This window comes from Streptomyces sp. NPDC127129, from assembly GCF_042671585.1.
Taxonomy (GTDB): Bacteria; Actinomycetota; Actinomycetes; order Streptomycetales; family Streptomycetaceae; genus Streptomyces.
Window position 1 is genome coordinate 335,948 of the sequence record NZ_JBHXTV010000004.1, and the last position, 110,133, is coordinate 446,080.

Here is a 110,133-nt window from a genome sequence, read left to right on the forward strand (position 1 = left end):
CAGCCTCGTCGGCTACGTCCTGCCGGTCATCATGATCGTGTGCGGGGCGCTGATCGTGCTGAATCCGCGCCAGCGCCTCTTCTACTCGGTCGTCGCCGTCCTGGCCTCGCTCGCGACGTGGGTCACCTCGAACCTCGGGGGGTTCTTCATCGGGCTGCTCCTCGGTCTTGTCGGCAGCTCGCTCGCCTTCGGCTGGCTCCCCGACCAGCCCCCGCGCCGCCGTCTGCGCCTGCTCCTCACCCGTCGCCGCAAGCAGGCCTAGACGCGGCGAGGCCGCCCCGGCGCCGATGGGCGCCGGGACGGCCTCGTACAGTGCGACCGATCGCAGGACGGACCGGTCAGTCGGTGCCGGACTCCATCGCGGCCCGGTCCAGCAGCTCCTCGATGTCCGACACCTCGCCGCGCGAGGCGATGGCCTCGGCGCCGCCGTGCGGCATCGTGCCGATCAGACCGGTCGCGGCGGCCTGGGCCGCGCCGATGGCCGGGTTGGCGGTGCCGATCAGGCCGAGCCCGGCGTACTGCTCCAGCTTGGCGCGCGAGTCGGCGATGTCGAGGTTGCGCATCGTGAGCTGGCCGATCCGGTCCACCGGACCGAACGCGGAGTCCTCGGTGCGCTCCATGGACAGCTTGTCCGGGTGGTAGCTGAAGGCCGGGCCCGTGGTGTCGAGGATCGAGTAGTCCTCGCCGCGCCGCAGCCGCAGGGTGACCTCGCCGGTGACGGCCGCGCCGACCCACCGCTGCAGCGACTCGCGGATCATCAGCGCCTGCGGGTCGAGCCAGCGGCCCTCGTACATCAGCCGGCCGAGCCGCCTGCCCTCGTTGTGGTACTGCGCGAGGGTGTCCTCGTTGTGGATGGCGTTGACGAGGCGCTCGTACGCGGCGTGCAGCAGGGCCATGCCGGGCGCTTCGTAGATGCCGCGGCTCTTGGCCTCGATGATCCGGTTCTCGATCTGGTCGGACATGCCCATGCCGTGGCGGCCGCCGATGGCGTTGGCCTCCATGACCAGGCTGACGGGGGAGGAGAACTCCTTGCCGTTGATCGTCACCGGGCGGCCCTGGTCGAACCCGATCGTCACGTCCTCGGCGGCGATCTCGACCGACGGGTCCCAGAACCGGACGCCCATGATCGGCTCCACGGTCTCCACGCCGGTGTCGAGGTGCTCCAGGATCTTCGCCTCGTGGGTGGCGCCCCAGATGTTGGCGTCCGTCGAGTACGCCTTCTCGGTGCTGTCCCGGTAGGGCAGGCCGTGGGCGAGCAGCCACTCGGACATCTCCGTACGGCCGCCGAGCTCGGTCACGAAGTCCGCGTCGAGCCACGGCTTGTAGATCCGCAGGTGCGGGTTGGCGAGCAGCCCGTACCGGTAGAACCGCTCGATGTCGTTGCCCTTGAAGGTCGAGCCGTCGCCCCAGATCTGCACGTCGTCCTCGAGCATCGCCCGCACGAGGAGGGTGCCCGTGACGGCGCGGCCGAGGGGCGTGGTGTTGAAGTAGGCCCGTCCGCCGGAGCGGATGTGGAACGCTCCGCAGGTGAGCGCGGCCAGACCCTCCTCGACCAGCGCCGCACGGCAGTCGACCAGCCGTGCGATCTCGGCGCCGTAGGTCTTGGCGCGGCCGGGCACGGAGGCGATGTCGGGCTCGTCGTACTGGCCGATGTCGGCGGTGTACGTGCACGGGACGGCGCCCTTGTCACGCATCCACGCGACGGCGACCGACGTGTCGAGCCCGCCCGAGAAGGCGATTCCGACGCGCTCGCCGGAAGGAAGGGAGGTGAGGACCTTAGACATAGGAAGAGTATGCATAATCTCGCATGATCATGCAAAGTCACCTCCGAAACCTGAGAGTGTCGCGCTGGGAGAGGGCCAGGGTCAGGACGGTCGTGGCCGTCGTGGCTCCGAGCACGCCGCCCGCGAGGACATCGCCCGGATAGTGGACGCCCGTATGGACGCGGGAGTAGCCGACCGCGCAGGCGAGAGCCGTGAGAGGCAGGGCCGCCGGGGGCAGGACGTATCCGACGGCCGCTGCGAAGGCCACGGCCGAGGCCGTGTGCCCGGACGGAAAGGAGGCCGAGGTCGGCATGGGAACGTGCCGGTCGATGACGACCCGGGCCGCCTCTCGGTCGGGGCGGGACCGGCGGACGAGCCGCTTGCCGAGCAGGTTCGCCGTGGCCGAGGCCATGGCCACCGCTCCGACGCCGAGGACGGCGGCGCGCCGCGGCCGGCCGGGGACCAGGGCGAGCACGGCGGCGATACCGAAGGAGATCTTGGAATGGTCGGCCGCCGCCGACAGCCGCCGCAGGCGCGGGTCCAGGGTGGGCGTGGGTGTCGCGGCGACCGCGGCGTAGACGGCGCCGTCGATCGCCCGGAGATCGGCGATGACGGCGGTGACGCCGTCCGTGAGCCGCCGCCCTGCACGCCGGGCCTTCTCGGCTCGTGCCACTTCCTGGTCGTGTGCTTCCCTCATCACCCTCTGCTTTCGTCGATGGCTCCGCCGGCTACGCGCGCTCCGCTCAGTCGCGTCTCCTGCTTCCCTGGAAGGCCAGCGAGAGGACGCGGCGCCAGTCGACCGGTGGGGCCACCGGTGGCGCCCCGGGCCGGCCGCGCGGCACGCGTACCCGGAGCGCCCGGCGGCGGACGGTGCACGTCACCGGCACGGGCAGCGTGATCGCCTCGCCGTCGACGGCGACGGGAATGGTCTCGGCGTCACTGGTCACTCGGACACGGTGGGCGGTCAGGACGTTCAGACTGTCGGACTGCGAACCCCGCAGCGCGACGTCAGCCGCCTGCGCCGCGCTCTCCACCCGGAGCCCGATGACTCCCAGCGTTCCGTGGTCCAGGCGCGGCCGGCGACCGCCCGCCAGGGGATCCGGCCGGGCGTACGCGTTGTTGCTGACCAGAATGGCCTGCTGGGAGGTCAGCCGCGCCTTGTCGGCGGTGGCGTCCAGCCGCGGGCCGGACTCGTGCAGCAGGTCGGGCATGACGTCCAGAGCCGTCTCCGCCTTGGCGTCGCGGTACTCGGGGCGCTCCACGACCCCCGCGTACACCCCGAACGACACGGTGTTCACGAACGGCCGACCGTCCACGCTGCCGAGATCGACGCGGACCTCCTCGCCGTCCGTCAGCGCGTCCAGCGTGAGCGACGGATCGTTGCGGTCGAGACCGAGGTCCATGGCGAAGTGGTTGCGCGTGCCCGCGGGGATCACCAGGAAGGCCACGTCGTGCTCGGCGGCGACCGCGGCGACCTGGGCCTGCGTACCGTCGCCGCCCGCGACACCGAGCAGATCCGCCCCCTCGGACACGGCCTCGCGGGCCAGGGTCGTGACGTCGAAGCGTCCGGACGGCTCCAGCAGCACCACCCGTGCGCCGAGCCGCTCGGCCTTCTCGACGAGCTCGAACCGTTCGACCTTGCCGCCACCCGACGCGGGGTTCATCAGAATGACGGGCCGCCGCGGAGGCCGGCGGGGCTCCGCCCGCATGACATGACGAGCGTGCGGCCGCCGCAGCGCCGTCCGCGCACAGGCCGCCGCCACGCTCCACAGACCGACCGCGACGAGCGCGGTCACCCACAGCCCGCTCCGTACGTACAGCACGACCAGACCCACGGGCGCGCCGACCATCAGCACCACGCCGAGCCATCGCCGCGGTCCACGGTGGGCCAGGGTCCACCAGATGCCCGCGGTCGACACGACCAGCGCGGCGAGACCGCTCGCGACGATCAGGAGCCCTCCGCCGCCGAACCCCAGGAGCAGCACGACGACCGCCGCCACGACGGCCACCACGGCCCCACGGGCCCACCACCGGGCAGCCCGCCCCGTGGCGTCCGCACCACTCGCCCCCACTGCCATCGTCCCCACCTCACTGGCCGCCAGGCCTCCGTACCGTCATCACGCCAGCCTTCCCGCACCGGCGCCCCGCCACCGCACCGACGGACCCGTCCGGGTGATGCCGGAACCAAGTCCACCCTGCCGGTCCGGTGAAGGCGGGTACGTCGCATGCCCCGACCGCGGACGGGTACACCCGTTCGGACCGGGGGTCGGCGGGGCTCGGCGAGGTCGGCGGGGGCGGGACGCGCATGCGCCGGGTAGTCCTCGTGCTGGCGTCCCACTGACGAGGGAGGGCCGGGCCACGCTCAACGGACGGTCAGGCCGGACCTGGCGTGGCGGCGTCGATCTCCTCCTGGAGCGCCCGTGCCTCCGCTTCGAGCTCCGCGATCCGGGCCTCACGCTGGTCGGCCACCGCCGTGATGCGGGCCGTTTCCGCGGCGATCACCGCACACGCCAGCTCGACGGCGGCGTCCAGCTCCTCGTCGCCCGCGACGGCGGCGAAGTCCTCAAGCGCGCGCTTCACCGCGTCGGCGCCCCCGCGTGCGTAGATCTGCTGGAGAGTTTCCTGGTCAAGCCGGTCCGTCACGATCAGGTGCTGCCTTTCGGTCTGCGCGCCCCGGGGCAATGGCGAGGTCACGCTACCCGTTGAGGATGTACAACCGGTAGCCGGTCACTCGCCGTCCGCGTCCGGTCGAACGGGCGTCTCTACGGCAGGATCGAGTCCACGTAGCCGCCGTCCACGCGCAGTGCGCCGCCGGTGGTGGCCGAAGCCTGGTCGGAAGCGAGGTAGACGACCATGTTGGCGATCTCCTCGGGTTCGATCAGCCTCTGCACCAACGACTGCGGCCGGTGCTCCCGCATGAACACCCGCTGAGCTTCGTCCCACGGCAGGTCGCGGTCGACGAGCTCGTACACGAAGTCCTCCACACCGCCCGTGTGGGTGGGTCCGGCGATCACCGAGTTGACGGTGACACCTGTCCCGGCCGCCTGCTTGGCAAACCCGCGTGTGACGGACAGCAGGGCGGTCTTGGACATGCCGTAGTGGATCATTTCGGCGGGGACGACGACCGCCGAGTCACTGGCGATGTTCTGGATCCGGCCCCACCCGCGCTCGCTCATCCCGGGCAGGTACTGGCGGATCAGCCGCACCGCCGCCAGTACGTTCACCTCGAAGTACCGGCGCCACTCGTCGTCGCTGATCTCCAAGGGGGCGGCCGGTCCGAAGATGCCGAGGCTGTTGACCAGGATGTCCACATCGGGCAGCGCGTCGGCGGCACGACGGGCGCCCTCCGCGGTCGTGACATCGCCGACGACGGCCACCGGCCCCGCGCCCGTGGCCTCGCGCCGCATGTCGGCGACGGCCCGCTCCACCCGCTCCCTCGTCCGCCCGTTCACCCCCACCCGCGCCCCGGCACGGGCCAGCCCGATGGCAATGGCGGCACCGATCCCCTGAGTGGAGCCGGTGACCAGTGCGGTACGTCCCGTCAGATCGATGCGCATGAGCGGACCTGTCCCTTGCAGCTCGAGAATGGATGCGAACGGTCGGTCGTGATCAATCCTGACCCTGTTGAAGAGAACGGGCAGGAGATGCTGACCGCGTCGGGAGGCACCGGCACCCGGGCCGTTCTAGAGGAGCCGGCCGTCGCGCATGTGCTGGGCGAGGTTCTCGTAGATCTCGCGCAACCACGGACTACGGACGGCCGGCAGCCTGACCAGGGTGCGCCCGAGGGCGCGCGGATCGGGCCGGAACAGATACCGGGGGCGCGGTGCGGGCGGGTCGTCGCGCAGAACGCCGTGAGGCAGGCCACCCGATGCGGGAACCGGCAGGTGAGGCTCCGGGAAGGCGAGCCACATCCACACCCCGAACGACAGAGGCACTGCGTAGGCCGCGGTCGCCGGGCCGGCCGGGGTCCACGCCTGTCCGGTCTGCGGATGGGTCGGCACGAGGACGATGTCAGCGTCCGCGTCGGGGTCAGGCCGTCCGGGTCCGGCCAGAACGGCGCGCCGTGTCCGAGGGCCCGAGGGCAGCAGCGCGTCGAGGGCACGTTGGAACACGTCCTTGCTCAGACCGTCGGGGACCGTCACCGGCCGGCCCTCCGAGGCTGCCAGCAGGTGAGCAAGGGCCTGGCCGACCGCGGCCTCCCACTGAGGGCTCCACGACCAGAAGTGGTCCGTTCCGGACTGCGGCCCCCACGTGGCGATGGGCTCGAACGGAGGCGTGGCCTTCCCTTCCTCCAACAGCTCTGCCCAGCTGAGTGGTACGGACTTCGGGCCGTCGACGCGAATGCGGCGCACGGCGTCGGGCGCGAGCCATACCGCCTGCCAGAGCGAGCAGTCGTCGATCCGGCTGCCCACGGGCATGCCACACGCCTCGCAGGCCATGTTGGGGCCGTCTGTGCCGTCGAGGCCGCAACAGTTGCCCCCGGCCCTCTCCGGGATCAACAAGGTGCCGCGGGCGTCGCCGGGCGCGATGGCGATCGAGCCGGGTGCAGCGTCGGAGAGGGCGTGAACGGGTGCGTAGATACCGCGGGCTACCGCCTCTTCCGGAGGAATCTCCTCCCAGCCTCGCCACGGAGGCCCCCAGGGCTCCGGATTCTCGGCGAACGTACCGGACTCCATGAGGACGGGGAGCTGGAGCCCGTTCCCGTACTGCTGATGAGCGTGTGCAGGCAGGGCGACCCGGGACAGCGGGGTGGTCAGCTCGGCGCCACATCCCGCACACACGAAGACGAACAAATGCCCTCCGACAGACAATCAGAGGGCATCGTCGCAGTTCCATGTCAGACGGGCCAACGCGTTTTGAACGCACCGCGAGCACCCACGCCTGCGCACGGTTCATGCGGCTCTCCTAAGCGACAGGTCCGACGGTGAACATGCCGGCCGTGTCGGTGGTTTCCATCAGGCGCAGCAGCTGATGGCAGGGTGCCCCGAGCCGGAGGGTGTGACCCAGTTCCATGGCCTGGCGGCGGGCGTCCAGGAGAACGTTGAGGCCCGAGGAGTCGCCGAAGGACCCCTGCCCGGCTCGGAGCGGACGCCCCGGACGGGCACGAAGCCCGTTGCTCAGTGGCCCAGGGCGTTCTTGAGCTGTTGCTTCGTCATGGTGGAGCGGCCCTCGATGTTGCGCTTCTTGGCTTCCTCGTACAGGTCGTCCTTGGTGCGCTCGGACGAGCCGCCACCGCCGGACTTCTCGCCACCGCGCTGCGAGGCCGATTTTCCCTGGGTGGAACTGCGGCTGGCCGACTTGCTCTCGCCCGACCGGGCCCGTTCCTTGTTCACCGTACGGGAGGCCATCTCCTTCGCACGGCTCTCGGACATGCCACGCTCCTTGCCGGACTCCTTGATGTGCTCGTACTGGCGCTCGCGCTTGGAACTGCTCCCTCTGGGCACGACGGGACCACTTCCTTCATGAACGGTCGGAGGTTCCCGGCCATGCTGCGAGTACCCAAACCGCCCCACATCTCACGTGCGACCGGACGAGCACCCACACAGCCATGGTCTTTCCTGACGGGAGCCAGGTCCTTCCCACCTGTGCGCCGTCTCGCTGTGAGCCTTGTCGTTGTCGATGCGGCCGCCATCCGGCGTCGGCCCGAGCAAGCCCTGCCCAGCCCCTATTCCGTTTCCGCGACGAGGTGCAGCTGGGCGACGGGTACCTCCGTGGTCGCGTCGACCTTTTCACCGACGTACCACTCGACCGTGGCGGTGTCGCCGGACAACGCGGTGATCCTGCCGACAGGCAGGTCGGCCTCGCGTACCGGCGTAGAGCCGGCCGTCTGACCCAGGTCCTGTGTGGTCACCCGGTCCCCGACTGTGAAGCTGCGGGCCATGCGTTCCTCCAAGATCACGTGTGACGACCAAGCGTCCCCGCTCCTGAGAGCCGCACGTGAGGGCCACGCTGCGGCCGGCGCCGCATTCACCCGCCTGGCGAAACCCGGCGGGGGCGCCACTCACTCCAGGCGGCGCCGCTCCGCATCCGACCACTTCTGGGTGTCCCGCGGTTCTATGTACAGCTCCTCGTCCTCAGGATGTCCACCCGCGATGGCCCGCTGCCGTGCCACCTCGGCGTCGAACTCGAGGCCGAGCAACAGGGCGAGATTGGTGATCCACAGCCACATCAGGAAGACGATGACGCCCGCGAGAGTGCCGTAGATCCTGTCGAACGAACCGAAGTGCGCGGCGTAGAAGGCGAGTCCGGTCGACGCGAGGATCCAGAGCGCCAGCGCGAGGAAGCTGCCCAGGCTCACCCACCTGAATCCGCGGCCCTTGGCGTTCGGGGCGGCCCAGTACAGGAGTGCCATCATGATCGCGACGAGGAAGACCAGGACCGGCCACTTCACGACCGACCAGATCGTCATGACCGTGTCGCCGACACCGAGAGCGGCGCCCGCATGCCGGGCCAGCTCGCCGGTGACGACCACGATCAGCGCGCTCACGCCGGCCAGGACCATGAGCGACACCGTCAGGGCCATGCGCAGCGGGAGGATCTTCCACAGCGGCCGACCCTCAGGGACGTCGTAGACGGCGTTCGCGACGCGGATGAACGCGGCGACGTATCCGGAAGCGGACCAGAGGGCGAGGAACAGGCCCACGACGGCGAGAAGAGAGCCGGTCCCGCCGTTCTCTCGGAGCTCCCTCACGGCGTCGCCGAGCACATCGCGAGCGGCACCCGGGGCCAGCTTGTCCACGGTGTCCAGCACATGCCCGATGGCCGACTCACCCGCGATGCCAAGGAAGGACACGAGCACCAACAGAGCCGGGAACAGCGACAGAATTCCGTAGTACGTGAGACTCGCGGCTCGGTCGAGCAGTTCGTCGTCCCTGAACTCCCTCAGCGTGCCGCGCACCACGGCCGTCCAGGACCGCCGAGGCATCTCGGACGGGCTGTCGGGCGCACGCTCTTCGACACGCTCGTCAGGGCCCACACGTTTATCAGGACCCTCATGCTTGTGAGGGTCCGCGCCGGCCGGGAGGCCGCCCATGGAGGCGACGCGCCTGTCACCCCGCTCGGAACTCTCTGTGCCGTTCATGACCGTCGCGTTACCGCTCCGCCGCATCCCATGCCGGCACAGCCCTCGCGTATCCCCCGCACCACCCCGCCCGATGGGCGTCGGCACCGCGGCCGCCGTGTGGGCTCCGTGTGGGCTCCGACAACCAGGGAAGACGCCACCGAGAAACGGAGGACACCACCATGACGGAGAACCCGTGGACCTACAGCACGGAGTGTGGCCATCTGCCGGGGACCGACCTGACCGGTTGGAGCGTCGAAGCGGCCGACGGTCCCATCGGTGCGGTGGACGAGCATTCCGACGAGGCCGGTGACGCGCACCTCGTCGTGGACGCCGGTACGTGGATCTTCGGCAGGCTGCTCATCCCCGCCGGCGCGGTCGTCGCGGTCACCCCGGCGAAGCGCACTCTCCACCTGTCCCTCACCAAGGACCAGGTCAGGGACGCCCCGCAGTTCCTCGCCGACCAGCACCTCGCCGACCACCAGTACCGAGAGGACGTCGTGGCGTACTACCGGTTGGCCGACCCGTGCGCAGGCAGCACCGACACGCTCTGACCCGTGCGGTGCCGGGCATGCCGGGCAGGCTGATCCCACGCCGCCCCAAGGGGTGGGGTGGGACGGGGGCGGCGCTGAACGACGCCGGTCCGCTCCGAGGAGACGGAGCGGACCGGAAGGCGTTCGGCGTACGCCGCAGATGCAGGTGTGGTCAGATCCGTCCGCCCACGAGCCGGGTCAGCGGGCCGACGGGCGGCTTGGCCGTGGAACGGCCGACCGCGAACGCCGCACCTGCGACGCCGACGATGCCCGCCGCCGCACCCGCAGCTATCACCTTCCTGTTCTTGACGACGGTCCAGGCCGCGGTGGCCGCGGTCGCCGCCTTCGCGGCATTCGCCGTCACCGCCTGCTGGCCCATCTGCAGGCCGCTCGCGACCGCACGGCCGGCGGTCTTCGTCGCCTCGCCCGCGGAGCGAACGGCTGTCGACGCGGACTCCTCCGCATCGCGGGCCGCCGTCTCCGCTTCGCTCGCCGCGGCGGTGGCCTTCGACTGGGCGCTCTTGGCCGTCGAAGTGGCCCGCTTGGCGGGCGACTTGCGGGCCGTCGCATTGCCGGTTCCCTTGGCACTTCCGTTCGATGTACTCATGGCATTCCTCCTTGCCTGACTTTCGGCGGTGAAACGGGGATCGCCTCACCGGAGCGCTGCGCGAGGCCGGTTCACCGGCCGAGGGAGTCGTGGGGGAGGAGCGACCCCAACGGCCCCAGGTCCAGGTTCAGATCGTCCATCGACAGGCCGTAGCGCTCGCACAGTTCTTCCATCCGCTCGTGCAGGATCATCAGCGTCATACCGATGCGTTCCTCCTCGTCCGCATCGAGGTCGCCTTGATCGACTCGGTGTACGGCGGTGCGTTCCATCAGCTGACGCAACAACTCGACGATGGTCAGGACGAGTTTGATGAGGTCCCGTTCCACGGTGTCGGGGTCGACGGAAAGCCGTTGCGCCACTGCGCTGTCCCGCCCGGGGCCGGTCGTGCTCTCCATCGGGGTCACCTCCCAGGCTCGATGGCGTGGCCCATGCGAAGGGGATCGGCACCGGACGCTCCTCGCGTCCAGGGAGCCGGCTCGTCGCCCGTGATCGACCTGATGACCGCGCGCAGGCTGATGTGGACGAGGTCCACGTCGGCGATGGAGAGCACGACGTCTCCGGTCAGGACCGCACCCCCGGTCAACAGGCGGTCCAGCAGGTCGATGAGCGCGACCGGAGGGCCGGAAAGGCGCTCGACCGGCTCGTGCGAGCCGTCGTCCACGAAGAAGGGCGTACTCATCGCCGGGCCACCCCCTCGTCGCCGCCGTCCCCGATCCCGTTCCCGACCCCGCTCCCACTCCCGCCCGCGCTCGCGCCCATGTCCGTGGCCACCGTGGGTGCTGAGAACGAATACGGGGCCCACGGACCGGTCACCTCCACCCGTACACCCGGGACCGATCGCGCCGCCACCCGCACCGCGTCGCGGAAACGCGCCTCAGTTCCTGAAGGCACCAGGTAGGCGTGGTTGGCGATGTTGACCCCGTGCCGTCCCGACAGTCCGCCCTCCTGGGGACGGTGCATCACCGTGGCCCTTGCGAGCTGCTGCGCCACGGTCGTGACGTCGTCCACGACGGCGCCGGCCGCATGGAAGAGGTCCTCGGTGCTGCGCCGCCGCTGCCTGCGCTGTTGCAGATACGCCCGGCCCGGGCTCGTCGCACGGGGCCCGGCCGATTCTGGAGAGGCAGTCCGCGGGGGCGACGCAACCGCCTTCGGGTCGGCGTGGACCTTCACCCCCAACTCGACATGGCCGTCGAAGCACGTCAGCATCTCGGCGAACCAGTCACGGTGTTCGACCAGCATGCCGACCACCTGACCCTCGTCGTGACAGACCGTGGCGAGCCTGCAGGGAAGGACCGCCGCCTGTGTGAACGCGGCGTCGACCACGTCGTGGTGGGCTCGGGCGATCCCCTCCAGCCGTCCGAGATCCTCCAGCTGCTGCCGTAGCGCCGTGTCGTCGAAGACGTCGGCCGGCACGGCCGACACCAGGGCGACCAGACCGTCCGCGGGGACGAGCCCCACGCGATGGCCGTCGACTCCACTCACCGTACGGACAAGATCGGAGAGGCTCCCGTCGTCCCGGCCGACGCCGTACACGTACGCCATCGGGGGAGAGGCCGGCGCTCCCTCCGACCGGGGCAGACCGTGCGCCCCCGGGGCGGGGGAGCCGACTGCATCGCGGTTCAGGTCGAGTTCGCTCACCGTGCCTCCTCCGACGCCTGGCGGGTACTTGCCTCCGGCTCCCGTTCGTGTCCGTCCGGCAGAGCCGCGGCGCGCAGCCGTACGAGTTCGGCGCGCAGGCGTTCGTTCTCGTCGGCCAGGAGATCCTCCCGGCTGCCGCTGCTGTCGCCTCCTCTCCCGTCGCCACTGTCGACCTGGCGGGGCGGGCGCGCCCGTGAGGAGAGCGAAGGGTCGTTCTCCCACCAGTCGATGCCCATCTCCTTCGCCTTGTCGACCGACGCGACCAGCAGCCGGAGCTTGATGGTCAGCAGCTCGATGTCGAGGAGGTTGATCTGGATGTCGCCCGCGATCACGATGCCCTTGTCGAGCACGCGTTCCAGGATGTCCGCGAGGTTCGCGGACGAGCCCTGGCGGCTGCTCGGCGACGCGGCATGCGGTGATGCCGGCAGGCGTCCCGCGAATGATTCGGACACGTCGGAGACCTCTGTTCTCTGGGTGTGCTGTGTTCTCGTCAGCTGCCTACGGAGGCGCGACGGCGGGTGGTACGGCGCCCCGACCGCCCCGACCTGCGCGGCCGGTCGGCCTCGGCCTCTTCGGCCGGCTCGTCCTCGACGTACCCGTCGGCCTCGTCATCCGGGTCCACCCCGGCCTCGTCCTCGAAGTCCTCGACTTCCTCGGCCTCCACGCCGTCGTCGTCCACGCCGTCGTCGTCCACGTCGTCTTCGTCGTCCACGTCGTCCTCGGCGTCGGGTTCCTCCTCGTCGAAGGGCTCGTCGTACTCCTCGTGGCCGAGGCCTCCCCCTGCCTCCGGGTCCTCGACGTCCCCCGACTCTTCGTCCCCGAAGTCCTCCGCCTCACCGTCGGCGCGGTTCTCCTCCTCGACCGCTTCCTCATGGCCGACGACGACCTCGCCGTCCCGGACCTCGCCCCGCCAGCCGTCGGTGGCTTCTCCGCGCAGCATCAGGAACTTGCGGTAGAGCTTGAGATCCAGCCGGGCGCGCCTGCCCTGGGCGCGCCAGATGTTCCCCGTCTTCTCGAAGAGGCCCTTGGGGAAGTACTCCAGTACGAGCAGGACCCGGGTGAGGTCGTCGGTGATGCGGTGGAAGGTCACCGCTCCCCGCACCGTGCCCTTCGCGCCCTCCGTGGTCCAGGTGATCCGCTTGTCGGGTATCTGCTCGGTGACGTTCGCCTGCCAACTGCGGGTCGACTTGGCGACCTTCACCTTCCAGTTGGTGGTGGTGTCGTCCGCCGTCTCGACGCTGACGACGCCCTTGGCGAAGGTCGAGAACTCCTGGAACTGCGTCCACTGGTCGTACGCCTCGCGTACGGGGACGCCGACATCGATGTCCTCGACGATCGTCACGCTCTTCGGAGCGCCTCCGCCTGACGTGCGGCCCCCGCCGAAGAGATGCCGGGTCTTGTCCTTCACGGTGTCCTTGAAGGCGGAGGCTCCGGCGGCGAGCGCGGCCCGCGCGGGGGACTTGCCCTCGCCGAGAGCCTGCCCTCCCTTGGCAAGACTCTTGCCGAGGCTGCTCTTCGCGGCTCCCGGCTCGGCCAGCCGGGCCACGCTGTCGCCGACGCGCTGTCCGAGCCGGGTGACCGCGTCCTCGGCGCGTGCTGTCAGATAGAGCCGGAGCTCTTCCTTCAGTCTGTCGGTGGCAGGGTTCTCCGCCAGGTCGTTCTTGATCCTGCCGAGCGCCGAGTCACTCATCGCTGTCACTCCTGCTCTTGCGCGTACGGGACGCCGTCGCCTTCCTGGGGGCGCTCGTGCGCTTGCGGGCGGCTGTCGCCTTCCGGGGGCTGCCGCCGGAGGAGCTGCTTCGGGCGGACGAGCGGCTGGTGCTCTTCTTGGCGGCGCTCTTCGCGGTGCTCTTCGTGGTGCGTTTCGCGGTGCTTTTGGCCGAGGCCGCCGGCCGCGACGACTCCTGATCGCCATCGCCATCGCCATCAACGTCGCCATCGCGATCGGCGGCGTCCTCAACCGCACGGCCGTCGTCGGTATCGGTGTCGTCACGGTCCTCGCGGTCGTCACGGCCGAGCGCTCGCGTGCGCTCCTGCAAGGAGTCGGCAAGGCCCGAAGCGCGCTTGGTGAGGGCCTGCGTCGCGGCCGACTTCGTGGCCTCGAACAGCTCTCTGCGGACCTGCTCGCTCAGAGCCCCCGCCACCGGCGAGGCGGCCAGCAGTTTCCCGATCCTTCGAGGGTCGAGGTCCAGTCTGCGCCCGGCGAGGAACATCCCCACCCCGATGGCCATCTTGGCCTTCCTCGTCCGCCCCAGGAGGTAGCCGCCGACCAGCGCGGCTGCCGTCGTGGCGTTCTTCGGTATCACCGGTACACCTCGTTCCGCCTCGCGATGTCACTGTGCTCGGTCATGAACCGTTCTCCGTCCGCATGCGGTACGCCTCGATCTCGTCGAGCCGGTCCAGAAGCGCGTCTTCGCGCCGGTCGAACTCCTCGGCGTCCACCCGCCCGTTCGCCAGGTCGTCCACGAGTGCCGCCAGTGCTGCTCGTACGGGCTCGGGGTCGTAGTACTCCCGTTCCGCGGCGAGCAGCACCTGGTCGACCACCCACGCCGTACCGCGCAACGGTGCGAGCGGCAGGGTCAGAACTCCGGTGAGGAGTCCCATGGCTCCGCCTCCTTCCCCGCGTTGCTCATGCCTGCTGCTTCTGCCGGCTCCCGCGTCATACGAAGCTGTACGGCGGCAGCGGCCCGGTCAGCGTGAAGGTGCAGGCCTCGCCGTGCCGGTCGGCCTCTTCCCGTACGGTGCGGACGAAGGCGTCCGTGGAGGTGGCCGGAACCAGGAAGGAGACGTTGAGGAAGAGGCTGGCACCGGGCTCGGCGCGCGCGGCACGGGCCGCGCAGGGCAGCAGCCGCTCCAGCGTCTTCTCCGCCTGCGTGTTGTTGCGTTCGGCGACCTGGGCGGCGACGAGCTCCCCGAGGGCGATCCGGTCGTCCTGCCCCGCGGCGCCCGACCGCGTGCGTTCGTTGAGCTCCCTGACCTGATCGGACTCCGCCACGATCTCCAGCAGCAGGTCCTGCTCGTCGCGAGCGGCCTTGAGGTTGAACTCGACGTGGCCGGCGAGCTCCGCCAGCCGGGAGAGATAGGCGTCACTGTCGCGCTTCAGAGTGGCGCCGACCTGGTCGTCGTCCGGGCCGAGCAGGCCGAAGCGCATCGGCAGCGTCGCTCCGTCCGCCATCAGGGTCTCCAGGACCGCCTCGTGGGCCAGCACGTCGCGGCGCTTCGCCCGGAGCCCCTCGGGGGCGTCACTGACGACGGCGGCGACGTCGCCCGCGGCGAGGGTCCGCAGCGGCGACGGGGGGTCGCCCACGCCCTGGAGCCCGTCGAGGCGCAGTGGGTGGTCGGCGCCGGTGATGGCGTAGATGTAGGTCGGCACTGCTACTCCTCCCGTCGGGCGGCGGACGTGCGGCTGGACGCGGACTTGCGCGCCGGCCGCTTGCGGGGCTCTTCCTCGGACTCCTCGCGCTTGCCCTGCAGGGAATCGGTGAACGCCTCGACGGCGCCGGTCAGCGCCCCCTTCGACTTGCCCTTGGCGCCGCTCTCGGTCATGTCGCCGACGATGTCGGTGAGCTGCGTGGGCGCCTTCCGCCCGGACTCCAGGTCGAGCCGGTTGCACGCCTCGGCGAAGCGGAGGTACGTGTCCACGCTGGCGACGACCACGCGGACATCGATCTTGAGGATCTCGATCCCGACCAGGGAGACGCGGACGAACGCGTCGATCACGAGCCCTCGGTCGAGGATGAGCTCCAGCACATCGTAGAGATTTCCCGAGCCGCTTCCGCCGCTCGTGGCATTGCTCTGTTGGACGAGTGTCACAGTGAACTCCTTCCGGTTCAGCGCCTGTCTGCTTCAGTGCCCGTCGGCGCTCGCGAGCACGGCACGGCGGCGCCCCCGGCACGGCCGGCGCGCGCCACCACCGTCAGCGACGGTCGATCTGGCCTCGGGCGTAGCGCCGTGTGCGCTCGTACGCGACGAGCTGCCCCTCCGTGTCGAGGGCCACCCGGTACGAGGCCATGACGCTCATCGTGTCCGGCACCTTCTCCAGCTCGACGACCTCCACCTCGGCCGCCCACCCGTCCTCCGTGACCTTGACCGCGGAGACGGATCCGGGTTCGCACTGCAGCAGCTCCGAAAGCTGCGCGGAGGCACGGCGCATGGCCGTGGCGATGTCGAGCTTTCCGGACGTCTTCTTCTTGTCGTCGTCAGTCGCGCTCATGTTCCCGCCTGTGAGGCCTGGATGACCGCCCTGGAGCGGTGCTCCAGCAGCCGTCTGTGGCTGACGTTCGCGTGCCCGGCGCGTCCGAACGTATGCGTGACCAACCCTGAAACAGTCCAGCGGGCCCGGATGGAGACCCCAGCTCCATCCGGGCCCGAGGCAGGATGCCTCCGCCGCTGCCTCAAAGCGAGTACGGAACAGCCCTGTTGAGGGCGGGCAACGGAGTGAACACCCGCATGCCGACGCCCGGGACCGGTCAGTTAAGAAGCCCCCTCGTGCAGCCCCTTGCGTTAGTGGCACTAACGGTCTAGCTTTGTTGGTGTCACGAACGTTTGCGCTTCGAATGAATTCCGAGGAGTGGAGACCATGATCAAGCCGTTCCGCATCGACATCCCCCAAGCCGACCTCGACGACCTCAACGACCGTCTCGCCCGCACCCGCTGGCCCAACGAGGTCGCCGACGCCGGGTGGGACTACGGCTTTCCGCTGGCGCGACTCAAGGAACTGGCCGACTACTGGCGCTCCGGCTACGACTGGCGTGCCCATGAAGCCGAGCTCAATCGACTCCCGCACTTCATCACCGAGATCGACGGCCAGAACATCCACTTCATCCATGTCCGTTCCTCGAACCCGGACGCGCTCGCGCTGATCCTCACCCACGGATGGCCCGGTTCGTTCCTGGAGTTCCTCGATGTGATCGAGCCGCTGTCTCGCGACTTCCACCTGGTGATTCCGTCCATCCCTGGCTTCGGTTTCTCCGGGCCGACCCGCGAGCGAGGCTGGGACGTCGGCCGTGTCGCGCGGGCCTGGGCCGGGCTGATGCACCGTCTCGGCTACGAGCGGTACGGCGCGCAGGGCGGTGACTTCGGCGCAGGCATCTCCTTGGCGCTCGGAGCGGTGGCTCCCGGGCAAGTCGTCGGGGTGCACGTCAACTACCTCCCGACCCGTCCGGATCCGGATGCCGGCCTCGAACTCTCCGAATCGGACGAAGCCCGGCTGGCCAAGGTCAAGCAGCTGATGGCCAACCGTCCGCCGTACCAGGCCCTGCAAGCCCTGACACCGCAGACCATCGGCTACGCGCTGACCGACTCGCCGGTGGGACAGCTGGTCTGGATCGCCGAACGCTTCGCCCACTGGACCGACCCGCACTCGCCGATCAGCGACGAACGGATGCTCACCGACATTTCGCTGTACTGGCTGACTGCCACTGCGGCTTCCTCGGCGCGGCTCACCTACGAGGCCGCGCGGCGGATCGAACGGTGCCCGGTGCCGGTGGGGGTGGCGGTGTTCGCACACGACATCACGCAGTCGGTGCGACCGCTCGCCGAACGGCTCTACGACATCAGACACTGGTCGGAGTTCGACCGGGGCGGCCACTTCGCCGCGATGGAGGCGCCCGAGCTGCTCGCCGAGGACGTTCGGGGCTTCTTCCTCGACTTCGCCGGCCACGAAGCCGTATTCGGTGAAGTCGAATGCGCCCAGTAATGCCCCGGGACCCGACCTCAGGCGACCGGTGCCCTGACAGGACGTACCGCAGGGCCTTGGGGCGCCTGGCAGTAGGCGTGCTGGGCGGTCTTAATCGAGTGTCAGAGTCCCGGTCCGGGTGATACAAGGTCTGCGTGACTGAGCATCTCTCCTTCCCCACCCTGCTGCGGATGATCGACGAGCGGTCCGCCGCGTTCCGCGCCACCGTCGCCGCGGCCCCCGGCCTCGACGCCGATGTCCCGTCCTGCCCGGGCTGGACGCTGTACGACCTGGCGAACCACCTCAGTGAGGGGGACCGCTTCTGGGCCTACATCGTGCTGAACACCGCGCCGGGCGACGAACGGCCGAGCAAGGACGGGCTGGCGGCGCCCAGGGAGCGCAAGGCCCTCATAACCTGGCTGGCCGACTCGAAGGAGCAACTGCTCACTGCTCTGCGTGAGGCCGGCCCGGACCGGGGCTGCTGGGCCTGGTGGGAGCCGCTGGCCTCGCCGCACACGGTGGCCGCCGTGGCCCGCCGCCGCGTTCCGGAGTCGCTGATCCACACCTACGACGCCCAGCTGGCCTCCGGTACCCCGCAGGAGCTGCCGACCACCGAGGCGGGCGACGCCATCGAGGAGTTCCTCGCCACCGTCTGCACCGGCACGGTCCCGTGGCCGGGCGAGCCCGCCACCATGGACTACCACGCAGCCGAGGCCGGCTCCTGGCGCCAGACGGTGGACGCCGCCGGTTCCCGCTTCACCCGCCTCACCGCGGCGGAGGCCGCCGGGAGCAAGCCCACCGCCGCCATCTACGGCACGGCGAGCGAGATGGCCCTGCTCATGTACATGCGCATCCCGGCCGGCTCGCTGCGGATCGAGGGCGACGCCGCCCTGCTCCAGCAGCTGCAGGACTGGGGCTGAGACCGACCGCCACATGGATCACTTGAGGCGTCGGGGTGGTGGGGCGGCCGTCCCAGCGGTAGCGCGGGTCGCGCGGCGGTTGAGCATACGCAGCGTGACGATCGCTGCGGACAGATAGAGGTAGAAGTCCACGACGCCGCTGCGCTTCTCGGTACAGCGCCGCCGGACCGGCGCAGCGATCACGTGCTCGAAGACGGTCCGGTCCGGGATGTGCGGGTTGTGGCAGCCAAGCGGGCGCGTCGACGTGTTCGGGAAGACAGAGCCACGAACTGGTCTCACAGAGGTCCGAGCAGGCATCGTGCCTGCTCGGTATCCGGGGGCGTATTGGGCATGCCCAGCACGCCTACTGCCGGGCGCTCTTATTCGCCGATGGTGATCGAAGCGATGTCGCCGAGTGTCAACTCCGTTTACCATGCGCTGAGTTGACGGGTGCGAGGGGGAGTGGTGCGGGTGGACCCGACGGTCGGGGGTGTTGTGCTGATCGCACTGCTCTACTGGTCGATCTACGCACTGTTCGTATGGACCCGTGATGCCGTGCATCGGAGGGGGCTGCCGGAGCCGTCGGTAGCGCGCGGGCAGCTGGAGATGTGTCAGGGGCAGGCATTCCGGGAGATTTGCCGACGGGCCTCGAACCCGGGTCCGCGCGTCGTGATGACGGACTACTTCGCCGAGCGCGGATGGAACCGGGCGGACGTCATGCGCATCCTGGCCGAGCCGCTCAAGCACAAACTGATCAAGGTGAAGGGCTGGCGGTTCGGCGGGTACAGCGTGACACGCAAAGGCTGGGCCGAGTACGAGAGCAAGTTCATCTGGACAGGAGGCGAAGGAATGCACATCTCCGCTACGTCGGGTGGGTTCGTCGTCGCGAACGTCAACAGCGCTCATGCCACGGCCCACGGCGGCTACGGCAACCGCGCGAATGGGCCTGACATTCCGCACCAGCAGCTGATCGATGCTCTGCGCGCGGACGCGGGCGATGCGACGACCGATGAGGCGGTACGGGCGCGGGAGTACGCCGAAGATCTGTCGTCGGCGCTCGAGGTTCAGGACACCGACAGGACGGCTCGCGTTCTTGGACGGATCAACGCTCTCCTGACCAGCGCCACGGCGGCCTTCGCGCTGACCCGCGAGCTGCTGCCCCCTGGTTCGTAGCACGCCCACTTCCGAGCGGTCCCCGAATCGTGCGCCCGGTCGCCTCCCGATGTGCGGATGCGCGGTTCAGGTGATGTGACCGTGTCGTGAAGGTTCGAGGCCGTTCGTGGCGCGTTCCGGGCCGCTGTCCGAAACATGTCCCGGTAAAACACAGCTCAGCGGCGCGCCAGGAGCCGGAGCTCCGGCCGTAGGGGCCGTGTTGCGATGCGGAGGCCAGGTGAGGGATCGTTGCCGATCAGCAAGAGTTTCCACGGCATCGTGATGTGAGAGGCAGGTGAGGGCCCGTCCGCAAGGCCCAGGGTTCCATGACCAGTTTCGCCCAGCGTCCCCGAGCGAGCGCCGCCGCCAGCGCCGTGACCGCCCTCACGGCTCCGTATCCGGTCATGGTGATGGACAAGGCCGGACACGTCGTGGACCTCAATGACGCGGCCGTCGCCCTCCTCCCGAAAGCCCGCGCCAAGCGGCACGCGGCACCCCCCGGCTGGCTCGCAGCCGCGCACGGCGCTCCCGGGGCCACCGACGTGAGCGGCACGGTCGGAGACCGGTTCTTCTCGGCCCATCCCACCGCACTGCCCAGCGGGGACACGGCGTGGTGGCTGGTGGAGCAGACGGCCTACCGTTCGGTCCTCAGGGAGTTGGAGGCCGAGCGCGAGCGAGCCCGCTTCCTCACCGAGGCCTCCAGCAGGCTCCTGGCGTCGCTGAACCTGAAGCGGTGCATGGAGGTCACTGCCCGCCTGGCCGCGGAGCACCTCGCCGATGCCGCGTTCGTCATCGCCCCGACCATGGCCCGGAAGCTGCCGATGGTCGTCTGCGACCACGAAGGGCGTCTGTCCCACCGGACCCTCTCCAACGCCGCACACACCCTGCCGGGTCTGCCGGAGGCACTGCGCGGCTTTCCCCCCGCGCCGTCACGGTGGATCGACCCCGCCTCGGCACCGGCCTGGCTGATCCCGCCGGGGTTCGGCGAGGTCGGCTCAGTGGCGATCACCCCGCTGCCCGGCCATGGAGTCCCGGCCGGGGCGCTGGTGTTGCTGCGCCGGAAGGAGCAGAGCGCCTTCACCGAGTCGGAGGAGGAGCTCGCCGGCCTCTACGCCGCCCGTGCCGGGGCGGCCATGTCCGCGGCCCGGCTGTACGCCGAGCAGAACACGATCACCGACACCCTCATGCGCGAACTCCTTCCGCCCACCTTGCGCCAGTTGGACGGCGTGGAGTTCGCCGGAGGGTACCGGGCCAGCGGTGACAGCGAACGCATCGGCGGCGACTTCTACGACCTGCACCCTCCCAGCGAGGACTGCCCCGAGGCCCTCGCCGTCCTCGGCGACGTGGCGGGCAAGGGGCTCGAAGCCGCGGTGCTCACCGGAAAGATCCGCAACACACTGCAGGCGCTGCTCCCGCTGGGCGCCGATCACGCGCGCATGCTGCGCCTGATGAACAACGCCCTGCTCAACAGTCACCACACCCGCTTCGTGACGCTGGTACTGGCCTCGGCCCGCCGAGAGCAGCAGGACGTGGTGCTTCGGCTGACCTCCGCCGGGCATTGCCCGCCGCTGGTCGTACGGGGTGATGGAACCGTCCAGGTGCCCGACACCGGCGGCACACTGATCGGCGTCCTGCCGGAGATCACCTCGCGCACCGCCGAGGTACGGCTCGCACCGGGTGAGACGTGCCTGCTGTACACCGACGGCGTCACCGAGGCGAAGGGCGGCCCGCTGGGAGACGCCCAGTTCGGCGAGGAACGGCTCCGGCGCGCTCTGGCCCGGTGCGCGGGCCTGCCTGCCGAAGCCGTGGTCGAGCACGTGCAGATGCTCGTCTCCGAGTGGATCGGCGACGGCGTCCACGACGACATCGCCGTCGTTGCCATCACCGCACCCCGCGGCGCGCGCCTCAGTGCCGTGGACGGGACGACCAGGGGCAGGTTCACTCCATGACGATCATTCCCGCCCAGGGCCGCGACGACGTGCGCGGCCGTCACCACATCGGCGCCCGCCTCGCGTCTCCGCCCGGCGACGAACGGTCGGGGGAGTGGGCCGACAAGCTGTGGTGGGCGGTCCGAACGGCCGACGAGTACGCGGCCGTCGCCGTCGTCACCGACGCCGTGGCGGCCGGGATGGAGCCCGAGAGGGTTCTTCTGGAGGTCATCGGTGCCGTCCAGCACAAGGTCGGCATCGAGTGGGCCGCCAACCGCATGAGCGTGGCCGAAGAGCACTCCGCGACCGCCATCAACGACCGCGTCATCGCCGTCCTGACCGCCCCCGGCGGTCAGCCTCCCCGTGGCAGGCTGACGGTCGCCTGTGTGGACAAGGAATGGCACGCCCTGCCGGCCCGCCTCCTCGCCGAGACGCTGCGGCTACGCGGCTGGCAGGTGGACTACCTCGGCGCTCAGGTCCCCACCGCGCATCTGATCAGCCATGTCCACCGCACCGGGCCCGCAGCGGTGTGCCTGTCGGCCGCGCTCTCCGTCCGGCTGCCCCTCGCGCACGCGGCGATCTCGGCCTGTCAGGCCGCGGGCGTACCCGTGATGGTCGGAGGCCTCGCCTTCGGCGCGGACGGGCGCTATGCCCGCCTGCTGGGCGCGGACGCCTGGGAGCGCGATGCGCGCGCCGCCGCCGATCGGCTCGCCTCCGCTCCGCTGCCACCGCCGCGGCCGCCCCACCAGGCCATCGACGACCTTCCGCACCTGGGCGACCAGGAGTACACCATGGTGACCCAGTCCGCCCGGAGCCTGGTCAGCGGGACGCTGGAGGGCCTTCAGCAGCGTTTTCCGGCGATGCGTGACTACGACGACGCCCAGCGCGAGCGCACCGCCGAGGACATCGCCCACATCGTCGATTTCCTGGCAGCAGCCCTCTACGTGAACGACGCCGACTGCTTCACCGGCTTCCTCGCCTGGACCGCGGAGATCCTCACCGCTCGCGGCGTCCCGGCCCGCTCCCTGCCACCGTGCCTGGACCTGCTGGAGGAGCGGCTGAAGGACTTCCCCCGGTCGCGCAGTCTCCTCGACGCCGGGCGCACCGCGCTCGCTTCCTGTTCCTGACCCCTTCACGCCCGGAAGAATCCCGTGACCGCCTTCCCTGACGCAGAGCCCGTCGTCCTCCAGCCGCCCACCGCCCCGCAGACCCTGTGCCTGGCCCTGGTCGGAGATCTGGGCTACGAGAACAGTGAGGAAGTCCTCGAACTGGTGGGCGAGGCTCTGCGGTCCCGCGAGGACGTCCGTACCCTGCGGCTGGACTGCCGAAGGCTGGACATGGTCGACTCCACGGGACTGTCCGCTCTGTTGCAGATCCACCGCTGGACGCAGCGGGACGGCGTGGGCCTCTACCTGGACCATCCCGGTCCGGTACTGGAACGCGTCCTGCGCATCACCGGCACGTACGAGCATCTGACGGCCCCCCGACCGCCCTCGCCCCACCACACCGCCGCGCAGGCCTACGAGATAGAAGGCTGAGACCTCCGCCCTCGCCGGCCCGAGGAGGCCGGTCCTTCGCGGCGTCGAGGCCTCACGCGACGGGACATGGTGACATTGCCGGTGGACTGCGCCGAGTTGGCAGCGACAGGCATGTGATCGGATGGCCACCATGACCACTCCGACCCCGACCCTGTACCTGTTCAGCAGCGCCGCCCTGCCCGTCTTCGACGTCGCCCGCGTCATCGAGGAGGCGCAGGCCGACGGCTGGGACGTATGCCTCGGTCTCACCCCGACGGCAGCCCGCTGGCTCGCCGACTCCCTGGACGGTCTCGCCGCCCTCACCGGCCACCCCGTTCGCTGGGACCATCGCCTCCCCGGACAGCCGGATGTGTGGGCGAAGCCGGACGCCGTCCTCGTCGCGCCGGCGACGTTCAACACGATCAACCAGTGGGCGCTCGGGATCACGGACAAATGGCTCGTCGGCGTGGTCGCGGAAGGGATGGGCAAGGGCATCCCCATGGCGATGATGCCGTGCGTGAACCGGGCATACGCCGCCCACCCTCAGTTCGAGCGGTCGATCGACACCCTCAGGGAGGCGGGGGTACGCGTCATCTACGGCGAAGGCGGCTTCGTCCCCGACGATCCCGGCCAGGGAAACCCGGCCACGTACCCGTGGCGGATCGCCCTCGACACCGTCGCCGATGCTCTCGGCCCGATCTCCACCACATAGAGGAGGGGGAGCGGCGCAGGGCAGTCGTGGCCCGCGGCCTTCGGAGCGGATGCCGACCGAAGCGCCCAACATGGCCCCGATGCCGCTCACTCGTAGCCCATCGCTCGCCACACCGTTGTACGTTCCCCGGGCCCGCTCGCCGCGTGCTGGACGACGGCCTCGGCCCGAGGCCGTCCTCACGTTGACAGGTGCGGGGCGACATGTTGCTATGGGGCGCCGCTCAGCCCTCCCACCTGCGCCGCGTCCCGTCCCCCCCACCGCCGCCCGCCCCCCTCGCGGCGGAGCCACAGAACCTGAGCGAGGAACCATGCCGCAGCGCGCCGCGACCGTCGTCGGCGGCGGGATCGGGGGCCTCGCGGCCGCCATCGCCCTGCACCGGCGCGGCTGGCGCGTCCAAGTCCTCGAACGCGCCCCGCGGTTCACCGAGATCGGCGCCGGAATCTCCCTGTGGCCCAACGCGCTGCGCGCGCTCGACACACTCGGCCTGGCCGGCACGGTGCGCGCCCTCGGCGCCGTCGAGACCGCGGGCGGCGTCCGCGACCGCAGGGGACGCTGGCTCTCCCGTACGGAGACCGGCGAACTCGTGCGCCGCTTCGGCCATCCCCTCGTGGTCCTGCACCGCGCCGAGCTGCTAAGGGCGCTCACCGAGGCGCTCCCGCCGGAATGCCTGCGGCCCGGCAGTGAGGTGACCGGCGTCCGCGACGACGGCCACGGCCTCGTCGTCCAGCACGGCGGGGGAGCGTGCCGGGCCGACCTCGTCATCGGCGCCGACGGGCTGCACAGCGCGGTCCGTCAGGACCTGTGGCCCGACGCGCCCGGCCCCCGGTACGCCGGCTACACCGCCTGGCGCATGGTCACCGAGCCCCTCGCCGAACCGCCCGCCGAGGGCGCCGCGACCTGGGGACGCGGCGAACGGTTCGGCTACACGGCCCTGCCCGGCGGCCGGATGTACTGCTTCGCGACCGCGTCCCTCCCGCCCGGAACCGTCTCCGGCACCACCGAGCACGCCGAGCTGCTGCGCCGGTACGGATCCTGGCCGGAACCGATTCCCGCCCTCCTGGCCGCCGTCCCCGCCGACGCCGTGCTCCGCCACGACCTGTACGAACTCCCGCCGCTGCCCTCCTTCGTACGCGGCCGGGTCGCCCTCCTGGGCGACGCCGCCCACGCCATGACCCCCAACCTCGGCCAAGGCGCCTGCCAGGCCCTGGAGGACGCGGTCACCCTCGCCGCCTGCCTCGACACCACCCCGGACGTGACCGCCGCACTCCGCTCGTACGACTGGCTGCGACGCCCCCGCACCCAGGCGGTCGCGCGCCGCTCCGCACGGCTCGGCGCGATCGGCCAGCTGGCGTGGCCGCCGGCCGTGTTCCTGCGCGACCTCGCCGCCCGGCTCGCGCCGGAGCGGGCGACCCTGCGTTCCATGGCACCGGTGCTCGGCTGGACCCCGCCCGGAGCCCCCGCGACCCCGACCGCGACGGATGACGAGACCCCCTGATGCCGGACTGGACCTATCACCCCCTGCGCGGCGCCGCCGCCCGTGCCGTCGGCACGCGCCGCTCGCAGCGCACCGCGCTGCGGCTGCTCGCCGCGATCGGCTCCCGGCCCGTCGGCGCCCGGCTGATCGCCCGCGGCTTCGGACACCGGCACCCACCGGAGCGGCTCGCCGGCGAACTGGCCGGCGTTCCCCTGGCCGTGCGCCTGGGCATATCCGTCCCGCCGGCGCTCGCCCACGAGACCATCCGCGCCATGGCCCCGCTCGGGGCCGGTGTCGTCGAGGTGGCACCCGTCTCGGCGGCCGACGTCGAGACCGTCCGCGCGGCCGCCACCGGCCGCTCGATCCCGGTGGTCGTCCGTACCGCGGACCCGGAGACCGAGGCCGCCCTCGCCGCGCACGTCGACGGCTTCACGCGCGACGACGAGCCGCAGGCCGTACGGGTGTCGGACCCGTCGGTCGGCGCCGCGGCCGCCGCGCTCGACGACCCGGACGCGGTCCTGCTCGCCCGGCCGGGTGTGCTCATCGAGGCCGGACCCGGCTGGTTCGCCCGGGTCACCGAGGCCGCCACCTCCACCGCGCCCGCCCCGGGGCTACGGGACGTCGGCAGGGACCCCCGTCGCTGGCCCGCCTGGGTGTGGGGCCTGCTCGTCGGGCTCGGCATGACGGTCGCCGGACTCGGCGCGGCGGCGATCACGCTCGGGCCCGTACTGATGTGGTACGACCGCGACTACCTCGGCATGACGCTGGACGAGCTGCACGCCGCCAACCACCACCTCGTGCACTTCCTCCAGCACGACCGGATCACCATGGCCGGCACGATGGTGTCGATCGGTGCCCTCTACACCGGCCTCGCCGTGGGCGGGATCAGACGCGGCAGGGCCTGGGCCCGCGAGGCGTACCTGCTCTCCGGTGCCATCGGCTTCCCCACCCTCTTCTACTTCCTTGCGACCGGCTTCGTGGAGCCGCTCCACACGGCGACCACGCTCGTGCTCTTCCCGATGTTCGTGGCCGCGGTCCGCCGGGCGCCGCACACCCCGCGCTGGCGCCGGATGCCCGAAGGGCCGGAGCCCGAGCGGCGACGGGCCCTCGTGGGCCAACTCCTGCTCATCGTCACGGGAGCGGGCCTGTTCGTCGGCGGCACGGTGATCTCGGTGGTCGGCCTGACCGGCGTCTTCGTGCCGAGCGACCTGGTCTTCCTGGGCGCCGACATCCAGGCCCTGGAAGCCGTGAACCCCAGGCTCGTCCCGTTCGTCGCCCACGACCGGGCCGGCTTCGGCGGCGCACTGATGGCCGCGGCCGCGGCCATCACGCTACTCAGCGCGTGGGGCTGGGGGCGCGGCGAGGCCTGGGTGTTCTGGTCCCTGGCCACGGCGGCGGCCTTCGGCTTCCTGCCCGCCGTCCTCGTGCACGGCGCGATCCACTACACGGACTTCCTCCACCTCGCGCCCGTGTACATCGGCATCATCCTGACCGCCACGGGCCTGCTGCTCGCCCGCCCGTACCTGTGCGCGAGGCCGCCGACCCCGTAGAGGCCGGTCACCGGCCAGGGCCTACTTGCCTACCCCGTGACGAACGCGAGGAGGTCGGGGTTGAGGACCTGCGGATGCGTGGCAAGCATCCCGTGCGGAAGTCCTTCATAGGACTTCAGCCGGCCGTGCCGCAGCAGCTCGGCCGCCAGGGGAGCCGAATCGTCGTAGGGCACGATCTGGTCGTCGGTACCGTGGGCGACCAGGACCGGTACGTCGATCTGCTTCAGATCCTCGGTGAAGTCGGTCTCCGAGAACGCCTTGATGCAGTGGTAGTGGGCGTTGGCCGCGCCCTGCATGCCCTGCCGCCACCAGTTGTCGATCAACCCCTGCGACACCTCCGCGCCGGGCCGGTTGAAGCCGAAGAACGGTCCCGAGGGCACATCGATGTAGAACTGGGCGCGATTGGCCACGAGGGCGGCGCGAAACCCGTCGAAGACCTCGATGGGCAGGCCCCCCGGGTTGGCCGCCGTCTTCACCATGATCGGAGGCACCGCACCGACGAGGATCGCCTTGGCGACGCGCCCCGGAGCAGCGCGTGCGACGTACCGTGCCACCTCGCCGCCGCCCGTCGAGTGGCCGATGTGAACGGCGTCCCGCAGATCGAGCGCGTCGGTCAACACAGCCACGTCGGCCGCGTACGTGTCCATCTCGTGTCCGGTCGCGCTCTGCGACGAGCGCCCATGACCTCGCCGGTCGTGCGCGATGACGCGGTAGCCCTGGTCGAGGAAGAACAACATCTGGTTGTCCCAGTCGTCGCCGCTGAGGGGCCAACCGTGGTGGAACACGATGGGCTGGGCGTCGCGAGGGCCCCAGTCCTTGAAGTAGATGCTGGTGCCGTCTTTCGTGGTGACCGTTCCCACGGCTGATCCTCCGCCCAGTTGCGTGATGCGGTGTCTTTCGCAGGGTGCACACAGAAGCGACCTGAGTCGCCGAATGCTCACGAACATACCGCCACATAGAAATGAAGTCATTTCGGGCATCAAGGCGACCGGTGCAGCATGTGCAAGACCGCTGTAGCGCCCGGGCAAGGTGTATCGCGAAGGTTGGTACGGGCGTCACGCCACGCGAAGGAGGTAGGACTCGCCCACCGGCGCGCGCTGTGTCATGTTCCGTGGCCCTGTCAGTACGGTCGCATCTGTATCCCAGCGGGCCTCCCGGCGTTAGGACGTCGTGACAGCGTGGAGAGGCTCAGACCCCGACCAGATTGGACCGCCGTGTCTGATGCAGCCGCTCGTGCCGACCAACGCGTCGGACAGGTGCGGGACGACGTGGCTGGGCGCATCGCGCTGGCGCAGGAGTTCTATGCGACCGCTTCCGAGCCTGTCCGTCGGTATGGCCGCGCGGAGCTCAGTTTTCTCCGATGGACCGCAGCGCGCGGTGTGCTGGCATCGGAGTCCGCAGACCCTTCGGGCAGCCCGTGGTGGCGAGCTGTGAATGAAGGGCTGCTGAGAGACAAGGTGGAGGCGGGCATTCTGTCGACCGCCAAAGGCACAGGCGTCGCAAGCGCTCGTAGCGTCGAGTACTGGCTGGAATTCGTCCGAGCTCCGTCGCCGGCTCACTGGTACCGCGCCCACAATGCCAGCATCGTCTCGGGGTACCTCAGACATGCGGAACTCGCTGGTGCAGAGCTCCAGGTGGAGCGCTTCATGATGAACGTTGCGCTGCTCCGTGTGCTCTTCACGCACGCGATGCTGGTGAAGCCGCGACTGGCACTTGGGCGCATGGCCAGGCTGGGACCCCAGTTGGTGGATCCGCGCCATCGGACGGTCAAGCTCTTCCTCGACCTCGGTAGATCGTTTCCGTCCGAGTACCCGCTGATCGTGCCGACCGAAGAGACAATTCTTGACGAGCATGCCCTGGCTCGAATGCTGGACTACGGCATGATTGCGCCACGTCTGCCGGCGCTGTACGAGTTCTCGGCGCACGCGCTCGAGGAGCCACGCCTGGAGAACCTCCTCGACGCCGGCCTCCCTGCCTACGCGTGGCCGAGAGAAGACCGGTCGATCTGGTACATCGGCAATACCGGCGCGCACCTGGGTGCAATCGCCCGGGCTTCAGGCGTACGACTGAACTGGGAGCGATCGCCGGCTACCCGCACCGGTAAACGACGGAGCCCCCGCTGACGCATGGTGATCCGGTCAGCCCTGTGCAAAGGGCTGTGAGGCGTTCTTGTCCGGTCTGAATCCTGGAGGGTTTATTCGCTCGGTCGGACCAGTGTGACGTTGCCTCGGATGGCGCAGTGTGATGAGCCGCGTACTAATGGTGGTCAGATACGCGTTCGCAGCGTGTCATGGGCCGACCTGGGCGAATGCCCTGGGTGGCCACGAATGGAGCGCATTATGTCCCCCGACTTCGACAGCAATCCGGCGAACGATGACACGGGGGTTCGTGGTGCCGGCGCAGGGCACGAGTCACGCGCCCTCCCTGTCCGCCGGACGGCTCAGAGCACTTGGTCGTCTCCTGCCCCGGGAGCCGCAGCGCCGGGATTCGGGGCTGTCGTGCCGCCCGGGGGAGCAGCACCGGCGACTGCGGCCGTTGCCGACGTGTCGGAGCGGACTCCCTCCCCGGCGCCCTCCGCCGCGTCGTTCGCCATCGGCCCGTCCGGCACCGTGGAAGCCACGGCCGTGGAACCTTCTGTGCCGAAGACGGCATCCGCAGCGGGAGTCACAGAAGCTCCGGTCCACGACGAGACCGCGGACGCGGAAGGCGACGAGGCGATACACACGCTGCTGTGGACGGCAGCGACCGAGCGTCCGGTGCCCGAGGTCGCCGCGCTGGTCGCCCGGCTCAAAGACTCGGACACCGTGTCATGCCCCGCCGACGTGGCGCTTCGGGCTGCCGCCGTCTCCCGGCCCCTGGACGAGGTACGGCAACTGGTCGTCCTGCTCAACGAGGCGGGCTATGACCTCCACCAGGCCAAGACCACGCTGCGGGCTGCAGCGGTCGGGCGGCCGATCGAGGACATCGTCGAACTCGTGAACATCATCGGAACCGACAGCAGCAGCTGGCGGACCCTGGGCGACACAGACGCCGAGCAACACCCGGCCGAGCCGGCCCACGGCGCCGACCAGCCCGAGACGGCCCGCACCCCCGGCGAGCCCGCACCGAAAAGGATCCGCAGCGTCCTGAAGCCGGCGAAAGCGCCTTCGGACCATCCCTCGACGGCAGCCCCGGCCCCTCATGCTGCCTCCTCCGCGCTGCGCTCAAGGCTGCGTTGGCCGGCGGCAATCGCAATGATCGCCTGCGGGTTGTTGCTTCTGCCGACCGGTGCGGCAGGCCTGAACTCTGCAGACACCCCCGCCGTGGTCTCCATCGCGATCACCGCATGCTGTCTCCTGTGCGGCACATGGGTGGCGGTACAGGACAGTGTGAGGGCCTGGGTCGCCGCGGCGGCGGTCGCGACCGTCCTGATCGGACTGCACGCCGTCGCCGGCGCGCGCACGGGGGACTTGCTGGACAGCGGCCTCAGCTCCCGGCTCGTCTGGGCACAGGCTCTGACGTTGCTCACGTCCGCGGCTGTCATCGCCCTGGCGGCGGTGGTACTGCTCCGCCACACAAGAGCCACCAGGACAGCCGACCGAGCCTGAGAGTCGGCGGAAGCGGCGCAGTCCGGGCCATGCCGAGCATCGCCCGTGGTGGAGACTGCTGCCCGGCGGGAGCCGGGCAGCAGTGCAACTCGACGACCCGGCCGGACCGCCGCCGTTGCACGCAAGCAGGCCGACACGAGGAGTGCCACAAGAGGCCTCGCTGTGTGGGGCAGCGGCCCCAGTGACGCCAGTGCCGTGCCGCCGCCCCGTCCGTCTTCAGCTTCACCGACTAGATGTAGTGACTCGCAGGGTTGTTGACTCGGCTGATGGGTGGGTATCCGTCGAGTGCGGTGTGGCAGCGGTGGTGGTTGTAGGTGTGGAGGAAGTCTGTCAGGGCTTCGGTTCGTTCGGTGTTCGAGGTGTAGGGCTGGATGTAGGCCCATTCGTCGAGCAGGGTGCGGTTGAAGCGTTCGACTTTGCCGTTGGTCTGGGGTGACCGTTCGGAACGCACGGATCGCTTCGGTCTTCCGGTCCCCTGGCTCCGTCAGCAGGACTTCCACACGCCCTCCCCGGCAGCATAATGCTGTTCAGCAAGTGAACCATCTGCAGTCGCGACCGCCGAGCCCAGACAAGGGTGGGACAAGGTGGAGAGCGATCTGGCAGGCGATGACGAGCGGCTTGTCCGTTCGCATGGCCAGGCCGCGCAACTTACTGAGACGTTTGATGCATCGCTCCACCGCAGTGCGTTGTTCGTACATCTCGGCGTCGAAGGCTGGCGGGCGCCCGCCAGCACAGCCTCTCCGCAGACGGTGGCCGACCTGGCCGGACGGCTGAGGCATGACAGCAGGTAGCCGCGCTCTAGACTGGTCCCTTCTTGATCCCTGCGGAGAGTCCTGTCGTCGGCCGTCGGTAGCGTGACCGCCGTGATGGTAGGAACCGAAGGAACCCGGCTGATCGTCCTGCGCGGCAACAGCGCGTCGGGGAAGTCGTCCGTCGCGGCCCGTCTCCGCGAGCGGTTCGGCAGAGGGCTGGCCCTGGTCGGCCAGGACAACCTCCGTCGTACCGTGCTCCGCGAGCGGGACCGCCCCGGCGCCGCGAACATCGGGCTGATCGACCTGACAGCCCGCTACGCCCTGGACGCGGGGTACCACGTCGTGGTCGAAGGCATCCTCTACGCCGACCACTACGGCGACATGCTTGCCCGGCTGCGTGCCGACCATCGCGGCCCGACCCACGGCTACTACCTGGATGTCCCCTTCGTCGAGACTCTCGCCCGGCATGCCACCAAGCCGATCGCCGAGGATGTCAACGAGACGCAACTGCGCGACTGGTACCGCCCGCGCGATCTGCTGCCCGACGGGCTCGAGGCAGTCATCGGTGCAGGCAGCGCACTGCATGAGACTGTCGACCGCATCATGCTCGACACCGGACTGGCCCACCTGCCCGCCCTGGAGCGCTGACCGGCCGCCACTGCGAACACGCCCCCCGGTGGCTGGCGTAGGGCCCACTCCGATCCCAGCTTCTGTAGTGCGTCGAGTTGTTCGGCGGTGAGCTTGTCCCGTCTCGATTGGGTGCGGGAGACGCTGATGCGGATCTCTTTCTCTGATCCTCAATCAGGCGACTCGATAGGATCGCGGCATGACAGAGGATCCGGTGTCAGCGCTGCCAGAGGCTGAGTATCGACGCGTCTGGGACCGCTTCTACGAGGACTTCAATTTCCGGCCGAGTATGAGTTCGTTCAGCTGGCCGGCAATCAAGGAGCCTGTCGCGTCGGTCACCTGGAGCCTTGCTGCCCTTGGCGACGATCCGGGTTGTGAGCGACTGGACCGCCTCGTCGCGGTGGTCGAGCAAGGGCTGACCTCGTGCGGTGGCCCGCAGGACACGCTACTTGCGCTCGACTGGCAGCACACGTCGTATCGCTTCGCACCGCAGCAGGTCGGCGGTCCTGGGCAGCCGGCCTGGCCTCTGAGCCCGTACCCCGACGGGGATTACTACGTCTACCTCTCGGAAGACTTCCGCTACGGCAGTTTTGGGCACCCCTGGGAAGAGACCCTCTGCCTGTTCGGGGAGGAACTCCTCGACGCCGTTTCCGCCGAGGTCGACAAGATCCTTGGCTCTGCGATCCGCAGGTCCGGCAAAGCACCGGGGCGCGCCTGAGCTCGCTTTGGCTCAGAGTCTCGTGAGAACGCGTGCCCCCACGCGGCCGCTGCCGAGCTCGCGTGAGCCGATGTCCGACCTGCCTGATCCCCCGCCCTGAACGGCGGCACGGTCCGCGACGGCGTGCTCACCGCCGTCGAGTCGGTCCTTGCCCTCAGCGCGTCGTTCTGGCTCGGCTTCGCCGACCCCGCAGCACCCCAGCGGATCCAGTCCGCGAACTGCGCCCCGGACTGGACGAAGCGCGGGTTCCTGCGCGGTTACACCGACAGCCGCTACTTCTCCCCACTCAACCAGTCCCGAGGCGTTGTACGCACAGAACGACGTCGTCCTCTACGACCGCGCCGAGGACCCGAACGAGACACGCAACCTCGCCGCCGACCCCGCTCACCGCGACCTCGTCGTCCGCTACAGCACCCTGCTCGAAGCGCTCATCAGCGCCGAGATCGGTACGGACACCCGCGCCTGGATCACCGAATGCCCCCACCTCCTCGGCTGGCTGAAGACCACCGGCTGCGCCGCGGCGATTTCCGCGGTGCGGGCCGAGTCTGAGTGACGCCGGCTGCTGCGTGCGCAGCCGTGGTCAGGCGCTGTGCTGGGCGAGGAAGTCGGTGATGAGCTCCCGCCATTCCTCGGGCCGTTCCACCATGGGCAGGTGGCCGGTGTGGATCTCCGCGAGCCGGGCGCCGGGAATGGTGTCGGCGAGCTGGTGGTGCAGACGGGTGGAGGTGAACCAGTCCTGGGTGGTGGAGATGACGAGGGTGGGTGCCTTGATGCGCGGCAGGTCGTCGCGGACGTCGACCCGGGAGGCCAGCTCAGCGTGCTCGGGAGTGCCGTCGGCGACGCCGGCCGCGGTGAATGCGAGGGCCTGCTGGAGTTGATCGGCCGATATGGCCTCCAGTGCGTCGGCGCCCAAGGCCATCATCGTCAGGTACTGGGCCAGCAGTTCACGGTCGCCGGACTCGGCCAGCTTGCGCCAGATGGGCAGGGCGAGAGCGAGGCGGTTGTCGTGGTGGGGGAGGGTGGCGGTCAGCACGAGGGCGGTGATGCGTTCGGGGTGGCGGGCGGCTGCACGGATGGCGACGGGGCCGCCGAGGGAGTAGCCGGACAGCGCGAAGGTGTCCAGGCCCTCGGCGACGGCGGCGGCGACGACTGGTCGGCGAGGTCGTCCAGCAGCAGCGCTGTGGTGGAGCGGGGGGTGTCGCCGCTGCCGGGGTAGTCGATGCCGACGACGGTGTGCCGGTCTGCCAGGCCTTCCAGGATCGGGCCGTAGGTGCCGGCCGTGCTGCTGCCGGCACCGTGGGCGAGCGCGAGGCCGGAGCCCGAGCCCAGGACGGTGCGGGCGAAGATGGCTTCGGGCAGGAGGCGTGCGGACATGGGTGTTCCAATCTGCGGGTGTGAAGATCAGGTGGTGTGGCGCTGGGCCAGCCGCGGAGCCGCTCCCGTGCGGGCAACATGGCCCTGCAGTCGCGGGTGCAGGTGGTGGCCCGGGCGGGAGCTTGGTTGTGGGTGTCGAGCCCGGCTCCAACCAGTCCGTGCAGCCGGTCAGTGAGCATCGCGGTGCAGATGCGTTCTATGGCCGTGCGCAGAAGCGGGCGGGTCGGGTGGTCGGAGCGTGGGGATCATGCCGTTCCACCTCTGGCCGAGGCCTTGATCACGGCGGCGCTGTCTGCGCGCGGCACAAGGGGCGGCGGTGGGGGATGGCGGCGCGTGCCATTCTGTTCGGCCTTCGCGTCGTGCTGGTGGAGCTCGTGCCTCGGACTTGATGCTGGGGTGGGGACCGCAGTCGGCCGGGGGTGGGCCGCTGCGGCCCCCGGGGCCGCCTCGCGCTTCCAGCGATGCGAGGCGGCAGCACACGGAGTCAAGGCAGGAGGACTGCCTTGCCCCGGTTGCGGTGGGCTTCCAGGTCGGCGTGGGCCTGGGCGGCCTCGGCCAGGGGGTAGGTGCGCCAGATCGGCACGCTGAGCTTTCCGACGGCGGCAAGCTGCACCAGCTCCGGCAGGTACTCGCCGCCCCGGTCGGCGCTGCCTGCGCTGAAGCGGACGCCGTGCTGCTGGGCGGCCATGTCGGCGATGGTGATCACCTTGGCCGCATCGCCGGTCAGGGCGGCGGAGTCGGCGAGCACGCCGGCGCCGGAGGCGTCGAACACGAAGTCCACCTCGCCCGGAGCGGCAGCCTTGACCCGGTCCACCCAGCCGTCGCCGTAGCGGACGGCGGTGGCGCCGTGGGCGGTGACGCGCTCCAGGTCGCGCTCGGCGGCGGTGCCGATGACGGTGATGCCGCGGCCGACGGCCAGCTGCACCGCGATCACACCCACGCTGCCGGCTGCGCCGTGGACGAGCAGGGTCTGACCCGCCTGCACACCGAGCTGCCGAAGGACCCGGTGCGCGGTCTGGCCGACCGTGACGAGGGAGGCGGCGACCTCCCACGACAACTCCTCGGGCTTGGCCACCGGTCGCTCCAGCAGGGCGTACTCGCTGTAGCTGCCGCCGATCGTGGCTCCGAGTACGTGATCCCCCACGACCGCGTCGGCTCCCTCGCCGGCGGCGTCGACGACACCGGCGGCGTCCAAGCCGGGGGTCACGGGGAAGCGCGCCGGGGCGACCTTGGCCATCAGGCCGGAGCGGTGCTTCATGTCGATCGGGTTCACGGAGGCGGCCCGCACCCGGATCCGGACCTGGCCGGGGCCCGGCTCAGGAGGGGTGACCTCGGTCAGCCGCAGCACCTCGGGCGGACCGTACTCGGAGAATGTGATCGCAGTGGACATCGGGACTCCTAGGTGGAGGCAGGCAGGGAAGTGAACGGGATGGCGTGACTCACTGTGCGGTCACGACGGTGTCCGCGCCGGCGGGCTCGCCGCTCAGGCGGTGAGGGCGGGGTAGTCGGTGTAGCCGCGGTGGTCGCCGCCGTAGAAGGTGGCCGCATCCGGGGTGTTGAAGGGACCTCCGGCGGCCAGACGGGCCGGCAGGTCGGGGTTGGCCAGGAACAGCGCCCCGTAGGCGATCATGTCCGCGCTGCCGTTCTCGATCAGCTTCAGCGCCTCGGGACCGGTGACCTCCGGGTACGTGAAGGGGTTGAGGACGAACAGGCCGGGCCACGCCTTGCGCAGCCGCGCAGTCAGGTCACGGTCGGGGCCCTCCATCAGGTGCAGGTACGCCAGGTCCAGGCCGACGAGCTTGGCCAGGAGCGCCTCGTACGTCTCGGCCGGGTCGTCCTCGGCCATGTCGTTGTACAGGTTGCCGGGCGAAACCCGCAGGCCCACGCGGTCGCTGCCGATCGCCTCGGCCACGGCGGTCGCCACCTCGACGGCGAAGCGGATACGGCCCTCGGTGTCGCCGCCCCAGGCGTCGGTGCGCCGGTTGGTGTCGGGCGCGAGGAACTGGTGGACCAGATAGCCGTTGGCGCCATGGATCTCCACGCCGTCGAAGCCGGCCTCGATCGCGTTGCGGGCCGCGGCGGCGAAGTCGTCGATCGTCTGCCGGATCTCGGCCTCGCTCAGCTCCTTCGGCGTGACGTACTCCTTCGGTCCCTCATGGGTGAAGACCCGGCCCTTGGCAGCCACCGCCGACGGCGCGACCGGCACCAGGCCGTCGGGCAGCAGGCTGGGGTGGCCGATCCGGCCGGTGTGCATCAGCTGCGCGAAGATCACGCCGCCCTCGCGGTGCACGGCATCCGTCACCGTCCGCCACGCGGCCACCTGCCCGGGCGTGTGCAGGCCGGGCGTGTCGGGGTAGCCCTGGCCGATCGGCGAGGGCTGGATGCCCTCGGTGACGATCAGCCCGGCACTGGCGCGCTGCGCGTAGTACGTCGCCATCAGCTCCGTCGGCTCCGCGCCGGGCCCGAACGCGCGGCTGCGCGTCATCGGCGCCATCGCGACACGGCTGGGCAGGCGGCGGCCGCCAAGGACGATCGGATCGAAAGCAGTAGTCATGATCTCTTCCCTCGCAAGGAGTGGCAGGCGCGGTGGCCTCGACACTTTCAACGTAACAGATACCTGTCCGAACAAGTAAATGTCTCGAGGGTATTCCCGCGCCGCCTTGTGGCGCACAATATGTGGACTAAACAGGCAAATCACAAGCAAGAGTCAGGAAGCGCGGCGGATGGGTCGCGGTCGCGAGGTAGTATTAGTTGCCCAACCAAGGAAGTGAGGGAGAGATGGCGCAATCCACGCCGGCAACCGGGAAGGAGCGGGCAGGAGCAGGGCAGGACGCGAGCGTTCCGATGCCGGCTGCCGCCGGCGGCGGGCCCGTCAGTCACGCGATCTTCCGTGTCGCCCGCCTGCACCGCATGTTCGCCGGACAGCTGCTGCGCCGCATCGGCCTGCACCCGGCACAGGAGCTGGTCATGATGCACCTGTGGGAACTCGGCCCTCAGCGCCAGACCGACCTCGTGCGCCTGATGGACTCCGACGCCGCCACGATGACCCGCACCGTCCAGCGCCTGGAGCAGGCCGGCTTCGTCCGGCGCCGCCCCTCACCCACCGACAAGCGGGCCTCGCTCATCGAACCCACCGCGGCAAGCCACGCCCTGCGCCGGGAGGTCGAGCAGATCTGGAGCCAGCTCGAGGAGCTCACGACCGCAGGGATGTCAGCCGACGAACGCGCTGCGGCTCTGCACACCTTGGAGCGACTGGAGCAGAACCTCGCGCAGGCCTCCGCCGACCCGGCAGGCGCGGACGCCGAGAGGTAGTGGTTCTCGCGGGCCGACCAACGGTTGTCGGACGGCCGGCGACCTGCGATCGCGCCGCCGTCCCCCTCGGCGGCCGGTGATTCGCGCAGCGGCCGGCACCCGGCCGGCGGGCGCAAGAACGCGTACCGGCCGGGGAAGTCGACGTGGTCGAAGTGCAGTTGACCTGGTCCGTGCTCCGCTGCACGGGGGTGAGGAAGGGCCGGGTCCAGTGGGTTCTGCGGGACACCGATCGTGCGTCACGCGTGCGGCGGCCGCCGACGCCACCCCCTACTGTCACTGGTTCGGCCGTGAAACCTCGGGCGCCCCGGCGGCGCCTGTTGAAGCGGCGGGACGAGCATTCCACGGCCTGACCGGCGGTGGCTACAGGGTGCACAGCGCGGGCGGCCGGAACCCGCCAGTGAAGGCTTGGCGTCAGGTCCGGGGGGTGTGGAGGCCCGTGGGGCTCCAGGTGGGGGAGCTGCGCGGATGGCGCGGCACGGCGGTGAGCCCGTAGAAACATCACCTGGCCCCCCCCCGGCCGGGCCGCGTCCAGCCGCCGCGCGGACGCTCAGGCCGGGCCGGTCACTGAGTGCCGGTCACCGAGAGCCAGTCACGGAGACCGAGGCCGCAGGATCCGCGTCGCCGAGCGTCTCCCAAGGGGGCGGCGCGATCTGATCGGTCCACGCGGCCAGCGCATCGCCGTCGACGCAGATGATCCCGCACGTGGCGGCGTACTCGACTGCGGGTGCGGTGAAGGAGCTGGTGGTCACGACGACTGCCACATCCGCCTCGTGGATGGCGAAGCAGGTGCCGCCGAACCTCTGCAGATCCTGGGAACCGACGCGGTTGTCCTCCGCGTAGCGCTTGCACTGGAGCACAACACGTCGGCCGTCCTCGGTCACCGCGAGCACATCGGCGCCCAGGTCGCCCGCCCCGCCCACCACTTCCACGGCGGCGCACCCGTCCCGCGCGCAGAGTGCGGCGACCGTGTGTTCAAAGCCGTCGGCGTCGACCGCTCCGTGGTCCAGAGCCCTGGCATCCAGGTCCGGCACGTAGGCCACATCGGGTACATCGGGCACGTCAGGGGCGGGCAGCGAGTCCCGCGGCGCGCCTGCGGGACGAACGCCCCCGCGGTTCCGGACGGGAACCGAACTCCGTCTGACCGTCCCCAGCCCCACGGCGAGCACTCCGAAGACGGCGAGCGTCGCGAGGACGGCGACCGGGACGCCGGACCCGCGACGCCCCGCCACGTCGGCCGTCCTGAGGAAGAGAGCGAGGCCGCCGCCGCATATCCCTACGAGCCCCACCGCCAGCAGCAGATCGCGCCCGATGGCCACAGGCCCACGTCGGGCCGCACCACGGTTTTCCCCGGTCACCTTCATCCGGGCCCTCCCTCACTCGTCGATGCCTCACGCGCACCGCGGCCCCGACCCAGGAAGGGGCGGGGGCCGCGTCGTTCCGGTCTTCGGGGCAGCACTGCGACTGTCCATTCCGAGAGGCCGATGATCCTGACGGAACGCCACGTATCCGTGAACGCGCTTTCGAAACGTGGCCGACCGCGTCGGCGCATACGGAATCATCACGATCCGGCCGAGACCTCACCACTTCCTGACCGACCGCTTAGCATGGTGCCCGCCGGAGAGGACGCTGCCGGTTCTCGCCCACGGCGACCGGCCCGCTGAAGGCTCCTGCGCTCCGCGCAGCTTCCTCGGCACCGCACGTCGACAGCGCGCGTCGGCAGCTCGCGTCGCCACCGGGCGTCGTCACCGCACGTCGGCGCCTCGCGCCCGCACCTTGCACGTGGTGCTCGCACCCCCGTCCACCAGGAGCGTCCATGCACCGTAGTTTCGCCCCCGGCAACGCCACCGACCCGTCCTCCGCCGAACTGTTCGACCGTGCGTGCCGGCGGCTTCTCGGATACGGCACGGGGTTCACGGACTCCGTCCTGGAGGCGATCCGCGCCGAGGTGCCGTACTACGCCGACCCGGTGCTCGCACCGCCCGACGTGCGCGAGAACGTGGCGACGGGCATCCGCCACGCGTTGGAGACCGGGGTGGATCCGGGCAGGATCGTGGACGTCGAGCGGTTCACCAGAGAGCTGGGCACGCGGCGCGCGGAACAGGGCCGCCCCCTCGACGAAGTGCTGCACGCCTACCGTGTCGCCGGATCCGAGGTCTGGAGCGGGATGCTCGGGGTGGTGGAGCGCGAGGGCCTGGGCGACATGCGCAGGATGGTGCACGTCGCCGAGCTGGTGTGGAAGAGCAACGACCGCGACGCCGTCCTCGTCGCCGACGCCTACCGGCAGGTCGTCGAGGGCGTGACCGGCCGGCACGCCGAACGCGTCCGTCTGATCCTCGCCGCCCTCCTCGAGACGCGCCACGAACCCGAGTTCACCCGGAGCGCGGCCGACATCCTCGATCTGCCGCTCGACAGCCGGTACGCCGTGGCGGTCGCGGAGGCGACGCCGCCGTACGGCCGCGTGCCCCAGGCCGCCCCGGAGCTGAAGGGCATCCGGGTCCTACGGCACTCCTGGGGTCGGCGCGCCGTGTTCGTGGCCCACTTGGGCGACCGTCCGCTGGACGCGTTCGCCTCCGGCCTCGTCGCAGGACCCGGGCTCCGCATCGGCATCAGCCCGGTGGTCCCGGGCCTGGAAAACCTGGCACGCGCGCGTGACATGGCCGGACTGGCCCTCCGTACCTGCCGAGGTGACGGGGAGGTCGCACGGCTCGACTCCCGTCTGCCCGACGGACTCCTGGTCTCGCGGCCCGACCTGTCCCACGAACTCGTCCGCCAGGTACTGCGGCCCCTGTACGCCCTGGACCCCGCCGACCGCGACCTGCTGTTCGACACCATCGCCGTCTGGATCGAATGCGGCGGATCCTCCGTCCAGGCCGCTCGGCAGATGTTCTGCCATCGGAACACCGTGCTGAACCGCCTGCGCCGCGTGGAACAGGTCACCGGCCTCACGCTGTCCCGCCCCCGCGACCTGGTGCAACTCACCCTCGCGCTCGATGCCCACCGCCTCCTGGGGCCGACCGCGGCAGCCGGACCCGCCGACGACGGACGCCGACGTCACCCACCGGCCTGACCTCTCCTCTCCTCTCCTCCCTGCCCCAGCGCGATCCTTCCTGGCACCCCCTCGCCCTCCCCGGCTCTCCACGCCCCTGGGCCTCCGCACAACCGCACATGCCGGGCGTTGGGAGCGGACACCGGCGCGGGCCATGCGCATGGACGTGTCATGAGGCCGGGTGCTCTGGTGAGCCCCGTTCACAGGCGACCCACCCGCACCCAGGCCTGCCAGGAGAGCTCCGCCATGACCTACCCGCACGCCCCTCGCCCCCCTCATCACTCCCGGTCCCGCCGTCGTCCAGGTCTGACCTTCGCCGTGGTCAACGGAACGGTCTTCACCGCGCATCTGCTGCTCGTGTGCTCCGCGCCCGATTTCATGGCCGCCCCGCTCCGGGGCGAGACCGGCATCGGCGTGCCGGCACTCCTCCTCCAGGCCGTGCTGCTGGTCTGGACGGCGGTGCGCTACGACCGCAGTGCGGACGAGTCCCGGACGCCCGTCCACCCCACCGCGCACGCACACGGGCACGGTGAGTACTGATGAGACCGGAGATCCCGCTGGCCGCGCCCGGCACCATGGACCCGGAGACCCAGGCACTGGTCCTCGGCTGCTTCGTGGCGTTCATCGTCCCCATCCTGTTCCTGTGCGTCCTCAGCGGCCCTCCGAGGGACCGCGTCGACGACTTCTACACGGCGGGACGCACCCTGCGGCCCCTGCGAGGGGCGCTCGTCCTCTCCGGCGTCTACCTCTCCTCGGCCATGGTGCTCGGCACCACGGGAAGCGTCGCCGTCTTCGGCTACGACGGCCTGTTCATCGCGCTCTGCATCGTGCTCTCCCTCGGCGTACTGCTCCTGCTCGCCGTGCCCCTGCGCGAGCGCGCCGGCTACACCCTGGGCGACACGTTCGGCCTGCGGACACCGGGTCGCACGGTGACGATCGCGGTCGCCGTGGTCACCCTGTGCATCTGCGTCCCCTACCTGGTCGTACAGCTCGCCGGTGCGGGGGTGACCACATCGGCGCTGCTGGGGCTGTCCGGTCCGGGGATCGAGAAGACGGCGATCGTCATGATCGGCGCTCTCGTCGTCTGCACCACGGCGTTCGGCGGCATGCGCGGTACGGTCGTGATCCAGGTGATCAAGACGGTGGTGCTGCTCTGCGTGGCCCTGAGCGTGTCCGCCGTGCTCCTGCACCGCTTCCACTGGAGTGCCGACTCCCTGATCGCCGCGGCCGGAGAGGGAAGCGGCCGCCCCGCCGACTACCTGCGCCCCGGCCTCCGATTCGGCGCGAGCGCCGAGCCCGCCGCCACCCTGGACTTCATCGGCCTCATGATCACCATCGTGCTCGGCGTGGCCTGCCTGCCGCACGTCGCCCTGCAACTCGGCACGGCGCCCGACGCCGCCACCGCCCGCCGTACCGTGCGTCATACGCTCACGATCGTGGGCGCGTTCTGCCTCACCACGGCTCTCATGGGTCTCGCCGCCTCCGCGTTGATCGGCGCTCCGGCGATCCTGGCAGCCGATCCGGGCGGAAACAGCGCGCTGGTGATGCTGGCCGACGAACTGGCCGGAGGCGCGGACGCCGACGCTGCCGGGGCGCTGCTCGTCGTCCTGGTCGCCTCCGGCGTCTTCCTCACCACACTGGCCGTCGTCGCGAGCGTCACCCTGGCGGCAGCGGGGACGATCGCCCACGACCTGTACACCCATGTGCTGCGCCGTGCGCGTACCACCGAGGGCCGCGAAGTGGCCGCCGCACGCCTGGCGTCCGCCGGTGTCGGCGTACTGAGCATCGCCCTGGCGGTCTGGGTCCAGGGGTGGAACGTCCAGTTCCTGACGGCTCTCTCCCTGGCGGTGGCCGCTTCCTCACTGCTGCCCGCCCTGGTGTACTCCCTCTTCTGGAAGGGCTACACCCGGACCGGCCTGCTCTGGACGCTGTACGGAGGCCTGGGCAGCGCCGTCGGGCTCCAACTGTCCGGCCCGGTCTTCTCCGGCAACCCTCTGGCACTCTTCCCCGACTGGCACGTCGACTGGTTCCCACTCCAGACGGTCGTCCTCGTGTCCCTACCTGTCGCCTTCCTCCTTGGCCGCCTGGGCAGCACGCGACGCGGCGCGAGGGTGCCATAGCCGTCCCGGTATCCCTGTGCTTTGACATCACGAACTCAAGTTCAGGAGCCCGTCGCTGTGCCCATTTCGGCCGTCCGGCCGCGGCCCCATGGAAGCCCGGCCGCTCGCGCAGTCTCGGCCTTGAAGCCCCGCTACGGTGTCGCTCATGACAGTTCTGATCATCGGCGGCAGCGGTTTCCTGGGCGCCGAGCTGGTCCGGCAGGCGCGGGCCGCAGGGCACAGGACGGTCGCGACGTACGCGACCGAGCCCGGCAACGCCTCCCCGTCCGCGTGGTACCCCCTTGATCTGCGGGACGCGGTCAGCCTGGACGCGGTCCTGACCGAGGTGGGCCCTCACACGGTCCTCAACGCGTCGAGTGGCAAGGCCGACTGGGCGGTCACGGCAGAAGGTCCCGTCCGGCTCGCGATGGCAGCGGCGAGGCTCGGAACCCGCCTGGTTCATGTGTCCAGCGACGCCGTCTTCTCCGGCGCGGGAGTCCACTATGACGAATCCAGCCGCCCCGACCCGATCACCCCGTACGGCGCGGCCAAGGCAGCGGCAGAGACCGGGATCCTCGCCGTGAACCCGGAAGCCGCTGTCGCCCGTACCTCGCTGATCATCGGCCACGGGCGCTCGGTACACGAGGAGGTCGTGCACGCCCTCGCAGCCGGCACCCGCGAGGGCGCCCTGTTCACCGACGACATCAGATGCCCGGTGCACGTCTCCGACCTGGCCGCCGCCCTTCTGGAGCTGGCAGCGACCGACGCCTCCGGCGTCCACCACCTCGCCGGCCGTGACGCCGTGAGTCGCCATGAACTCGGCGTACTCATCGCAGAGCGGGACGGACTCGACGGCTCCCGGCTGCCCACGGGACTGCGCGCCGACAGTCCGCATCCCGGAGCTCTCGACGTACGCCTCGACAGCCGGGCGACGCAGCGGATCCTGCGCACCACACTGCGCGGCGCCCGGCAGTTCTGTACCGCGCCCGTCTGACCTAGTCGTCCGCGAACCAGGAGCGGCCCTGCGCCCAGTGGGTCGCCCAGCCCGTGAAGCCAGGGATGCCGGGCATCACGGGGTCGGGTGACTGGGTGCCGAAGGGCATCGCGCCCTCGCCTGCGATCTGCCAGACGTGACCGCGCTGCGGGCCGGTGACGATCAAGTGCCAGTACATGCCACAGCCGTCGGTGCCCAGCAGCAGCGAGCCGTGGTCGAACACGGGATTCGTCCGGGCTTCGAACTCCTCCTCCGACAGGGCCTCCTCCTCGTCGCCGTCCGCTTCCCACAGCCATGCCGCCGTGAGCGGAAAGGGCTCGGCAAGGAGGCGGTCGGGGCGATGCGCGCCCCAGTCCGGGGGTGTTTCCGCGAGGGGCAGCAGGCCGTAGTAGGGCGGCCCGGCTCGCAGACCATCGCAGATCTCCGCCACGAACGTGCGGTACGGCTCCGGGAGTACGATGCCGTGCTCCGTCTCGAAGAACCGCACCGCGTCCCAACCGGCCGGAGGCGACGCCTCGGGGCGGGACGCAAAGATCTCACGAAGGGCGGCCAGCTCGGCCGGGTCGCAGGTTTCCGTCTTCATGCCGGTCATCATGCAAGATCCCAAAGCGGCGGCCCAGCCTCCAGCAGTAATCGTGATCATGGATGCCGGAAACCGCTTGCCGACAGCCCGCGTACTGACATCTGGAACGAACAGCCGACCTGCGGGTTTGAGTACCCGTGCTCATACAGCCGGCGTCGCCTCGTTCGTAGGATCGAATCCATGAGGAAGACCGCCACGTTCCTGGCCCTGCTGCTCGCCGCCCTGACGACCACGGGCTGCTCCGTGCTGGAGCGGGAGTACCCCTCCGCCGACCCTGCGGTGCTCTCCCAGCGCCTGACGGACCGTGCGCAGTGGGCGTACGACGGCATGGCCCTGCCGCCCCACGAAGCGGTGAGGCCGGTCCAGGTGGTGCCCGGCCACAGCTGCTATGCGGGCGGCCTCAGTATCGAGAAGACTCTGCCAGACGTCGTCACCTTCGACCTCAGCTGGACGGTCGCAGACATCCCTGCCGATGTCGCCCGTGCGACAGAGGCACGCCTGCGCCGGGAGTTCGTCTCGGCGGGCTGGACCCTCACCCACGACGGCAACCGCCGGGGCAAGGACTTGCTGGAGTTCGGTTTCCGTGTCCAGGACCCTGCGACGGGTGACCAGTTCGACCTGGCGTGGAACGACTCGACGACTTCTCTCTTCCTGTCGGGCTACACCTCCTGCGCGAAGGTTCCCCAGTCGGCGGCCGACAACCCGTCGCCGAAGACCTGGACTCCGCAATCCGTCTGACGCGCCGCAGTCCGACGCCCTCGACGGGCGACCCGGAGAAGAGGATCGATCCCGATGGGCTCGCGTTCGATGGACATCAGCGTGAGCCCCCACCTCCGCCGACGTGCAGGAGGTGGGGGCTCTGTGCTGCACTTCGCCTGTCCGGGCCGGACTGGATGCGTCCGAGCCCGTCTGGATTCTGGCGGCGGATCGCCCGGGGACGAGGGGCCTGGTCTGCACGAACGAGGTGCTCAGGCTGCCGTCTGTGTTTCGGCTGGCCACCGCCATCCGCAGCCGGGGGGCGGGCCAAGGAATCGGCTGCCCCCGCAGCTACTGTCGGGTAGTGTTCACATGGCGGCGCCGGCCATCGACCTGCACATCTCGGCGCAGCGGCGACATGCTTCGGCGCAGCGCATGAGCTGGGCGTCGTCTGGCATGGCCATACATGCTTCCGCACACATCTCGCAGGCCTTGGAACAGAGCGCGCACATCTCGGTCGACATGGGTGAGCGTCGCATCATCATGTCAGCGCACATGCGGGTGAGCTCGGAGCAGTCCATGAGCGCGCGCATGACCTGCATCTGGGCCTGGCCGCCCATCGATATGCAGGCGCTCATGGTCTCCTCGCACACGGTGTGGCAGGACATGCAGGCCTCGACGGCGTTCTGCATCTCCGGGCTGAGCGGGGTCGCCGATGCGGACTGCTGAGTCATGACTCCTCCTCGGGACGGATGAGGGACGGGTCTGGTTTCAGCCCCTTGCTCTCGTTCTACGCCTGGCCACCCACGCTCACCATCCGAGCGGAGATCTTCCGCGACAAAACGCGGCGCACCACTGACATCCTCGCTGTTCAAGCGTTCCGGGAAGGGCGACACCGTGAGCGTCCGCCACTCACTCTCAGTACTCGTCGACGCTTCACGCCTCGCGGTGGTGAGGATCGCCAGGAGCGGGCGATGGGCGGGGCGTAGGTCGTCCCGAGCGCCCAGGCGGCCGGAACGACCACCGTCGGAATCGGGATCCGTTGACCGCGCACTACCGGCACCCGCTTGGGGACGACGACGGCGAATCCGTCGTGCCGCGGCGCACGAGGCCACCCGACGAGGCAATCGGTTCATCAGCGTTCGTGATAGGCCAAGTTCATGACCAGCGCGGCCGCGGGCAGGCAGAAGAACACGAACCAGGGGCCCAGTACGTAGTCGCCGACACGGAGGTGTGCCCAGAGGGCACCGAGGAAGTACAGCACGAGACCGGCAGCGGCGAGCGCTCCCAGCACCGGTACGCCGAACCCGGCCAGCAGCCCCAGGGCGCCAGCCCCCAGCAGTGTCCCCAGCGGTCGCATCCAGGAGTGGGGCACGCCCAACTTGTCTGCCTGGCTTTTCGGGTAGTCGTGTCCGGTGAGGTTGGCGACGGCGGCCACGCCGTTGACGACCGAGGCGAGGAGGGTGGCGACGAGGTATGCGGCGAACACGTGGGTCCCCTTCATGATGCGCGAGAAATGACTGCCAGGTGATCACCACATGGACGAACCGGGGCCCTGGAACGTGACACTCCTCGCGATGCACTGCGTGGAGACCGGCGGCCTCGCCTCCCTGGGCGCCGCAGTGGAGCACGTGGAGGGCTCCCGCTCGGGATGCGGTGGCCTGTGTGCGGGCCGTCGCCGTGTTCCTGGTGGCTGGAGCACTGTCGGGGCGGGGTGCGCGCGGTGGGCCGTGATGGTGCGGCTGTCCGTTTCACGTGGCGGAGGAGCTGAAAGGTGCAGAGGGCCCGCACTCCACCCGGGTGCGGGCCCTCCAGCGTGACCGCCGACCCGGATGGGGGAGTGTCCGGGACAGCGGCAGGAGCGCCCCACCGTGCGCTCCCGCGCTCGCCTGCCCCGTGCTCTGCGATCTATGCGCGACAAGGAGAGGGACTGGCCAGCGTACGGCGACGGTGATTCCGGCCCCGCCCCGCGCTCTGGTGTCGGGGGACGGAGCGCCGGGCCCGTTGACAGCGCTCCGGGCGACCCATGTCCCAGCCGTCCGGGCCCAGCGGGGGAGGGCTGGCGGCCCGGATGGGGCAGGCAGGGGCGATCCGGCGATGGCGCTTCCACACGGCGTACAGCTGCTGGGTAGGGCGTGGCTGTTTGCTGTGGAGGGCATTGAGGACGAGCGGACCGCCTGTCAGGGCAGGGACCAGCGTCACAAGAGGTCGGGTGCACTCTCCTAGGCGGAACAGGCAGCCGGGTGATCCGGACCGTCGACAGGGGCGGCGGCACGCAGCGCCGCTTCGACCCGGCGGTTGCTGGTCATGGATGCCGTGACGGCCGTCATTGCCAGGAGGAGGCCGGCTGCGGCGTAGAGGGGGGTGCGGATGTCGTAGGCGGTGGCCAGCCAGCCGCCGAGGAAGGCCCCGACGGGGGCGGCGCACATGGCGAGCATGCGGGAGGTGGACGCGACCCGGCCCATCAGGTGGGCGGGGACGATCGCCTGCCGAAGAGAAGGCGCGAGCACCATCGTGGCGCCCATGCCGGCCCCGCAGACGGCGAGCGCCAGCCCGGCCACGTACGGGTTCGGGGCGACGGCCAGGCCCAGGATGGCGAGCCCTTCGACGGCGGCTGTGCAGGTCAGCGCAGTGCCGGTGCCGAGTCGACGGCCAAGGCGGGAGGCGATGCCCGCACCGAGCAGGCCGCCGGTGGCCTCCGCCGTGAGGAGCAGGCCGAAGCCGTAGGTGTCGATGCCGAGGCGATCGTGCGCGAAGAGGGCGAGGACGGTCTCCACAGCGAGGAAGGCGACGTTGCCGACAGCTGGGCGGAGCGCCAGCCCGAGCAGCACCCGGTCCCGGAAGACGTACGAGGCCCCGGCTCGCGCCTGCCGAAGCAGCGACTCACCGGCCTGCGGTGCGGGCCGGGGCATGGCGGGCAGCGTACGTACGAGCAGTGCGGAGACCATGAACGACGCTGCGTCGGCCAGTAGCGGAACCGCCCGACCGAGCGCGAGCAGCGCACTGCCCAGAGGCGGGCCCGCGAAGCCGGACATGGCGGTCTGGGCGCCGCGCAAGCGGGAGTTGGCGCGCTCCAGGAGCGCGGGGTCGCGGCGGAGCAGATCCGGCAGGTACGCCGTGGCGGCCGTATCGAAGAAGAGTCCGCCGAGGCCGAGCAGGAAGGCGACGGCCGCGAGCAGCGGAATGCTCAGCATGTCGAGCACGGCCGCCGCCGCCGGTATCGCCAGCAGCACCGCACGCACCGCGTCCGCGACCCACATCGTGCGTCGACGATCCCAGCGGTCCACCAGCGCACCGCCGAGCATCCCGAAGAGCAGCCACGGCAGCGTCCCGGAGGCCGTGACGACGGCGAGCGCCACCGGGTCCCGCGTCACGGTCAACGCCAGCAGCGGCAGCGCGGCATGCGACACCCCGTCACCGAGCGAGGACACCGTCTGCGCAGTCCACAGGCGTCCGAACCCGGTCGGCAACTTCCGTACATCCGAACTCACTTGGTGCCCCCCTCGGCCTGCTGGCGCGGTGCCGGGTGGAACAGCGCGAAGACGAGTGACGTGTCCGGCAGCGACGGATCGGACAGCTCCCGGTACTCGTCCGCCAGAGCCTCCAACCGCGCCCCCAGCTGCGCGAACTGCTCATCGGTGAGCCGCAGATGCGCCATCCGCACGTGCCGCTCGCCGTCCGCCGGCGACGCCTCCAGATCCGCCACCGCATGCCGCATCAGCACGTCCGGCCCTCCCTCGCCCGGATCCGGCAACACGATCGACCGTGCGGCCATCGCGTAATACCGCTCGGTGACCCCTCGCACCTTCCGCGTCCGCACCACCTTCACCAGGCCGGCCCGCTCCAGAAGTCGCACGTGATAGCTGGAACTCCCCTTCGCAAGACCCACCCGCTCGGCGATCTGAGTGATCGTCGCCGGCTCGAAGCGGAGCACGGCCATGATCCGGTGACGGGTGAGATTGGAGACGGCGCGCAGCTGCTCGTCCGTGGTGACGTGAAACGTCTCGGGGAGATCATCGGTAGGCATGCGAGCAATGGTCAATGATTCTTGACCATTGCGCAAGCGACTTCACGCGACACCTCGATCTGCCGTCCGGTACGCCAACCCCTCCTGTCGATGCCATAGACACCCTCGACCCGCCGCCGATCCGCGGAGCTGTCTGAAAACCTCCGCTCGGCAACCGCGGCGGCAGCTTGCAGTGTCATGAACCCCCATCCCGCATCCCGCCAAGCGGATCGGTCACGGCCGCGGGCGCCCACCGGCACGATCTCGCGCAGGGGTTGGCGCTCATGCTTTCGTCCACCGCGTCGCCCTCTGGGCAGGCAAAAACACAGGAGTGATTGGCGGATGCATGGGCTTGGGGATCACTTTCTGCCGGATTCCCCATCTTCCCTGCGCTCCTGACCGACAGTGGGTAGCGTCTGCCGTCATCACTCGGCTGAGGTCTGCGACCGGCCGAGCCGTCGAGAACGCAGGGAGCGAGTACTGATGTTGACTGTGGAGACGTCACTGAAAGAGGCGATGACCTCGATCGAGGGGAGCGTAGGGGTCGCTCTGGTCGACTACACGAGTGGCATGGCCCTGGGAACGCTGGGCGGAGGCAACGGGCTGGATCTGGCGGTAGCCGCGGCGGGGAACACCGACGTGATCCGGGCGAAGATCCGCACCATGGAGATGCTGGGCCTCCAGGAGGACATCGAGGACGTACTGATCACACTCGGGAGCCAGTACCACCTCATCCGGCTGATCAAGGGCCGCGGAGGCAACGGCCTGTTCCTCTACCTCGTCCTTGACAAGGGCCGAGCGAACCTGGCGATGGCCAGGCACCAACTCAGGCGCATCGAGGCGGAACTGGAGCTGTAGGCGCGCTCCTGTTCCCCGGCTCCGCATGCCCACGAGTTGAAAGAATCTTCAAGTCGACACATCTGAAAGTGATCAGCAAAGGGCGCGCGGGGTCGGGAAGCGGGAGGATGGCTGAAGCTGGGCACCGGGGACCGGCAGGTCCCGCCGGCAGCCCTTGGAACGGTTCGACGCGGGTGGGAGTGTTGTCGCATGCAGGTACCGCTGTACCAGGCCAAGGCGGAGTTCTTCCGCATGCTCGGACACCCCGCCCGGATCCGCGTACTGGAACTGCTCCAGAACGGACCCGTACCCGTACGTGAACTCCTGAACGAGATCGAGATCGAACCGTCCAACCTCTCCCAACAGCTCGCGGTACTACGACGATCCGGCATCGTGGTGTCCATCCGCGACGGCTCCACCGTCAGCTATGCCCTGGCCGGCGGCGACGTGGCGGAACTCCTTCGCGCAGCACGGCGCATCCTCACCGAACTCCTGGCCGGGCAGAACGAGCTGCTCGAAGAGCTCAGGCACACGGACACGTCACCGGAATCGGTCCGCCCGCACTGTGAATCCGGCCCGGAAGCCCGCGTTGTGAGGTGACCAGGCGCCGGGCCCGCGCCGCCACGAGCGCACAACCCTCAGCAGCCGTGCATTCCGCCCCCGGCATCGAGTTGTGTGGCGGTCTCTCACGTCATCGCGCTCGGAGCGGGGCCGCACCGGATGTGTCCGGCTGCGCTGCGGGGGTGGGATCGGTTGAGACGTACAAGACCGGCGCGGCGTCACTGGGGTGACCGAGGCTCCGCTCCAGGCCGACGGCCGGCTGGTAGGGGCTGTGCATGGTGAGAAAACGGATGTCGAGATCCGTCTGCAGGTAGTCCATGCGCCGCTCCCAGAAGGCTTGCATGTGGGGGAGGGCCAGGTGGACGTCGAGATCGGCCTTGGAGCGCCAGGCCTCGTAGAAGACGAAGACGCCGGGGTCGTTGCGATCCTCGTGGAAGTGGTATTCCAGGCAGCCGGGTTCCTGCCGCGTCGGCTCTACGAAGGAGAGGAGGAGCTGCTTCAACTCCGCGGCGTGTTCGGGCTTGGGTCGAGCGATGCCGACAAGTGAGAAGGGCTGGGTCATGCGGGGTTCTCTCCCTGATAGGTACAATCGATCTCGTACCTTCCGCACGCTATCGAACCCATAGGTACGATGCAATCCATACCTGAAGGGAGGGTGTCCCGAATGCCCGATGATGAAGGCCACCCGAGCGTCGAGGAGATGGAACTCGGCCCGGTTCTATCCGCGTTGGCAGATTCGCTCCGCCGCCGAGTGGTGCGTGAGCTGGTAGCCGAACCCGACGGCGTGGCGCGGACGTGCAGCTCCTTCGGGCTGCCCGTCTCCAAGGCGACCGTGACGCACCACTTCCGTGTACTGCGCGAGGCCGGGTTGATCCGGCAGGTCGACCGGGGCAACAGCCGGATGGCCAGCCTGCGCCGAGCCGACATCGAGCAGCGGTTTCCTGGGTTGCTGGGCATCGTGGCTGCCGAGCCGAAGGGGTGAGCTCGGGGCCACGGGCTTCAGGGCCTGACACCACCTGCGGCGCCTGGCGCGGAGAGGCGCAGGGCTGGTCCCGGTGTCTCCAGTGACCTCGCCGGAGCGGTCCTGGCCGCGATGATCGGGCTGCGCCACATCAACGGACTCCGAGTCCGGGAAGAGTTCGCCACGGCGATGCGCCGGCGTACGCGCCGCGCCGTGAGACCAGGACCCCTACCGGCTGAGACCGGGGGGCTCACGAGGCCGGCCCAAAGGTGAAGCAGTGCCAGAAGGCCGGTACGGCCGCCCTGCAAATCCGGCCATCCGGGGTAGCCGCACTGGTATACCACCGGGCATACTCGATGCATGGCAGACACGACCGTCAAGATCGACGACACGACCCGGGACCGGCTCAAAACGCTGGCTGACGGGGCGGGCATGTCCATGAAGGACTACCTCGCGCAGGTGGCCGCCGAGAAGGAGCAGGAGCGCCTCCAGGACACTGCGACGGCTGCTTTCCGCCGCGCCATCAGCGCTCCAGGGATCGTGGACCGGTTCGACGCCGAGTTCGGCGGCCTTCCGCCGGTGGCCAAGCGTGGGTCTTCGCGGGCGGCCTGACCTGTGGATCTACTCATCGATCACCGATGGCTCCTGGAGCGCCAAGAGGACATCCTCCGCAAGGACCTCACGGTCAACGACCTATCGGTCCTCGTCGGCATGGCCGCCCGTCACCGGGTGAACACCCCGCGTCTCGACCAGGCCGACCCTGACGCCTTCTGGCGCGCCGCAGTGTTCCTTGAGGAATGCGTCCTGCTGCGCCCGCTCCCCGCCCGGAACGAGCTCTACGGTTACGGCATCGCCATCGCGTACCTCGAGGCGTCCGGCAATCGCGTGGACACCACGTTCGAGCCGTGGCGCGACCTGGTCAACGACATTCGCGCCCTACGGCTGAACTCCTACGACATCGCCGACCGTCTTCGGTCCTTGAGCTCTTCCTGAATCGGGCCGATCGCTGGGGTCGTAGACCCTGTCCGCCCTGCGCCACCCGCGCGTCAGCCGAATCGGTCGCCTTCGGGGGGACTGCGCGGTGCTCGCCCGCGGCTCTCCTCGCAAGAGGTCGCCGAGCGCCTTGCGGCGAGCTGCTGCCCGCCCGGAGTACGAGGAGGGGAACAGGAAGCCGGTCCCGCCCCGGTTCGAGTACTTCCACGACGGCCGGATGCTGAGCGGCAGACCACTCCGCTCTGGGGAGTCTCTCGGAAGAATGCTGCCGCTTGCGAACCACTCTGGCTCATGCCACGCGAGCCTGACCTCGCCGGCCCGGTGAAGAAACGACGGCGTCGCCAGCCTTGGAGGAAGTGGGCGGTCTCAGAGGTGGCCGTCCAGGAACTCGCGGACCTCGGCGGTGGTCATGGGCCCCGTGCCGTACGCCACCACCTCGCCATCCTTCAACAGGACGTAGGACGGGGCTCCGCTGATCCGGTATCGCTCGGTTGCGGCCGGACAGCGCGTGATGTCGGTGCGGACTGCAGTCAAACGGCCCCTGTACTCGACTGCGATGGCACCCACGGCGAGGTCCATCGCCCGGCAGGGCTCGATCGCCTTGGGCCATGTTCCGGTGAAGTACACGAGCGCAGGGACCTTGCTCATCCCCAGAATGAAATCAAACTCCGCATCTTCACGGGGTTGGTGAACCCACTGCGCCATGGAAGCTCCTGTCCTCACTGTTCCGACTCTCCAGCCCCATCATCCCCGGCGCGGCCGCGCCCCGGTCTCGAGCTGCTCGAGTGGCCCTGCTCCGTCCTCGGACCACGGCCTTCGGTGACCCGAATTGCGGCGGCCGAGGTCATCCAGTTCGCCGACCTGCTGCTGCGGCAGGCCGACCGTGCCGCAACCTTGCCAGCCCTCAGGGCGCTGGGGACGGTCGAAGTACTCGGCGCGATCGGCCTGATCCTGCCGCCGCGGACCGGCGTCGCTCCGTGGCTGGCGCCAGCCACGGCCATCGGCTTCGTCCTCCTGCAGACCGGTGCGATCGCCGTCCACGTGATGGGCGAAGACCGCAAGATCGCACTCAACGTCGGGCTCACCGTTACCGCGGCTGTGACCATGTGGCTGGCCATCCGGCTGTGATCGGGGTGACTGCGCCGTCGACCCCGGGGTGCCGGTCCCCGCTCAGCGGATGCGGGTGAGCCGGGTGCCGATGGAGGGTTCAGAGAGCTCGCGACCAGCCATGACCGGTACGCTCCTGGCTCCCGCTCCCTCGCCCACGGCCAGCACGCCGACCTCGGCGCCCGCCGCGGCCGTGCGCGGAACGGTGGCATTCGCCCCGCTCCTCCCGCTGAGCGTGAGGTGGAGCGTCTGCCCAGGGGCGGCGACGATCTTCAGGTCCGCGCCGGCCACGAGCGGTGTGCGGCCGCCGAGCCCGTCGTCGATGTATCCGACCGTGTCGCCCTTGCGGACCACCGTGGCCGAGGTCAGGGCGCCCCGGACGGACTCGATGACCTTCTTGCTGTTGGCCAGCACCAGGGCCAGGCTCCGGGTCGCGTTGGGATCCGCGCCGTCCGCCCGCTGGTCCATCAACGCACCCAGGATCAGCGGGGTCTCGTCGCCGACGGACTTGTAGCCTGCCCAGACCAGCGCGCCGCCGGCTGGGGTGCTCGATCCGGTCTTGATGCCGCGGATGCTCAACTCGGGTTCGGTGAGCAGGGTGTTGTTGTTGATCAGTCGCTGGGACAGGTTCTTGATCTCGGCGTCCGGCAGGGCGACCACGGAACGGAACACGTCGTTCTTCATCGCCGCCTCGGCGAGCTTGAGCTGGTCGACGGCCGTGCTCACAGTGCCCGCGTCGAGGCCGCTCGGGTCGGTGTACGTGGTGTCGTTCATGCCGAGTTCGCGGGCGGCGGCGTTCATCTTCTCCACGAAGGCCGCTTCGGAAGCGCTGCCGGTGGACCAACGTGCCAGTAGCCGGGCCGTGTTGTTGCCTGATGGGATCATCAGCATCTTCAGCATGTCGAGCTGGCTGTAGGTGCTGCCTTCGGTGAGTCCCTGGATCCGGGACTCGTTCTGGGACCGGCCGTCGGCGACGGTCTTGGCGTCGACCGTGATGGGGGGACCGGTCTCGCCCTTGCGCAGAGGATGGTCCTTGAGTACGACGTACGCTGTCATGATCTTGGCAACGCTCGCGGTCGGCACCGGCTTCTGCGCGCCGAACGTGCCGATCGTCCCCGAACCGGGGAGGCGCACGGCGCCTTGTCCCTCCCCGGGCCAGGGGATGGCGAGCTGCCCCTCCACGGTGTGCGTCCGCTCGGTCGCGAGGAGTTGGGGGTCGGGCAGCGGGCGCAGCAACTGGGCACCGGCCACGGCGCCGACGAGGAGCAGCAGAAGGGGAGCCCATACCTTGACCCGCCGCACCGCGACGCGGCGCGGAGTCTCGGCCGGGGGAGGGGTATTGGTCAGCTGGGCGAGCAGGTTCAGCGGGGCCCCGGCGGGCTCCGCCTTCTCCGGGGCGCGAGCGGGCGCGGCCACGGACGGGCGCGGGGCGGCGGCCGGCGGGGCCGTCGGAACGGCGAAGTTCGCCGTCGGGGTGTCCGGAACCGTCGGCACGGCGAGGGCGCGGGTGCGCTGGTCGTCCTGCTCGGGCCGAGCCCACGAAGGCGTGGGCCGGCCGGGTCCGTCCGTCGTGCGGGAGTCGACTGGCCCGACACTCCGCCTGTTGGCCGGGGCGATCGTGCCCAGGACGGCGGTGGCCTGGTCCACGGCCGGTCGCGGGCCGGCCGGGGACTGAGCCTCGTCGGACTCGGTACGGGAGGCGGCGTCGCGGGCGGGGGCTGCGGAGTCGCGCTCGACGTCGCCGCGGGCCTCGACCGGCCGGGCGGGCGCGGGCCCGGACGATCCGGAACTCCCGCCCGCAGCCGACGGGGCGGCGTCGGATCGGTCCTCGGTCTCGGTCCCGTCCTCGGCGTCAGAACGGCCCTGGACGTTGAGCCCGTCCTTGGCGTCGATCCCGTTCTCGGCCACGGAGACGGCCTCCGTGTCGGAGTCGGCCTCGAGTCGGGACCCATCCTCCGGGAGCGCCACGGATCCCGCGGTCACGGGAGCGGTCTTCGGCATGCCCGCATCCGTCCGCGGTACCGCGTCGTCCTCGTCCGTCGCGCCGACGGCCGACGCAGCACCACCTGCGGACGCCGGAGTGCCCTCCGTCACCGGGTTCCCCGACTGCGGCCCGGTCGCAGCGGACGCCGGTGGCCCGTCGGCAGGGCGTTCTCCGCCCCCGCCCCCGCCCCCGCCACCTTCCCGCGTCTGTGTCCGACGGTCGTCGGACACAGCTGCCGTGTCCGAGTCGTTGTCGCGCTCCGGAGACTCCGGGCCTTCACCCGTCACCGCTTCCGTCGTCATCCCGGCCAGCCTTGCCTTCTCGCAGATATGTTCCTCGGGGCCGGCAGCCCCGCCGCCTCCCGAGACGTGTGCCGAGACGGTGATGTTCCACAGAACAGATCTTGTGACAGTCCGGTCATATACGCGAGCGACGAGCCGCGGTTCTCCACCGCCCCGGCGGAGCGGACGTCTATCGGCGGCGCACGATCGCACCCGCCGGTCGAGACCGCGCGAGGCTTCCCGCCCGCAATGCCCTGTCTCCTGGACTCGAAGTACCAGGACGCGTTGCGTGACGTCCGATTCAGCCACGCTCGACACGGTCGGCGGACGGACTCGTAGCGGTGAAGCGGGTATGGGCTTCGGTTCCACGCACGCCGCTGGTGTGTGGTGCCGATTGACCAGCGCGTGGACGATGCGGCCGATGGCAGAGCGGGCCCCGGACCTCACCGGGGCTCGCTCGCTACGCGTCCAGTAAGGGCGCGGGTGGTCTGCTCGGGCCGCTGTCGTACCCACCGGGCGCGCGCCAGGTCGGTGCCCATGCGGCCCTCAGCTCGGTCGTGAGGACTGCGCGGGGCGCAGGTTCCTGCCGCCTTCAGGCGCTGCACCCGCGCCCCTAGTGCCTGGGGGACGCCGACGGCCTAAAGGTCGACGGCTGCCGAGCTGACAGCGAAGAGCCGCCCCCCGCGTGCGGGTCCTCGCCAACGGCGACAGCCTGCGCCCGGGACTGAGGACGGCGGGAGGAGTGACGGTGGGCCGTTTGCCACCGGCCGGGATCCGGAGCAGGGTGGACACTGGCTGCGCGGTCGGGGCCGCGACACCCGGTCCGGGCAGCCGGGGGCGGAGCGAGGAGGAGAGACCGATGACCGCACCGAAGTCCGGCCCGGAAGCCGTGCCCGTCGTGCGCCGCCAGGGCGAGTCCGAAGGTGTTTTCTGGGAGCCGAGTGAGCGCTGGGTACGTGCGACGGCGGGGGAGGTCACGGTCGTGGACAGTCACCGTCCGGTTCTCGTGTGGGAGCCCGGGCGCCCCGTCCCCCTCTACGCCTTCCCGACCGGAGACGTCCGAACGGACCTGCTGCGGCGAACGGAGCGGCCCGCCAGCCGGCGGCGTCACGCGGGAGCGACGCTCTTCTACGACCTTGTGCTCCCCGATCGGACCGTCGGGGCGGCTGCCTGGACCTACCCCGGAGAGGATCTGGCCGGCCACATCAGCTTCGAATGGTTCGGGCGCGAGGTTCTCGACCACTGGTACGAGGAGGACGAAGAGATCTTCGTGCACCCCCGCGACCCGCACAAGCGGGTGGACGCCCTGCCGAGCAGTCGACATGTTCAGGTAGAGATCGAGGGTGCGGTCGTCGCGGACACACACACGCCGGTTCTGCTGTTCGAGACGGGTCTGCCGGTGCGCTTCTATCTCCCGCGTGAGGACGTCCGCCTCGACCTCTTCACCCGTACCGACGGGCGCACCCGCTGTCCGTACAAGGGTGTGGCGAGCGAGTACTGGTCCTGGGCCGGCGACGCCGACGTGCGGCCCGACATCGCCTGGAGCTACCCCGACCCCCTGCCTTCCGTGGGGATCATCAAGGACCGGGTGGCCTTCTACGACGAGTCCGTCGACGTCGTCGTGGACGGAGTGCGGCGGGAGCGGCCGGTCACGTTCTTCAGCCGGCCGTCGCGTTAGTTCCGCACAGGACCTCGCCCCACCGGACGCTGACACCCGGCGCGCCCCTGGCGCGATCGCGCTCCTCGACACCGTCGGGGGGCTCGTGATTCAGATCGCCTTCCAGGTCACGCTGCGGGCGAGTCGGTCCCCCCTGCTCGCCCGCTCCATCGGACCGAGGTCGATAGCGGTCAGGGGCGCGCGGTCTGGGTTCGCGGATGGTGAGCGGGCGGCGCGTCGGCATGATGTGTCTTCTGGCTCGGCCGCGGAGTTGGCGTAAGCAGGTGGGGGAGAGCGACCACGGGCAGGTTCCGGTGCTGGTCGAGATCGACGACAAGTCCCCCAGGCCGCAATTCACTTGGTTCACCGACTGCGCGACGAACGAGCTCACCGCCCACCAGCCATCCACGAACGCCAGATGCTCGGCACTGGCATGCCCGACACTGCGCCGTCGTCACGATGCTCGTTCGTAGATGGGCCCCGGGCGCGCCTACCTGCGCCGCCGCGGGGTCCGCTGCACCATCCCGGACAAGGCCGACCAAGCGTGCAACCGCCGAAGGCTCGGCGCCCGCGGCGGCCGGCCGCCGCGCTTCGACCCGGTCGACTACCGTGAGCGCCATGCGGTTGAGTGCGGGATCAACCGGCTCAAGAGGCACCGGGCGGTCGCCACTCGATTCGACAAACTTGCCGTCCGCTTCGAAGCCACCATCCTTGTCGCCGCGATCGGAGAATGGCTGTGATCAGTACCCATCGTGAGAGCTGCGGCGACTAGGCCGTTTCTCTCGGATCATCGTCCTGACCAGATGAGGATGGCTGCAACGTGGAGTCCGGCCAGGTAGATGGTGGCGGTCTTCTCGTAGCGGGTCGCGATTCCCCGCCACTGTTTGAGGCGGCGGTTGATGCATCGTTCGACGGTGTTGCGCTGCTTGTCTGCCTCGCGGTCGAAGGCGGGTAGCCGGCCACCGTGGCTGCCTCGGCGGAGCCGGTGGCCCTGTTGGTCGGCTCGGACCGGGATGACCGCCCGAATCCCCCGTCGTTAGAGGTGTTCGCGGATGGCCCGGGAGGAGTATGCCTTGTCGGCCAGGGCCACATCCGGCCGAGTCCGGGGACGTCCGACACGGCGGGGGATGCGCAGTCGTGTCATCACATCAGGGAAGGCGGGCGCGTCGCCGGCCTGTCCTGCCGTGAGTACGAAGGCCGCGGCCGGCAGTTGCCGTCGGCGGCGAGATGGATCTTCGTAGTCAGCCCGCCTCGGGACCTGCCGATGGCGTGGTCCCGTCGATCGCCCACTTCCGCAGGCGGCTGTAGGCACCCTTCCACGCGCCGAACTCCGCAGGAAGATTCATCCACGGAGATCCCTTCCGGTACTTCCAGGCGATTGCGTCGATCACTTGCCGGTGATCACGCCATCTTCCACCTCGGCGAGGAGTCCGGTCAGGCAACAAGGGCTCGATCCTGGCCCACTGAGCATCGGTCAACACGCTCGAGACAACGACGGGCCCCGCCGCCGCAACCCCTCAGAACCCGGCCATGGACTTGTCCAGCACTCCGCCCAGTGCACCGTAGATGCTGCAGCGAACCGAGTGCCTCGCATTGCGACGGAGCCCGAACCCCACGATGAACGACAACGCGAAAAGCCCACCGAGGACCATTGCAACGAGCGGGTTGTAGAGGAAGTACGCAAAGCACGCGACGCCAGTCCAGACGAGGATCGGCAGGAGCGAGCCGCGCAGCACAGTTCGGAACCTGATCCGTTCTGGCCCCGACGGCAGCACACGTTCATGCCACACCTCGATGTGGTTCCTGGTCACGCAGTGCTCAGGTCGCATGACGCCATCCCACCACCGGCAGCCCGGAGCTTGTGCGGTGATCCGCAAGAACCTGCCTAGAAGAACGTCGTGTCCCAGTCGCCGGAGATCAGGGCCCGCACGGCTTCCTCGAACCCGTGCGCGACCCACTGAACTCCTGCGTCACCCCCCAGGACGATGTCACCGTTCTCCGCGAGGAGAACCACCTCCTCGGTCGAGAGGGCGATGCCCACCGGCAGGGCGGAAATTCCCAGACGCTTCTCGAAAGAGCGGACGTACGCCGGGAACGCCACCACGGCCTCCTCGACGGAGATCGTCAGCGACGCCTCGTGCCCGGTGACGTGCGATGGCCAGCAGACCGTCGTCTCGCCGTACGTCCCGAGGAACTCCACGAGCTCGTCGGTGACGTCGAAACCCGCCTCCCGGTAGGCCAGGCGGGCCGCCTCGACGTCCACTGGACCGCACTCGACACGCGAGGCACCGGCGAGCGACCTGATGAGGGACTGCTCCCTCGCCCTGCTCTGCTCGTCACCCATCCGGTGTGCACCTTTCTGGCCATGCGGGGCACCCACGTCTCGGAGTTCTTACACATGGGGAATCCCTTGCCCTCTTGATTGCCGGTCACGATATCGAGGTTCTTCAGATCGGCTCTGGGGGCGTCCATGGCGTTCAGGGCGTTCGTGCCCATGCGAGGCTTGCCGCACATGCCCGTTGGCCGGCCGTTGGCATGCGGGACAGATGCGGAAAGACGCCCGGCACGTGCCGCCGAGGCCGGACGGGTGCTTGCCCCGCCCTCGCACCCTTCGGCAACTACGGCTTCAGCACCGCCCACTGCTCGTCCGTGACATCTCCCCGACTCATGAACCGTGATTGTTCACAGCCGCAGATCCACTTTCGATACCCGGCCTAGTCGTCCTGGCTGGGCCGTTGGCGCGCGCAGGTGAGGCTCGTGCTCGGCCCGGGGAAAGCGTTGTCACAGGTGGCGGCTATGTTGCTGCCTGTCACGTACGGGAGCGAGGGGAACGGAGGAGCGGCAATGCTGGTCGAGGTGGGGTACGCGCAGGCGTGGGATCCGGAGACCCGCAACCCCTGGCGGCCGATATCCGTGGAAGAGGCCCGCGAGCGGGACCTCGCCGGGCTTCCGTACGTGGTGGTGTACCGGGCGGCCGGCCGGGAGGCTCCGCTGGAGGTTCGGCTCGTCTGCTGGCGGGATCACTATGTCGGGGTGTGGGTCTACGACGCGCAGGGCCGCCGTACCGACGACCTGGACCTGAGGCTGCTGGATGATCCGACTCGGCTGCTTCGCCGGTACGCGGTCCGCCGGCACTACACCGGCCCGGAGATGGCGGAGTTCGACGAAGCGTGCCCCCGCATCACCGTGGAGCTCTTCCCTGACGGAAGGGGCCGGCGAGACGAGGAACCCGAGGGCAAGCGCGGGAGATGCCACAGCACCGCGCCCAGGGTCGGCGATGACGAGCGCTGGTGCCCCCGGCCCGCTTTCGGAGAATGGCCGCTGTTCTCCGCCCGGTCGCAAGCGCTGACGGAACCGCCGGTCTTCGAGATCACGCAACCGGCCGCGGCGGCCGCCGTCGACAGCGGGCTCGCACCCCCCACCTGCTGGCAACCACCGCGTCCCGTGCAGCCCGGACCGATCGGTGAGCTGTTCCGGCCCGGGGTGCGTGTGACCGACGGATACCACCCTGAGATGACGGTCGTGGAGCCACGCCGCATCGGCACCCTGCGCGTCCCCAGCGGGCTGCTCGCCGTCTCCGGCCCCGACGTCGACCACGAAGACGGCCCCCACATCACGGTCCCCGTCCCGCCAGGGGAGTACGTCCTGGAGGAGGCGCAGGCCAGCCACACCTACCACTGTGAGTGGGAGCGAAGCGAGGTCACGCGCACCGACACCATGGCCGTCCGCCTGCTCGTCAGCGACGCCCGCGCCGCGACCTGGGAGATGGCGCTCAGGCCCGGTGACGACATCCGGCTGTTCATCGAGAACCAGATCTCCGGTTTCGACACCGACGGCGCCACTGGCTGCTTCGCCGATGCCGGAGCCTGGGAACCTCTCATCGCGCTCTTCGACAAAGGACTGATCCAGGGAGACCCGGACCTGGACCCGGACGTCTACGAGGACATCAGCGACTCCATGTACCTGCTGCGTACCCGGGACCGGGCATCCGGCGGCGAACTGGCGGCCTTCGCGACGACAGGCGACGGCACCTATCCCGTCTGGATCGGCCGTTGCGAGGCCGGCGAAGTGGTCGGGGTCGCCGTGCTGGTCGAGGGGATGCCCGAACTGCTCCCAGAAGGCGGAGTCACCGCCGATGCCTGACCAGGCCCACGCGTAGTCCGGGGACCCGTCGCCGCGCCGACCAGATCCCCGGACGACGGGACGATGATGCCGTCGGCCCGCGCTCTACGAGCTGATCTCGCGAGCCCCCGCCAGCGATGACGTCCGTGCCCGCAAGCGCGAGGTCTTCGCGCCCCCGCGGGGTGGCGAGCTGTTAGGCGGGCAGGGGCATCAGGACCAGTGGCGGTGTCGTGGGCTGCGCAGAACCCCCGGCGGGTTCGAGCGTGAGGCCGACCGCGCCCGCGCCCGCGGTGTCGCCTTCGATGAGGACGATTCCGTCCTGGTGGATGAACCCGGCAGGGCTCATGGAGCCTCCGTGTTCAAGCCACAGCTGGTAGGTCTTCCCGGCCGCGGGTGCGGGGAGTCCCGTCGCAGTGAACACGGCCTTGTTCTGCCGATCGGATGCGACGACAGCGGTGAGCGCTCCGTTCCCGGTCCGTCCGTGGATCGTGCGGGCGTCGGGCGCCGTCAGAACGCCGTTGATGTCATCGATGCGCCGCTCGGCCTGCCGGGCCCGGTCCGGCAGTTCCTCGTTCTCCCGGTGCTGACGAGCGGCCAGGCCGGCGAACGTGGCAGCCGCCGCGAGGCAGGCGGCCAGCGTCAGGGGCAGGGCCCTGCGACGCACGGCGGCGGCGAACGCTGCGATCGGTGTCGTCGCGGGCAGGCGCGGCGGCAGCTGACGCACGCCGTCGATCGCGGCCATGGTCCCGTGCTTCATGGCAGCCGGCGGCGCCTGGGCCGTGGCCGCCGCCAGGCGGGCGGCGGTGGCCACGAACTCGGCCGCCTCCTGCCGGCACCCGGCACACTGCCGGAGGTGCACGGCGAACATGTCCCGCTCGTCGGCGGCCATGGCGTCAAGGGCGTAGGCGGCGGCGAGGCCGTGGACGTCTTCGCGGTGTTGCTTCATGTGGTCACCCCCATGCAGTCGCGGAGCCGGATGAGCCCGTCGCGCATGCGTGTCTTGATCGTGGGAAGCGGTGTGCGCAGGGCTTCGGCGACCTCGCGGTAGGTCAGGCCCCGGTAGTAGGCCAGGGTCACCGCCTGGTGCTGGAGTTCGGTCAGGCCGCCCATGCAGCGGCGGACCTGCTCGCTCTCCAGGCGGGTCTCGACCTGTTCGGAGACCTCGTCGAAGGCGGTGTGGTGGTCGCGGGCGGCCTGTGCCTGTTCGCGGTCCGCGGCCGCCTGCGCGGAACGCACCCGGTCCACGGCCTTCCGGTGGGCGATCGTCGCCGCCCAGGCGGTGACGCTGCCCGCTTCCGGCCGGTAGCGGGCGGCCTGCCGCCACAGATCGATCATCACCTCCTGAGCCACCTCCTCCGACTGTGCCCGGTCGCGTACGACTCTGAGCACAATCCCGAAAACCATGGAGGCGACCGCGTCGTAGAGGACGGAGAACGCCTGCTTGTCGCCGTGCGCGACCTGCTGCATCACCTCGGCCAAGTCGCTGCGGGCGGTGTCTGCGGCGGCACCGAACGGGAGTGGCCGGTTCACCGGCCGGGCTCCGGCTGCGGCGACCGGACGGAGCGGCATCCCGGGGAGGCCGGCCGGGGGAGGGGTGTCCCTCGCATGAAGGTCCTTGTCGGTCGAGCGAGTGCGGACCGCGTTCCTGCACGGTCCGGACACAGCGTCACGTGGTGTGTCCGAGAGCTCTTCGTAGCGGACGCGCGTGCGGATGGGAGGACATTCCCGTCAACACCGGAACCCATGATTCCCCCGGTCGAGGGAATCAGGCCGCTGCGACCCAGCCGGCATACAGGTGCCTGCGAAGGACAGGGCGAGGGGCGCGCGTTCGCGGTCCCTCCCGTCCGCGTGGTCTTCCACGCGGCGGAGTCTCTCCCTTCGGAGGTAGTCGCAATGGTTCGTGTACGTGTGTGCAAGAGCGTGGCAGTGGTCGTGGCGGCCGGAGCCGTGGTGGTCGGCGGTGCGTCGATGGCCGCCGCCGATGCGGGCGCGCAGGGCGTTGCCGCGTACTCGCCGGGTGTCGGTTCGGGCAACCTGATCCAGGTCCCGGTCCATGTTCCGGTCAACGCCTGCGGGAACACCGTGAGCGTCATCGGGCTGCTGAACCCGTCCTTCGGCAACATGTTCGTCAACGCCTGACGTACACATGATGGTTACCGGTCCGTCGTCCGAACAGGGCGTGCGGACCGGTATCCCTCCCAGCCGGACGGTGCGCCAACCGGCGCCCACGGAGCGGCGCTCGCCACTCGTTCGGACGAGACACCAATCCGCCGGGCGCAGGCTGCCGAATGCCGGGTGTGAGCAGCTTCCGCAGCATCCTCCTCCGCACCGCGCCGGGCGCGCTGGCCGGACTTGTGGCCGCCTTCACGGCGTTGACCGTGGCCGAGCTGGTCGCCGGGCTGGCGCGGCCCGCCGCGGGGCCGGTGACCGTGGTGGGAGGCGCGGTGATCGACCGGACGCCGGCCGCGGTGAAGGACTTCGCGATCCGCACGTTCGGCGAGAACGACAAGGCGGTCCTGCAGCTTGGGATCCTTGCGATCCTCGCTCTCATCGCGGTCGGCCTGGGGGTCCTCAGTCTGTCGCACCGGCGTTCCGGAGCCACAGGGGTGCTGCTGTTCGGAGCCGTCGGTGCCGCAGCTGCCCTCAGCCGCCCCGACTCCACCGGTATCGGTGACGCACTGCCCTCGATCGTCGGAGCGGTTGCGGGAGCCCTCAGCCTGTACGTCCTGGCACCCAAAGCGGCCCTCGTGCCGGCCCGCTCCGGTGCGGGCGGCCAAGGCGGCACCGGGGTGTGGAGCAGGCGCGGCTTCCTCGCCGCGGCCGGTGCGACCGCCATGGCGGCTGCCTCGGCCGGAGCACTTGGCCGCTACTTCACCGCCCGGTACAGCCAGGGTGCGGTCGTCTCGCGCGACAACCTCGTCCTGCCCAAGCCCTCTTCACCCGCTTCTGTCGTTCCGGCCGGAGCCCAGCTGAAAGTGCCCGGTATCACCTCCTTCACCACCCCCAACCGCGACTTCTACCGCGTCGACACCGCCCTGAGCGTTCCCAAGGTCGATGCCGACACCTGGCGGCTGCGGATCCACGGCAAAGGCGTCGCCCGACCCCGCACCTACACCCTCGACCAGCTCCTGGCCCGCCCGCTCATCGAACGCGACATCACCCTCACCTGTGTCTCCAACGAGGTCGGCGGCCCCTACATCGGCAACGCCCGCTGGCTCGGCGCCCCCCTCGCGGACCTTCTGCGGGAAGCCGGTGTCCGGCCGCCTTCCAAGGGCGGCACGGCGGATCAGCTGGTGGCCCGCTCGGTGGACGGAATGACACTCGGCTCACCGGTCGAGGACGTCATGGACGGGCGCGACGCCATGCTGGCCGTCGGCATGAACGGCGAGCCGCTGCCCTTCGACCACGGCTTCCCCGTCCGCATGCTCGTCCCCGGCCTCTACGGATACGTCTCGGCGTGCAAGTGGATCGAGGACATCGAACTCACCACCTTCGACGCCTACGACCCGTACTGGGTCAAGCGCAAGTGGGCCCGCAGGGCGCCGATCAAGACCCAGGCACGCATCGACACCCCCAAGCCCTTCGCCCGGCCCGCCGCCGGCACCGTCACGGTCGCCGGGGTCGCCTGGGCCCAGCGCCGCGGCATCACCCGCGTCGAGGTCCGTATCGACGACGGGCCCTGGCGGGACGCCGACCTCGCCACGCAGGCAGGCGTCGACACCTGGCGCCAGTGGTCCTACCGCTGGCAGGCCACCCCCGGCGGCCACACGATCACCGTCCGCGCCACCGACGGTACCGGGTCGGCCCAGACCGAACAGCGCACGCGCACCATCCCCGACGGAGCGAGCGGCTGGCACAGCGTTTTCGTCACCGTCCCCTAGACCACCGGACGAGCCCGCAGGGCCGGCCCCGGCAGCACACCCAACACCTGCCCAACCCCTTCCAGTACAGCCCTTCAAGGAGTCGAAGAACATGAACAGCATGAAGATCCGCCGTACCGCGATCGCCGTCGTCGCGGCAGCCCTGCTGCCCTTCTCCCTGGCAGCGTGCTCCGACTCCGGCAGCGACACCCAGGCCGCCCCCTCCGCGACCGCGGACGACGCGGCCAAGACCACCGAGAGCAGCCCGTCGGACGACGCGATGACCGGCGACCAGCCCTTCGGCCCGGCCTGCGCCGGAGTTCCCAAGGAGGGTGCCGGGTCCTTCGACGGCATGGCCAAGGACCCCGTGGCCACCGCAGCCTCCAACAACCCGGCCCTGTCGACCCTGGTCGCCGCAGTCCAGAAGGCCGGTCTCGTGGACACGCTCAACAACGCCGAGGACATCACGGTCTTCGCGCCGACCAACGACGCCTTCGCCAAGATCCCGAAGGCCGACCTCGACAAGGTCCTCGCCGACAAGGCCACCCTCACCAAGATCCTCACCTACCACGTCGTCGGCCAGAAGCTCACCCCGAAGCAGCTGGAGAACGGCAGCTTCGAGACCCTGCAGAAGGGCATGGTCACCACCACCGGCTCCGGCGAGTCCTACAAGGCCAACGACACCGCGAACGTGGTCTGCGGCAACGTCAAGACCGCCAACGCCAACGTCTACATCATCGACACCGTCCTGATGCCGAAGTAACCGGTCACAGCTCGCGCCAGAACGCCGCGTGGCCCCGGCTCTTCCCAACAGGAAGAGCCGGGGCCACCGGCCTGACCTCAGGTCCGGAAGGCGCCGCCGTCCGGCCCGCGCACGACAACGTGCCCCGGACGCGGCCGGGCGACGGACGCGCAGGCCTCCTACTGGTTGATCGGCAGGGCCAGGTCGGTGACCTGATACTTGGTCGGGAAGGCACCCTTGCCGGTGGCCTTGCCGGTCAGCACGTCGACGGAGTACAGACGGTAGGAGCCTGCCGTGCCGATGGCCGCGAAGCCGTGGTTCGTGCCGCTGGAGGGGCTGTAGTAGATGTCGAAGCCCGCGTCCAGCGCGGCGTCCACGCCGAGGTTGCCGGTGGGGGCCAGGGTGCCGGCGTTGGCCGGGGACTGCAGGGAGATCCGGTCGGCCATCGTGTCGAGGGCGAACAGGGTCGTCGCGGTGGCGGCGCTGAGGTCGTTGTTGGTGTAGGCGGCGCCGGTGACGCCCATGGCGGTCGACGGCGGCATGGTCGGGTTGGTGAGAGTGCCGTCGACGGTGGTGGTCAGCGGAGCGGCCGGGTCGTCGATGTTGTGACGCAGATTCTGGCCGGTGTCGGAGATGACCCGCAGCCGGTTGGCGGCCGGGTTGAAGTCCACGCCGAACGTGCTGCCCGAGAGCGCCACCGTCAGCTGGGAAACCTTCACGGCCTTGGCGTTGGTGGTGCTCAGGGTGTAGACGCCACCCTTGTCGCCGACGCCGTACAGCTTCCCGTTCTGGACGCGGAAGTCGATCCCGACGAGCCTCGTGTCGCCGGACAGTCCCGAGACCTTCCCCAGCGACCAGGTCCTCGACGGCTTGCGGATGTCGAACTCGACCAGCCGCTGATCCCCGGTCAGGCCAATCGCGTGCAAGGCCCTGTGGTCCGTCGCGGGCAGCTCCTGCGGGACGACACCGGACGCCGCCAGCGCGGGCGCCGCGCACAGCGCGGCCAGAACGACCGCGGACGCCACGGGCATAGTGCGAATGCGCACGTTCTCTCCTCTTTTCGTGCCCCGGCCGGAATGACCGAGGGCCTGTGACGGGTTCGTCACCACCACCGCAGAGGATCGGTGTTCACAACCGACGCCACCCGCATGGCCCAAGACATATCGCTCCGGGCGCGCCGACCGGGTGAGGCAACGGCTCGTCGTTGCGCCTCCGGCGTTGCGCGACGCTGCCTGCGGTGACGGTACGAGCATGGCTGAAATGCGGCATACCGTATGATTTCGGCCAGATGCCACGACAGCGTTGTGGTGGGTGGGGCAGCCGCTGGATGATCACGTCATGGCTCGGGGGAGACGATCGTGGCGGCCGTCAGCGGTGTCAGACGCCTGACGACTCCGGACCCAGCTCGCCCGGGCGTGTTGCGTCGAGGCGATCACTGATCATCCCGGCGGCGTCGCCGTCACCTGCCCTGCCGCGGGCGGCACCGAGCACAGCCTCCACGCGAGCTCTGGGGCTTCGACTCCCGCCCGCCGAATCCTGCACCACCCGCCCGCGTCGGGCTGCTCCACCACTGCCACGGTTGGTGCGTCCGCATCGATCGACCGGCCTTCCCCCGGACGCCGTCGAGTTCATGGACTTCCGCACGAGTTGCCGGCGAGGGGGTTGTCGATGTGGGCCGCGAGTGAGGCCCGCAGGGTTCCGGTGTCATCTCCCGATCGTCGATGAGGTGCGCGACGAGGTCGGCGCGGATGGCGGCCGGCAGGGCGTGGGCGGTGAAGTTGCGGGGTGTGGACTCCGGGCACCTGATCGAGTGCGGTGCGAGAAGGGAACCCTCTGCGTCCGGACGGTGAACGTCGCCACGACGCCCACCTCGAGTGTCAGGCAACAGGCTGCGCTGGTCACGACAGTAGGCTGCCGGACGCCGAGATGGCGGAGGTCGGCAGGAGCCCCCGCACCGGCCGGAATGGTCGAGGTGTCGATGCAGCGACGGCGGGCAGTCTCCCCCGAGAAGCGGTACGAGCAACTGGTCGCGCAGTTCGCGAAACTGGACGGGGTGGCCATCCCTGGCGATGAGCCGGGACGAGAGGGAAAGTTCGGCGCTACTGCGCTCAAGGCCGGCGGGAAGATTTTCGCGATGCTCGCGCAGGGCCGTCTGGTGGTGAAGCTCCCACGGGCCCGAGTCGACGAGCTGGTGGGTGCCGGTGAGGGCGAGCGCTACGACCCAGGGCAGGGTCGGCTCATGCGAGAGTGGCTCAGCCTGGACCCCGGCTCGGAGCTCGGCTGGGACGAACTGGCCCGCGAGGCCCTGGAGTTCGTCAACCCTACCCAATGAGCCACACAAGGACAGCTCCCCAGCCCCAACCCAACCACCGCAGGTCGATCTGGCGGCTGTGAGTGGCGATCGTGGGCCTCTCAGCCGGTCCTTGTGGTCTGACCTCGTACGATACGCCCAAAGAGGCACCTGACCAGCACGAAAGCCGTGGGGGAATGAGTCTGCTGCCTCACGATGTCAGGCGGGATGCGTGCGCTGTGGCGTCACACATACGAGACGACCGCTACCGGTGGCTGTGCACACAGTGACGAACCGTTCGGGCGTGGGAGGCCGAGCAGCATCCCGCCCAAGCCGATCAAGGCGCACGCCGGGTGCAACACACCAGGCCCCCATTCGAGGGACCGAGGGCCGCGTACGGGCCCGCTGCCTGACTACGGCCTGAACCCGGTCTTGAGGGGTCAGCGGGCGACGGAGACCGCGAAGGGCTCAAAGCCGTGTCGGCGCATGATGTGGGGCACGACCAGGATCATGGCCTCGGTGGCGGCGGCTGTGGTGATGTCGCCGAGGTTCTCGATCCAGGCGGGCCGGCTGATCTGATCGATGCCCAGAAGCGTCTCCACCAGGCGCGCGCCGAGTACGCGGTGCTGTGCCAGTCCCTGCCGTGGTCGGTCGAACCGATGCCGGGGTGGCCCGGCGAGGCCCCCCACACCGGCGCTGTCACCGGCGGCCGGGAGGAGAGCCCCGGCTATACCCCGGAGCAGGACGCGGAGGAGAAGCGGCTGTGGACGTTGGTACGGGAGCTGTCGATCGAAGTCTCGACGCATCCGTACTGGGCGACCCTGGAGAAGGACGGCGCTCTGGTGAAGGCCCGAACGGAGCTGAAGCGTCACCCCGAGACCGTGCCGGCTGTCGTCCCGGCCGCTCAGGAGCGAGGTTGCGAACGGCGCTGATACCGAGAGTCGATCGGCATCCCCGGCCCGCGGCGACTGCGGTCTGACCGCGGCTTTTCCTCACCCCGCTGCGGATGTCGTGGCACAGTGGCGGCATGTGCGGCCGCTACACCTCCACCCGCAGTCCTGAGGATCTGACCCAGCTCTTTCAGGTCACCGACTGGCGCCCCGACGAAACACTGGCGCCCAGCTGGAACGTCGCGCCGACCGACCAGGTCTACGCGGTCCTCGAACGCGCGGCGCGGGACCAGGGGGACGAGGTGCGCCGTGAACTGCGAGCACTCAGGTGGGGTTTGGTGCCGTCGTGGGCGAAGGACCCGAAGACCGGATTCCGGATGATCAACGCACGGGTCGAGACCGTCCACGAGAAGCCCGCCTACCGGCGTGCCTTCGCCAAGCGGCGTTGCCTGCTGCCGGCCGATGGCTTCTACGAATGGGATCCCGTCAAGGACGAGGAGACGGGCAAGACCCGCAAGCAGCCGTATTTCATCCACCCCAGCGACGGGCAGGTGATGGCCATGGCGGGTCTGTACGAGTACTGGCGCAACCCCGACGTCACGAGCGACACCGACCCCGATGCCTGGATGACGACCTGCACGATCATCACCACCGAGGCCACGGACGCCGCCGGCCGCGTACACCCCCGCATGCCACTCGCCCTCACCCCGGACCACTACGACGCCTGGCTCGACCCCCACCACCAGAACACCGAAGACCTCCTCGCCCTGCTCAACCAGCCGGCAGACGGCCAGCTCAACGCCCGGCCCGTCTCCATGGCCGTGAACAACGTCCGCAACAACGGTCCGCATCTCCTCGACGACGTCGCCTGACACACTCCCGCGGCCACGTGGACGTGGGGCCGCAGGATGAATCGCGGGGCGTCAGCGGGCAGCACTCGCACCAGACCAGCCCCAGAGCCCTGCCGCATGCTGTGTCGATGAGATTTGCTCGGTCGCTGCGCGAGCCCGTCTGGGCTGCCACAGGTCGCTCGCCGGTCATGACGAGGGCCGACTTGTCCCGTCAAGGGCGCCTTCAGCGCCCGATAGTGTGACCCTCGTCCGCTGACGAGGCGATGGGGGCAACATGCGTATTGCGGTTACGGGTGCAGCGGGCAGGCTGGGCGGGCGGGTGGTGCAGTTGCTCGCGGACCGGGCCGACGTGGACGTCGTGGCCATGACCAGGCGCAAGCTGCCTGCCGAAGCAATACCGCCGCAAGTCGAGCTCGCAGTAGCCGACTACGCTGATCCGTCCGCTCTGCGCGCGGCCCTGGAGGGCGTGGACACGCTGGTCTTCGTTTCCAGTGACGGACCCGATGCGCAGATGCTGCTGCACCACCGCAACGTTGTCGCCGCCGCGACGGCTGAGCGCGTAGGCCATGTCGCGGCGCTGAGCAGCATCGATGCCGACACGGCATCTCCGTTCTGCTACGCCGTGGTCAACGGCCTCACCGAGGATCTGCTCCTGGCCTCCGGCGTCCCGTGCTCGTTCGCCAGGGCTTCGCTGTACATCGAGTTCTTCCAGGGCTGGCTCACCGAGGCGCGCGCCACCGGGCTGCTGAGGCTCCCGGCAGCGGACGGCCGGATCTCCCTGGTAGCGCGTGACGACGTGGCCCGCGCGCTCGCCGCACTTGCGGTGGGTGAGCCGACCGGTCGTCACCATGACATCACAGGACGTGAGTCGACGGATCTCGGAGGCATCGCCTCGATCGCTGCGGAGGCATGGGAGACACCCGTCGCCTACGTGGACATCCCGGCTGACACGTACTGTGTCGAGACGGCGGCGACCGGCCTGGATCCATGGTGGCTCTATGCCTTCTCGTCCATGTTCGCTTCGGTACGCGAGCAGCGCTGGGATCGAGTCCGAGACGACTACGCCCAGCTGACCGGCCGCCTCCCCCTTGCTCTCCACGACGTCCTACTAACAGACAAGTGAGTGCGCCGACGCCGCGGAGAGGCCGACAAGGCCGCTCAGCAGGGTCAGATCGAGCCCTCGATTCCCCTGGACCGGTACGGGCGAGCAGCACTTCAGCCGCTGCACCCAGTGGGGGTGGACGTGGGACATCCCCTACATCCAGCCTGCTGCCGGAGGCAGCTACTGGGTGTCAGGGACTTTCCCTTCGCAGACGGTGGGGCCTGCGGAGACGGTCGCGCTGGCCGGCGCCATGGTGTTGGAGCGCATTCCGATCGGATGCGGGTCGGCCTTTATCGGCACTCCGGAGGAACTCGCTGTCCACGAGGCGATGCAAGAGCAGCTCGACGGACAAGCGGCACGCTGAGTTCCTCGAGCCCGCTCACCGGCCGGATCATCACCAACCGGCGCGCACTCACTGAGAAACTCGGCCGGTGGCAGTCCCCTGCCAGGTTGGTGGCAAGCCCACTGGTTGCGTAGCGGCAGGCGGTGCGTGAGCCGGTCGGCGCCTGGCCGAGGGACCACAGCGCGTCGACCGGCGACACGCACCACAGTGAGGCGCTCCTGCAACAGGATCATTTTGCGGAGCAGTTCGAATCCGGCTCGACCGTGCAGCCGTCTCCTGGTCTTCTTGATGCGGTTTCAGGCGCCTTCGATGCTGCCGGACTTCCAGCCCGGGAAGGCAAGGCCATACCCCTCCAGGGTCCTGTGGTACGGCAGTTTGGAGGGCCGTCGGGGTGCAACCGAAGCTCACCCAGCTCCGCAGCCGGCACAACCTCAGTACTCGCTTTCGCAACAGGCCTTAGGCGCCACAGGCATCGTCCGGCTGGGCGAAAGTTGTGTCGCTCTTTGTGAGGCGAGGAAACGGTTCGGCTGTTCCGACTGCGGCCTGGCCATGGAAATGATCACGTGGCCCCGGCAGCCGCCGGGATTCGACCCTCGCCCTGAGGTGGCATTCCGTGGTCCTCGTCATCGTCGTCGCTTTGCTGGCCCTGCTCGCGGGACTGGCCGCCAACCGCTGGCTGCGGCCGAGACTCGTCAATGCCGATGACGACGAAGGTATGGCCGTCAAGGACCTCGTCGGTCCGCTGCTGACGATGACCGTCCTGCTGCTCTCCTTCGTCCTGGTGACCGCCAACGGCTCCTACGGCAAAGCCGAAGTCGCCTCACGCGGCGAGGCGCGCGCGCTGGACCAGCTCGTCGAGACCGCCGAATACGCCCCCGCCACCGAGCGGGCACGCATCCAGGCCGGTGCTGTCTGCTACGCCCGTGCCGTCCGAGTCCAGGAATGGTCTGCGATGGCCGGCGGCAACGGCTCACCGGCCCCCAGTGTCTGGTCGACCGGGTTTCGTGAGACCTTCGAGAACCTGGCCGGACAGCAGGTCTTCGGAATGCTGGTCGCCGCAGACAGCAAACGCTCCGACGAACGCGAGGAACGCCTGACGCAGGCCACTTCCAGCATCCCCAGCACCATCTTCTGGTTCCTGCTCGCCACCCTTGTCATCACCGTCACCGCCCTAGGGATCTGCCTGCCCAGGAGGAACAACAGGGGCCAGATCGTCACGCTCGTCGTGATCACCGCTCTGCTGACCACGGCTCTGGTCATCATCCGTGACGTCGACCGCCCCTTCGGCGGCATCATCGATATCGCGCCGACCGCGATTGCGGAGGCGGAGCGGCAGGCGCACCGCGACTTCGCCGTCAACGGGCCCGCCGCCGATCTGCCCTGCGACGCCGAGGGAAACCGCGCTAGCTGACGCCACAGCGCCGGGCCCGAGGCCGACGTCCCGGACAGCCCCAGGGGCTGTCCGGTCAGGATGAACGACGCCTCAATCGCCCAACGGTCTGGGGGACGGGCTCCTCGCTCCTCAGTCCCAGGATCAGTTGGTTTTGCGGATGGTGTTGCGGGCCGCGAGGCGGAAGTCCTTGACGGCTTCGTAGAGGGTCCGCTCTCGTTCGGCGGCAAGGGCGATGTCTTCGGTCTTGCGGTGGTGTTGCCCGTGTGGGCGTTCGCTGCCATCCGTCGCATGATGTGTGAGAGGTCGCTGGAGGCGACGGTGACGCGTTCGGCGAGGTGCCGATCGTGCGGATCCTCCGGGGTTGTCACGGACCGGCCTCCAGAGAGGCGCGCAGCTGCTTGAGGCCGTTGCGCGTACGGGACTTCACCGTGCCTCTGGACGGAAGAGCCTCGATGGCAGGCGTTGTCAGGGGGAGTTCATCGCGGGCCAGCTGTCCATGCGCAAGCAGCGGCGGGACAGGCGCACGGGTCCTTCACCCGAGGCCGTTCGGTCGTACGGGATTCGGGCGCCGCGATCTGGCAGAACACGATGTGCCCGGCCGTCACCGGGCCTTGCCCGTGAACGCCGAGGAGACCGAGACGGCCGACGGCTCGACGCTGGTGTCTGCCGGCATCCGGGCCATGACGCGCGCGCCTATGCACCGCAGTCCGTCTGGCGGACGTCGCCGGCGGGCGGACCAGCCGCTTGGCCGCTGCTCGCCGTGATGAGTGGCGCCACCCGCTGACATTTTCGAAGTTCACGGTGGCCGTCTCGGCGCTCAGCCGGCCGCGGCGACTGCCGCGGCCGGCCCCCCGATTCTGGACCAGTCGTTGGCGGGCGACCAGCGCCACACCGACCCCCCGTCGGCCGCGACTCGGTACAGCGCGTGGCCGTCCATCGCCAGGTCGGCTCCCGAGTCGCCGATGTCCGACCAGATCCTGGGCTCTCCTGTGTACTGCCACAGCCGTCCCGTCTGCGGGTTGACGGCGAACAGGCCGAGTTCGCCGCCGTAGATCGCCCGCGCGGGCCCGCCGATGATGTCCCACGTGTCGCCGCGGCCTGACCATTGCCAGACCAGGTCACGGGCGGGGTTGAGTCCGTAGAGGTGGTGGGGGCCGACCACGAAGTGTGCGCCGGGGTTGCCCACGCGGGTCCAGGTCTTCTTGGCGGAGTCGTAGCCGATGAGGTGTCCGTAGGCGGGTTCGGTGGCGAAGAGCCCGGCGCCGCCCGCGTAGATGTGCCCGGCGGGCCCGCCGATCGTCGTCCAGCTTCCGGCGCGGCCGTTCCAGCGCAGGACTTTGTCGCGGTTGGGGGCGAGGGCGTAGAGGGAGGCGCCGCCGAGGGCGAGTTCGGAGGCGGTGCCGATGAGGGTCCAGGAGTTCGGGGTGCCGTTGTAGCGGGAGACGCGCCCTGTCTTCTCGTCGAGTGCGAAGACGCCGGGCTTGCCCGCGTACGGGGTTCCCACCCCCGTGCCGATGGTGGCCCAGGTGTCGCCGGAGCCTGACCAGCGCAACAGGGTGCGGCCGTCGGACGCGAGGGCGTAGGCGGGCCCGGTGGCGTCGGCGGCGGGAACGGTGCGAGGCGGCGCGCCCTCGTCGGAGACGGAGGGCGGGGCGGACGGCGTGCTCTGCGGGGCGGACGGAGAGCCGGAGGCGCGGGTGGCGGAGGGCGAGGGGAGTGCGCCGGGCGAGACGGGGGCGTCGGCTTGAGGGCGACGGGCAGTGTCGTGGTCACCCCTGTACTGCAGGGCGAGGACGGCGGCTGACGCGAGTACGGCGAGGGCGACGGTTGCGGCGAGTGCGAGTCGGGTGCGGCGGGCCGGGGAGGATGCCGGTGCGAGGGCGCCGTCGGCGGTCCCACTGGGGCTGTCCGGGCTGGTCGGCGGGTTGTCCGGGGCGGGCGGCGTGGCAGAACCGCCGGGGCCGGGCCCGGCGAGGGTGGCGGGGCCGGCCGGAAAGGACTCGGCTCGGCCGGGGGCATCCGGATCGGGTGCGGGAGGCGAGGCCCGGCGCGGTGCCGGCAGGGCGGAGGCATCCGTGACCGCGGCTCTCTGCGCCGCCTGGTGCAGGCGTCGCGCCTCGTCCAGCATCCCTTTCCGTACCGCGGGGTCCCGTACCTCTCGCTCCACGACCGTCTGGAGTCGTCGCCAGGGGATGACCCGGACCCCTGACCGGTACTCCCCCCACATCGTCTTGCTGACCTCGCCGTAGTTCTGTGCCAGGTCTCGTACGGTCTGCCCGTCCGTCAGCTCGCGCAGGAATCGGGCGAGCGCATTGGCCTGCTCACTGCGTCCTCTGAACTCCCCCTGCTGACGACCGGCCACGGTCTCGTACCCCCCGACTGTCCGGGTGGACAAACCTTGTCCACCCGCTTTCACTGCTCTGACCTGCCCGGACGAAGGCATCTTCGGGCGTCCAATTCAGGCCCCCGCCAAGGTGATTGGCGTGACGGCAGCACCGTTCGCACCCCTGCGGATGCCTCGCCAGATCACACCACGTCTGTGCGTGGCAATGACACCTAGTGCGTATATCGCGCCGCACAGGCACGGGATTCAGCCAGACAGCCGGCCCAGCCGGCCCGTCACTCCCAGGAGCCTTCCTTGCCCAACACACGCATGCGTACGACGAGCCTCCGCGTCCTGTGCGGGACGCTCGGCGCCGCGCTTCTCGCCACCGCCGTGGCCTCGGGCCCCGTGCGGGCGCAGACCGTCCAGGCGAGCGACCGGAAAGCCACCGAGACCGGGACCATCGGCCGGGGCGCCGCGCCCGGCGGCAAGGTCACCCGCGAACAGATCATCGAGCGCGCCAAGGCGTGGGTGGCCCAGCAGGTCCCGTACAGCACGAACGGGCTGACCTCCCCGTACAGCTGGTGGTCCGACGATGCCACGGGCGGGTACTACCGGCAGGACTGCTCGGGCTTCGTCTCGATGGCCTGGCAGCTGCCGTACTCCCGCTCCACGCACACCCTGCGCGCCGTGTCGAACAAGATCGCCCTGTCCGAGCTCAAGCCGGGCGACATCCTCAACTCCGACCGGCACGTGCTGATCTTCGGCGGGTGGACGGACCGGGCCGGCCGGGAGTTCACGTACTACCAGCAGAGCAGCCGCAGCCGCCCCACCAACCGGGGCGAGGGCGATCTGGACAACGCCACACTGTCGAACCACCCCACCGGCAGCTACGAGGCACGCCGCTACCACCACGTGGTCGACACCCCCGCGAAGCCGTCCGACGCAAGCCCGCTGCGGGCGACTCCGCCCCCGCCCCCGCAGCCCGCCCCGGAGCCCAAGCCGCTCCCGCCCACCCCCTCTCCCGAGCGTGCGGCGCCCCGGCCGGCAGCCAAGCCGGCCCAGTCCGCGCCCTCGCGGCCCGCCGCCCGCAAGACCGTCCGGCTGGGCGCGCTGGCGACGCACAACCGGCGGCTCTACGCCCTCGCGGAGGACCGCAGCGCGGTGTACGAGCGCAGCGGCGGCGTCTGGCGGCGCATCGGGGGCCCGGCGGGACGCCTGTACGCGGGCGGGGCCGGAGTGTTCGCGACGAATCCGAAGGACGGCCGGATCTTCAAGTACGGCGGCCGGCCGGGCTCCTGGACCTGGATCGGCTCGTCCGGCGCGGAGTTCGTGATCGCGGGCAACACGCTGTACGGGCTCACCCCGAGGCGTGACGCGGTGATGCGGTGGACGGGGAGCGGAAGCCGTTGGACCGCGGTCGGGGGCCCCGCGCGGCACATCTACGGGGGCGGGGCGGGCCTGTTCGCCACCGACCCGGAGGACGGTCGCCTCTTCAAGTTCCTGGGCCGCGCGGGTGAGTGGAAGCAGACCGGCGGCATGGGGACGACGTTCGCGGTCGACGGGCGCACGGTCTACGGGATCAGCCCGGACGGCTCCGCGGTGTACCGCTGGACGGGCTACGGCTCGGCGTGGGTCCGCGTGGGCGGACCGGCGGTTCGGCTGTACGCGGGCCAGGCGGGCGTCTTCGCGACGAACCCGAAGAGCGGGGACCTGTACCGGTTCGACGGGAGCGCGGACTCCTGGACGAAGGCCGGCGGCCCCGGAGCCACGTTCACGGCGGGCGCGGACGGCGAGCTGTACGGCCTGAGCCCGGACGGACGGGCGGTCTTCCGCTGGACGGGCCGCGGCTCGGCCTGGACGTCGGTGGGCGCACCGAAGAGCGCCTGAGGCCACTACCCCTTCACACCGTGCACCACCCCACACCTTCGAACCTCCGAGAGGAGACGTGGCCAGCCGATGTCCAGAATCAACCACCGCGTAGCCCTGCTCGTGTCCACTGCAGTGGCGGCGAGCCTGCTGACGGCGGTCCCCGCGAGCGCCGATCCCTCAGAGCCGCGCAGGCGCATCATGCGGCACCTCCCCGTGGAACAGCCCCCTGTCTCGGCGCCGGTGGCCAGCTCCGTGACCGACCCGGAGCCCGGCCCGGAGCCCGACCCCGACCTGGGATACGGCGCGGAGCTCGCCGTGACCGCCAAGGGCGCCGTCTACGCCCTCGCGGCCGACCACGGCAGCGTGTGGAAGCGAGAGGGGGACGGCACCGAGTGGACCAGGATCGGAGGCCCCGCCGACTCCATCCACGCCGGCCGGGCCGGCCTCTTCGCGATCAGCCCGCACACCCGCGACGTCTACAAGTACGACGGGGAGGGCGACTCCTGGAAGCAGGTGGCCGGTCCTTCGGCCGACGTCGTGGTGAACGGGAACAACGTCTACCGCACGTCTGACGGCGATGGCTCGGTCCACGAGTGGTCGAAGGACCGCAAGAGCTGGGAGCCGATAGGCGGCCGGGCGAAGCGCCTGTTCCTGGGCGGCGCGGGCCTCTTCGCCACCAGTCCGGCGGACGGCGCGATCCACAAGTACGGCGGCAAGCCCCACGACTGGGAGCGCATCGGCGGCCCCGGCTCGACGTTCGCAGTGGACAACGACGACCTGTACGGGATTTCGCCGGACGGCAGCGCGGTCTTCCGCTGGAAGCAGGACAAGGAGGACCGAACCGCGTGGGAGAAGATCGGCGGCCCGGCCCAGGAGCTCTACGCAGGCGGCGCCGGCCTCTACGCCACCAGCCCGGCGGACGGCGCACTCCACAAGTACGACGGCAGGCCCGAGCAATGGCTCCCCGCCGGCTCGGCGGGTGCGATCTTCGCCGTCGACGACAAGCACGTGCTCGGCCTCTCGCCCGACCGCAAGGCGTTCTTCCAGAGTGAGGGCAAGGGCGAGGGCGAGCCCTGGAAGTACATCGGCGGCCCCGAGGTCGAGCTCCAGGAGCTGAGGGACGAACAGACGCTTCTGGAGGAGCGCGGAAAGCCGTACGTCGACGAGTTCCGCAAGGCCAGGGACCTCGACCGCACGTCGCTCAGCACATGGCTGAGCAAGGAGAAGGGTCTGAAGCTCCTCCTCGACGTGGTGGGCGTCGACGCCGTCGTGAACTGTGTGTCGTCCATCAGGGACTGGGACATCGACCTGGGCAGCCTCCTGGACTGCCTCGACACGGCAGCGAAGCCGCTCGGCGTGATCCGCGCCCTCACCAAGGCGGACGAGGTCAAGGACGCGGTCAAGCTGGCGAGCAAGAGACTGCCCCAGTACTCCAAGGATGTTGGCCAGGCCAGGGAACGCCTCAACGATGCCAGGAACATCCTGGACAAGGTCAAGGAGAAGCCGGAGGAGCGCAACTACAAGCCGCCGGTGCCCGACTGCCGGATCAACGGCACGGGCTGGAAGACCCTGCTGCCCACGGACGCGAAGTTCGGTAACCGCGCGACCGGCATCGTGGCCTGCCTGGACGCCGCCTACGTGGCCGCCAACCCGGGATCACCGGCTCACGAGAACGTCAGGCCCCCCGGGTACACCTGGGCACGGAACACCATGTACTACCACGACAACAAGTCTCCCAGGTGGTGGCGCAACGCCTGCCACCTGCTGGCCGATCAGCTGAGCGGCCCGGGCGACGACCTGCGCAACCTCGCCACCTGCACCCGAGCGGCCAACACCACACCCAACGCACCGAACAAGGCGGACCCCGGACTGCCCGAGCACATGTACACCTTCGAGAAGAAGGTGAAGGAAGCCGTGGAAGCGAAGCAGAAAGTGATCTACCAGGTCACGCCGCAGTACGCGGGCGCCCGCACGGTTCCCTTCGAGTTCAAGATGTCAGCCCGAGGTCTTGCCGAAGACGGCACGACAGGGCTCGTCTTCGACGTGACCATTCCCAACTCCGGGTACAGCACCAAGTTCCACTACTACTTCAACCTCGGACTGGTGACGGACCAGGCCCACCGGCCCGTACCACTGGCGGGAGTCGCCTGACAGCCTTGGCACCGCACCGCCCGACCGGTCTCGCTACCGCGAAGCCGATCCTGAGAGCCCCGGCCGCCCGGCCGGGGCTCTCGTCCTTGCGCAGCACCGTCCTCGCCGAGCACATCGCTCCCTGCGCGCCCGGACATTCTCTGGATTCGGCCACCCCCGCCGCGGGCCTCGGCGGCGACAGAGCGGCCCCGCAGGAAGCCGACGGCAATGTCAGTACCAGATGGCAGGCTCTGCCCCCATGGACAAGCAGCAGTTCTGGCAGCTTGTTGAGGCAGCCCGCAACCAGGCGTCCAACCCGAACGACGGCGAAGCGGTCGCCCGCAGGGCGACCTTGCTGCTGGCCTCCCGGCCGGTCGAGGAGATCATTGCCGCTGAGCAGGTGCTGTGGGACCTGATGGCTGACTCCTGCAGCAATCCTCTCTGGGCCGCTGCCTGTATCGCCAACGGGGGGTGCTCTGACGACGGCTTCGACTACTTCCGCGCCTGGCTGATCGCTCAGGGTCGTGAAGTCTTCGAGCGCGCAGTAGCCGACCCCGATGCCCTGGCAGAACTGCCCATCGTTCAAGCCTGCGCGTCCGCCGGAGTCGACTTGGAGGGTGAGGACATGCAGGGCATCGCGTGGAACGCACACATCTCGGCGGCCGGTGTTCAGCTCCCCGCGAGCCCACCCACCATCCGCCACCCGCAGCTGGACCCCACCTGGAACTTCGATTTCGATGATCGCGCGCCGCAACGTCGGTGACTACGAACCCTTCCGCGGCAAGGCGGCGCGTTAGGCTGCGGCTCATGCCTGACATCAAGCCGACGGATCCGGAAGCCGAGAGGACCAAGGGCCGTGTCGCACTGTGGCTGGACGCCGAGGATCTGCGGCGACTCGCCTCCCACTGCTTCTGTGCCGAGGGCTCTTCCGAGGAGGAGCGTGAGCAGTGCGGCCGTATTCGCTTCCGGGCATCGACTGCGCTGCATAAGCATGGGCTGAGCGACCCCGGGGAGTCTTGAAACCGTCGTGGCGCGAGTCACCGTGGGCTCAAATCACACACTCCTACCCCCGGCGGAATGTCTGCTGCCGAGAGGAAACGGTCGGAGGCCGTTCACTAAGGCGGGTTGCCTATGTCCCGCTTGCCCACCGCAGCGGCGAGCGCAAGGAGTGCTTCAACCTGGGCCATCCGCACGCGGGTCTCATGGCTGAGACGCCCCTTCGACTCCCGCTCGACGGTTTCGAGCAGCTTCTGAGCGTTGTGCACATGAGCGGCGTAGTCAGCCACGTGACCTCCAGTGTGGGTGATCCGTACCGTAGCGGGCGTAGAGGTCAGGTGAAGCCTCATTGGATCAATCCTGCCTGGGAGGCCTGGCGATCAGGCAAGGTCCCGAAACCGCAAGCTGCCCAGGCCGTCTGGGTGAGGCCGGCGCACTCAGCGCTCCAGCGATGTGCGGGGGTGTGAGAGCGGCCAGGGCGGCGCACCCTTCAGACGCGAACCTGATGGCAGGGACGGCTGGGACCAACTGAGCCGTCGCCGACGGACCGGCACAGGGGTGAGGCATCTCCTCGGCACCGTGACGTACGCCGAGCTGTGCGACATGCACAACGACGGGCGCTCCCCTTACCACGTGCCCGAGGTCGAGTCCAAGAACGACGGCTCCGTGATGAAGGCGGCCCACCGCATCGCCGCCGACGGGCGGGAGGTCGACCTGTCGCTGTGGGCCGACGCCGCCACTGGGGCCCGTGCCACAACGACTTACACCGACCGCTCCTCCGTGCGGAGCATTCGGATTCCAGCCGCTCGGTCGCGCCCCGAGGCAGGTCCGGGTGACCATCCGCCGCATTCGCCCGCAGCCTGACCGCTGCCGCCTGGATGGAGCAGGTGACCACGATCGCGGACCTCTGGCATCACTCCGTCGTACCCGTGCCACCACTGACCCGTGCCGTCTTGTTGGCCTTCTACTGGATGTGGCGTCAGGACCGCGGGCCCCGGGCTGAAGTCCTTGGCGGCTTGGCCGGCCTGTACGTGGGCGACCTCGGCGACCGGCGCAGCCCGGCACACCGCATACCTGGCGACCTGTCACCAGCCAGCCTGGGTCGAAGCAGTCGACGCCTCCCCTCCCAGAAGGTGATGGCCTCCGACCTCTACGGCCACCTGGCCCCGCGTCTGCGTATCGTGCTCTGCGACGTGGTCGACCACCTGCGCAGGAGGGTGGCAGCTACGACGTGACGTCCAGCGTCTTCGGCGCGATCGACGTCACCGAGCCACGCCGGATGCTGCCCGCAGCATTCGGCGCGCTCAGGCCCGAGGGGCGACTGGTGTTCTCCATGCTCGCCCACTACCTCAGCGGCGCACTCGGCCAGACCGACGTCGTGCCGGCCGACATCCCCGAGAAGACACCGGACGGCGAGAACACCACGATGCGCCGCTGGGTTTCCAGGAGCAGGTGTGGACCGAACTCAATGACGCAGCCGGATTCACCGCCATCGAGACCACCACCCTGCCCTCCGCAACTCAGGGGCCCGCGCCGCCAGCACTCTCCTGGTGACCGCCATCCGTCAGACGACCCGCCCACCTGCCATGTAGATGGGACTGCCGATCCGTGTGCGCCAGAGAACAACTTCCGTCCTTGCGGCGCAGGTCTGACCAGCAGGTTTCACCTTCACCGAGTTCCAGGCAATCAGGGCGCTGGAGTGGCGTGCACCCACCGGAGGGCGGAGAATCTTTCTTGATCCCGGACGGCCGAATTCACCTCCCTGAGTCGAGAAGATCACGGCCGGCTAGGCGCCCTCTCGCCCTTCAGCTCCGCTCGTCGGTTCGGTGACGAACACCGGAGGTCGCATGACCGATCCACAGACGATCCTCGTGCAGGCGCGCCAAGGTCCCGTGCCGGTGGATTGGCGAATCTTCACCAAGAAGCGGGGAAGAGTCTCCGGTTTCCTGCGCGGGACAGCGAATGATCCTGATCCGCTGCTCGTCATCACCCCGGATGGCGCCATCGAATACAAGGACGAGCACAAGCCGATAGCGATCATCGACTTCTACGACCTGGCTGAAATAGCGCTACAAGTGCGCGGAAGCAGCTTCTCTGACAGTACTATCGTGAATCTCGCCGTATGGGTCGACCTCAACTACCTCGACGGAAGAAAGGAAAAGTGGCGATCCGAATCCTTCGCGGACAACATGCAGACGATTCAGGGCTTTATCGAAGCGTACGGCGCCCACAAGGCAATTCGAGGAAGCTGACGGTACGCCTCATCGATCCGAACCGAAGCGCTTCGAGTGCGGACACTTTGACGGCGTGAGCTCCTGAAAGCCGTACGCGCCAAGCGGAGTTTCGTGGTACGGGAAGCCACGGCGGGGGTTCTCCCGCCTAATGGCGTGACCGCGGTCACCGGCCCGGGCAAGCCGGGGCAGAAGCTGGCAAGAACGAGCTTGAAGCTACTTTGTGCTTCCGCAGTCTTCGAGTGCCGTCAGCTTCACAGAGGGGTTCGTCGCGAATTCACCGGCACGGTGAGGAGGGTGTGAACCAAGCCGGAGATCCGCGGGCTTGGCTCTCTCCATCTCTTTACCTTCCTCTCGGATCCACGGCTTACCTGAGGGTGCCTGAACGATGAGGGCGTCAACGACGAACGGTTCCCAGATTGCATCGGATGTCCTGCGTATCACTCGCTCGGAAGTTCTGGAGATGGTGACATTGGGGATGTCCAGGCGGGAACAAGGCGGAATCGCCCCTACAGGGAGCCGCATGTAGAGCTTGTTCAGCGGGAAGTTGAGGCGGACGGTTGCCTCGACCGGGTCGAGACCGCGGTTGGTGATCACCAATCCGCCGCGCTCGGGCCAAAATGTCACGCTTGAGGCCACCTTTCGCGCGTCTTCCTCCTGTTGCTCACGGGACTGGGCGAGTTGGTCGTTCGCGATCTCAGCCGCCTTGACAGTGCCCCAGGCCGTTACACCCAGGCCGAGCGCCGCGATCAGTGCCGCAAGGACGGCAGTGTGCTTGGCCCAGTCCGCCCGTTGATAGCGGCCGCGAATCGCGTCCGTGATTCGCCGCACGCGACCAGGACTCGGCGCGGAGACATCAGACACCGGAACCGGCGGTGTTGAGGGCCCCTGAGGGTGAATGGGTGGCCGTGGGGGCAGCTGTCGTATGCGCAACCGGGGAGGGCGGGAACGGGGCAAGAGACGGCCTCGCATTCACGGACGGATCCTGCCCTATAGACGCACGCGTGTGGGTCCGAGTTCCCTGAATGCGAGAAGACACAAGCTCCGCGCCGACCGTCGACGGCCGACCGCCTGCCAAGCCGAGGCCCTGCCCACGCTCCTGGAGCTGCTCGCCGGGCCGTTGTGTTCGGTTTCCGTTTCGTAGGGGCTGACGGTTCGGCAGAGCAGTGAGATGTCATCGCTCGGGGTTGTAGGCCGGCGCGTTTGCCGCACATGAAGGACTGGGTGGAGTCCCGGCGCGGCTGGACGCTCATCGACTTTCCGGTCGACAGCGGCCTGGATTTCCTGTCGGCCGTAGCGAACTCCGGCCCGCGGGACGCGTTCTACCTTCGGATGACGCACTAGGCGGCCCCGGACGCCTGGGAGGTGAACGTCAAGCCGATGGACGCGGCGATGTTCCAGGAGAAGCTGGCATCGCGGTTTCGTCTCCAGATGCCGCAGGTGAGCTTCCCGGTGTACGGCCTGCCGGAACTGATCCGCGCCTTCGTGAGCACGCCGCACGCCGCCCGGTACCGAGGAACTGCTCCTCCACCGCACCGCCCCCGGCGCCACGCCCCCGACGACTACGACGACTACGGCGTCGAGGTGACCGGCTACCCGGCAGGCTGGTCGGTGGCCGCCACGAGATGCGCGATCACCACCGAAGCACTCCTCCTCCTACCCTTTCTCGACGACCCCCAGCGCATCATTCGCATCGACGCCGCGTACGCCCTGGCCACCGTCGCCGACCCCGACCGCACGATCCGAACCACCGTCGCCACCAGACTCGTCACGGAGCACGACACCACGGTCCGCGCCGCCCTGCTCTCGCTGCCGCCGAGATCACCCGGGCTCACGCACACCAGCCGACCTCCGCGCGGCATCCTCAACGGCTGGTGTCGACGTGGCAGTTCACACCATGGGAATCGGCGCGCAGGGGCCGGTGCGCGGGGGCGCCACGGCAGCGCCGCCATCGATTCGGCACGAAGGCGGCCGGCTGGTGTTCGGGTCAGTTTGAGAGGACAGAGTGCCCGGCGGCCGGTCGGATCCAGTGGTGGCCGGCTTGCCCAGGTGGGCGAGTACGGCGTGCTGGACATCGGTCTCGGCGGTCAGGGACAGCGCGTCGCCGAGGTCCCACACGTAGCGGCCGTAGGCGTACTGGATCGCCTCACGGTCGCCCCCGGTGAGGCCGTACTGGTCCTGGGCGAGGTCGTGGTCCGGTCGACGCCTGGAAGATCCGAGCTGGGCGATGAAGCGGCGAAGTTCGTGGTCCTCGGGCAGGTAGTCGTTCAGGGCCGGGTCGAGCAGCCAACTGCCGACGCTGATGGTGAATGCGCCCTGTTCCCAATTGACGTCCCCCCCCGTACTCCCGTGGAAGGCGCCAGAGGATTTCGTGAACCCGGTCCGCCCAGGCCTGGTCCGGCACGGTCGTCAGCGGACGCACTGTGTGGGGGACGTACACGTCCACCCCGTCGCTCCACGCCACGCAGTCGAGCTGTTCCAGGCGGTGGATGCGCCCGCAGAACACACCCATCACGAAGTCGTGCAGTACCAGTCCGCCGTGCCCGGAGGCCGTCCGGTAGAGGGCGATCTTCTCGCCCAGCACCCCCAGGCTGGCCGCTGATGTCTCGTCCGATACCTCGATGCTCGGGTGGAACTCCCGCACGTGCGGGGTGGCGGCGAGGTAGGCCACGGTGTAGAACCACCACCCCTCCGAGCTGTGGTCGGACATGACGGGACCGACGGGGAGGCTCAGGCTGTTGCCCATGTCCTGTCGCTCGCATCCCTGCCGGCAGGCGCCCGGACGGTAGTCGCCGGCATCGGACGCCGGACTCCCTGGGCTGTCAGTCCCCAGCCGCGCCCGGCGCCGTCCGAGCCGCGGCCGCCCTTCGACCCCTGCGGCGCGAGCGCGGACGCCCCGACGCCGGGCCCGTCGACAGCTGGAACGTGACCGCCACTTGGGCACCGCCCAGGGGGCCGCGCGTGATGCGGACGGTGCCCCGGGCGGCGAGGGCCGCGCGACGGGCGATGTCGAGCCCGAGGCCGGTGGAGCCCGTACTCCCGCCGCGGGCGAGAGCACCGTCCGGGTCGGCGATGCCGGGGCCGGCGTCGTGAACGGTCAGTTCCACGGTGTGGGCGGTGCGGCGCACGGAGACCTCCAGGGCGCTGCCCCGGGAGGTGTACCGGAAGACGTTGCCCACGAGCGCGTCCACGACGGCCGTGATGTCCGCTTCAGGGAGGCAGACAGGGGTCGCCTCGTCCGTGATCTGGAGTGTGCAGGGACGGTCCTGCTGACCCGCGAGCACGGCCCAGAAGGCGGCGCGCCTACGGACGACGTCGGCGACCTCGCAGCGGTCCCCGCCCTCCCGCGGCCCGTCAGGCGATTCCTCGCCCCGCAGCGCCCGGCCCATCGGGCCGACGGCGAGCGGCGTTCGAGCCTCGGCGATGATCGCGTTGAGCTCCCGCTCCAGTTCGGCGACGGCCGTCTGGATGCGTCCGGTGTCGGCGCTCGGCGTGATCCGCTCGACCGCCAGGTGCAGGGCGGTCAGGGGGGTGCGGAGCCGGTGGGACAGGTCCGCGACCAGTTCCCGCTCGACGGCGAGCAGGTCCGTCATGCGGTCGGCCATGGTGTTGAAGGCCGTGCCCGCCTCCTTCAGTTCCGGCGGCCCCTTCGGCTGGACGCGGGTGTCGAGGTTGCCCGTGCCGAGCCGGCGTGACGCCTCGGCCAGCCGCTTCGCCGCCGTGACGACGGCGGAGCCGAGGCGGTCGGCGACCAGGACGGAGCCGCCGAGGAGGACGACCGCCAGCCCGGCCATGACGCTCCACGACACCACGACACCGCGGGTCAGGTCGTCGTCGGGCACGAAGTTCTCCACCACCGCGACCCGGTCCTGGGGCAGGATCACCGGCTGCAGGTAGATCCAGCCGCCGGGCACGTCCCGGGAGATGGACTCGCGTTCCTCCTCGGCTCGGCCCAGCAGATCCGGCGGAGCGTGCCCCGCGCCGCCGACCGTGCTGTGGTCCGGAAGATGGATGACCATGTGCTCGGCCGCGCGTAGCCCCGCCCCCGCCTCGCGCAGCTCGGCCGCGTCCGTGGTGAGGGCCAGGATCGGCGCCATCGCCGCCGCGCTCTGCTCGGCCGCCGTGATGCTCTGCTCGCGGGCGAGCGACATCACAAGCAGCCCCAGCGGGATCAGGAACGACAGCGCCACCATGGAGGTGACGGCCAAGGCCACCACCGCCAGGGAGCGCCTCACCGCGGGGCCCCGGGCTCGGCGCGGCGTCTTCGGGGCCCTCGGTTCACGGGTGCAGCGCTCCAACGGGTAGCCGTGCGCCCAGCGCCACGGTCGGGGGATTCGGGTCCGGGCGACGGGTCGCCGGAGGGGTCTCCCTGCACGGCGTCCTCCGAGAGTGACGTCCTCCGGGAGTGGCATCCGCCATCACCGGCTCCGCCATCCGGGACGATGGGCAGTCAGGAGGTGCCGAACGACAGACCGTCCTCGCCGGTGCGCAGGGACACCGCCCGGTCGGCCACCGGGATCGTACACCCCTCGGTCGAACTGCAGCTCGCATAGCCGATCAGCACCTTCGCCTCGCCCGGAGCGGTCGCCCGGATCGGCAGCTTCACCGTGACGGGGCCGTCGGGGTAGACCGGCACGACGGCGCGCACGCCCGCCACCGTGATGCTCTTGACCGGCTTGTCCACCGTCATGTCACCGGCGATGGCGACCGAACCGACGGGACGGACCTCGGTCGGCCGCCCGACCCCTTCGACGCCCTCGGCGGGGAGCGCGGTGCTGTAGAGGTGGAAGCCGGCTTCGTCGGGCGTGAACGTGGCGACCAGGGTGCCCGCGTCGGACTTCCAGTCGGCCACGCTCAGTCGGACGGTGACGCCGTTCTCGTTGAACTCCGTCACGGCGGCGGGCTGCGACGGCGCGGAGCCCTCGCCGCAGCCGGTCAGCGAGGCTGCGGCCAGCAGTGCGGCCGCGGCCCAGCCGAGGCGCGTGCGCGCGGCGCGGGGGAGGCGGGGGGCCGGGTGGGGGGAGGCCATGGGGTGTCTCATGTCGTCTTTCCGAGTCCTTCTTGTGTTTCGGGGAGGTGGGCCGCACGCCGGGGGCGCGACCGGCCCTCGTGGGTACGGGCGCGAGCGGCCCTCGTGGGTACGGGGGAGTGGAGCCGTCCGGTGCGCAGGGGGAGTCGGGCCCTCCCGGGCGCGTGGCGGCGGCACTCCGGCACCGGCGCTCACAGTGCCGCGGTCGTGCCCTGCAGCCGTACCTGCAACGCGTACACCAGGTCGGTCCACAGGCCGGTGACCAGCAGGACGCCGACGAGCACCAGAAGTGCACCGCCGGCCCGCATGACGGTCCCGTGGTGGTTCCTGACCCATCGGAAGGCCCGAAGGGCCCGCTGGAAGGCGAGTGCGGTGAGGAGGAAGGGCGCGCCCAGCCCCACGCAGTAGCAGACCATGAGGAGCGCGCCGCGCCCGGCGCTGGCTTCGTTCCAGGCCAGGGCCTGCACGGCGGCCAGGGTCGGCCCGATGCAAGGGGTCCAGCCCACGCCGAAGACGACGCCCAGCAGGGGCGCGCCGGCCAGGCCGAAGGAGGGCCGGCGGCTGCTGCGCAGCTCGCGCTGGGTGAAGCCGGGCAGCCAGCCCGCGAACGCGAGGCCCATGACGATGGTGAACAGGCCGAGGACCAGCGTGATGCCGTCCTGGTAGGCGAGCAGGTTGCGCCCGACGAAGCCGAACAGGGCGCCCCCGGACACCAGGACGCCGCTGAAACCCAGCACGAACAGCGCCGCTCCGGCGACCATCCGCCCGCGCCGTCCGCCGTCCGCCTCGGCGAGGTCGGAGACCGACAGACTGGTGACGTAGCTCAGGTAGCCCGGCACGAGCGGCAGGACGCACGGGGAGAGGAAGGACACCAGGCCCGCGGCCACGGCCACCGGCACGGCGAGGAGCAGGGTGCCCGACACCGCGCCGGCGGTTGGCCCGGTGGCGAGCGCCGCCCACGTGGGGCCGGTCATGCGTCCTCCCCGGCGACCCGGTCCACGAGGGGCTCCAGCCGCGCGCGGGTGACCGGACCGGAGATGGCGACGGCGATCCGGCCCTGCCGGTCGATGACCAGTGTGGAAGGGATGGCCTGCGGGTTGAGCAGCGTGGGCGGGAAGGCCAGCAGCAGCTTTCCGTCGGGATCGTGAATGCTCGGGTACCGCAGACCGTAGGTCCTCTCGAACTCCCGGGCCGGCCCGGTGGAACGGTCGCGGACGTTGACGCCCAGGAGCTCCACGCCGCGCGGCGCCGCCGCACCGCGCAGCGCCTCCAGGTCGGCGGCCTCGGCGCGACAGGGGGCGCACCAGGAGCCCCACACGTTCAGGACGACGACTTTGCCGCGGTACGAGCGCAGCGCCAGGTCCCGACCCGTGAGGTCCCGGCCGGAGGTGTCGGGCGCGGAAGGGCGTTCGGCGACCGGCAGCACCGCCGCGGTATCGACGGTGCCCGCTCCCGGCGCGGCGCCGTCCGCCCCCGCCACGGCGCCCCCGCCGCAGCCGGTGGCCGCGAGGGCGAGGAGGAACAGGGCGACCGTCGCCGACGCGCCGCGTCTGTGGCCGCGGGCCGTCATCAGGCCCACTTCCGCAGGAACGCGCCGAGGCCCGTCTCGGTCAGCTCAGGGTTGCCGGTCGAGTGCGTCTCGGTCACCACCTTGCCGTTGCCGTCGAGAACGACCAGGACGGGCATCTTGTACGCGCCCTCGCCGGAGCAGTAGTCGCGCAGGAGATCGAAGGCCGAGGAGTCCTGGCTGCCGATGTCGACCTTGACCACGTGGTACGAGGCGTCCAGGAGAGCCCCCACCCCGCTCGTGGCGAACACCCGGTCGGCGGCCTTGCAGTTGCCGCACCAGTTGGCGCCGAAGTCGATCAGCACCTTCTTGCCGTCGGCCTTCGCGGCGGCGACCGCGGCCTTGACGGCCCCACGGGCGTCCGCACCGGTCGGGTAGCCGCTGGTGAAACCCGAGGAGCCGGAGGCGGGAGCGCTCTTCTTCGAGGCCGGCTTGGCCGGGGCGGGAGCGCCAGTCGTGCCGGCGGGGCGGGGGGCGGCCTTGGATGTCGCTGCGGGGCGCTTGGCCACGGGCGAGGAGGCGGAAGGGGTCGGAGTGACGGACGTCGCGGGGGCGGTGGGGGAGGCGGATGCCGTCTCCGCCTCCAGGGGCGCCGGGGTGCCGGTGCCCTGGTCGGCGGGCGCGTCCGGGGCCGCCGCCACCGACACGTTCTGCGCCGCGTCGTTCTTCGAGCCGCCCACTCCGAAGGCCGTGGCGACGGCGGCGGAGGCGACCGTGAGGGAGACGGCTGAGAAGCGGGCGAGGCCCTGGATGCCGGCGGTGCGTTGTCTGCGCCGATGTGCGGCCATGACGGATCAACCCCTTGTGTTCGGTGAGCTCTCCGGGGCCTGGAGGCGGCCGATGCCGGAGCGGGCGCAGGACGCGGCCGCGGCGTCCTGTCCGCCGGGGCCGGAGCGATCGTCCTGACCGACCGTGAGCCTAGGTGCCGAACACGCGTCCTGGACCGTCCTGATGCCACCCATCAGGCACGCTTAAGGAACTGCTCAGGTTCGCGACCGCGAGCCTTCCACCAGGGGTTCTCCGGCCGTCCGAGGCGTCTGCCCGAGCACTCACAACCGGGTCTCGCGCACGCTGGCCTTCGCCGTCGGCACGACGGTCGCCGTGATCTGCGAACGGTGGTCGTCGCTGGTGAAGACGACCACCAGCGTGCCGGGATCGCTCTGAGCGGTGCTCGTGCGGAACCCCGGATCGGGAACGGCCGAGACGAAGCACACGCTGTCGCGGCCGTACTGGACGGTGACCTTGCCCCCCTCGGAGGGAACCGTGTGCAACCCGGGACCGCCGCTGCACTTCGAAGCCGACGGCCGGGGCGTGGACGTGACGGGCGCCCGCGTGACCGAGGGCGACGGCGAGGGCGTACGGGTGGTCGGCGGCGGTGAAGAGGGGGACGCGGGCGTGGGGGTGGGCGCCTTCGGCGTTGTCGCGACGGATGAGGCCGGCACCCCGACGAGGACGGACGGAGAGGGGTACACCGCCTGGACCGACCGCGCGGCGGGCGGGGTCGGTCGGGTCAGGCCGATGACGAAGTACACCGTGAGCATCACCGCGGTGACGCTGGCCGCGGTGCACGACAGCCATATGAGGAGATAGCGCAGGAGGCGTGGCACCGCATCAGTGTGGCCGACGCCCACCGCACCACCCACCCCGCCCTCGCTCACGGAGAGGAGCACGCGCCCCGTTCGGGCCGGCCGCGACCGGTCGAGCTCGCGGACCCGCCTCCGCCCCGAGGCGTACGGGAAGGTGGCGGACGTGACCGGGGCGGCCGGCGTCGCTCGCCCGCAGACCGACGTAAGGTCCGCCCCGCAGATCGCCCCGCGGTCGGACCTCACGCAGACCGCCGTACGGATCGCCCCGCAGATCGCCCCGCGGTCCGCCACGCAGGCCGGGCCCGAACCTGAGCCGATGCTTAGGTCCTCCTGAGCGCATCCCTCAGACCGCGCCTTTGCAGCTCCGGCACGCCTACGCTCCCGTCACGGCAACCGGTGGCCCCTCTTCGCCACACGAACCCGGCTGCGCCGACAGGGACGGCCGCTCCGCGCCGCCGCGCCCCGCCGGGCCTGGCCCGTGGCCCCCATCACCCCGCCCGTACCCCCCGGACCCGAACCCCTTGGAGGAAGACCGAGATGAGCTCCCGAGCCGCCCACGGACGTCGCGGACACCGCGCCCCGCGTCGCCCGCGCGTCACAGCCGCCGTGGCGGGCCTCAGTATCCTGGCCGTCGCCGCTGCCGGCCTGGCAGGCGCCGAACTCGCCGGCTCCGCGCACGACAAGGCCGAATCCCTCGCCATGGGCGGCGACCCGCCCGGCCCGGCGCCGACCACCGGGTCGCCGACCACCGCATCGCCGGCCGCACCGACGTCCCCGTCGGCCGCCCCGCACACCCTGACGACCCTCTCCAACCCGCCGACGACCTCCTCGGCCACCCCACCGCCCTCAGCCACCGCCAGGGCGGCTGGGCCTTCCGCGTCCCAGGGCACGCGGAAGCCCAGGCCCGCGCCCCCGGCCACCGCGAAGACGCCGGCGACACAGCCCGACAGCGGCCCGCGCCCGGCGGGCGGCGGCGAGGCCGAGGAGGTCGTACGCCTCGTGAACGTCGAACGCGCCGCGGCGGGCTGCAAGGCCCTGACGGTCGACGCGGACCTCACCGAGGCGGCCCAGGACTACACCGACGACATGGCCGCCACCGGCAACTTCTCCCACACGGGAACCGACGGCTCCCAGCCGCAGGACCGCATCGAGGCGGCCGGATACACCTGGTCACGGTCCGGCGAGAACATAGCCAAGGGACAGGCCGACGCGGCTGCCGTCATGGACGCCTGGATGCACAGCCCCGGCCACCGGGCCAACATCCTCAACTGCGGCTTCACCGAGATCGGCGTCGGCGTCAGCACCGACGGAGGCCCCTGGTGGACCCAGGACTTCGGCACTCCCTCCTGAGCCCCTTCTCAGTGCGGCGCCACCAGCTTGATGCCCACCCCGCGAACGGTGCGCAGATAGCGCGGTGCCGAGGCCCGCTCGCCGAGCTTGCGGCGCAGCGCCGACACGTGCACGTCGATGGTCTGGTCCTCGATGTAGGCCTCCTGCCAGACCTCTGCGAGCAGCCGGTGCCGGGACACCACCGTCCCGGCGTGCCGGGCGAGAAAGGCCAGCAGGTCGAACTCCCGGCGCGTGAGGACCAGTTCACGCCCCGCCAGATAGGCCGAACGCGCCGGCGGATCCACGGTCAGCTCACCGACCGTCACCGGACTCGAGGGATCGGCTGGTGGGGCCTGCCCGGCGAGCGCGGCGGGGACCGCGGTGCGCCGCAGCACCGCCGAGAGCCGGGCCAGGAGCTGCGCCCCGGAGAACGGCTTGACGAGGTAGTCGTCGGCGCCCGCGTTCAGGAGCTTGACGATCTCGCTCTCGTCGTCGCGGGCGGTCGCGACCACCACGGGCACGTTCGAAATCCCGCGGATCATGCGGAGCGCGTCGCCGCCGTCGAGATCGGGCAGGCCGAGGTCCAGCACCACCGCGTCCACCGAACCCTGCGCGACCTCGCGCAGCGCGCCGAACCCATCGCCCGTGCTGCGCACCGCATGGCCGTGCTCCGCGAGGATCTCCATCAGCGAGGCACGGATGCTGGGGTCGTCTTCGACCACGAGTACGCAGGGCATGGCGGACACCTTACAACCGGCCGTTCGCCACCTGGACAGTCCTCACCAGGGCCTGATTCCGGGCGGCGCCTCCCGTATCGACCACGTGAAGGTCCATTTCCTCATCGTGTTGAAGGACGACGGCCGTGCCGCCGCCCGGCAGAGCGTGCTGCGGCAGCGTGCCTCCTGCAGGCAGCTGGCGGAGGTGGCGATCCGCCTGGCAGTCAGCGCAGCGGGAACTGGGCCGCGTGTCCGAAGGCGATGGCCGGGACCATGTGGTGCGCGTCGAGGGTGCCGAATTCCGGGATGGTCTTCTGGTGGCCGGGGGCCTTCACGTCGCCCAGCAGCGCCGGGTTGGAGAAGTGCACCCACGTCACGCGCCCGTCGTCCGTGTTGCCCTCCTCCACGTACACGCCCTTCACGGGCGCGGAGGGCTTTCGGACCACGCGGTCGTGTGGGACGAGGCCGTTCTCCGGGCCGGAGTACGTGTCCTGGGAGTGGTACGCGCGCAGGCTGCGCCGGTCCGCGCCGGGCCCGGCGAGCCAGCTGCGGAAGGCAGTGACCATGTGCTGCCGGCCCTGGCTGTCCACACCGTCGATGTCCCACAACTCTCGCCAGTTGCCCGTCAGTTGCGCGGCGGGTGCATGGAAGAGCTCCGGCGGGTAGCGCTTCTCGTCCAGCCGGTCGGCGGTACACAGCTTCACCACCGCGTTGATCCCGGCGCTGAAGCCGGAGACGGTGGCCGTGAACCGCCCCGGCAGCCGCCCGGAGCCCCGCGGCCCGTCCCAGGGGAACAGGTGCGTACGGCCGTTCAGCAGGCGGAGTTTCACCTGCGGCGCGCTGTGGGCGGCCACGAGCTGGCGCGCGTACAGGAAGCGGAGCACCTCCTTGATCAGGCGGGCCAGGCCGGGCTGGGTGTCCAGCGGGCCCCAGTCGGTGCTGGGCTGGCTGGGCATGATGACCACCGGGTTCCGGCCGGCCGCCAGCATCTGGTAGACGATCTTGTAGCCGACCAGGAGATAGTTGACGAGGATGCCGACGTACGGCTGTTCCGCGCTTTTCGGGGACTGGGGCGAGGTGACGGCGTACGGGTAGGCGCCCAGGAAGGGGTACGAGTCCGGCGGGTAGCCGCGGTCGGGGAAGGTCGGCGGGGAGTAGAAGACGACCACCTCCGGGGCCGGGCCGAGAGGCGCGTACGGTACCCAGGCGCCGGTGAGGAACCGCGGCAGCCGCGCGCCCCCGCCCCCACCGCCTCCTGTCCCACCGCCTCCTGTCCCACCGCCTGCTGTCCCGCCGCCCCCGCTGCCCGGGGCCGTCCGGGGCTGGGCCCCGTACTCGAGGAGCACGAACCGGCCGCGGCTGGCCAGGTCGACGGGGATCACGGAGTGCTTGAAGCGCTGCCACTCCATGGCGGTGAGGTCGCCGAAGACCGGTTCGTCGAGGCGGTGGATCGTCTCCCGGTTGTGCCGGGCCCCGCGGTAGATCCAGTCGGGTTCGCCCACGTCGTCGACCAGTGCGGCCCCCGGATTGTCCGGCAGGGGCCGGTTCGGGTCCGCGGCCACGGTCGGTGCCAGGCGGACCGTGCCGATCACCGTGTTCACATGGAGTTCGGGGCCCAGCAGGAAGGCCTGCCCCGCAGGGTTGGACGACAGCCAGCCCGAGCCGCCGCCCCCGCTCCCGAACACGAAGCGTTCGGCCGCGAACCCGTCCATCACGACCGTGACCTCGATCTCGTCCCGCGCGAGCGTGATGTCAGCCGCCTGGCCCGGCCGTACGGTGAGGCTCGTCGGCAGCGGCCCCGGGGCCGTGAAGACGAGGGTTACGTGCGCGCCGTGCAGCGAGGCGCCGTTGACGTCGCTGACGTTGACCGTGACGCGCACGTCAGAGCTGCTGGCCGGTCTTGGGGTCGTAGCGCACGGCCACGGCCGCCACCTGGTCGGTCGGCAGCACCTCCACCCACTGGTCGAAGACCTGGTACAGCTCGGCGGGCCGGAACCCGCCCTCCAGCGGGTCGAAACCGCTCTCGAACACCTTCTCCGAGGCCGCCGTCTTGTGGTGGTCGGAGTTCGACTCCTTGAGCTCCTGCGCGACCATGGCCAGCACCTCGCCCACCTTCTTCCCCCCGAACGAGCCCGGGTCCCCGTCCTGGAGGGTGTACGGGACATCCAGCCCGGCCTCGCCCTCGACCCCCTTCAGCCAGGCCAGCGCGGCGGCCTCCTGCCCCGGCCGGACGGGCATGACGGCCTTCACCCAGGCCGCGTTGAGGAACTCGTTGCGCCGCGGGTCGGCGTCGATCTGGATCAGCCAGCCCAGGGAGCTGCCCAGCGGCGCCGGATCGGTCTGCTCGGTGATCAGGTAGTCCACCCGGTACTCGGACGCCGGCGGGATCTGCCCGCCCGCCGCCTTGTACTCGTCGGCGCGGGAGTACCAGCCCGCCACCGTCTGCCCGGCCAGCGGCAGGGCCACGGTGCCCGGCGCCGGGGCCGACTCCTCCGCCGGCGGTACGGGATACCTGCCGACGCTGCCCCGGGTGACGGGCGGGGGGTCCAGCGGCCCCGGCCGCCAGAAGTCGGGGGCCACGAAGTACAGCATCTCGTCCACGTCGAAGAACCGCTGGATCTGCTCCGCCTCCACGTACGGCAGGCTCGCGGGCACTCCGGCCGAGGGCGGCGCCGGATAGTGCCCGCTGTTCTGCAGCTTCCGGATCAGATTGCGGAACACCCACCGGCGTTCCTCGCTGCGCAGGTCCTCCGAGGGCCGGGAGCGCATCTGGCTGACCAGCCGCAGCCGCTCGCGCACCGCCTTGCCGTACGCCTCGTGCTGGAGCCGCTCCACCTGCTTGCGGTAGGCGGCCTCCGCGTCGTCGTTGGCCTGCTTGCGCTTGGCGACCGCCGCGGCCGTGGGCTTGTACGTGAGCATCGCGTCGAAGGGCAGGGAGGGCTTGCCCTGCCAGTTCGCGTACGTCAGCCGCAGTTTGAGCTCGTGCGGGGTGGTGGTCGTGTCCGGGTTGGGCAGCAGGTCGGGGGAGTCGAAGGGGGCGAACTCCACCCGGGCGCCGTGCCGTTCGATCGAGGCGATGCCCGTGAGCTCGTAGTCCGCCGGGGGTGGGGGCAGCGGCTTGGTGAAGCAGAACTGCACCGTGTCGTCGACCCCGACGGTCGTGGTGTTGATGCCGCGGCAGGGGACGGTGGGGTTCGGGGTGTACGTGAGCTCGCCCTCGTCGTCCGGTCCGTCGTTGTGGAGGAAGGGGATGTCGAAGTGGAAGGGGATCAGCTTGTCCTCCAGGTCGGGCAACTTCTCCGGCCTGGGTACGGCGGTCAGGTCGGGCGCCTCGACCACGTGGACCATGTCCCCGAGCCCCAGGTCGACGCCCGGGTCACCGAGGTACACCTGCCAGCAGAGCCGCGTGCCCACGTGCTGGAGCTGCACGCCGACCTTGCGCATCTTGCGCCGCATCTCGTAGTTGACGAGGTCGGTGGTGTTGTTCTGCAGGAAGTACCGCCGGCTCGATGTGTCCGTCGACTCGGTCACCGTCTTGAAGGTGGTCTTGAAGTTCCGTTTGATCTCGCTGCTCGCCTTGGCGGTCTGCGTGCGCGTCTGCTTGTGCGTGGCCTCCGAGCCGCGTTTGGCGGTGTTCTGCGTGCTGAAGCTCAGGCTGGCGTCGGCGTGGTAGATCTTCGCGTTCACCCCGCCCGTGGCGCTGACGCCCAGCTTCGTGTCGCTCGCGTTCTCCTCCTTGACCGCATCCGCGACGTCGTCCTGCTCCGTCAGGCTCTCCTCCGTCTTGCGGGTGACCTCCTCCGAGACCTCGGCCGTCTTCTCGACGAGCGTGCGGCGCGTGCTCGTCTCGACCACCTCCACCGAGCCGCCGGGGCTGACCCAGATGTGCCCCGCCGGTACGCCGAGGAAGGTGTCGAACTCGAAGAAGTACTCCCGGAAGAGGTTGACCAGTCCGACCGGCGAGAGCCCGCCCGCCGCCTGCGCCGCGAACCGCCCGGCGAGCGCGGCCAAGGCCTCGTGGCCCAGGCTCCGCGCGGCGTCCCCGCGGAAGGTGTCCGGGACCAGGCGCGCGTACGCCGAGTCCGGGTTCGCGGCGGCGGCCGACATCGAGGACTGGGCGCCGAGCCAGCCCACCAGCGGCTGGTACACCCCGAGGAGCTCACTGGCGTACGGAAGGGTGCCCGCGAAGTCGTACACGGGCTGACCGGTGTACGCGGGCGCCCCTGGGGCCGGCATGACCATGGTCTGCGCCGGGCCCGCCGTGCCGCCGGAGACCGTGGCGAACGGCGCGGCCGTCCAGCCCGCGCCGGACGCCGACTTGAAGAGCGCCATCTCGCCGGTGGAGGTACGGGCCGGAGCCACGAAGGAGATCGTGAGGCTGCCGGGCGAGGTCGCCGTACGCCCCACGAAGCGGAGGCCCGACGCCGGGTCGTCCCACAGGAAGGAGCCGTTCAGCGTGCTGACGCCCGCGTACAGGCTCGGGTCCACCACCTGGACGTTGGCCGGCAGCGCCAAGGCCATGCGCAGGCCGTTCGGGATCTCCGACCCCGTGCCGTCGACCTTGTACTGCCAGATCCGGTACGAGCTGCCCGCGCCCGACTGCGGGATCGGATCCGTCCCGACGAAACTGACCACCAGCGCCATGGTGAAGATCCCCTCGGAGTGGCTTTCGCTATGCCGGGGACATTCCCGTGCCGTGTGCATATGCCGATGGCGGGCGTCGGGAACCACCTGAACGGCGGGCGCGCGCGGACCGCGCGAGCCCCCCGCGCACGCCTGCTGTGCGCTTCACCCGCAGGCGCCCGGCCTCTTCCCGGAACTCCTTGCGGCCTCGCCCTACGCGGCCGAGGTCGACGAAGCGGTGGTGACGAAGCGGTGGTGACGGAGCGGTGGTGACGGAGCCGGCCGACGATCACTCCCGGATCCGCGTGCACACCGGGCTGGCCTCACGGGAGGCGTTGCTCCTCGGAAACCGCGGCGCCACTGGACTCGCTCCGGGTCGAGGACCCGCAACATCGAGCCGCGGACATCGCAGAAGGTCACGCCCTCACATGCGCGGGTGCCGCCGCCCAGGAATCAGCACCGAAATCAGGTGGGTCCATCTCGCCACTGTTCTCCGGGCCTCTGCCCGCTCTCCGCAGGTGATTCGCGGGCGGCGTCCTTCCGTAGACGGAAAAGGCTGCGAATCCCAGCGCAGCAGCCCTCCTCATCTGGCGCCGCACCTGAGCCGGAGTGGATCTTCAGAAGCCGGCGTCGCTGGGACGCTGGTGCCCGGACGGTGCCGGATTGCCGGCCTTGTCGAAGACCTCGGAATCGTGCGCAGAGTTCACCCACACCGTGATGCCCTGACTGTGGACGATGACGTTGAACGGTGAGTCCTCGGGCTCCGACTCCGTCACGACGGTGAACTCCTCGCCCGGACGCATCCAGTGATCAGTTCCCCACGGCTCCACCCACAGGCAGAGCAAGCTGTCCGTCTCGTTGCTCACGCTCGTCTTCGCCACACGAGCATCCTAACGAGCAGCATGATCGGCCGGACAGGTCCTAGCCGAAGCACCCGTGGCGGTCTGCGGCGGACCGCAGAGCAAACAGACAGCTTGAATCTGGTCGGTCTGCCCGGAAAGCGGCAGGACTCGTCATGGCGACATCATGTGGCAAGGCCCCCCGCAATCCCACCCGCGTTCAAGCGCGCGGCCTGCCCTCGAGATGATCTCTCAGGGGCGCACAACCCGAGCTGTCAGCGCCGGAGCACGTCGGCGAGCCAGTCGAAAACGACGTCGCAGTGCTGCTGAGGGGCCATCGGGGAGCAGTGCAACTGCGCTCCGGTGGCCTTCGTCAGTTTCACGTAGTCGCGCCGCGTGCGCAGCAGGTCGTACATCTCCCGCGGCTGGCCCGGGTAGAACTGCTCGAAGTCGTAGTCCAGTACGAGCGTCGGGGCCTTGATCCTGCCGACGATCCCGGTGATGTCGAGGCCCATGGCCACCTGCGCCGGTGTCCAGAGGTCGGTGAGGACCTTGCCCCGGCGCGCCTGGCGCAGCGCCTTGCGATCGAAGATCTCGAAGCGCTTCTTGACCGTGAAGGCCTCCTGCGGGGTCAGCTCCGGGACGACGTCCTCGTTCCAGACCCGGTTGGTCTCCTCCTTGTCGGGTGTGACGATGTCACGCAGCGCCTCGTCGAATCCGAGCCAGGGGCTGAGGCATCCGGGCATCGCCACACAGGCGGCGAGCCGGTGTTCGAAGGCGGCGGCGCGCGGGGCGAGGTTGCCGCCCATGCTGAGGCCGGTGAGGGCGATCCGCCGGCCGTCGACGTCCTCGCGCCGCAGCAGCCAGTCGACGATCGGGGCGACCACCGTCTCCCAGCGGGTGGTGAAAGGGATCTCCTCGACGAACAGCAACTGCCCCTGTCCGGGGCCGTCGTAGACGAGTGCGTTCCAGCCGCGGTCGAGGGCTGCGGACACGCCGTAGGTCCACATGTCCACGTTCTGCCCGTCACTGCCGTTGGTGAGGATGACGGTGGGGCGCCGCTCGGCGGGGCCGTCCGGGCGGAAGAACCACAGCGGCAGCCGGGTCCCGGCCCACGGGACCCGGGCGGTGACGGCGGCGGGCGTGCAGAGCCGGGCGAAGGTGTCCCAGGCCCTGCGTCCCGCCTCGTAGACCGCCTCCTCGTCGCCGGGCTGGTCGGTGCCCAGGACGTAGAACAGCGCCTGGGCGTAGTACTGGGCCGCGCGCAGCGAGCGGAAACGGCGGGTCTGCGACGGCGTCCCGCGGCCGTCCCGGCCCATGGCCGGGGGAGCGGAGAGCTGGTCGCCCCAGGACCGGAAGGTGTCGGTGTAGGTCTGCTCGGAGAGCCCCGCCGCGTTGATGGCGTTGACCGCGGTCAGCACCTCGCCGACCTCGGAGGCGCGCATGCCTGCGGCTCCCAGCGCGAGCAACCCGGCGAAGTTGAAGCCGGGATCGGCGAAGAGCTGCATCGCTCCCGGTGTCGGATCGGACGCCACGGAAGGCGCAACGGGCGCGGCGGCCGCGGTACGGGCGGTGCTCCCGACGGCGAGCGCGCCCGCTCCTGCGGCGAGCCCCGTCAGGGCCGCGCGGCGAGTGAGGGAAGCAGGCTGGTGCGGTGTGCTTGCGGTCATGCGGGGGACGCTACGACGCTCCACCCCGCACGAGGATGTGGCGCGCCCTCGATGCTCCGAACGGGCCCGTGCGCGGGCCCGGTCAGGTGCCGCACAGGCCGCTGGGGAGGTGGTGACTCAGACCGCGCCGCACAGCGACGGCGCGCATGAGGGGTCTGTGATCCCGGTGCCCAAGCCTCTTGTTCCGGACCGGTGAGTCTGGTTCTGTACCACGCTACGAGGGTGTGCGATCAGCTGAATGCGAGGGAGCGCCGGCGTGGAGCGGGAAACAAAGACGGGTGTCAGGGACGCCTTGCCGGCAGGGCTCGGGCAGGCGATACGGGAGACCGCCGGTGCCATCGCCGCGCTCCTGGACGGCGCGGCGGACATGAGCCGCCCGGTGCCGGGGCTGGACTGGACCGTCGGTGAGACGGCCGCTCACCTGGCCCTCGCCAATGGCCTGATGGCTGATCTCGCTGCCGGTAGGGAGCGCCCGTACGGGGACGGCACGCCGCAAAGCATCGCGGCGGCCAACGCGCAAAGTCTCGCCGACTTTCCGGAGCGCGGGGCGGAGCCGCTGGCAGCGATGCTGGTGCAGGAGACCGATGCGTTCCTGGATGCGGTGGGAAGAGCCTGTGCAGAGGGGAGTGCGCGGCGGACGCTGCTGACCCCGCTCGGTCCGATGGACCAGGACGTTCTCGCCGCCTACCTGCTGACCCACATGCTGGGCCATGGTTACGATCTCGCCCGCGGGCTGCGTCGGCCGCACATGATCAATGAGGCGCGGGTCGCGTTGTGCCTGCCCTTCCTGAAGACGGCGATGCCACGCATCGCCGTCGCCTCCACGCTGACCGCCCGCTTCACCTTGCGCATGCGGGGCGGTCCGGCTTTCGGTGTCTCCTTCACCGACGGCGCGGTTCAGGTACTTGCCGACCCGCCGGAGGGTTCGGACTGCACGATCCTCACCGAGCCGGTTGCCTTTCTCCTCATCGCGCTGGGACGGCTCGGTCCCTGGCAGGCCATGGCACGCGGAGGTGTCCTCGCCTGGGGCCGCAAACCCTGGCTCGCCCCCCGCTTCCCCACCCTGTTCGACGCGCCCTGACATTCGTCGACGAGGCAGACCCGACTGCCGGCGGTCGTGCTGCGGCCGGCCTGGACGCAGAACGGGGCGAGACCACCGGGCGGCCCGGCTCTGGGACTGTTGCTCCGTTCACAGCGCGCAGGTTGTCCGCGTTCCTGCGGAGGCATGGAGACGGACGGTCTTCGGGTCGAGGACCTCGCGTTCGGTGTCGGTCATGGTGTCGATCTGCTGCTCGGCAACGTCGTGGAGGACGACGGGGAAGCGCCAGGGGTCGTGCTTGGGCGGCATCAAGCGGCGCCGGGGGTGGTGCGCGGCATCCTGATCGCCGAGACCGTGGCTGGCCTGCACAGCGGCGTACGGAGTCGAGCGTGGCCAGGTCGATGCCTTCGGCGGCAAGCTGCTCGAGCGCACAGGCGAAGGGGCCTTCACCGGCGGCAGCGCGTTCGCGGGCGGACGCGACAGCGTCCGGGGCTGGGGCCGGAGCGATCTCCACCGAAACGATCGCCAACCGGCGCAACACCGAGCAGCAGTAAGGAACGGGATGGGGCAAGGTGGGCTTCGTTGCGCGTCCTGCCCACTTGTCGGCGTTCGCGCGAATGTGCACCGGTCGGTACACGCGAACGTGCACTACGCGCCGTACTTCGCAGCGCGGGGGCCACCCGATGGACAGCCACCTCTGGGACAGGGGGCGGTGAGGGCGGACCCCCACTGCACCGCCATACCCGCAGGGCGCCCGTGCGGCGACTCCTGTCCCGAATTCACGCTCGACCAGCTGATCCACTTCATGGGCGCCCGATGGGCCGTCGAGGAAGGCTCCTGGACCGCGAAGCAGGAGTCCAGGCTGGACGACTAGCAGGTCAGCCACCACCCTGGCTGTATCGCCACATCACCCTGGCCAGGGCTGCCCATGGCTGCTTCACCATCCTGAGGGGCCGCGAACCCGCCGTCGGAAAGACAGAAGCGGGTGCTCCGGCCGCGTCCTGTTGAGCCTTTCCGAACTGCGACAGCCTGATTCACCGGCTCGCTCACCGCGGGCCGGCCTCAATCGATCACGTCCTGCACAGTCCGACTGGCGCCAGCGACGACAGCACCAAGCCCGCATCAGGCCTTGCCAACGGCGTGGCCACACACCTTCCGGACCTGTCCAACCGTCATGGCAGAGACTGTTGCGGCACTAGGACTTGTTCGGTTGGCCATGCTCGGATTCAGATGGCCGGGGCGGCTGCGGTGGCGGTGTTGAGGTGGATGTGACCGAGCTTGATGTCACGCAGTCCGCCACGGCTTGTGCCGCTTGGGCGATGAACGGTGCCGGCGGTTCTTCCGCCGTCCATGGTGACCAGCCGTCCCACTCCTGCTCGGCGTTCTCTCCCACGCGGTCGGCCGCCTTGGGTGAAAGGATCGTGGTAGTCGGACACGGGTAGAGCCTAGGACTTGGTCGGTCGGTCATGTTCGGAACCGGACGACGATGGCGGCTGCGGTGGCGATGCTGAGAAAGATGTAGCCGCGGCGACGGCATGCCCGGCTCACACGCCAAGGCCCGCTGAAGGCCCTCCCGGACCCCTCTTGCGCCGGGTATGAGGCGTTCGAGCGGAGTCCGGTCGTCGAGGGGCTGGGCGTTGACTGCATTGTTACTCTGTGACCGGTCCCGGACCTCAATGCGGGTGGGCTGGCTGGGCTGGTCAGCGAGGGGCCACGGCTCGGGGTCGCAGGCCGGCCCGCCTGAGTGTGATCTCGCAGAGGTCGGCGATGACGTCTGGGTCGCCTTGGCGCCATGCGTCGGCGAGGCCGCCCGGAGGTGCCGGGAGCGCGGCGAGGTCGCCCGGTGGTCCGGTGAGGGCACGCAGGGCGAGCAGGTCGGCGCCTCCGGGGGCGTCGAGGAGGTGTTGAATGGTTGCGCTGCGCCGGATCCAGAGGAGTCGTGGTGGGAGCCACACCAGCAGTACGAAGGCTACGGGAATGAGGATCAGCGCGGTTGCGGTGAAGGTGGCCACGCGGCTGACCGTTTCCTGGAGCGATACTCCGGCTTCGGCGAACCCGGAGCTGGCGTCGGCCGCGGATTGGAGCGGTTTCTGCAAAAGGCCGCCGACAAATGGCACGTTCGACGCTGCATCGCCGGCGTTGTCGAGTTCAGCGGCCAGGCTGTCGCCGGAGCTTTCGACTTTCCGTCCCGGCTCGGCCAGAAGCATGATCGTTTCGCGGACGGTGAGCGCGCCCCACACCGCAGCGGCGATCAGAAGTACGGCGATCAGGTCGGCGAGCACCTGACGGTTCCGGCGTGCTGGTGTCTGAGCGTAGAGGCGCAATCGTCGTGCTCCTGTTCGGGCCAAGGTGGCGACGAAGATCGACCACCGCCGGGCGCGGATCGGCCGGCCGACCATACGTCTGACTGGACTCTTGCACCTCACTCCACAAGAGAACGGCCATGACACGACGCCTGGCCGGCACTCGGTGAATGAGGCTCAGAGGACCGTGTGTGGTGAGCACGGGCACGATGAGCCCCACCCGTTCGCTCGGGCAATCTGAGGCGGTCGCACTCTCGCCGCCTACGGCGGGAGCGGGTGCAGAGCCTGATAGCCCGCGCCCGTTGGGGAGAGCCCAAGGAGAACGGCGTGCCGGGGGATCAGCAGGACTCGTTCAGCTTGACGGAGTAGATCGCGACGCGGAGGGTGTCCGTGGTTCCGGGCTCCGGGTCCTGGCGGCAGACCTTCCAGTTGCTGTTGTTGTTGATGAAGAGGATCCACGGAGTGCCGGGGCAGTATTTGAACGCGATCGCGGCGATCACCTGCTGGTGATCACGCCACCACCCACCCCGCCGAGGCGTCCGGTTCGGCAGCAGGGGGCTCGATCGTTGACCGGCGCAGCGGATCACTTGTTAGACGGGATCGGTGAACGAGATCGGCTTTCCGGTGGCGTGGGCATACGCGATCTCTCTGCTCGTGGACTCGCCGATATACCCGCCGGGGTTCACGACCAGAACCCGGTCAGCAAGGTCGATCTTGCGCAGGTGGAGGGTATCCAGCGCGGTTTTCTGTTCGTCGGTGATCAACTCGTCTGCTTCGCCTGGCGCGACGACGATGGCACCTGCGAAAGTCAAATCACGGTTCGCCGCACGCATCTCGTCCACGAACCGCGTAGAGCCGCAGATGCACACAATCTCAGGTCGGTCGGACACAGCTCATTCCTTCGGTCGAACGGGAAACCGGCCGTGTTGCACATTGACATCACAGACAGGCACACGAGCGGTGCGCTGCTCGATGGCGAAGTCTGGGGTGCACCCGGCTCACCAGCCCATCGCCCGCAAGGGCATCGAATCCTCCCAGCGACTGGGGCGCCACCGCTGGCCCATGGAGCGCACGGTGGCGTGGCTGGCCGGGTGCCGCCGCCTGCACCGCCGCCACGAGCCCAAGGCCGAGCACTTCCTGGCCTTCGCCGACACCCTGATTTGCTATTGCAGGCTGGCGGCCTGACCGGGACGGACTGCGATGATCCAAGGCATAATCGGAGCCCTCCGGGCCTGGGCCTGCCGCTTCGTGCCGAGACCTGTGGCGTACACCAACGAGGTAGCCCATGCCTGACTATCTGGACGCCGTCATGGCGATGCTCGGAGAGGCCCAGAACCGCTATGCCGACCCGTCGGCGTGGGACCGGCTCCACGCGGAACTCGGCGTACAACTGCCCTCCGACTACCGGGTCCTCGTGGACGCATACGGTCCGATCGAACTCAACGGCCACCTGTCCCTCTGCCACCCGGCGAGCGAGCGGTGGAACCTGGGCCAGTGGATACGCGACACGGTCCAGGCGTGGTCCGAGGTGTCCTGGGACGACCTCGACGCGGACGAGGATCCTCGCCTGCTGTTCGGACTCCAGGAGCTGAGCTTCGGCGCCCGCTAGGGTCTGTGGCCGATCGCAAGTACCGACCGAGGAGAGACAGTCTTCCTCGCCGCGGCGGCCGACACCTCTTGGCTCCTCGTCGGGGACGGAGAAGGCGGCTGGTCGCAGCATCGCATGACCTTCACCGAATGGCTCTACCGCTACCTCGTCGGCGAGAACATGGCCGGCCCCCACAGCTCCGCCTTCTACCCCGGCCCGGTGCGTCTGCGCAGACTCCCGATGACAGCCGCCGAATGTCCAGAGCCATGGCGGGGCCCGGATCGCGGCATGTAACCCCGCCCCACCACGACAACGGGATCACCCTCCAGTGCGGAAGACAAGGCAAACGAGACTACCTCTGAGGGGCGGGCTGAGGACGATGGCCAGATGCCGGCGGGCTCCGGGGCCGCCCGTACGAACCGTTCCAGCGCGGCTATCAGGTCGACCACACGGCCAGCGGTGTCGTGATGTCCTACCTGCGTGTGGATGGGCCTCCCCGTCGCGGGCGGCGTCCGTATCGGCGACTGCGTGCTCGCCGGCCGGCAGATGAGGCCGCAGGTGACGCCCGTCGCGGCGGGATCAGGGCCTGCGAGGTATGCCGCGCAGATTCTGACCCAGGCATACCGGACTGAGACCTCACTGGTCCTTTCAGGATGAGCCGACTTGGGGTGCCTTGTGTTCGGGGTCGCTGGTCGGCAGGGCATCCGGGGTGCGTGGGCGATTTATGGGGGGAGCCGGGCAGCATTGCGGGGTGGCCGACCTGCTGTGGGATGACGTGAGTTCCTTCTTCGACCCGGACTTGATGGGGTCGCTGCCGGACGTGCGTGTCACGGATTCCTCGGTGGAGGACTGGCAGACGGTCCTCGATCTCCTCGCGGAGAAGGGCTGGAAGTGCCAGTACTCCGGGGGAGAGACGGTGCTTCCGGTGCCCCGGGCGGAGGCCGTGCTGTCCCGCCCGGCGGAGGCCGAGTGCCCGGACCTGCGGGTCTGGCCGACTGCCGATGTGTTGGCGATCTTCCGTTTCCACGCCGACGATGAAGTCGACTTCGACGTCGACCTGCGGGAGTTGCAGGGCCAGGATCGACTCGATGTGTTCTGCGGCTTCCTCCGGGAGATCGGTCGGCGGCTGGGCAAGCCCGTGCTGATGGCCCCGGAAAGCGACTATCGCCATCCGGTGCTCGGCTTCGACGTCGAGGCCGATCGAGTCGTTCTCCTCGCAGACCCGCAGGTCAGGTGACTGCGGCCGACGGCTGCGGTTCGTAGAAGGTTCCGTCACGGAGCATCGCGAACAGGACGTCGGCCCTGCGTCGGGCGAGGCAGAGCACGGCTTGGGTGTGGTGCTTGCCTTGGGCGATCTTCTTGTCGTGATAGGCCCGGGACGCAGGGTCGCCCAGGGCGGCGAATACGGTGAGGAAGAAGGCTCGTTTGAGCTGCTTGTTTCCTCTCCTGGAGGGCTGTTCGCCGCGGATCGGTGAGCCTGAGCTCCGGGTCGCCGGGGCGAGTCCGGCGTAGGCGGCAAGGTGGCCGGCGGTCGGGAACCACCGCCGGCTGGAATCCCACTCACCCGCCAGTCTGGCCACACTCTCCGGGCGCCCAACACCCCAGCTCGCGAGGGCCCTGCCCGCGCTCGCCGACTTCTTCAGCCCGCACGGTCCCGGGCAGCGAACGGATCCGCTGATCAGCCGCCCCTGCCACTGCTGCACAGCCCGCCGCAGTCCCACCGCTTCCGTGGTCATCACCATCTCACCCGCCCACGTCCACCTCTGCCCGCGGCATCAGCTCTGGACCCGCTCCACTCACGACATCCCACTCGTCGCCCTACCAGAAGTCATCGAGGCCCAGCGTCGACTCGACCGGCTCACCCGCCGTCACCGGCAGACCAGACGAGCCCTTGACATGGCGCGGAAGATCGTCGAGGACTGGTCCGCCTCCGGAATGCCGATCGACCTTGGGAAGGAGTGGACCGATCGCCTCGACCGAGTCGAAGCTCTCGCCGTCAGCAAGAAGATCTCGGCTGAGGACCGCAGCCACCTCGCGGCGTTCCCCGAGATCGTGATGCTGACGCACCTGATCCTCGACCCGCCCACAACCGCCCTCGACCCCAATGAGCTCTACCTGGCAACAACCGCCGAGCTGAGCCGGCGATTCGCGCGGATCTACACCACCCTCGGACCCAGGACCCCCTCATTCGGAGGTTCTGCCTCCATCGAGATCGCGACGGGCCTGTCTCGAAGTCGGGTGTGAGCTTGTGACAAGATCGCGGGATGCTGCGACTCACCGATTTCATTATCGACTGCCCGGACACGATGAAGCTGGCGGCTTTCTACTCCGAGGTGACGGGCCGTCCGATCAAGGAAGGCAGCTCCGAGGACTGGGCCGGCATCCAGTTCGGCAAGATCGAGCTGGCATTCATCCGGGTGGACGACTATCGCGCTCCGCAGTGGCCCGACAGCGAGCACCCCAAGCAGTTCCACCTCGACTTCGAAGTGGACGAGATCAAGTCCGAGCAGCGCCGCGTCCTCGACCTCGGCGCGACGCTAAGGCAGGACTTCATCGGCCCCAACGGCTACGGCTGGCAGGTCTACACCGACCCGATCGGCCACCCCTTCTGCCTGTGCCGCAACAAGGGCGTCATCTGGACCGACCAGGGCCCGATCTGGCCCAAGCGCGACTAATTGGATTCCGGTCATGGAGAAGAGCGACATCACGATCAAGCTCACCCCCGACGAGGCCCTGGTCCTCTCGGACTGGCTGGAGCGAGTGCAGATGACAGATCTCAGCCGCCTGGTCGACGATCCGGCCGCCTGGGCCCCGATCCACAAAATCGCGGGAACACTCGACAAAGCGCTCCCTGGAATCTTCGCCGCCGACTACGCCGAACATCTGGAAGCGGCCCGGCACCGTCTCCGGACGGCCACGGGCAGCCTTGCCGAAGAGTGGGACGGCTGAGCTGCCCTTGCCCACCACCAGCGCGCTTCCGTGAAAGCCCTGTCGTTTGAGAACGCCGGCCCGCGGCGTTCTCAAACGACAGGGCAACCCAGCAGGTCAGCGGCCCACGATCTGTCAGCTGCATAGCGACAGGACAAGCAAGGAGATCCGGAGCGGTCGGAACGTAGGAGTGGGTGGATGGTCGCGGATGCGGTTGTCCCAAGAGCCGAGCGACAGCAAAGGCTCGGTGACGATGAGCATCTCGCCCTGGTACCCAGGCTCACTGCGTGCGTCCTTCTCTTTCCGCGCGCTTTGTGCGCGGCGCGCTCGCCTTGCCCCTGGCTCTGGGCCTTTCCGCCACCGCACTTGCCGCTCCAGCTTGCAGGGTTCTTCGAGTGCATACCTGGCCACCAACCAGCCCAACTGCGGCGATTCACAGACGTCGCGCGCTGGTGCCCCGAGATGGACCGAACGAGTCAGATGGAGGTGGCTTCCACGCTGCCCGGTCCTCTACGACAGGATGACGCCCATGGACCAGGTGCGGGCGGCCGTCATAGGGCCGGAGCGGCAGGCGTCGTCCCGCTCGCAGGCGCCTTCATCGGCGAGTGGGTAGGCCGGTGGACGGCCTGTAGAAGTTGCCACTGGAGAGCTGGTGCCGCCTACCGACCCGGATTTGTCCGTGGTGACCATCCGCGAGCCGCGCACCGTCTAGCACCCTCACCTCATCAGTAGCTGACAGGTCACGAAGCGAGCAGCAAACTCGCTTACGCAGGAGCGAGAAGCCGGCTCGGCCGAACATCTGGCGCTTGAGCAACTTGATCCGGTTGACGTGGCCTTCGACGGCGCCCGAGTTCCAGGGCAGGGTTAGGCCGGCGATGACGGCGTCCCGGTCTCGGTGGATGCCTGCGGCGAAGGCGTGGAGTTAGGCAAGTTGTCCTGCCGGACGGCGGAGAGCCAGTCCGGCAGGTATTTGTCCCTGCGCTCGCCGTGCCCGCCACCGCGCAGGCCGCCCCCGCCGCCCCGGCGGCACCGGCTGGGGGCCTCGCGCTCGTCGACGCCTGGAACTGGTCCAGATCGCCGACGAGAGCAGGACCGGATACGTACGGGGCGCCTTCAAGCACTGGAACGCCGGGCTCGACACTAAGACGGGATGCTGCTGGCCCGCTCCCGCCACGCCTCCGTCCGCTCCCTGGAGCGGTACGCCCGCCCCGGCGTCGATGCGGTCGCCCGGCACGTCGCCGAGCGCGACCCCGCCGCACGTGACACCAATGTCGGCTGGTGTCAGCGTTCTTACCCGCCCCCTTCCATCGTTTGCCCGGACTCAACGCATCCCGGGCAGACGACGGAGCTCGTTGATCTTCAGCAACCGGGCAAGGAGGAGATACACCAGGGCTGTCGCGAGTGCCCCGGCAGCCAAGGCGACAGCAGTGGGCCACGTCCCCTCTCCCAGGCCGGCGCACGCACGCGCTGCGGCCCAGCCCAGCCCAGCAGCCGGGCACGCGGCGCACAGCAGCTTCATGTAGGTGCGGCGCAGACCGCCGTCGTCGATCCGTCCCCCCATCTTTTTGCGCAGCAGGTAGGCGGTGAGCGCGAGACCGGCCACATAGGCGAGGGTGTAGGCCCCGGCCATGCCGACCACCGACCAGTGTGCGGGCAGGGCCACATGGCAGGCGGTGGCCAGGGCGATGTTCACGCCTGCGATCCAGGCCGCCATGAAGAACGGGGTGCGGGTGTCCTCAAAGGCGTAGAAGCCGCGCAGCAGCAGGTACTGGGCGGAGAACGGGATGAGCCCCAGCCCGAACGCCTGCAGCATGTAGCCCAGTGGGCGGGCTGAGGCGGCATCGGCTGCTCCGTGGGCGAACAGCAGCGAAGAGATCTGCGGCCCCAGGGCGAGGAAGAGGAAGGCGGCGGGCACGATGACCACGCCGCTGATCCGCAGCGCCCGGGACAGGTCTGCGCGCAGGTCCGGGATGCGGCCCTCGGCGACGGCCCGGCTCATGCGCGGCAGCAGCGCCGTCACCAGGGACACGGTCACGATCGACTGCGGCAGCATCCAGATGGTCTGCGCGTAGGTGTAGGCGGAGTAGCCTGCGCCGGCCTGCGGCAGCTCCTGGTCGGCGGCGTTGGCGTAGTTCGTGACCACCGTAAGGGAGACCTGGTTGGCCAGGACGAACAGCAGCGTCCACTTCGCTGCGTGCACGCTCTTGCCCAGGCCGGTGCCCCGCCAGTCGAACCGCGGCCGGAACCGGAAACCGGCCGCCTTGGCGAACGGGATCAGCGCCAGGGCCTGGACGGCGATGCCCGCGGTCGTCCCGATCCCCAGCAGCCGCACCTGGGCGGCGGTGATGTCCTCCACCCGGTCGGGCACCGTCATCAGCCCCAGATAGGCGGCGAACATGCCGACCAGCACGACGTTGTTCAACACCGGGGTCCACATCATCGCGCCGAACTTCTCACGCGCGTTCAGCACCTGCCCGTAGATGCTGAACAGGCCATAGAAGAAGATCTGCGGCAGCAGGAACCGCGCGAAAGTAACCGTCAGCTCGAACGCCTCGTGATTGTCCGGGGTGTCCCGTATATACAGGCTCACGATCTGCGGCGCCGCCCATACCGCCAGCGCCGTCCCTACGCCCAACACGGACACCACGAGCGTGACCAGCCGCTGCTCGTAGGCCCGCCCGCCGTCGGGGTCCGTGGTCCGGGCCCGCACCAGCTGTGGCACCAGCACGGCATTGAGCGCGCCGCCGATCAACAGCGTGTACAGGCTCGTCGGCACGGTGTTCGCCGTGTTGTACGTACTGGCCAGCAGGCCGGTTCCCAGCGCCGCGGCCTGCAGCACCTGACGGATCAGCCCCGTCGCCCGCGACACCACCGTGCCAACAGCCATCAACAAAGACGAACGGACCAGCCCGCCTTTGTCCCTATTCCGCCGGGCGCCATGCCGCCCCCTTGTCTGCTGCTCCTGCGGCATGGTCTGCGCCGCGGAGTTCGCCCCCTGTACCATGCCGTCAACCTATGCCCCAAGATCCCACGCCCCCAATTCGCGCGCCTCACTGCTCGTGCGGTCCCGGCAGGCGTCCGTCCGC

At 69.9% G+C, this 110,133-nt stretch carries 114 protein-coding genes and 8 pseudogenes (1 of these 122 running past the window's edge); 56 read left to right on the plus strand and 66 right to left on the minus strand.

Annotation, left to right across the window (positions count from 1 at the left end; all coding sequences use genetic code 11):
• Positions 1 to 262, plus strand: the 3' portion of a protein-coding gene (locus ACFVGW_RS09950) for a DUF6114 domain-containing protein (RefSeq protein WP_383224465.1). The gene continues 77 nt to the left of window position 1, outside the view; only the last 262 of its 339 coding nucleotides appear in the window; its start codon lies off the left edge, out of view; its stop codon occupies positions 260 to 262.
• Between the two features lie 76 nt (positions 263 to 338).
• Here ACFVGW_RS09950 and argG read toward each other — a convergent pair whose 3' ends face one another.
• From argG to ACFVGW_RS09995, 9 genes are all read right to left on the minus strand, one after another.
• Complete coding sequence (gene argG / locus ACFVGW_RS09955; RefSeq protein ID WP_383224466.1) at positions 339 to 1,784, minus strand: argininosuccinate synthase; 1,446 nt, start codon at positions 1,782 to 1,784, stop codon at positions 339 to 341.
• A 37-nt stretch (positions 1,785 to 1,821) separates the two neighbouring features.
• Positions 1,822 to 2,460 (minus strand): phosphatase PAP2 family protein, encoded by a 639-nt coding sequence (locus tag ACFVGW_RS09960; protein ID WP_385851560.1) that lies wholly within the window; start codon positions 2,458 to 2,460, stop codon positions 1,822 to 1,824.
• Between the two features lie 46 nt (positions 2,461 to 2,506).
• On the minus strand, positions 2,507 to 3,841 hold the full coding sequence (locus ACFVGW_RS09965; protein WP_385851561.1) for a diacylglycerol/lipid kinase family protein: 1,335 nt from the start codon (positions 3,839 to 3,841) through the stop codon (positions 2,507 to 2,509).
• Positions 3,842 to 4,136: 295 nt separating this feature from the next.
• Entirely contained in the window at positions 4,137 to 4,406 is a 270-nt protein-coding gene (locus ACFVGW_RS09970) for a hypothetical protein (RefSeq protein ID WP_385851562.1), read from the minus strand.
• Positions 4,407 to 4,525: 119 nt separating this feature from the next.
• Positions 4,526 to 5,320, minus strand: coding sequence for an SDR family NAD(P)-dependent oxidoreductase (locus ACFVGW_RS09975; RefSeq protein ID WP_385851563.1), 795 nt, complete (start codon positions 5,318 to 5,320; stop codon positions 4,526 to 4,528).
• Between the two features lie 126 nt (positions 5,321 to 5,446).
• Positions 5,447 to 6,556: a hypothetical protein gene (locus tag ACFVGW_RS09980; protein ID WP_385851564.1), complete on the minus strand. Its 1,110-nt coding sequence runs from the start codon at positions 6,554 to 6,556 to the stop codon at positions 5,447 to 5,449.
• Between the two features lie 324 nt (positions 6,557 to 6,880).
• Positions 6,881 to 7,207: a plasmid stabilization protein gene (locus tag ACFVGW_RS09985; protein ID WP_385851565.1), complete on the minus strand. Its 327-nt coding sequence runs from the start codon at positions 7,205 to 7,207 to the stop codon at positions 6,881 to 6,883.
• A gap of 221 nt (positions 7,208 to 7,428) precedes the next feature.
• Positions 7,429 to 7,644: a hypothetical protein gene (locus tag ACFVGW_RS09990; RefSeq protein ID WP_352189786.1), complete on the minus strand. Its 216-nt coding sequence runs from the start codon at positions 7,642 to 7,644 to the stop codon at positions 7,429 to 7,431.
• 120 nt (positions 7,645 to 7,764) lie between these two features.
• Positions 7,765 to 8,796: a YihY/virulence factor BrkB family protein gene (locus tag ACFVGW_RS09995; protein WP_385851717.1), complete on the minus strand. Its 1,032-nt coding sequence runs from the start codon at positions 8,794 to 8,796 to the stop codon at positions 7,765 to 7,767.
• Between the two features lie 209 nt (positions 8,797 to 9,005).
• Between ACFVGW_RS09995 and ACFVGW_RS10000 the strand changes: the two genes are divergently transcribed.
• Positions 9,006 to 9,377, plus strand: a complete 372-nt coding sequence (locus tag ACFVGW_RS10000; RefSeq protein ID WP_385851566.1) for a PRC-barrel domain containing protein — start codon at positions 9,006 to 9,008, stop codon at positions 9,375 to 9,377.
• Between the two features lie 151 nt (positions 9,378 to 9,528).
• Here ACFVGW_RS10000 and ACFVGW_RS10005 read toward each other — a convergent pair whose 3' ends face one another.
• The 11 genes from ACFVGW_RS10005 to ACFVGW_RS10055 form a co-directional block, all read right to left on the minus strand.
• Entirely contained in the window at positions 9,529 to 9,963 is a 435-nt protein-coding gene (locus ACFVGW_RS10005; RefSeq protein WP_383224483.1) for a hypothetical protein, read from the minus strand.
• A gap of 71 nt (positions 9,964 to 10,034) precedes the next feature.
• The gene (locus ACFVGW_RS10010; protein ID WP_385851718.1) at positions 10,035 to 10,430 is read right to left on the minus strand and encodes a gas vesicle protein K; all 396 of its coding nucleotides are present in this window, start codon (positions 10,428 to 10,430) and stop codon (positions 10,035 to 10,037) included.
• Positions 10,364 to 10,642 (minus strand): gas vesicle protein, encoded by a 279-nt coding sequence (locus ACFVGW_RS10015; protein WP_385851567.1) that lies wholly within the window; start codon positions 10,640 to 10,642, stop codon positions 10,364 to 10,366. The genes ACFVGW_RS10010 and ACFVGW_RS10015 overlap by 67 nt, the downstream gene beginning before the upstream one ends.
• A complete protein-coding gene (locus ACFVGW_RS10020; RefSeq protein WP_385851568.1) occupies positions 10,639 to 11,601 on the minus strand; it encodes a GvpL/GvpF family gas vesicle protein in 963 nt (320 codons plus the stop codon). The genes ACFVGW_RS10015 and ACFVGW_RS10020 overlap by 4 nt, the downstream gene beginning before the upstream one ends.
• Positions 11,598 to 12,053, minus strand: a complete 456-nt coding sequence (locus ACFVGW_RS10025; protein ID WP_385851569.1) for a gas vesicle protein — start codon at positions 12,051 to 12,053, stop codon at positions 11,598 to 11,600. Before ACFVGW_RS10025 ends, ACFVGW_RS10020 begins: the two co-directional genes overlap by 4 nt.
• Positions 12,054 to 12,091: 38 nt before the next feature.
• Positions 12,092 to 13,291: an SRPBCC family protein gene (locus tag ACFVGW_RS10030; protein ID WP_385851570.1), complete on the minus strand. Its 1,200-nt coding sequence runs from the start codon at positions 13,289 to 13,291 to the stop codon at positions 12,092 to 12,094.
• Positions 13,284 to 13,907 carry a hypothetical protein gene (locus ACFVGW_RS10035; protein ID WP_385851571.1) on the minus strand — a complete coding sequence of 208 codons (624 nt, stop codon included), beginning with the start codon at positions 13,905 to 13,907 and terminating at the stop codon, positions 13,284 to 13,286. Before ACFVGW_RS10035 ends, ACFVGW_RS10030 begins: the two co-directional genes overlap by 8 nt.
• A 40-nt stretch (positions 13,908 to 13,947) precedes the next feature.
• Positions 13,948 to 14,205 (minus strand): gas vesicle protein GvpG, encoded by a 258-nt coding sequence (locus tag ACFVGW_RS10040; protein WP_383291811.1) that lies wholly within the window; start codon positions 14,203 to 14,205, stop codon positions 13,948 to 13,950.
• 55 nt (positions 14,206 to 14,260) lie between these two features.
• The gene (locus ACFVGW_RS10045; RefSeq protein ID WP_385851572.1) at positions 14,261 to 14,974 is read right to left on the minus strand and encodes a GvpL/GvpF family gas vesicle protein; all 714 of its coding nucleotides are present in this window, start codon (positions 14,972 to 14,974) and stop codon (positions 14,261 to 14,263) included.
• A gap of 2 nt (positions 14,975 to 14,976) precedes the next feature.
• On the minus strand, positions 14,977 to 15,414 hold the full coding sequence (locus tag ACFVGW_RS10050) for a gas vesicle structural protein GvpA (protein ID WP_383224504.1): 438 nt from the start codon (positions 15,412 to 15,414) through the stop codon (positions 14,977 to 14,979).
• A gap of 103 nt (positions 15,415 to 15,517) precedes the next feature.
• A complete protein-coding gene (locus tag ACFVGW_RS10055) occupies positions 15,518 to 15,814 on the minus strand; it encodes a gas vesicle protein (protein ID WP_385851573.1) in 297 nt (98 codons plus the stop codon).
• A gap of 366 nt (positions 15,815 to 16,180) precedes the next feature.
• Between ACFVGW_RS10055 and ACFVGW_RS10060 the strand changes: the two genes are divergently transcribed.
• On the plus strand, positions 16,181 to 17,299 hold the full coding sequence (locus ACFVGW_RS10060) for an epoxide hydrolase family protein (RefSeq protein WP_385851574.1): 1,119 nt from the start codon (positions 16,181 to 16,183) through the stop codon (positions 17,297 to 17,299).
• A 134-nt stretch (positions 17,300 to 17,433) separates the two neighbouring features.
• A complete protein-coding gene (locus ACFVGW_RS10065) occupies positions 17,434 to 18,198 on the plus strand; it encodes a maleylpyruvate isomerase family mycothiol-dependent enzyme (protein WP_385851575.1) in 765 nt (254 codons plus the stop codon).
• A 34-nt stretch (positions 18,199 to 18,232) separates the two neighbouring features.
• Here ACFVGW_RS10065 and ACFVGW_RS10070 read toward each other — a convergent pair.
• Positions 18,233 to 18,360 (minus strand): annotated as a pseudogene (locus tag ACFVGW_RS10070) (IS5/IS1182 family transposase); the annotation flags it as partial.
• 3 nt (positions 18,361 to 18,363) lie between these two features.
• Positions 18,364 to 18,464 (minus strand): annotated as a pseudogene (locus ACFVGW_RS10075) (IS5/IS1182 family transposase); the annotation flags it as partial.
• A gap of 184 nt (positions 18,465 to 18,648) precedes the next feature.
• Here ACFVGW_RS10075 and ACFVGW_RS10080 point away from each other — a divergent pair.
• The 7 genes from ACFVGW_RS10080 to ACFVGW_RS10110 all read left to right on the plus strand — a co-directional run bounded on the left by ACFVGW_RS10080 (position 18,649) and on the right by ACFVGW_RS10110 (position 26,510).
• Complete coding sequence (locus ACFVGW_RS10080; RefSeq protein ID WP_385851576.1) at positions 18,649 to 19,350, plus strand: hypothetical protein; 702 nt, start codon at positions 18,649 to 18,651, stop codon at positions 19,348 to 19,350.
• A 305-nt stretch (positions 19,351 to 19,655) separates the two neighbouring features.
• A complete protein-coding gene (locus ACFVGW_RS10085; protein WP_385851577.1) occupies positions 19,656 to 21,278 on the plus strand; it encodes a PP2C family protein-serine/threonine phosphatase in 1,623 nt (540 codons plus the stop codon).
• Positions 21,275 to 22,384 carry a B12-binding domain-containing protein gene (locus ACFVGW_RS10090; RefSeq protein WP_385851578.1) on the plus strand — a complete coding sequence of 370 codons (1,110 nt, stop codon included), beginning with the start codon at positions 21,275 to 21,277 and terminating at the stop codon, positions 22,382 to 22,384. Before ACFVGW_RS10085 ends, ACFVGW_RS10090 begins: the two co-directional genes overlap by 4 nt.
• Positions 22,385 to 22,408: 24 nt before the next feature.
• Positions 22,409 to 22,795, plus strand: a complete 387-nt coding sequence (locus ACFVGW_RS10095; protein ID WP_385851579.1) for an STAS domain-containing protein — start codon at positions 22,409 to 22,411, stop codon at positions 22,793 to 22,795.
• Between the two features lie 130 nt (positions 22,796 to 22,925).
• A complete protein-coding gene (locus ACFVGW_RS10100) occupies positions 22,926 to 23,486 on the plus strand; it encodes a flavoprotein (protein WP_385851580.1) in 561 nt (186 codons plus the stop codon).
• Between the two features lie 307 nt (positions 23,487 to 23,793).
• Positions 23,794 to 24,981 carry an FAD-dependent monooxygenase gene (locus ACFVGW_RS10105; RefSeq protein ID WP_385851581.1) on the plus strand — a complete coding sequence of 396 codons (1,188 nt, stop codon included), beginning with the start codon at positions 23,794 to 23,796 and terminating at the stop codon, positions 24,979 to 24,981.
• Positions 24,981 to 26,510 (plus strand): hypothetical protein, encoded by a 1,530-nt coding sequence (locus ACFVGW_RS10110; RefSeq protein ID WP_385851582.1) that lies wholly within the window; start codon positions 24,981 to 24,983, stop codon positions 26,508 to 26,510. The genes ACFVGW_RS10105 and ACFVGW_RS10110 overlap by 1 nt, the downstream gene beginning before the upstream one ends.
• A gap of 29 nt (positions 26,511 to 26,539) precedes the next feature.
• On the opposite strand, the gene ACFVGW_RS10115 is transcribed toward ACFVGW_RS10110, so the two are convergent.
• A complete protein-coding gene (locus ACFVGW_RS10115) occupies positions 26,540 to 27,370 on the minus strand; it encodes an alpha/beta fold hydrolase (protein WP_385851583.1) in 831 nt (276 codons plus the stop codon).
• A gap of 354 nt (positions 27,371 to 27,724) precedes the next feature.
• Between ACFVGW_RS10115 and ACFVGW_RS10120 the strand changes: the two genes are divergently transcribed.
• Both ACFVGW_RS10120 and ACFVGW_RS10125 read left to right on the plus strand, forming a co-directional pair.
• On the plus strand, positions 27,725 to 28,633 hold the full coding sequence (locus ACFVGW_RS10120) for a hypothetical protein (RefSeq protein WP_385851584.1): 909 nt from the start codon (positions 27,725 to 27,727) through the stop codon (positions 28,631 to 28,633).
• A 486-nt stretch (positions 28,634 to 29,119) separates the two neighbouring features.
• Positions 29,120 to 30,097, plus strand: coding sequence for a hypothetical protein (locus tag ACFVGW_RS10125; protein WP_385851585.1), 978 nt, complete (start codon positions 29,120 to 29,122; stop codon positions 30,095 to 30,097).
• 229 nt (positions 30,098 to 30,326) lie between these two features.
• On the opposite strand, the pseudogene ACFVGW_RS10130 reads toward ACFVGW_RS10125, so the two are convergent.
• A pseudogene (locus ACFVGW_RS10130) lies at positions 30,327 to 30,530 on the minus strand (integrase core domain-containing protein); the annotation flags it as partial.
• A 148-nt stretch (positions 30,531 to 30,678) separates the two neighbouring features.
• Positions 30,679 to 30,882, minus strand: a pseudogene (locus ACFVGW_RS10135) (IS5/IS1182 family transposase); the annotation flags it as partial.
• Between the two features lie 81 nt (positions 30,883 to 30,963).
• Between ACFVGW_RS10135 and ACFVGW_RS10140 the strand changes: the two are divergent.
• The 3 genes from ACFVGW_RS10140 (at position 30,964) to ACFVGW_RS10150 (ending at position 32,747) form a co-directional block, all read left to right on the plus strand.
• Positions 30,964 to 31,497, plus strand: a complete 534-nt coding sequence (locus ACFVGW_RS10140) for an AAA family ATPase (RefSeq protein WP_385851719.1) — start codon at positions 30,964 to 30,966, stop codon at positions 31,495 to 31,497.
• A 178-nt stretch (positions 31,498 to 31,675) separates the two neighbouring features.
• Positions 31,676 to 32,194, plus strand: a complete 519-nt coding sequence (locus ACFVGW_RS10145) for a DUF2716 domain-containing protein (RefSeq protein WP_385851586.1) — start codon at positions 31,676 to 31,678, stop codon at positions 32,192 to 32,194.
• Between the two features lie 304 nt (positions 32,195 to 32,498).
• Positions 32,499 to 32,747, plus strand: coding sequence for a hypothetical protein (locus ACFVGW_RS10150; RefSeq protein WP_385851587.1), 249 nt, complete (start codon positions 32,499 to 32,501; stop codon positions 32,745 to 32,747).
• 27 nt (positions 32,748 to 32,774) lie between these two features.
• Here ACFVGW_RS10150 and ACFVGW_RS10155 read toward each other — a convergent pair whose 3' ends face one another.
• The 4 genes from ACFVGW_RS10155 to ACFVGW_RS10170 all read right to left on the minus strand — a co-directional run bounded on the left by ACFVGW_RS10155 (position 32,775) and on the right by ACFVGW_RS10170 (position 36,122).
• Positions 32,775 to 33,317 (minus strand): alpha/beta fold hydrolase, encoded by a 543-nt coding sequence (locus ACFVGW_RS10155; RefSeq protein ID WP_385851720.1) that lies wholly within the window; start codon positions 33,315 to 33,317, stop codon positions 32,775 to 32,777.
• Positions 33,221 to 33,568, minus strand: a complete 348-nt coding sequence (locus ACFVGW_RS10160) for a hypothetical protein (RefSeq protein WP_385851727.1) — start codon at positions 33,566 to 33,568, stop codon at positions 33,221 to 33,223. The genes ACFVGW_RS10155 and ACFVGW_RS10160 overlap by 97 nt, the downstream gene beginning before the upstream one ends.
• Before the next feature lie 484 nt (positions 33,569 to 34,052).
• Positions 34,053 to 34,958, minus strand: coding sequence for an NADP-dependent oxidoreductase (locus ACFVGW_RS10165; RefSeq protein WP_385851588.1), 906 nt, complete (start codon positions 34,956 to 34,958; stop codon positions 34,053 to 34,055).
• Positions 34,959 to 35,051: 93 nt separating this feature from the next.
• Positions 35,052 to 36,122: an alkene reductase gene (locus ACFVGW_RS10170; protein ID WP_385851589.1), complete on the minus strand. Its 1,071-nt coding sequence runs from the start codon at positions 36,120 to 36,122 to the stop codon at positions 35,052 to 35,054.
• Between the two features lie 290 nt (positions 36,123 to 36,412).
• Between ACFVGW_RS10170 and ACFVGW_RS10175 the strand changes: the two genes are divergently transcribed.
• On the plus strand, positions 36,413 to 36,880 hold the full coding sequence (locus ACFVGW_RS10175) for a MarR family winged helix-turn-helix transcriptional regulator (protein ID WP_385851590.1): 468 nt from the start codon (positions 36,413 to 36,415) through the stop codon (positions 36,878 to 36,880).
• A 575-nt stretch (positions 36,881 to 37,455) separates the two neighbouring features.
• Here ACFVGW_RS10175 and ACFVGW_RS10180 read toward each other — a convergent pair.
• Complete coding sequence (locus tag ACFVGW_RS10180; protein ID WP_385851591.1) at positions 37,456 to 38,241, minus strand: restriction endonuclease; 786 nt, start codon at positions 38,239 to 38,241, stop codon at positions 37,456 to 37,458.
• Between the two features lie 452 nt (positions 38,242 to 38,693).
• Between ACFVGW_RS10180 and ACFVGW_RS10185 the strand changes: the two genes are divergently transcribed.
• The 4 genes from ACFVGW_RS10185 (at position 38,694) to ACFVGW_RS10200 (ending at position 43,019) form a co-directional block, all read left to right on the plus strand.
• On the plus strand, positions 38,694 to 39,947 hold the full coding sequence (locus ACFVGW_RS10185) for a PucR family transcriptional regulator (RefSeq protein ID WP_385851592.1): 1,254 nt from the start codon (positions 38,694 to 38,696) through the stop codon (positions 39,945 to 39,947).
• A gap of 225 nt (positions 39,948 to 40,172) precedes the next feature.
• The gene (locus tag ACFVGW_RS10190) at positions 40,173 to 40,466 is read left to right on the plus strand and encodes a DUF485 domain-containing protein (protein WP_385851593.1); all 294 of its coding nucleotides are present in this window, start codon (positions 40,173 to 40,175) and stop codon (positions 40,464 to 40,466) included.
• Positions 40,466 to 42,046 carry a cation acetate symporter gene (locus tag ACFVGW_RS10195; protein WP_385851594.1) on the plus strand — a complete coding sequence of 527 codons (1,581 nt, stop codon included), beginning with the start codon at positions 40,466 to 40,468 and terminating at the stop codon, positions 42,044 to 42,046. Before ACFVGW_RS10190 ends, ACFVGW_RS10195 begins: the two co-directional genes overlap by 1 nt.
• Positions 42,047 to 42,191: 145 nt before the next feature.
• Positions 42,192 to 43,019: an SDR family oxidoreductase gene (locus tag ACFVGW_RS10200; RefSeq protein WP_385851595.1), complete on the plus strand. Its 828-nt coding sequence runs from the start codon at positions 42,192 to 42,194 to the stop codon at positions 43,017 to 43,019.
• Position 43,020: 1 nt separating this feature from the next.
• Here the strand turns inward: ACFVGW_RS10200 and ACFVGW_RS10205 are convergent, their stop codons facing one another.
• Positions 43,021 to 43,614 (minus strand): SMI1/KNR4 family protein, encoded by a 594-nt coding sequence (locus ACFVGW_RS10205; protein ID WP_385851721.1) that lies wholly within the window; start codon positions 43,612 to 43,614, stop codon positions 43,021 to 43,023.
• Between the two features lie 168 nt (positions 43,615 to 43,782).
• Between ACFVGW_RS10205 and ACFVGW_RS10210 the strand changes: the two genes are divergently transcribed.
• Positions 43,783 to 44,340 (plus strand): hypothetical protein, encoded by a 558-nt coding sequence (locus ACFVGW_RS10210; RefSeq protein WP_385851596.1) that lies wholly within the window; start codon positions 43,783 to 43,785, stop codon positions 44,338 to 44,340.
• 326 nt (positions 44,341 to 44,666) lie between these two features.
• On the opposite strand, the gene ACFVGW_RS10215 is transcribed toward ACFVGW_RS10210, so the two are convergent.
• The 4 genes from ACFVGW_RS10215 to ACFVGW_RS10230 form a co-directional block, all read right to left on the minus strand.
• Positions 44,667 to 45,032: a four-helix bundle copper-binding protein gene (locus ACFVGW_RS10215; RefSeq protein ID WP_352192081.1), complete on the minus strand. Its 366-nt coding sequence runs from the start codon at positions 45,030 to 45,032 to the stop codon at positions 44,667 to 44,669.
• A 401-nt stretch (positions 45,033 to 45,433) separates the two neighbouring features.
• The gene (locus tag ACFVGW_RS10220) at positions 45,434 to 45,787 is read right to left on the minus strand and encodes a DoxX family protein (RefSeq protein ID WP_385851597.1); all 354 of its coding nucleotides are present in this window, start codon (positions 45,785 to 45,787) and stop codon (positions 45,434 to 45,436) included.
• 733 nt (positions 45,788 to 46,520) lie between these two features.
• Entirely contained in the window at positions 46,521 to 47,768 is a 1,248-nt protein-coding gene (locus ACFVGW_RS10225; protein ID WP_385851722.1) for an MFS transporter, read from the minus strand.
• A 17-nt stretch (positions 47,769 to 47,785) separates the two neighbouring features.
• Positions 47,786 to 48,325: an ArsR/SmtB family transcription factor gene (locus ACFVGW_RS10230; RefSeq protein WP_385851598.1), complete on the minus strand. Its 540-nt coding sequence runs from the start codon at positions 48,323 to 48,325 to the stop codon at positions 47,786 to 47,788.
• Positions 48,326 to 48,787: 462 nt separating this feature from the next.
• On the opposite strand from ACFVGW_RS10230, the gene ACFVGW_RS10235 reads away from it, so the two are divergent.
• A complete protein-coding gene (locus ACFVGW_RS10235) occupies positions 48,788 to 49,162 on the plus strand; it encodes a hypothetical protein (protein WP_385851599.1) in 375 nt (124 codons plus the stop codon).
• 189 nt (positions 49,163 to 49,351) lie between these two features.
• Positions 49,352 to 49,741: an ArsR/SmtB family transcription factor gene (locus ACFVGW_RS10240; RefSeq protein ID WP_385851600.1), complete on the plus strand. Its 390-nt coding sequence runs from the start codon at positions 49,352 to 49,354 to the stop codon at positions 49,739 to 49,741.
• A gap of 91 nt (positions 49,742 to 49,832) precedes the next feature.
• On the opposite strand, the gene ACFVGW_RS10245 is transcribed toward ACFVGW_RS10240, so the two are convergent.
• Positions 49,833 to 50,264: a putative quinol monooxygenase gene (locus ACFVGW_RS10245; protein ID WP_385851601.1), complete on the minus strand. Its 432-nt coding sequence runs from the start codon at positions 50,262 to 50,264 to the stop codon at positions 49,833 to 49,835.
• Between the two features lie 102 nt (positions 50,265 to 50,366).
• Here ACFVGW_RS10245 and ACFVGW_RS10250 point away from each other — a divergent pair, with 102 nt between their 5' ends.
• From ACFVGW_RS10250 to ACFVGW_RS10260, 3 genes are all read left to right on the plus strand, one after another.
• Positions 50,367 to 50,684, plus strand: a complete 318-nt coding sequence (locus ACFVGW_RS10250) for an ArsR/SmtB family transcription factor (RefSeq protein WP_385851602.1) — start codon at positions 50,367 to 50,369, stop codon at positions 50,682 to 50,684.
• A gap of 339 nt (positions 50,685 to 51,023) precedes the next feature.
• Positions 51,024 to 51,275 (plus strand): antitoxin MazE7, encoded by a 252-nt coding sequence (locus ACFVGW_RS10255; protein WP_385851603.1) that lies wholly within the window; start codon positions 51,024 to 51,026, stop codon positions 51,273 to 51,275.
• Positions 51,276 to 51,278: 3 nt separating this feature from the next.
• Positions 51,279 to 51,656 (plus strand): toxin Doc, encoded by a 378-nt coding sequence (locus tag ACFVGW_RS10260; RefSeq protein ID WP_385851604.1) that lies wholly within the window; start codon positions 51,279 to 51,281, stop codon positions 51,654 to 51,656.
• Positions 51,657 to 52,022: 366 nt separating this feature from the next.
• Here the strand turns inward: ACFVGW_RS10260 and ACFVGW_RS10265 are convergent, their stop codons facing one another.
• The gene (locus ACFVGW_RS10265) at positions 52,023 to 52,361 is read right to left on the minus strand and encodes a thioredoxin family protein (protein ID WP_385851605.1); all 339 of its coding nucleotides are present in this window, start codon (positions 52,359 to 52,361) and stop codon (positions 52,023 to 52,025) included.
• A gap of 141 nt (positions 52,362 to 52,502) precedes the next feature.
• Here ACFVGW_RS10265 and ACFVGW_RS10270 point away from each other — a divergent pair, with 141 nt between their 5' ends.
• Positions 52,503 to 52,784, plus strand: a complete 282-nt coding sequence (locus ACFVGW_RS10270) for a DoxX family protein (protein ID WP_385851723.1) — start codon at positions 52,503 to 52,505, stop codon at positions 52,782 to 52,784.
• A gap of 42 nt (positions 52,785 to 52,826) precedes the next feature.
• On the opposite strand, the gene ACFVGW_RS10275 is transcribed toward ACFVGW_RS10270, so the two are convergent.
• Positions 52,827 to 54,764, minus strand: coding sequence for a D-alanyl-D-alanine carboxypeptidase family protein (locus ACFVGW_RS10275; RefSeq protein ID WP_385851606.1), 1,938 nt, complete (start codon positions 54,762 to 54,764; stop codon positions 52,827 to 52,829).
• A gap of 1,123 nt (positions 54,765 to 55,887) precedes the next feature.
• On the opposite strand from ACFVGW_RS10275, the gene ACFVGW_RS10280 reads away from it, so the two are divergent.
• Together ACFVGW_RS10280 and ACFVGW_RS10285 are read left to right on the plus strand one after the other, a co-directional pair.
• Complete coding sequence (locus tag ACFVGW_RS10280; protein ID WP_385851607.1) at positions 55,888 to 56,706, plus strand: DUF427 domain-containing protein; 819 nt, start codon at positions 55,888 to 55,890, stop codon at positions 56,704 to 56,706.
• A gap of 452 nt (positions 56,707 to 57,158) precedes the next feature.
• Positions 57,159 to 57,425, plus strand: a complete 267-nt coding sequence (locus ACFVGW_RS10285) for a hypothetical protein (protein WP_385851608.1) — start codon at positions 57,159 to 57,161, stop codon at positions 57,423 to 57,425.
• Positions 57,426 to 57,472: 47 nt separating this feature from the next.
• On the opposite strand, the pseudogene ACFVGW_RS10290 reads toward ACFVGW_RS10285, so the two are convergent.
• The 3 genes and pseudogenes from ACFVGW_RS10290 to ACFVGW_RS10300 form a co-directional block, all read right to left on the minus strand.
• Positions 57,473 to 58,166: pseudogene (locus ACFVGW_RS10290) on the minus strand (IS5 family transposase).
• 36 nt (positions 58,167 to 58,202) lie between these two features.
• On the minus strand, positions 58,203 to 58,496 hold the full coding sequence (locus tag ACFVGW_RS10295; RefSeq protein ID WP_385851609.1) for a hypothetical protein: 294 nt from the start codon (positions 58,494 to 58,496) through the stop codon (positions 58,203 to 58,205).
• Between the two features lie 74 nt (positions 58,497 to 58,570).
• Complete coding sequence (locus tag ACFVGW_RS10300; RefSeq protein WP_385851610.1) at positions 58,571 to 59,029, minus strand: SUKH-3 domain-containing protein; 459 nt, start codon at positions 59,027 to 59,029, stop codon at positions 58,571 to 58,573.
• A gap of 500 nt (positions 59,030 to 59,529) precedes the next feature.
• On the opposite strand from ACFVGW_RS10300, the gene ACFVGW_RS10305 reads away from it, so the two are divergent.
• The gene (locus ACFVGW_RS10305; protein ID WP_385851611.1) at positions 59,530 to 60,828 is read left to right on the plus strand and encodes a DUF4241 domain-containing protein; all 1,299 of its coding nucleotides are present in this window, start codon (positions 59,530 to 59,532) and stop codon (positions 60,826 to 60,828) included.
• Positions 60,829 to 61,000: 172 nt separating this feature from the next.
• Here the strand turns inward: ACFVGW_RS10305 and ACFVGW_RS10310 are convergent, their stop codons facing one another.
• On the minus strand, positions 61,001 to 61,753 hold the full coding sequence (locus ACFVGW_RS10310; protein ID WP_385851612.1) for an anti-sigma factor: 753 nt from the start codon (positions 61,751 to 61,753) through the stop codon (positions 61,001 to 61,003).
• Entirely contained in the window at positions 61,750 to 62,337 is a 588-nt protein-coding gene (sigK, locus tag ACFVGW_RS10315) for an ECF RNA polymerase sigma factor SigK (RefSeq protein WP_385851613.1), read from the minus strand. Before sigK ends, ACFVGW_RS10310 begins: the two co-directional genes overlap by 4 nt.
• A gap of 363 nt (positions 62,338 to 62,700) precedes the next feature.
• Here sigK and ACFVGW_RS10320 point away from each other — a divergent pair, with 363 nt between their 5' ends.
• The 3 genes from ACFVGW_RS10320 (at position 62,701) to ACFVGW_RS10330 (ending at position 65,430) form a co-directional block, all read left to right on the plus strand.
• Positions 62,701 to 62,946: a chaplin gene (locus tag ACFVGW_RS10320; protein ID WP_385851614.1), complete on the plus strand. Its 246-nt coding sequence runs from the start codon at positions 62,701 to 62,703 to the stop codon at positions 62,944 to 62,946.
• Between the two features lie 149 nt (positions 62,947 to 63,095).
• On the plus strand, positions 63,096 to 64,688 hold the full coding sequence (locus ACFVGW_RS10325) for a molybdopterin-dependent oxidoreductase (protein WP_385851615.1): 1,593 nt from the start codon (positions 63,096 to 63,098) through the stop codon (positions 64,686 to 64,688).
• A 91-nt stretch (positions 64,689 to 64,779) separates the two neighbouring features.
• The gene (locus tag ACFVGW_RS10330; RefSeq protein WP_385851616.1) at positions 64,780 to 65,430 is read left to right on the plus strand and encodes a fasciclin domain-containing protein; all 651 of its coding nucleotides are present in this window, start codon (positions 64,780 to 64,782) and stop codon (positions 65,428 to 65,430) included.
• A gap of 158 nt (positions 65,431 to 65,588) precedes the next feature.
• Here the strand turns inward: ACFVGW_RS10330 and ACFVGW_RS10335 are convergent, their stop codons facing one another.
• Complete coding sequence (locus tag ACFVGW_RS10335) at positions 65,589 to 66,440, minus strand: DUF4394 domain-containing protein (protein WP_385851724.1); 852 nt, start codon at positions 66,438 to 66,440, stop codon at positions 65,589 to 65,591.
• A 941-nt stretch (positions 66,441 to 67,381) separates the two neighbouring features.
• Between ACFVGW_RS10335 and ACFVGW_RS10340 the strand changes: the two genes are divergently transcribed.
• Positions 67,382 to 67,741, plus strand: a complete 360-nt coding sequence (locus ACFVGW_RS10340) for a hypothetical protein (RefSeq protein ID WP_385851617.1) — start codon at positions 67,382 to 67,384, stop codon at positions 67,739 to 67,741.
• A gap of 398 nt (positions 67,742 to 68,139) precedes the next feature.
• On the opposite strand, the gene ACFVGW_RS10345 is transcribed toward ACFVGW_RS10340, so the two are convergent.
• Positions 68,140 to 68,301 (minus strand): hypothetical protein, encoded by a 162-nt coding sequence (locus tag ACFVGW_RS10345; protein WP_385851618.1) that lies wholly within the window; start codon positions 68,299 to 68,301, stop codon positions 68,140 to 68,142.
• A gap of 57 nt (positions 68,302 to 68,358) precedes the next feature.
• Here ACFVGW_RS10345 and ACFVGW_RS10350 point away from each other — a divergent pair, with 57 nt between their 5' ends.
• From ACFVGW_RS10350 to ACFVGW_RS10370, 5 genes and pseudogenes are all read left to right on the plus strand, one after another.
• Entirely contained in the window at positions 68,359 to 68,631 is a 273-nt protein-coding gene (locus tag ACFVGW_RS10350; RefSeq protein WP_385851619.1) for a hypothetical protein, read from the plus strand.
• A gap of 95 nt (positions 68,632 to 68,726) precedes the next feature.
• On the plus strand, positions 68,727 to 69,461 hold the full coding sequence (locus ACFVGW_RS10355) for an SOS response-associated peptidase (protein WP_385851725.1): 735 nt from the start codon (positions 68,727 to 68,729) through the stop codon (positions 69,459 to 69,461).
• A gap of 253 nt (positions 69,462 to 69,714) precedes the next feature.
• Positions 69,715 to 70,563: an NAD(P)H-binding protein gene (locus ACFVGW_RS10360; RefSeq protein WP_385851620.1), complete on the plus strand. Its 849-nt coding sequence runs from the start codon at positions 69,715 to 69,717 to the stop codon at positions 70,561 to 70,563.
• A 73-nt stretch (positions 70,564 to 70,636) separates the two neighbouring features.
• Positions 70,637 to 70,906 (plus strand): annotated as a pseudogene (locus tag ACFVGW_RS10365) (DUF6193 family natural product biosynthesis protein); the annotation flags it as partial.
• A 592-nt stretch (positions 70,907 to 71,498) separates the two neighbouring features.
• A complete protein-coding gene (locus tag ACFVGW_RS10370; protein WP_385851621.1) occupies positions 71,499 to 72,296 on the plus strand; it encodes a hypothetical protein in 798 nt (265 codons plus the stop codon).
• Positions 72,297 to 73,095: 799 nt separating this feature from the next.
• Here ACFVGW_RS10370 and ACFVGW_RS10375 read toward each other — a convergent pair.
• Entirely contained in the window at positions 73,096 to 74,673 is a 1,578-nt protein-coding gene (locus tag ACFVGW_RS10375; RefSeq protein WP_385851622.1) for a hypothetical protein, read from the minus strand.
• 243 nt (positions 74,674 to 74,916) lie between these two features.
• Between ACFVGW_RS10375 and ACFVGW_RS10380 the strand changes: the two genes are divergently transcribed.
• From ACFVGW_RS10380 to ACFVGW_RS10395, 4 genes are all read left to right on the plus strand, one after another.
• The gene (locus ACFVGW_RS10380) at positions 74,917 to 76,491 is read left to right on the plus strand and encodes a hypothetical protein (RefSeq protein ID WP_385851623.1); all 1,575 of its coding nucleotides are present in this window, start codon (positions 74,917 to 74,919) and stop codon (positions 76,489 to 76,491) included.
• A gap of 69 nt (positions 76,492 to 76,560) precedes the next feature.
• Complete coding sequence (locus ACFVGW_RS10385) at positions 76,561 to 78,624, plus strand: DNA/RNA non-specific endonuclease (RefSeq protein WP_385851624.1); 2,064 nt, start codon at positions 76,561 to 76,563, stop codon at positions 78,622 to 78,624.
• A 238-nt stretch (positions 78,625 to 78,862) separates the two neighbouring features.
• Positions 78,863 to 79,366 carry a DUF4240 domain-containing protein gene (locus ACFVGW_RS10390; protein WP_385851625.1) on the plus strand — a complete coding sequence of 168 codons (504 nt, stop codon included), beginning with the start codon at positions 78,863 to 78,865 and terminating at the stop codon, positions 79,364 to 79,366.
• Between the two features lie 44 nt (positions 79,367 to 79,410).
• Positions 79,411 to 79,623 carry a hypothetical protein gene (locus ACFVGW_RS10395; RefSeq protein ID WP_385851626.1) on the plus strand — a complete coding sequence of 71 codons (213 nt, stop codon included), beginning with the start codon at positions 79,411 to 79,413 and terminating at the stop codon, positions 79,621 to 79,623.
• 95 nt (positions 79,624 to 79,718) lie between these two features.
• Here the strand turns inward: ACFVGW_RS10395 and ACFVGW_RS10400 are convergent, their stop codons facing one another.
• The gene (locus ACFVGW_RS10400) at positions 79,719 to 79,889 is read right to left on the minus strand and encodes a hypothetical protein (protein ID WP_385851627.1); all 171 of its coding nucleotides are present in this window, start codon (positions 79,887 to 79,889) and stop codon (positions 79,719 to 79,721) included.
• Between the two features lie 289 nt (positions 79,890 to 80,178).
• Here ACFVGW_RS10400 and ACFVGW_RS10405 point away from each other — a divergent pair, with 289 nt between their 5' ends.
• Both ACFVGW_RS10405 and ACFVGW_RS10410 read left to right on the plus strand, forming a co-directional pair.
• Positions 80,179 to 80,463 (plus strand): hypothetical protein, encoded by a 285-nt coding sequence (locus ACFVGW_RS10405; RefSeq protein WP_385851628.1) that lies wholly within the window; start codon positions 80,179 to 80,181, stop codon positions 80,461 to 80,463.
• 983 nt (positions 80,464 to 81,446) lie between these two features.
• The gene (locus tag ACFVGW_RS10410) at positions 81,447 to 81,851 is read left to right on the plus strand and encodes a hypothetical protein (protein ID WP_385851629.1); all 405 of its coding nucleotides are present in this window, start codon (positions 81,447 to 81,449) and stop codon (positions 81,849 to 81,851) included.
• Between the two features lie 195 nt (positions 81,852 to 82,046).
• Here the strand turns inward: ACFVGW_RS10410 and ACFVGW_RS10415 are convergent, their stop codons facing one another.
• The 8 genes from ACFVGW_RS10415 to ACFVGW_RS10450 form a co-directional block, all read right to left on the minus strand.
• A complete protein-coding gene (locus ACFVGW_RS10415; protein WP_385851630.1) occupies positions 82,047 to 82,661 on the minus strand; it encodes a hypothetical protein in 615 nt (204 codons plus the stop codon).
• Positions 82,662 to 83,976: 1,315 nt separating this feature from the next.
• Positions 83,977 to 84,576, minus strand: coding sequence for an acyltransferase domain-containing protein (locus ACFVGW_RS10420; RefSeq protein WP_385851631.1), 600 nt, complete (start codon positions 84,574 to 84,576; stop codon positions 83,977 to 83,979).
• 76 nt (positions 84,577 to 84,652) lie between these two features.
• Positions 84,653 to 86,065 carry an ATP-binding protein gene (locus ACFVGW_RS10425; protein WP_385851632.1) on the minus strand — a complete coding sequence of 471 codons (1,413 nt, stop codon included), beginning with the start codon at positions 86,063 to 86,065 and terminating at the stop codon, positions 84,653 to 84,655.
• A gap of 215 nt (positions 86,066 to 86,280) precedes the next feature.
• Positions 86,281 to 86,859, minus strand: a complete 579-nt coding sequence (locus tag ACFVGW_RS10430; protein WP_385851633.1) for a hypothetical protein — start codon at positions 86,857 to 86,859, stop codon at positions 86,281 to 86,283.
• A gap of 191 nt (positions 86,860 to 87,050) precedes the next feature.
• A complete protein-coding gene (locus ACFVGW_RS10435; RefSeq protein WP_385851634.1) occupies positions 87,051 to 87,833 on the minus strand; it encodes a cytochrome c biogenesis CcdA family protein in 783 nt (260 codons plus the stop codon).
• A complete protein-coding gene (locus ACFVGW_RS10440; protein ID WP_385851635.1) occupies positions 87,830 to 88,429 on the minus strand; it encodes a TlpA family protein disulfide reductase in 600 nt (199 codons plus the stop codon). Before ACFVGW_RS10440 ends, ACFVGW_RS10435 begins: the two co-directional genes overlap by 4 nt.
• Positions 88,429 to 89,214, minus strand: a complete 786-nt coding sequence (locus tag ACFVGW_RS10445) for a thioredoxin family protein (protein ID WP_385851636.1) — start codon at positions 89,212 to 89,214, stop codon at positions 88,429 to 88,431. Before ACFVGW_RS10445 ends, ACFVGW_RS10440 begins: the two co-directional genes overlap by 1 nt.
• 261 nt (positions 89,215 to 89,475) lie before the next feature.
• Positions 89,476 to 89,697: a hypothetical protein gene (locus tag ACFVGW_RS10450; protein ID WP_383224632.1), complete on the minus strand. Its 222-nt coding sequence runs from the start codon at positions 89,695 to 89,697 to the stop codon at positions 89,476 to 89,478.
• Here ACFVGW_RS10450 and ACFVGW_RS10455 point away from each other — a divergent pair.
• Complete coding sequence (locus ACFVGW_RS10455; protein ID WP_385851637.1) at positions 89,690 to 90,016, plus strand: hypothetical protein; 327 nt, start codon at positions 89,690 to 89,692, stop codon at positions 90,014 to 90,016. The two genes, ACFVGW_RS10450 and ACFVGW_RS10455, sit on opposite strands and share 8 nt — an antisense overlap.
• A 602-nt stretch (positions 90,017 to 90,618) precedes the next feature.
• Positions 90,619 to 91,362, plus strand: a complete 744-nt coding sequence (locus ACFVGW_RS10460; protein WP_385851638.1) for a CAP domain-containing protein — start codon at positions 90,619 to 90,621, stop codon at positions 91,360 to 91,362.
• An 8-nt stretch (positions 91,363 to 91,370) separates the two neighbouring features.
• On the opposite strand, the gene ACFVGW_RS10465 is transcribed toward ACFVGW_RS10460, so the two are convergent.
• The 5 genes from ACFVGW_RS10465 to ACFVGW_RS10485 form a co-directional block, all read right to left on the minus strand.
• Complete coding sequence (locus ACFVGW_RS10465) at positions 91,371 to 92,078, minus strand: response regulator transcription factor (protein WP_383291621.1); 708 nt, start codon at positions 92,076 to 92,078, stop codon at positions 91,371 to 91,373.
• A 203-nt stretch (positions 92,079 to 92,281) separates the two neighbouring features.
• On the minus strand, positions 92,282 to 93,937 hold the full coding sequence (locus ACFVGW_RS10470; RefSeq protein WP_385851639.1) for a hypothetical protein: 1,656 nt from the start codon (positions 93,935 to 93,937) through the stop codon (positions 92,282 to 92,284).
• 1 nt (position 93,938) lies between these two features.
• Positions 93,939 to 96,692, minus strand: coding sequence for a hypothetical protein (locus tag ACFVGW_RS10475; RefSeq protein ID WP_385851640.1), 2,754 nt, complete (start codon positions 96,690 to 96,692; stop codon positions 93,939 to 93,941).
• Between the two features lie 605 nt (positions 96,693 to 97,297).
• On the minus strand, positions 97,298 to 97,561 hold the full coding sequence (locus ACFVGW_RS10480) for a hypothetical protein (protein ID WP_385851641.1): 264 nt from the start codon (positions 97,559 to 97,561) through the stop codon (positions 97,298 to 97,300).
• Positions 97,562 to 97,794: 233 nt separating this feature from the next.
• Positions 97,795 to 99,189, minus strand: a complete 1,395-nt coding sequence (locus tag ACFVGW_RS10485; protein ID WP_385851642.1) for an alpha/beta hydrolase family protein — start codon at positions 99,187 to 99,189, stop codon at positions 97,795 to 97,797.
• A 256-nt stretch (positions 99,190 to 99,445) separates the two neighbouring features.
• On the opposite strand from ACFVGW_RS10485, the gene ACFVGW_RS10490 reads away from it, so the two are divergent.
• A complete protein-coding gene (locus tag ACFVGW_RS10490) occupies positions 99,446 to 100,270 on the plus strand; it encodes a maleylpyruvate isomerase family mycothiol-dependent enzyme (protein ID WP_385851643.1) in 825 nt (274 codons plus the stop codon).
• A gap of 108 nt (positions 100,271 to 100,378) precedes the next feature.
• Here the strand turns inward: ACFVGW_RS10490 and ACFVGW_RS10495 are convergent, their stop codons facing one another.
• Positions 100,379 to 100,537, minus strand: a complete 159-nt coding sequence (locus ACFVGW_RS10495) for a hypothetical protein (RefSeq protein ID WP_385851644.1) — start codon at positions 100,535 to 100,537, stop codon at positions 100,379 to 100,381.
• A gap of 403 nt (positions 100,538 to 100,940) precedes the next feature.
• On the opposite strand from ACFVGW_RS10495, the gene ACFVGW_RS10500 reads away from it, so the two are divergent.
• Positions 100,941 to 101,102 (plus strand): hypothetical protein, encoded by a 162-nt coding sequence (locus ACFVGW_RS10500; RefSeq protein WP_385851645.1) that lies wholly within the window; start codon positions 100,941 to 100,943, stop codon positions 101,100 to 101,102.
• Positions 101,103 to 101,928: 826 nt separating this feature from the next.
• On the opposite strand, the gene ACFVGW_RS10505 is transcribed toward ACFVGW_RS10500, so the two are convergent.
• The 3 genes from ACFVGW_RS10505 to ACFVGW_RS10515 form a co-directional block, all read right to left on the minus strand.
• Positions 101,929 to 102,510: a hypothetical protein gene (locus tag ACFVGW_RS10505; protein WP_385851646.1), complete on the minus strand. Its 582-nt coding sequence runs from the start codon at positions 102,508 to 102,510 to the stop codon at positions 101,929 to 101,931.
• Positions 102,511 to 102,869: 359 nt separating this feature from the next.
• Complete coding sequence (locus ACFVGW_RS10510; protein ID WP_385851647.1) at positions 102,870 to 103,031, minus strand: hypothetical protein; 162 nt, start codon at positions 103,029 to 103,031, stop codon at positions 102,870 to 102,872.
• A gap of 90 nt (positions 103,032 to 103,121) precedes the next feature.
• A complete protein-coding gene (locus ACFVGW_RS10515) occupies positions 103,122 to 103,421 on the minus strand; it encodes a hypothetical protein (RefSeq protein WP_385851648.1) in 300 nt (99 codons plus the stop codon).
• Between the two features lie 118 nt (positions 103,422 to 103,539).
• On the opposite strand from ACFVGW_RS10515, the pseudogene ACFVGW_RS10520 reads away from it, so the two are divergent.
• From ACFVGW_RS10520 to ACFVGW_RS10530, 3 genes and pseudogenes are all read left to right on the plus strand, one after another.
• Positions 103,540 to 103,716: pseudogene (locus tag ACFVGW_RS10520) on the plus strand (IS5/IS1182 family transposase); the annotation flags it as partial.
• A gap of 100 nt (positions 103,717 to 103,816) precedes the next feature.
• Positions 103,817 to 104,140, plus strand: a complete 324-nt coding sequence (locus ACFVGW_RS10525) for a hypothetical protein (protein ID WP_385851649.1) — start codon at positions 103,817 to 103,819, stop codon at positions 104,138 to 104,140.
• Between the two features lie 730 nt (positions 104,141 to 104,870).
• Positions 104,871 to 105,356, plus strand: coding sequence for a hypothetical protein (locus ACFVGW_RS10530; protein WP_385851650.1), 486 nt, complete (start codon positions 104,871 to 104,873; stop codon positions 105,354 to 105,356).
• On the opposite strand, the pseudogene ACFVGW_RS10535 reads toward ACFVGW_RS10530, so the two are convergent.
• Positions 105,349 to 105,720 (minus strand): annotated as a pseudogene (locus ACFVGW_RS10535) (transposase); the annotation flags it as partial. The gene ACFVGW_RS10530 and the pseudogene ACFVGW_RS10535 overlap by 8 nt on opposite strands.
• A 295-nt stretch (positions 105,721 to 106,015) precedes the next feature.
• Between ACFVGW_RS10535 and ACFVGW_RS10540 the strand changes: the two are divergent.
• From ACFVGW_RS10540 to ACFVGW_RS10550, 3 genes are read left to right on the plus strand one after another with little or no spacing between them, the layout of a single operon-like run.
• Complete coding sequence (locus tag ACFVGW_RS10540) at positions 106,016 to 106,363, plus strand: hypothetical protein (protein ID WP_385851651.1); 348 nt, start codon at positions 106,016 to 106,018, stop codon at positions 106,361 to 106,363.
• 20 nt (positions 106,364 to 106,383) lie between these two features.
• Positions 106,384 to 106,794 (plus strand): VOC family protein, encoded by a 411-nt coding sequence (locus ACFVGW_RS10545; protein WP_385851652.1) that lies wholly within the window; start codon positions 106,384 to 106,386, stop codon positions 106,792 to 106,794.
• A 13-nt stretch (positions 106,795 to 106,807) separates the two neighbouring features.
• Positions 106,808 to 107,068 carry a hypothetical protein gene (locus tag ACFVGW_RS10550; protein WP_385851653.1) on the plus strand — a complete coding sequence of 87 codons (261 nt, stop codon included), beginning with the start codon at positions 106,808 to 106,810 and terminating at the stop codon, positions 107,066 to 107,068.
• A gap of 1,300 nt (positions 107,069 to 108,368) precedes the next feature.
• Here the strand turns inward: ACFVGW_RS10550 and murJ are convergent.
• Positions 108,369 to 110,051 carry a murein biosynthesis integral membrane protein MurJ gene (murJ, locus tag ACFVGW_RS10555; protein WP_385851654.1) on the minus strand — a complete coding sequence of 561 codons (1,683 nt, stop codon included), beginning with the start codon at positions 110,049 to 110,051 and terminating at the stop codon, positions 108,369 to 108,371.
• Positions 110,052 to 110,133 lie beyond the last annotated feature (82 nt).

What these genes read in the sequence shown, in the direction of transcription:
- ACFVGW_RS10190 (WP_385851593.1), top strand. Translation starts at nt 40,173, where the DNA reads ATGACCTACCCGCACGCCCCTCGCCCCCCTCATCACTCCCGGTCCCGC.
- ACFVGW_RS10240 (WP_385851600.1), top strand. Translation starts at nt 49,352, where the DNA reads ATGCAGGTACCGCTGTACCAGGCCAAGGCGGAGTTCTTCCGCATGCTC.
- ACFVGW_RS10245 (WP_385851601.1), bottom strand. Translation starts at nt 50,264, where the DNA reads ATGACCCAGCCCTTCTCACTTGTCGGCATCGCTCGACCCAAGCCCGAA.
- murJ (WP_385851654.1), bottom strand. Translation starts at nt 110,051, where the DNA reads ATGGTACAGGGGGCGAACTCCGCGGCGCAGACCATGCCGCAGGAGCAG.
- ACFVGW_RS10250 (WP_385851602.1), top strand. Translation starts at nt 50,367, where the DNA reads ATGCCCGATGATGAAGGCCACCCGAGCGTCGAGGAGATGGAACTCGGC.
- ACFVGW_RS10285 (WP_385851608.1), top strand. Translation starts at nt 57,159, where the DNA reads ATGGGCCCCGGGCGCGCCTACCTGCGCCGCCGCGGGGTCCGCTGCACC.
- ACFVGW_RS10350 (WP_385851619.1), top strand. Translation starts at nt 68,359, where the DNA reads ATGCCGGGGTGGCCCGGCGAGGCCCCCCACACCGGCGCTGTCACCGGC.
- ACFVGW_RS10300 (WP_385851610.1), bottom strand. Translation starts at nt 59,029, where the DNA reads ATGGGTGACGAGCAGAGCAGGGCGAGGGAGCAGTCCCTCATCAGGTCG.
- ACFVGW_RS09995 (WP_385851717.1), bottom strand. Translation starts at nt 8,796, where the DNA reads ATGGGCGGCCTCCCGGCCGGCGCGGACCCTCACAAGCATGAGGGTCCT.
- ACFVGW_RS10465 (WP_383291621.1), bottom strand. Translation starts at nt 92,078, where the DNA reads ATGCCCTGCGTACTCGTGGTCGAAGACGACCCCAGCATCCGTGCCTCG.
- ACFVGW_RS10005 (WP_383224483.1), bottom strand. Translation starts at nt 9,963, where the DNA reads ATGAGTACATCGAACGGAAGTGCCAAGGGAACCGGCAATGCGACGGCC.
- ACFVGW_RS09990 (WP_352189786.1), bottom strand. Translation starts at nt 7,644, where the DNA reads ATGGCCCGCAGCTTCACAGTCGGGGACCGGGTGACCACACAGGACCTG.
- ACFVGW_RS10410 (WP_385851629.1), top strand. Translation starts at nt 81,447, where the DNA reads ATGACCGATCCACAGACGATCCTCGTGCAGGCGCGCCAAGGTCCCGTG.
- ACFVGW_RS10200 (WP_385851595.1), top strand. Translation starts at nt 42,192, where the DNA reads ATGACAGTTCTGATCATCGGCGGCAGCGGTTTCCTGGGCGCCGAGCTG.
- ACFVGW_RS10170 (WP_385851589.1), bottom strand. Translation starts at nt 36,122, where the DNA reads ATGACTACTGCTTTCGATCCGATCGTCCTTGGCGGCCGCCGCCTGCCC.
- ACFVGW_RS10485 (WP_385851642.1), bottom strand. Translation starts at nt 99,189, where the DNA reads ATGACCGCAAGCACACCGCACCAGCCTGCTTCCCTCACTCGCCGCGCG.
- ACFVGW_RS10055 (WP_385851573.1), bottom strand. Translation starts at nt 15,814, where the DNA reads ATGAGCGCGACTGACGACGACAAGAAGAAGACGTCCGGAAAGCTCGAC.
- ACFVGW_RS10435 (WP_385851634.1), bottom strand. Translation starts at nt 87,833, where the DNA reads ATGACCGGCCCCACGTGGGCGGCGCTCGCCACCGGGCCAACCGCCGGC.
- ACFVGW_RS10040 (WP_383291811.1), bottom strand. Translation starts at nt 14,205, where the DNA reads ATGGGACTCCTCACCGGAGTTCTGACCCTGCCGCTCGCACCGTTGCGC.
- ACFVGW_RS10430 (WP_385851633.1), bottom strand. Translation starts at nt 86,859, where the DNA reads ATGGCCTCCCCCCACCCGGCCCCCCGCCTCCCCCGCGCCGCGCGCACG.
- ACFVGW_RS09975 (WP_385851563.1), bottom strand. Translation starts at nt 5,320, where the DNA reads ATGCGCATCGATCTGACGGGACGTACCGCACTGGTCACCGGCTCCACT.
- ACFVGW_RS09965 (WP_385851561.1), bottom strand. Translation starts at nt 3,841, where the DNA reads ATGGCAGTGGGGGCGAGTGGTGCGGACGCCACGGGGCGGGCTGCCCGG.
- ACFVGW_RS10205 (WP_385851721.1), bottom strand. Translation starts at nt 43,614, where the DNA reads ATGATGACCGGCATGAAGACGGAAACCTGCGACCCGGCCGAGCTGGCC.
- ACFVGW_RS10255 (WP_385851603.1), top strand. Translation starts at nt 51,024, where the DNA reads ATGGCAGACACGACCGTCAAGATCGACGACACGACCCGGGACCGGCTC.
- ACFVGW_RS10335 (WP_385851724.1), bottom strand. Translation starts at nt 66,440, where the DNA reads ATGCCCGTGGCGTCCGCGGTCGTTCTGGCCGCGCTGTGCGCGGCGCCC.
- ACFVGW_RS10110 (WP_385851582.1), top strand. Translation starts at nt 24,981, where the DNA reads ATGCCGGACTGGACCTATCACCCCCTGCGCGGCGCCGCCGCCCGTGCC.
- ACFVGW_RS10395 (WP_385851626.1), top strand. Translation starts at nt 79,411, where the DNA reads ATGCCTGACATCAAGCCGACGGATCCGGAAGCCGAGAGGACCAAGGGC.
- ACFVGW_RS10545 (WP_385851652.1), top strand. Translation starts at nt 106,384, where the DNA reads ATGCTGCGACTCACCGATTTCATTATCGACTGCCCGGACACGATGAAG.
- ACFVGW_RS10210 (WP_385851596.1), top strand. Translation starts at nt 43,783, where the DNA reads ATGAGGAAGACCGCCACGTTCCTGGCCCTGCTGCTCGCCGCCCTGACG.
- ACFVGW_RS10145 (WP_385851586.1), top strand. Translation starts at nt 31,676, where the DNA reads ATGACAGAGGATCCGGTGTCAGCGCTGCCAGAGGCTGAGTATCGACGC.
- ACFVGW_RS09960 (WP_385851560.1), bottom strand. Translation starts at nt 2,460, where the DNA reads ATGAGGGAAGCACACGACCAGGAAGTGGCACGAGCCGAGAAGGCCCGG.
- ACFVGW_RS10320 (WP_385851614.1), top strand. Translation starts at nt 62,701, where the DNA reads ATGGTTCGTGTACGTGTGTGCAAGAGCGTGGCAGTGGTCGTGGCGGCC.
- ACFVGW_RS10330 (WP_385851616.1), top strand. Translation starts at nt 64,780, where the DNA reads ATGAACAGCATGAAGATCCGCCGTACCGCGATCGCCGTCGTCGCGGCA.
- ACFVGW_RS10495 (WP_385851644.1), bottom strand. Translation starts at nt 100,537, where the DNA reads ATGCCGCCCAAGCACGACCCCTGGCGCTTCCCCGTCGTCCTCCACGAC.
- ACFVGW_RS10440 (WP_385851635.1), bottom strand. Translation starts at nt 88,429, where the DNA reads ATGACGGCCCGCGGCCACAGACGCGGCGCGTCGGCGACGGTCGCCCTG.
- ACFVGW_RS10175 (WP_385851590.1), top strand. Translation starts at nt 36,413, where the DNA reads ATGCCGGCTGCCGCCGGCGGCGGGCCCGTCAGTCACGCGATCTTCCGT.
- ACFVGW_RS10195 (WP_385851594.1), top strand. Translation starts at nt 40,466, where the DNA reads ATGAGACCGGAGATCCCGCTGGCCGCGCCCGGCACCATGGACCCGGAG.
- ACFVGW_RS10165 (WP_385851588.1), bottom strand. Translation starts at nt 34,958, where the DNA reads ATGTCCACTGCGATCACATTCTCCGAGTACGGTCCGCCCGAGGTGCTG.
- ACFVGW_RS10445 (WP_385851636.1), bottom strand. Translation starts at nt 89,214, where the DNA reads ATGGCCGCACATCGGCGCAGACAACGCACCGCCGGCATCCAGGGCCTC.
- ACFVGW_RS10385 (WP_385851624.1), top strand. Translation starts at nt 76,561, where the DNA reads ATGTCCAGAATCAACCACCGCGTAGCCCTGCTCGTGTCCACTGCAGTG.
- ACFVGW_RS10325 (WP_385851615.1), top strand. Translation starts at nt 63,096, where the DNA reads ATGCCGGGTGTGAGCAGCTTCCGCAGCATCCTCCTCCGCACCGCGCCG.
- ACFVGW_RS10060 (WP_385851574.1), top strand. Translation starts at nt 16,181, where the DNA reads ATGATCAAGCCGTTCCGCATCGACATCCCCCAAGCCGACCTCGACGAC.
- ACFVGW_RS10030 (WP_385851570.1), bottom strand. Translation starts at nt 13,291, where the DNA reads ATGAGTGACTCGGCGCTCGGCAGGATCAAGAACGACCTGGCGGAGAAC.
- ACFVGW_RS10185 (WP_385851592.1), top strand. Translation starts at nt 38,694, where the DNA reads ATGCACCGTAGTTTCGCCCCCGGCAACGCCACCGACCCGTCCTCCGCC.
- ACFVGW_RS10390 (WP_385851625.1), top strand. Translation starts at nt 78,863, where the DNA reads ATGGACAAGCAGCAGTTCTGGCAGCTTGTTGAGGCAGCCCGCAACCAG.
- argG (WP_383224466.1), bottom strand. Translation starts at nt 1,784, where the DNA reads ATGTCTAAGGTCCTCACCTCCCTTCCTTCCGGCGAGCGCGTCGGAATC.
- ACFVGW_RS10265 (WP_385851605.1), bottom strand. Translation starts at nt 52,361, where the DNA reads ATGGCGCAGTGGGTTCACCAACCCCGTGAAGATGCGGAGTTTGATTTC.
- ACFVGW_RS10180 (WP_385851591.1), bottom strand. Translation starts at nt 38,241, where the DNA reads ATGAAGGTGACCGGGGAAAACCGTGGTGCGGCCCGACGTGGGCCTGTG.
- ACFVGW_RS10360 (WP_385851620.1), top strand. Translation starts at nt 69,715, where the DNA reads ATGCGTATTGCGGTTACGGGTGCAGCGGGCAGGCTGGGCGGGCGGGTG.
- ACFVGW_RS10215 (WP_352192081.1), bottom strand. Translation starts at nt 45,032, where the DNA reads ATGACTCAGCAGTCCGCATCGGCGACCCCGCTCAGCCCGGAGATGCAG.
- ACFVGW_RS10540 (WP_385851651.1), top strand. Translation starts at nt 106,016, where the DNA reads ATGGCGCGGAAGATCGTCGAGGACTGGTCCGCCTCCGGAATGCCGATC.
- ACFVGW_RS10230 (WP_385851598.1), bottom strand. Translation starts at nt 48,325, where the DNA reads ATGCCTACCGATGATCTCCCCGAGACGTTTCACGTCACCACGGACGAG.
- ACFVGW_RS10090 (WP_385851578.1), top strand. Translation starts at nt 21,275, where the DNA reads ATGACGATCATTCCCGCCCAGGGCCGCGACGACGTGCGCGGCCGTCAC.
- ACFVGW_RS10275 (WP_385851606.1), bottom strand. Translation starts at nt 54,764, where the DNA reads ATGCCGAAGACCGCTCCCGTGACCGCGGGATCCGTGGCGCTCCCGGAG.
- ACFVGW_RS10550 (WP_385851653.1), top strand. Translation starts at nt 106,808, where the DNA reads ATGGAGAAGAGCGACATCACGATCAAGCTCACCCCCGACGAGGCCCTG.
- ACFVGW_RS10420 (WP_385851631.1), bottom strand. Translation starts at nt 84,576, where the DNA reads ATGGGCAACAGCCTGAGCCTCCCCGTCGGTCCCGTCATGTCCGACCAC.
- ACFVGW_RS10305 (WP_385851611.1), top strand. Translation starts at nt 59,530, where the DNA reads ATGCTGGTCGAGGTGGGGTACGCGCAGGCGTGGGATCCGGAGACCCGC.
- ACFVGW_RS10105 (WP_385851581.1), top strand. Translation starts at nt 23,794, where the DNA reads ATGCCGCAGCGCGCCGCGACCGTCGTCGGCGGCGGGATCGGGGGCCTC.
- ACFVGW_RS10160 (WP_385851727.1), bottom strand. Translation starts at nt 33,568, where the DNA reads ATGTCCGCACGCCTCCTGCCCGAAGCCATCTTCGCCCGCACCGTCCTG.
- ACFVGW_RS10310 (WP_385851612.1), bottom strand. Translation starts at nt 61,753, where the DNA reads ATGAAGCAACACCGCGAAGACGTCCACGGCCTCGCCGCCGCCTACGCC.
- ACFVGW_RS10525 (WP_385851649.1), top strand. Translation starts at nt 103,817, where the DNA reads ATGCCTGACTATCTGGACGCCGTCATGGCGATGCTCGGAGAGGCCCAG.
- ACFVGW_RS10100 (WP_385851580.1), top strand. Translation starts at nt 22,926, where the DNA reads ATGACCACTCCGACCCCGACCCTGTACCTGTTCAGCAGCGCCGCCCTG.
- ACFVGW_RS10235 (WP_385851599.1), top strand. Translation starts at nt 48,788, where the DNA reads ATGTTGACTGTGGAGACGTCACTGAAAGAGGCGATGACCTCGATCGAG.
- ACFVGW_RS10000 (WP_385851566.1), top strand. Translation starts at nt 9,006, where the DNA reads ATGACGGAGAACCCGTGGACCTACAGCACGGAGTGTGGCCATCTGCCG.
- ACFVGW_RS10085 (WP_385851577.1), top strand. Translation starts at nt 19,656, where the DNA reads ATGACCAGTTTCGCCCAGCGTCCCCGAGCGAGCGCCGCCGCCAGCGCC.
- ACFVGW_RS10015 (WP_385851567.1), bottom strand. Translation starts at nt 10,642, where the DNA reads ATGAGTACGCCCTTCTTCGTGGACGACGGCTCGCACGAGCCGGTCGAG.
- ACFVGW_RS10280 (WP_385851607.1), top strand. Translation starts at nt 55,888, where the DNA reads ATGACCGCACCGAAGTCCGGCCCGGAAGCCGTGCCCGTCGTGCGCCGC.
- ACFVGW_RS10355 (WP_385851725.1), top strand. Translation starts at nt 68,727, where the DNA reads ATGTGCGGCCGCTACACCTCCACCCGCAGTCCTGAGGATCTGACCCAG.
- ACFVGW_RS10140 (WP_385851719.1), top strand. Translation starts at nt 30,964, where the DNA reads ATGGTAGGAACCGAAGGAACCCGGCTGATCGTCCTGCGCGGCAACAGC.